Source organism: Citrobacter sp. Cpa228, from assembly GCF_030333085.1.
GTDB lineage: Bacteria > Pseudomonadota > Gammaproteobacteria > Enterobacterales > Enterobacteriaceae > Citrobacter > Citrobacter pasteurii.
On sequence record NZ_JAOWGQ010000039.1, the window covers coordinates 1 to 115,343 of the forward strand.

Here is a 115,343-nt window from a genome sequence, read left to right on the forward strand (position 1 = left end):
TGAATCGCCACGGGTTTAACAGACACCTCAGAGTCATTTAAGATGGCTTAAAGAGAGGTGCCCATGAGCGGTAAGCGTTATCCCGAAGAGTTTAAAACTGAAGCAGTCAAACAGGTTGTTGATCGCGGTTATTCTGTTGCCAGCGTTGCAACACGTCTCGATATCACCACCCACAGCCTTTACGCCTGGATAAAGAAGTACGGTCCGGATTCTTCCACAAATAAAGAACAGTCAGATGCTCAGGCCGAGATCCGCCGTCTCCAGAAAGAGCTGAAGCGGGTTACCGACGAACGGGACATATTAAAAAAAGCCGCGGCGTACTTCGCAAAGCTGTCCGACTGAGGTACGCCTTTATCCGTGACAACACCTGTTGCTGGCCTGTTCGCCTGCTCTGTCGGGTGCTGGATGTTCATCCCAGTGGTTTTTACGCCTGGCTTCAGCAGCCGCATTCACAACGCCATCAGGCAGACCTGAGACTGACAGGACAGATTAAACAGTTCTGGCTGGAATCGGGATGCGTCTATGGTTATCGCAAAATCCATCTGGATCTGCGTGACAGCGGGCAACCGTGCGGAGTGAACAGGGTCTGGCGACTGATGAAACGTGTCGGGATAAAGGCTCAGGTCGGATACCGGAGCCCGCGGGCACGTAAAGGCGAGGCCAGTATCGTGTCACCCAACAGGCTCCAGAGACAGTTCAATCCGGATGCTCCGGATGAGCGTTGGGTAACGGACATAACCTACATCAGGACCCACGAAGGCTGGCTGTATCTTGCCGTGGTTGTTGATCTGTTCTCACGCAAAATTATCGGCTGGTCCATGCAATCCCGGATGACAAAGGACATTGTCCTGAACGCACTGCTGATGGCTGTATGGCGGCGTAATCCCCAAAAACAGGTGCTGGTTCATTCGGATCAGGGCAGTCAGTACACAAGCCATGAGTGGCAGTCGTTCCTGAAATCACACGGCCTGGAAGGCAGCATGAGCCGTCGCGGTAACTGCCATGATAATGCGGTTGCAGAAAGCTTTTTCCAGTTGTTGAAACGCGAACGGATAAAGAAAAAGATCTACGGAACGCGGGAAGAAGCCCGCAGTGATATTTTTGATTACATCGAAATGTTTTATAACAGTAAGCGTCGGCATGGTTCCAGCGATGATATGTCACCGACAGAATATGAAAACCAGTATTATCAACGGCTCGGAAGTGTCTAGATTATCCGTGGCGATTCATAGCCGTCCTTGCTGCCCAGTTCGATGACGATGGCGAGATGGATGTCTGGGGGTTTGGAGAGAAGCATAAGAAGTATCCAAACGTCACTCTGGATAACCTTGACGATTACATTCAGACCATTCGTGGCTCCGGAAAGCGTTCAGCCTGGGAAAATTTGCCGGGGCTTGGTGGTACTAACAATGAACCACCGGTAATGGAAGAAATTGTCGACTACTTCAAAGACTCAAAAATCCCGGTTTACATAGTGTTTATTACCGATGGCGGGATAAGCAAAACCGGAGCAATTAAGAATGCTATCCGGCGCTCAGCCAACTTCCCGATCTTCTGGAAATTTGTCGGCCTCGGTGGGTCTAGCTACGGAATCCTGAAAAACCTGGATGATTTTACAGACCGCCGCGTTGATAACACCCATTTCTTTGCAATGGATGACTTCGGCTCTATCAGCGATGAAAAATTATACGATAACTTACTGGAAGAATTTAGACCGTGGATAGATGAAACAAAAAGGTTAAATATCCTTTAGCTTGCTTCCGGATAAGCTTAATTAGAGGGCTCTGGCGAGAGACCCAGCTGGCTGGGTCTTAAAGGTATCAACGGTCAACCACTGGTCATGGAGGAAACTGTGAAAGCTAACCCGGTCTATTCTTTAAAACGTTCATGTGGTGCGATTTTAGACCCTGAACGACTCCTTTTTTAAGCGGTGTATAAAAGCTTTTTTTCTGTCCCAACGAGGATGGAAGTGCCGCCAGTGGGCATCTTTGGCGGCTGCCAGCAATTCATAATCGCCTCGAGTGTCCCCCCAGGCTCTAAGATGATACTGATCTAATGGTCCGTAAATAGACTCCAGCCGGTTAATTTTCTGTATGCAACGACAATTGTGCCCTGTAATGCGCCCGGTCAGGATACCATTAACGCTTTCCAGCTCTGTACCGATGAGCTTGATCCCCAGTCGTTCAGCAAACGGAGCAAGTACAAGCCTCGGTGAGGCTGAGCAGAGTGTCACCTCAACATTGTTAGACACTTCTGATGCCACAGCCAATAGGCCTGATGCTCTCATCAGACGCCCCCAATAAATGTTGCAATAGGCTTCAGCTTTCTCCTTGACCCACTTTTCCTCGATACCAGTGAGAAACGTTGATATCAAAATTTCTTTGAGTTCATCACGAGTTAGTTTGCGACTCAAACACCGCAGGGTAGGAAGAGCGAGTTTAACCAACCGGCGGGTGAAGACACTGTTACCGAAGGCAAAGCGCAAAAAGGGGATAAAGCTGTCATGTCGGGTAAGCGTTCCATCAAAGTCGAAAACGGAAAGAACCTTTATTTCTGCACGAAATGAATTATCCACAAGCAGCCCTTTTTGAATTAGAAAGGTTTTGCATATTTTATCATCTGAAGATGGCAACTGAAAGCATGCCAGAATTGGATTGGACCATGAGAGGATCACAGTCTTACACAGCTTATTGTTATCAATAATGTAGTGTAGTGGTTTACTATATTTTGCACATGGCTGACGTTCAGATCACTTATCTAAGAATACATTCTACGCAATGCTTTTTCTCCACGGCATCACTTTAGATGAAATAACGCTTGGTTTTGATTGAATCTTCTTTAATGTCATCAGTGATAATGCTGTCGTCGAGCGCAGCATAGTGGACACTATCGTCACCGGCTTCGATGTAATTAGAGAAGTTTTCACTGATAAAGCGGTAAAAAAGCGCACGAGAATATACTGTTTAAAATTCCACCCATCTACTGAGCCTCTGACATCGTTGGCAATGGCCCTGATTTGACGATGTAGTTCTGCACACTGTTGAAGGCTTGTCATTTTTTATCCTGTGATCTGTCCTTGGCATCTGCTGTTAACGCGATTCTATCTCAATTTCGTGGTATCAAAACCCCGGCCTAATGATATCAGGGGCATAGCGCAACTTACGTTGTGATTACTGATGACAGGTAAGAAGTAATTTTTTTCGTTGCTTTTGGATGGATTGCTTTCCAAAGTGTAGGTTCGTACTGCCACCTTCAACAAATCTTCCGGTTGCAATATAATGAAAAGAATTTTCCGTACTATATTACGGCATAAAGCTAATAATAAAGACGAATAACTATGATTTCGGTAAAATATTACTATTAATTAAGTTAAGTATCGCACTATAGTTTTCTTTCTAATAGCTTGGATTGATCAGTATGAAGAGTAATCATAGTCAGCTCAGTTGGGGGGAGCGCCCTATCCCGAAAGGACCGGAGCATTTCGGCGAGCGTCTCAAAGCTGTTATAGGAAAGCAGTCTGTCGCTTCTTTTGCCAGGGATTGCGGGGTCTCCGAAGCATCCATGAGAAAATACCTTAAAACCGGTACAGAGCCAGGTATCGATAGCGTGGCTATGATTGCCGCCTGTACCGGACGTTCTCTGACCTGGCTTATTACGGGGGAAGGCGACCCCTTTACGGACAACGCCAAGCAGGAACACTTTTCAGAAGAAGATATCAAAAAATGGTGGGGCCTTATTTTCGACGCTTTGGACGTTGAAAATAAAACCAAAATTATCCATGCTTTTCAGCAAGGTGGCCTGAGTTCTGTATTTCATCCTTCTCTCGCTACCAGTAAGGCGGTCAAAATAAAGGGATAGTGTGGGCCTGTAAGCGCATTTCTGGCTGTTTTGATGATGAGATCGTGGGATTCCGCTATGGTGAGCAACGGCCTTCAGGGTGGCTTACCGGTCGCCTGAGGGCGGTATCTGAGCTGTCGCTTTATTCCCCGAATTCGATTTACCTTCCGGCTGGTTATAATTCCAGCTCCAGTCTCCTCTGCTGATGCTGTATATCCCCGTTTTGCAGGTCTTACAATGTTTCTCCCCCTGATAGTGAGTATTGCACCAGACACAGAACCAGTGCGTAACCGGGTTGATGGTATCCATACTGTCAACCAGTGCGCGTAATCGTAGAAGAAAAGCCTGCCTCCTGATTTCTGCCCGAATGTAACCACATTTTGACACATCGGCTTTAGTGACTTTAGTAGGCGGAAAATGCTCAAACCAGGCTTCTTCACCAATGATGTTGTCCTGCAGCCTTACAGGACAATGGCAATCAGGACAGCGCCACAGATTGTCAGTTCCGGGCTGAACCTCTTTTGCAGGAACGTAATGATTGTCAGCGTCGAGTGCCAGATACTGCTTTACCCGCAATATGTTTATCTTGGGCATGGCTATGATTCCTTTTAGTTTCATACAGATGAGACGGGGATGACAATCAGAAGAGATGTGTACATGCCCAGTGTACCTCTGTCGTTATTTTCGATATGCGTAGAATGCGCTACATGCATTTCTAACCGGTTTTCTTTTTAAGATGTGTAACTCGTTAGTGTTAAAGCGTAAAGCTTCAATGAAGGCTTTGGGGCGGTTTGAGTCAGTAGCTCGAGTTAACTTATCAGATTTATTCTCAGTTATATTACTGTCGCGACTGATTGATGCGGTTTTGAACCCAGGCCTCCACTTCACTTTGCATCCAGCGGGAACTACGACCCAGTTTAATTGGCTTCGGAAACTCTCCGTCTTTGATCAGCTTGTAGAACCATTTATCGGTTAAGCCCGTAAAGCTGGTGATAAATGCCATATCGACCATTTTGTCGTTGGCGAGGTAGGATTGTTGGTCGTTGTTGCTCATGGGGTTGTCTCCATACTGATATTGAGTGAATCAGGAGACGCGCCATTGCTGGTGGTTGACGGTTGACGCATTCTCCTTCTCAACATCCACTCCCTCGTAAAAAATTACGTATCAGTTCTGAGAGCAGCCAAAGTTACGCTGACCATCGGAGTTGTCTTTGCTGTACTCTTTAGCCAAATAAATTGCTCTTGAGGTCAAATCTTCGTAAGTGTCCTCGAAGTAACGGTTATTACGGTTTAACTGATAAAACCCGCTTGGTGGGATGTGAATCAGTCCCACATACTTGCTTTCCGCGTATTCTCGTTTGATTGCCCGTATCCATGCCCGAACAACCATATTAAAAACACTCTGGTTGAAGGTATTACCAGGATCTTGTTTAATCTTCCCCGGCCATGCATAGGCGTCTTTGTTGAGCAAAAGCAATACGTGATAATGTTTCTTGCTCCCTTCCTGATTAAATTCCCGTACCCATACAAATCTCATGTTGCATGTCAGGGTCTTCTTACCCGCTTTTCTCTTACGATTAATGTCCGCTTTGATCTGTGCTTTTACCGAGTTGATGAAGCGAGTGATGACCTCAGAGCCTGTATAACACTGTGTAGGGCAATCTGGACGCTCTTCTTCGTCAGGGAAGCGCAGATCGAATCTGATTGCCAATAGCCGGGGATACTGTTTTAACGCTCTGTCAATTGTTCTGGTGATACCGTGCACATAGGTTTGATTCAGTTCCCCATACCGGCTTTGGTTCTTGGTGTTCATTACGTGGTGTCCTTAGCTGATTGAACTCAGCTCATCGGATACCTGGTAATGATTTAAGGAATGCTGAAATCTACTAATCTCTTCTCCTTGCGATATGCCACTACTCCACTTCCTATAGATTTCCCCTAACGGGATGGTTACGGGTACTCATATCCCCTTATGTAGATCTACTTCCGTATGTCTTTGTTGCTTACTGATACCTATGTCTACTACATCTACGTCCATTATTAACAATACGAAGGAACAGAAGGGAAAAGGAAGGGAATGGCAATAGAAGAAAGAAAACCTAAAAATGAAGGAAAACTTCTATCGACACCCACTGAAATCACTCTCAAGTTAGTGTGGCCTGTCGGGGAGTTTTGGGCATGCAGGAATGGGGCTTGAATCTACTGCCAGTGCGTCAGAGATAGTAAAAGCTCTTTTAATTGAAGTAGCAGTATTTTTATACGGAGCTTGAAAGTAATAGGCATCGTGGAAGCGATATGGTGTTCCATTCAGTTTTTTACCAGCCTTACAACTTGGTGAAGCTGGTAGCTATGTCGACTTGGCGAGAAGTATAGTTACAGGCATAGTGGACTATTAAAGAAAAGTGCTGTACTTTTTTAGTAAAAATAAGTGCTGTACTTTGTGGGTTAGAGGTGTCTATGCCGAGTGAAAAAAGAGTTTCAGTAAACTTTGACGATGTGTCTTTCCTCGAGTTTCTTGAGAAGACAGCTGCTCCCAAGACAAAAAATAAAGATGGCAAAGGGAAAAGTAAAAGTATTTCACGATTCATATTACAGGTATTGAAAGAAAAATATGAAGAAGAATACTTTTACAGTAAAAGAAAGCATTATTTTGAAAATGAGCGTTTCTTTAAAAATGATTTTAATGAAATGACTACTGCTGAATTGCTTAAAGCATCTGCGGGAAAAGAGATAATGAAGAAAACATTTGATGCCATATGGTATCAAATGGAAAATACAGAGGTAATAATAAAAGAAAGTCATACTGCTGATGGACATAAAGATGTAAAGAAAAAGAGCAAAATATCTAACATTAGCGATACTCATAGCTTTGTTTATAGTTTCATGAATTATACAATTGACAACCCTTACTCTTTAATTAAGCATCTAAAGCCAAATCTTATTGAAATTTTGCATGATGAATTTAAATCAATCGTTCCAAACATAAATGAAACGTTTTGGGACTCTGAAATTGCTCAAACTCATGCATATGGAAAGGCAGACATTAATTTATTCATGGTTAGTAGGCTTGATATTTCAGTGCTAGGCATTGTTGATAATATGGTTCAGTTATACATTAGTGTTTCTTATTCTATTAAGAGATTTCCCTCTCTTTATGCTGAGAAAGATCTTTTGTTCAGGCTTCTTGACTTTGATAATATACAATTTAAATCTTTCGCAGCTATAGCCAAAGGGCATATTGCACGAAACAAATATCACCGACTAATATATCTGGAGGGTTTTACTGATTACATCAGGAATCGTGGTTACTTTGTTGGGTTTTTACATCGCCCACGAACATTAGATGAAATGACAAACTATGTTAATGATTTTAAATGTAAAAAGGATGTTAGCAATATAAATGGACAATACATTAAAATATTCATGAGTCAGTCCGTTGTATCTGTAGATGAGAACTCCCTAAAAAAACATACCCGTATGGAACTTGGCATTCGACTGTGGAAAAAATAGGATAAGTTCCAAATAACTACATCTATAGCAGGTCAACTTCCATACCTGCTGGATTATGCAAGTAAGATTCACATGCATACTTTTTAAAGTATATATGATTCATGTGTTAATAAAACTACCTTGTTTTTATAAGCAGTGTTTTATTAATTCTCTCTTATCTAAAAAACCATCCTTCGGGGTGGTTTTTTTATACCAGTTTAAAAGGAATGAAAAATGACTCGTTTAGCTTCCCGCTTTGGTAAAGTGAATGTAATCCGCCGCGACCGTCCTTTAACTCGCGATGAATTGTTTTGTGTCGTCCCCAGCGTATTCAGTGAGGAAAAGCATGCATCACGCAGTGATCGCTATACTTATATTCCGACAATTACCCTACTGGATAACCTGCAACGTGAAGGTTTTCAGCCGTTCTTCGCCTGTCAGACCCGTGTGCGCGACCAGAGCAAACGCGAACACACCAAACATATGCTGCGGTTACGCCGTAAAGGCCAAATCACCGACAAACAGGTGCCGGAGATCATCCTGCTTAACAGCCATGATGGTTCGAGTAGCTATCAAATGTTACCTGGGATTTTCAGGGCTGTATGTCAGAACGGGTTAATTTGCGGTGAGTCCTTTGGCGAAGTGCGTGTCCCCCACAAAGGAGATGTTGTTGAGAAAGTTATTGAAGGGGCCTATGAGGTTTTGGGGATCTTTGATCGTGTGGATGAGCGACGTGAGGAAATGCAGGCACTTTTGCTTCCACCGCCTGCCCAACAAGCAATGGCTAAAGCGGCACTGACCTATCGATTTGGCGAAGAGTTCCAGCCAGTGACAGAAACACAGTTGTTGGCACCCCGCCGTTGGGAAGATCAAAATAATGATCTCTGGACGACTTACCAGCGGATTCAGGAGAACCTGATTAAAGGAGGGCTACCGGGACACACTGCAAAGGGGAGAAGCAGTCGAACCCGTGCTGTTACTGGAATTAATGGTGATGTAAAACTCAATCGTGCTTTATGGGTAATGGCAGAAAATATGCTTCACCTATGCTCATAGACTACATATTTGTTCTTCGTTTTATTCCTTATATATCTGTAGTGACCTCAGATTAAATACTGATACCTAAAACGTTATCTTCCCTATCACCATACTTAGCTAGCTTATATCAGCATCGTTATGCTTGGGCATTAGTCTTCATTACGATTACCCATTTCTGCCACTCGAAATCTCATTGACCGAGAAACCCACTATGTCTGAATTACTAATGATAGCCCCACTAGGGATGCCATCCGCTTCACTACGTATCATAGAACGTGCAATACGATTACTTGACCGGCACCTTAGGGTGTCCGGTCAGTCGCTGACCTCCAGCCATGCAGTCCGCGATATGCTCCGTCTGCAGATGGCTGGACTTGAGCGCGAGATCTTTATGGTGTTTTACCTCGACAACCAGAACCGCCTGCTGGAAAGCGAAATCGTTTTTCTCGGCACCATCAACAAGACCGAAGTTCATGCACGCGAAATCGTCAAAGGCGCGCTGCGCCACAATGCTGCTGCTGTCATTCTTGCCCATAACCATCCGTCAGGCTGCATTGACCCCAGCCATGCTGACAAGACTATCACCCAACGGCTCATACAGGCTCTTGGACTCATTGAGGTTCGTGTGCTGGATCATCTCATTGTTGGACGCAGTGACATCCTGTCCTTCGCCGAGCAAGGACTGATATGAAGGCCCTGACAATAAACGTCATCTATTACCGGAGTAATAACTCATGACATCATCCATTTCCCCGCAATGGGGGCTGCGGTATGACATCACACCCTGCTTTGGTGCCCGCCTAGTGCAGGAGAGGAATCGGCTGCATTACCTGGGCGACCGAGCCGGTCTTTACGGTAAATTCTCACCTGAGCTATTACGGGAGCTTGACCATAGTTTCCCGATATTTATCAGCCTCATGGAGGCTGCTCTGCGAAGCTCTGAACTGGATCCACACAATTCGCGCAGTATCAGTCTTGAAAGAGAAGGATTGGTTTGTGAAGCCGATACGCGAGGAAGCTGCGGCTATGTATACATCACCATTTATCCCGCTTCACCGCCAATCTAGAGGAGGCAGAAATGTGTGCTCCTATGGAACAATTAAACACCTTATGGCGGGAACTGGGATACATCGTTGTAGCAGAAGACGAGGATAGTCTTATTATCAGCAAGCCTTTTCTCCATTTTCCCGCCGGTACGCCCGTTTCAGATATCTGGACCTGGTTCGAAAACAGTAATAATGAATTCTTCGTCGCCCAAATGCTTTACGGCAAACCAACACACTAGACGTTCTTAAATTAACTCATTAAGGATTACGGATGAAACAGTTTACTGTACCGGTTACGGTGCCGATTTCACCATACCTGCAGCCCGTGCAGGTATGGCAGACATTACTTACATATCTGCTGGATAAACATTATGGACTTACACTGAATGACACACCTTTTCATGACGGCAACATCATCAGTGAACATATTGAGGCAGGAGTTTCGCTGGTCGATGCGGTTAACTTTCTAGTGGAGCGCTTTGAACTTGTCCGTATTGACCAGAGAGGTTTCACCGGGCAAGATCAAGAACCTTGGTTAACGCCTTTGGATGTCCACCGGGCAAGATTTAAACTCAGCATAAATCGCGCATAATTTAAACAGCTATCTAACAAGGAAAAGCATATGGGGGCATAATTGGGGGCATGAAAGATAAACAGATTTTAAAATATTCAATAAATTCAATGGATTTATACATTAAATGCGACTCCTGTGATCTCCGCCAAAATTCTCATATCATCCTCAAAGATTTTATTTCGTTTCAATTTTCATAACCTTCAGAAAAAAGAAACATAAAAGTTAATATATTCACCGAACTAATGGCAACAAGATCGGCCGCAGCTCGCCTTTCCAATGAGCACGTTAGAGCGCTGAATATGATCGACTTAGCATTCTATGGTGATATAAATGGAAGTATAAACAAAAGAACAAAATCCGAGAAAAAAGCCCTTGATGCCTGGAAAGAATATTTCACTCATTTATGTACTCACTGTCCAGAAAGTGAGAGTGGTAACACGATGTGGAATCAAACTAGCGATAGACTATTTGTGAATTTACTTTCGGTTATGGCTGAAGATATAGGCTACGATTTTGATCGAGTTCATTTGCAGAACGCTATTTATATACCTGTAGCTCACGGAAAAATGAATTTAGATAATCAAAAAATTCGTAAAGGCCTAGCTTCAATTTTCTCTGGTGAAACAGCATTAAAAATGGATGTGGTTTCTTTTCCCGAATCTTCTGACGCTCAAAATTCTCAATTGAACTAGCCTACATTTCTGGCTCAATACCTAATTTACGTAATTCATTTCTCCCCAAGGTTTTGAGCCAATTCCCCAAACTCATCCCTTCTGCTTTTGCAGCAGCCTCGAACTGCGCCTTTAACTCCGGCGTGATACGAATCTGAAAAGTCGGTGCTTTTCCGGATTTGGACTGATTTGGGTCGCGTTTAGCCGTTGACATGTACGTACCTACAAGCGCAAGATATCACCAATCAGGTACGTACCTTTTTATCTAACGACCTGACTTATAAACGCCCTCGCCCGGTATTCGCAGTACCCGACGAGAGCTAACCTCACCAACTATCAAGGAGTTGATTATGGCTGATTCGCATTCTACCCCAGACAGCGACCAATCCGGAACCGAGCGTTCGGTAATTGTGGGATATCGCCCGAATGTTTTCGACAAATCCACACCCAAAATTATTCTTTCCGGTAAGTGGCTACGCACAGCGGGGTTTGATACCGGGCAACAGATTAGCGTAAAAGTGATGAACGGCTGTATCGTCCTGATGGTCTATGGCGAACAGGAGCAACGATTGCAGGATGAGCTGCAAGAGTCACAGCAGAAGTTAATAATAATTAAGAGCACGCTGGCGACTCTCCAGTGAAGTGCGGCTGAACCGGTAAGCGTTAATTACAGGTTAGCCAGATGCCGGATGGCGCTAACGCTTATCCGGCCTACTTTCAAAATTAATTACCCGTCCCAAATCAATCATCTAAATTATATATGGATATTTTAAATTCACCCGCGGAATAAGTTATTTATTTTTATCTATTATTAATGCCTTTACTATTGCAAACCAATCGTAAAAACCTTTATATGTTATTTTTTAACAAAGTGGACTATTAAAATGGCAATTCCTGCTTATCTCTGACTCAAAGACGATGGTGGTGCACCTATAAAGGGTTCTGTTGATGTAAATAATCGCGAACATTCAATCGAGGTGACATCGTTTAGCCATAACCTTTATATCCCAACGGATGGTAACACAGGAAAGCTTACTGGCACACGTGTGCACGGCGCACTGATTTTTGAGAAGGAATTCGATAGCGCTTCCCCTTATCTTTTTAAAGCCGTTGCCACAGGGCAAAGCTTGCAATCGGCCGAATTCAAATGGTACGAGATCAATGATGCAGGTCAGGAAGTAGAGTACTACAACATGCTCCTCGAAGGGGTTAAAGTTGTATCCGTAACACCGATGATGCATGACACTAAAACTGTCATCAATGTTGGTCATAGAGAATAAGTACAGCTACGTTACGATAAAATCACCTGGCACTATCTCGATGGGAACATTCAATATTCAGATGCCTGGAATGAACGCATAACCGAATAAGTGAAATCATATGGACACTGTCGAAGAGCTTAACGGTACATATTTCTACAGAGGGTTTGCTAATCTTTCAGCAGGAGAACTTCTTTTCTGGATTTTCCTGGATAAAACAAGTGAACAATTTGGCGTAAATGATTATATGACCTTGGGTCTAATTTTACTTGGTCAACCTACGATCGCAACCAGAGATAAGTCGATAGGGGCAACTGCAGGGACATCACCACTGAGCTCTCAGTTACGACATTGGTTAAATATAGAAACTAGACGTTTACCCACCCTAACTACAGGAAGTATAAGACGATTAAAATTTGCATATGTAACAAATCTGGGCGCTTTTGTTGGAAGATGGATTCCAATATTGGGGATTGTCATAATGGCTTATGACGTGACTGAGATTTCATACAAAGTCACAATTAAATATAACACCATAGCCAGAGGTAAAGATAAGCTATGGTAAGTGATGATGATATCATCGCCTGGTACGATGAAACATTTAATAAACCCAGCTTATTCTTTAAAAAGCGTTGGCCAGTCACTCTCGATACCAGCCTTTCAACGGGAGATTATGTGTGGGCCAGTGAAACGGGCGCAGACATCATGGATGCTTACTTTGCAACTTTCAATGTTGATTGCGCCAATTTCAATTTCTATAAATATTGGCCTATTGAGACATTCATACTTTATGCAATGTTTACCTGTAGCAGAGATGACGATGAGCCACAGCCATTAACACTCCGCATGCTGGCAGAGTCTGCAAAAGCGGGTAAATGGCTTTATGACTGAACCTTATTGACGGATGCCATTTATCCGACCTACCGCTTCCCCAAAAAATAAAGCCGCTGACCTATTAATCAGCGGCTTTTCTGTTACTTACAATCCCGTCAGAAATTGTATTTCACGCCCAGCATACCGCGGGTATCGCTGTAGCCTTTGTCGCCGACCTGTTGAGCCACGTTGCTCCACACGTTGAGGCGCGGGGTGATTTGCCCTTCAACGCCGACTTTCAGCTCGCCGATGTTCTTCGTGCCGCGCATATCGTTGCTCACATCATCCATCTTCACGCGGGTCGTCTTCGTGTTGTGGATCCAGTTGGCTTCGACAAACGGCTGGAACTCGCGTGATTTACCGTCGTCGATGGCGTTGTGACCGTTGATAAAGGCTTTCACACCCAGACGGGTCATCAGGTTGCCATCGGTGTTGTCTTTCACGCGGGTACCGTTCGCTTCGCGGTGGCTGTCGGCCTGCACGTCCATCCACACCACCTGCGCTTTCGGTTGCAGCCAGTAGCTGTTGCGCTCGTTTTCACCCAGTTTGAAGCTGTAACCGGCTTCTACCGAAGCGGTTATCCCGCTGGATTTGTATTTCTCTGTCGCCTGCTCCTGGCCCATCACTTTGTTATCAAACCAGTTGTACAGCATCCAAGTATCCACGTAGGTGCCGGTTTTGTCTGCGTCATTGGCATACCAGGTGCCGTACAGCCCCACGCTGTAACCGGTAACCTGACCACGTGAATGGTAGCCGGTCAGGCTGGACTGCGTGCGGTTCTGGCTGTTGGCATAGCCTGCCATTGCGCCAATGTGCCAGCGGTCGAGACCGTCGGAACTCCACTGCGCCAGATCGCCGCCTAACTGCAACACATAGCTGTTGCTTTGGGTTTTTAACTGCCCGCTGCCGTCTTTAAAGCGGGTATGCGCCCCGACGTTACGCATCCACATACTGGTGACTTTTTTCTCGCCCGTCAGCATGTCGATGTACTGCGTTTCGCCCAGACGATCGTGCAGTCGGGTCATAAACAGCGTGTTAGCGGCGTAGTTGTTCGCCAGATAGCTACCCGCTTCCGGACGGTACTGCTGCTCAGTGACCGGAGGTGCTACAGGTTCTTCCGGTTCAGGAATAATCGGGTCCACAGGATCGACCGGGTCTGGGTCAACAGGATCAGGGTCATGCGGATCGACCGGGTCCGGGTCTTCCGGATCCGGCGGAGCAGGAATAAAGCTGGTCAGATACCAGTTGTTGCCCTTCTGCACAACGTTATAGTCGTAGGCACCGGCAACAATACGGCTTGCCTTCTCAAAATTGCCGTCAGAATTGCCAGCCACTTCAATTATCTCAATCCCTTCAACGGTTTGTGCCCCGGTGCCGCCAATGTTGTTCACCGCCACAAAAGAGTCACCCGTGGTGTTGCCGAGAACAATCAGCTTATCGGTTTCGGAGGTATCGTCATTGAGGACGGTATTAAAGACCAGCGTGCCGCCGTTGCCGGTGTAATCTTCATTGATGGTAAGCGTCTGCCACGGTTCGCCGTCAGTATGCCTAAAGTTCACCACCGCCCCGCTGTTCAGCGTCAGGTCGGTGAGCGTGGAACTGTTAGTCATATTCCAAACTGCATCACTCATTTGCAGCGAGATAACCCCCGTTCCGGCCGTGACGCTGGTGATGTATGACGCCCCACTCCACAACGAGTTGTCGGTCATGTTGAGCTTAATCGCACTGTTTTGCTGCGGCAGGCTGCTGTTCGCGGCAGTCGCGCCAGCGGCGTGAAGATCGCCGTCGATGAGGAAGCGTCCGCCAGCAGAGCCATCGACGATACCGCCCGTTTCTGTGCTGATGGCGTAGCTTTCATTGCTGTGGTCGCCCGCCATAGCAATAGTAGCGCCGCCACCAAGATTTACCGTGCCGCGTGAAATCGCATACAGACCGCGTGGCGCTTTGCTGTAAGAGGCTGCCTTCGTAGAGCTGTTAACGTTAATCGTCGCGTTATCACCCAGATTCACCGTTGCATTGGTGGAATAGACCGCATGGGCGCTGGCACCGCTCACCGAAATAGTGGCGTTATTGCCCAGTTCCGTTTTGGAAGATGAGGCGGCGTAAATTCCTGTTGAGGAGGCCCCCGATGTCTCGATAGTGGCATCATTCCCAAGGCGGATTGACGAGCCGCTCTGCCCGGAACGGATCCCCTCTGAACCAACGCCGGTAGTCACAATGTGTGCACGATCGCCGACGATAATCGTATTCTTGGCAAGCGTGGCATCTCTCATCGCGTTGGCGGTGATACCACGCCCCTGATTTCCGGTCGTTTTGATATACAGATCGTCGCCGACGTAAATGTTTGCCGACCCTATCCAGCCCTGGCCAATTGCGTTGTAACCAGCGTTTATACCGTCACCATCCAGACCATCCACGTAGATGCTGGTGCGATCCCCGGTGATAATAAAGACCGGATTATCCGGCGTGTTGGCACCGTGTGTACGGATGCCATCAACGTTTTTACCGTTATCAGCGGAATTCTTTGAGTTAGTGTAAATCGTCAGGTCATCGCCAAAAATAACGCCCGGACTTCCCGTTTGGCTGTTCTGAATAACGGTAATGGAGTGCTCAAAGGCTTCTGCTCCTGGCCCATTGAGCGTTAACCCATTGCCATAAACAGGAATGGTGCCAGCACTCCATTGATAAACATAATTCGGCGTGGCGCTGGTTTTTGCGAAACTGGCATTCGCCTGAGCAGGAAATAAAGCCTGCAATTCCGGCGAAAGGCTGCTCACCAGTCCACTGGAAGGCAGACTGTCAATATCAATCCAGGCCGCGTGGGTTGAAAATACCATTGACGTTAACGCGGCTGATACCGCTATAGCAATGCGTGAGTAATGCTTAGGTTTTTTCATAATAGCCTCCTGCTTTCGGGCGTAGGGCGTCCACCACATCGCGATGACGTGGAAATAATAAAAATGAGAATCAGCTATAAAATGTTAGAGAGTATTTTATGAATACTTAGGCCTAACTTATCTTCAAGTCGAAGTTTGTAGACATATATTCTCTTAACATCAATATTATCTATTCGGGTAATTTGCTGAATACTTACCCCTGAAATAAATCGCTTGAGTAATACCATTTCCGTATAATTTAATGAACGCCCACGTTTGCTGTTGGCGAGATGCCCCCGGAATAAGCGACGTATTTTCTGATGTTGAACTTCATCACTATCATTGAAATAAATAATCCCTTGAATTTTATTGCTTTTCGATAACCAGTAATTGGCTAACGGCGCCAGGATCCGGTCCGCTATCAATACAATATGCATACCACTCTGCGTCAGGCGATCCACCCATTGCGGATCGGTGAACAGGCGCAAATTCGGGAATGAAAAATCGATAAAAATAAATCCATGGGATAAATGGTTGTGATTATTAAGTAAAAGTTTTTCAACAATGCCTTTTTTCAAATAATCATTACCCTCTGGCCAGACAGCAAAAGCGGCTCGGTGGCAATATTGTGCACGTACGGCAGCATCCGGAAATAATTCACAGGATAATTCACAGCTTATGCAACGAACACTCTGTAGCGTCTTTCTCTTCATCAACTATGCCCCTGTTATTTTCCATAAATATTTCATCGGTAAATAAATGTGTCAATCCGACACGTGGTGAACTCCATTTCTGCTAATAACAGTCGATTGATGAAAATGTTATAAAATCCTATAGAAAAACAATCTCCAACTGTAAACATCGTTATGTTGATAAGTATTACGAAGTTTTCTCTCAGATTAATAACCCATATATTAGGAGTTTTATACACAAATCCAGACATCACGATAAACGTAAATACAGCACTATTTGCTAAAACAAAACCTTAAAAAATGATTTTAGTAAATTACAAAATTCCTAAAAACCAGAAACCTTTGTGATGTTGTGGGATAAATATAATAACTAATCAGATAAACCTGTAATTAATTCTCATTATTTTACCTTAGTTAATTATCACCTAAGATATGTATACCATAACTCATTGTATTAAAAGGATTTACCCATTAAACACAAAATTCTTATCTTTGATCAAGTACAAAGGTAGAAGCGTCTTATCCATTTAGATGTAATATGAAATGGGTATGTTGATGCAAAATATGAGACGTTTTCGTTACTGAGGGCCGGGCATTGTACCTTATCAACCAGTTGGTCGAATTTAATCCTGATAACAAAAGCCTGGTCAATCGACAGACCGGGCGAGCAATTCAACTGCAGATCCCAGCCTCGCTCTGTTTTCTCTATTTAATTACTCACGCAAGTGACATTGTTTCTCAGAACACGCTGCTCAAAGTAGGTTGGGGAGAAAGAAACAATGTGACGACGACCAATACTTTTTACCAGGCAATTTTGACGTTGCGCAATGCACTGGCGGATGTCGGGTTGCCCCGTGATACAGTCAAAACTATTTCCCGGCGTGGACTCAGATTAAATGAGAATACGCATGTGGAGACGATCACTCATTCCCAAACTGAGCCCCCCTTAGCACCATTTATTAAGGAAAACAACAATCCCGAGGTAACACCCTCTCCACCGCAAGTAGCAACGTCGATTCCCTGGTGGAACATTTTCTTAACCACCGGAGTGATTATTACTACTCTGATTATCTGGTTGGTTTGGTATCAGACTCGCCCTGTCATGCCGTTTAGTAAATTCGTGTCGGTTTCTATGCAAATTCCCTCTCAGGAAAACTGTAAAATTTATTACTCACCGAATGAACACAATCTGGAAAGCTATTTCAGCCTGATGCAATCGCATCCCGATCTTTGTGAATATAACAAACATGTGTTTCTTTCAGGTTACCGTAGGGCACAGAGGATGGTGGCCTTTGTCTGCGATAAGGATGCGCGGATAGATGTTCACGCGTTTTGTTCTACTCATTACTACTGGATGCGCGGGAAATGAACAAAATACACAATCTTATCCTGCTGGCGATCGGCGTGGTATTGATGCTGGGTTCAGGCGCCTGGTTATGGTATTCACGCTACGCCGACAGGCCATTGAACTGCGTCGGTAACGTGGAGTGGAATATTGGCAGCAACCGCTTTACCGGCACGGTGTCGTATCGGTTGTACGACCATCAGGGGCTGGCAACCTTAACCGGAAAACTGTACGGGCGTCACGTCACAGGTATTAGCAGAAACATCTATTTTACCTATACCCAGCACCACGACGCGCGCGTGCTGCAGTCAACGCAACTGGTAAAAACCTTCTCAGACTCCGCCGATAAAGACGATATCAACGAGACCTTGCCCAGTTTTTATCGCGAAACCGGACAGCGCCTGAGTCTGGTCATGGAGGAGTATAAAGGGGCGTGGATAGTAGCGAGTTCCACTGTTCCTTCGCTGTATTGCCGTAAAAAGTAACGTCATATCCGGATACAAAAAGGGTGCCCTCACGCAGGAATTCATATTTGTCATCATCGACTTACGCGACATGGGTCACTGAATCCATTCATATCCCATTGCTATTCTTTTCCCCGAATCAGGAAACATCCTGAATATCATGATATTCCATTGCGTAATAATTAAGCGAAACGGGCGTTTTATTTTGTCCAGAAGACTTCAATCTACGGATGGATATTTGGAGAAGGCGTGGGCAGGGGCGTTTATCTCTCTCGCGAGCAATGTCTGAAGGTTCAGGCGTTATCGCATTTCAGGAAACGGTGTGTTTCCGGTGTATTTTTGGCGTACATATGAGGGATACGTAATGTTTACTTTTAAAAAGTGCCTGATTGCACTTTCTATAAATTTGGCCGTTGTTTCATCAGGTTTTGCTTGTACGACCCTGCTGGTCGGTAACGAAGCATCAGCGGACGGCTCCATGCTGGTAGCGCGTAGCGCTGACAGTGATGCCCTGAAAGCACAGCATTTTGTCATTCACCCGGCAAAACAGAATCAGACCGGGGTATACAGCACCAAAGCACATAACGGTGCGAATGACTTTACCTGGCCGCTACCCAAAAACTCTCTGCGTTATACCACTGTTCCAAACTGGAAAACCCAGTTGCACGGCGCGACCGGATTTAACGAGCTGGGCGTTGGCGTGAGCGGCACAGAATCTATTTTTGCCTCACCAAAAGCGCTGGCCGCCGACCCGTACGTTGAGGATAAAGGGATCACCGAAGACGATATTCCGGATATTCTGCTGTCGCAGAGTAAAACCGCGCGTGAAGCCGTGGCGCTGCTGGGCCATATCGTTGAGACCGTCGGCGCAGGTGAAGGCTTTGGCGTTGCCGTCGTCGACGATAACGAGATCTGGTATCTGGAAACCGGCAGCGGCCATCAGTGGATGGCACAGCGCCTGCCGAATAACCAGTATTTTGCCACCGGCAATCAGGGGCGTTTACAGGATTACGATCCGAAAAACCCTGACATGATGGCGTCAAAAAACCTGATCCAATTTGCGACCGAAAAAGGTCTGTACGAACCGGCAAAAGACGGTAAATTCAACTTCTCCAAAGCCTATACCCGTGATGACGAACGTGACCGCACGTATAACGACCCTCGCGTATGGACCATCCAGAAAGAGTTCAATCCTTCCGTAAACCAGGATATGGCCAAAGGACGTGAATTCCCGGTCTTCATGACGCCAGAGAAGAAAATGACGCTGGACGATGTGAAGGCCGTACTGCGTAACCATTACGAAGGCACCAGCCATGACCCCTACACCAACGGTCTGAACGGCAAAGAGCCGTGGCGTCCGGTCAGCGTCTTCCGCACCTATGAAGCGCACGTTATGCAGGTTCGTCCGTGGTTGCCAAAAGAGATTGGTGAAACGACCTACATTGGCCTGGGTATGGCCGACCTCACCGCCTTTGTTCCGTACTACAGCGGCCTGAAAGCGTATCCGGCTAACTATACGATGGGTACCGATAAAGCGGACGATCAGTCTATCTACTGGAAATATCGTAAATTACAAACGCTGACCATGACCGATTATCCGAAGCTCGCGCCAATCGTCAAAAAAGCCTACAAAGCGTGGGAAGACAAAGTGGCGAAGGAGCAAAAAGAGGTCGAAGCAGAGTATCTGAAAATGGCGAAAACCGATAAACCTGCCGCCGATAAGATGCTGAATGACTTCAACCTTCGCATCATGGCTGACGCCGAGAAGCTGACGGAAGTTCTGACTAATCAGCTGTTTACCATCCGCACTAAAGACATTCAGTCTGATATCTTCTTTGCCAACGCGGCGAAAAAAGACTGATTAACGACGCAATAAAATTGCTGGCGCATATTAGTTTTGCGCCAGCATTTCACACCGCGCCTTCACCGCGTCGTGCAGCAGACGGACCGCCGTTGAAAGCTGCTTCCTATGCGGGCAAATCATATTCAGCGGGACTGTCTCTCCCTGATAATCCGGCATCAGCAGTTGTAATCGACCATCACGTACATCCTCGCTGACATCCAGCCACGACTTATATGCCACGCCCTCGCCGGTAATCGCCAGGCGGCGGATCACTTCCGCATCGTCGCTCATTATGGTGCCGTTAACCTGCACGCTGCTGACCTCACCGTTTCGCGTAAACGTCCAGCGATCGTGCAGACGTCCGCGCAAGACGAAGGTCATGGCGTTGAGCTGCGCTAAGTCACCCGGGCTTTGCGGCGCGCCGTTTTGCACCACCCATTCCGGTGAGGCCACCAGCACGCGTCGGTTCCCCGGCGCCACGGGCAGTGCAATGTAAGACGCGTCTTCGGTGTTGCCATAGCGAAACGCAACATCGACGGGATCTTTAAAGACATCCGTCACCTGGTCGGAGAAAAAAATCCGCAGGCGCAGCGCGGGATAGCGGCGTCGAAATGACTGAAAGACCGGCAACAGCAGGTTACGGCCGAGATCGGAAGGCACGGCAATTTGCAGCGTGCCTGACACTTCATCTTCCGGGGTCTGTATTTTTTGCAGTCCGGCATGCATTACGTCCAGCATCTGGCGGGCATAGGGTAGCCAGACCTCGCCTTCGGGCGTCAGGCGCAGGCTGCGCGTGGAGCGGGCGAACAAACGGATAGCCAACGTCGACTCCAGACGCTTGATGGCTGAGCTAACCTGAGCAGGCTGAACGCCGACTTCGCGCGCAGCATCGCTAAAACTATTCAGCGCCGCGGCGCGGACAAACAACGTGAGATCTTCAAGCCGGAACATTTTCACTCCCCGAGTATAAGTCCTGTCGCCGTGGGGCTATTTTTCCCGTTCTGCTGCCGGTTTACCATCGAATTATTCAACAGAGATAAGGTTTCTAAACCGGAGAGATTATGAAAGCCATCGCTATTACCCGCGCCGCGACCGACGGCAATAATATTGAATTTTTACAAGAGATTGACCTGCCCGTGCCGGTTGCCACCGGGCACGATCTGCTGGTTGAAGTGAAGGCCATTTCCGTCAACCCCGTTGATACCAAGGTTCGCGAGGGTTTTAACGCTGATGTGCCGCGCGTGCTGGGCTGGGATGCCGTGGGCGTGGTGAAATCCGTGGGTGAAGCCGTCACCCTGTTCTCACCGGGCGATGAAGTCTGGTACGCCGGTGCGCTGGGTCGCGCTGGCAGTAACAGTGAATTTCAGCTGGTTGATGAACGTATTACCGCGCTGAAGCCGCAATCACTGGATAATGCCTCTGCGGCGGCGCTGCCGCTGACCGCGATCACCGCCTGGGAAATGCTGTTTGACCGTCTGGGCGTTGAGGAAAACGGCAATGAAGATGATGTGTTACTGATCGTTGGCGCGGCTGGCGGCGTCGGTTCTATCCTGACGCAACTGGCCAGTAAGCTGACCAAAATGACCGTCATCGGTACGGCATCACGTCCGCAGAGCCAGAAATGGGTTCGTGAAGCGGGCGCTCATCATGTGATTGACCACAGCAAGCCGTTGACGGAAGAGCTGGCACGGATAGGCATTAAAGAGGTGACGCACGTTGCCAGCCTGAACAATACCGAGCAGCACTACCAACAAATTATTGCCGCCCTGGCACCGCAGGGCAAACTGGCGTTGATTGACGATCCTGAATTCCTCGATGCCCGTCCGCTGAAGGCCAAAAGCATTTCGCTGCACTGGGAATTTATGTTTACCCGTTCGATGTTTACCACCCACGATATCATCGCGCAACACCAGCTTTTGACCCGCGTGGCACTGCTGATCGACAGCAACACCCTCCGCACCACGCTGGGCGAGCATTTTGGCGCTATCACTGCAGCAAATCTGCAAAAAGCCCACGCGCAAATTGAAACCGGTCGTTCGGTCGGCAAGATTGTGCTGGAGGGGTTTTAACATGCCTGACACTGAGATGATTTTCATTATTGCGGTACTAAAGGCCAAACTGCTACGGCTGGATTATCTGACGCCGATTGCGCCATAAAATAACTGCCGAAGCCCCCCTGCCGCATGGGGGCTTCGACAGTCATGTCTCACTCGCTTCACTATCTCTGCTATGATGCCTGCACACAAATAAGACAAAACAACATGCCGAGGGAAAGATGAGTTCCACCAGAAGAGGGATGATGAACGTCCTGATTGCCGCCGTATTGTGGGGAAGTTCGGGCGTTTGCGCGCAGTACATCATGGAGCAAAGCCAGATGTCGTCACAGTTTCTGACCATGACGCGCCTGATTTTCGCCGGGTTGATTCTGCTGATGCTCTCTTTCGTTCACGGCGACAAAGTGTTCTCTATTATCAAAAACCGCAAAGACGCCATCAGCCTGCTCATTTTTTCCGTGGTCGGGGCGCTCACCGTACAGCTCACCTTCCTGCTGACCATCGAAAAATCCAACGCTGCCACCGCGACGGTACTGCAATTTTTGTCACCGACCATTATCGTGGCGTGGTTTTCCGTGGTTCGCAAAGCACGACCGGGAATATTAGTGCTGACCGCGATTTTCACCTCGCTCATTGGCACCTTCTTACTGGTCACCCACGGTAACCCGACGTCGCTGTCTATTTCACCTGCCGCGCTGTTCTGGGGAATTGCTTCGGCGTTTGCCGCCGCGTTTTATACCACCTACCCCTCAACGCTTATCGCGCGTTACGGCACGCTGCCGATTGTCGGCTGGAGCATGTTGATAGGCGGCCTGATCCTGCTCCCGTTCTATGCCGGAGAGGGGACAGACTTCGTGGTCAATGGCAGTTTAATTCTGGCGTTTTTCTATCTGGTGGTGATCGGCACGTCGCTGACGTTTAGCCTGTACCTGAAAGGCGCGCAGATGATTGGCGGGCCGAAGGCGAGCATTTTAAGCTGTGCGGAACCGTTGAGCAGCGCATTGCTGTCCCTGCTGCTATTAGGCATTACATTTACCCTGCCTGACTGGCTGGGCACGCTGTTGATCCTCTCATCGGTCGTGCTGATCTCAATGGACTCACGTCGCCGCGCCAGAGCGGTTTAACCCAACCGGCGCGGCAACGAGTCACGATTACCAGCCCGGAACCGCGCCGCCGTTAAAGATTTTCTCAGCCGCTTTCGCCACTTCCGGTGACTGATAAGATTGCAGGAATTCTTTCACATTCCCGGCATCTTTGTTGTCTTCTCGCGCCACCAGGATGTTCACGTACGGTGAGTTTTTGTCTTCGATAAATACGCTGTCATGTACCGGGGAAAGACCGGTTTGCTGGATGTAGGTGGTACTGATAATCGCTACATCCACTTTCTGATCGTCCAATACGCGCGGCAACTGCGCGCCTTCCAGTTCCATAATTTTCAGATGCCGCGGATTATCAGTGATATCCAACGCTGTTGGCAGCAGGCCGGTATCCGCTTTCAGCGTAATTAACTTCTCTTTTTGCAGCAGCAACAGCGCCCGCCCGAGGTTGGTTGGATCGTTAGGTATCGCAATCGTTGCACCGTCTTTTAGTTCAGCGACGGTTTTGATTTTCTTCGAATACCCTGCCATCGGGAACACAAAGGTATTGCCCACCGCAACCAGCTTATAGTCGTGTGCTTTATTATCTTGTTCGAGGAACGGACGATGCTGGAAGACGTTGGCATCCAGCTCACCATGATTAGTGGCATCGTTGGGCAACAGGGAACCGCTAAACCCTACCAGCTCCACCTCCAGGCCATATTTTTCTTTAGCCACTTTCTTCGCAACTTCCGCCACATCCTGCTCTGCGCCGTTAATTACGCCGACTTTGATATGCTTCGCATCGCTGCTCTGCTGATCGCATCCTGCCAGCAATAATCCCGCCAGCAATACTGCCGCCCCGGCCCCAAAATGAGGTATCTTCAGTTTCACGTTTTATCCTTTTTTAATAACCGCCTGATGAGTAATGAAATGACTATAGCGGCAAGGCCGCTGCGGTTTAAAAAACGAAAAAGCATCAGCAAGAAGAAAAAAGCATAACGGGAAAAAGATAAATTAGTCGGAAGATGCCATTAGTTCATCACTTGAAAGCCCGGTGATAATTAGCACCAGTTCACGATCGATCCCCTTCTCCAGCATGGCATGGGCTATCCGCAACGCTTCGTCTTGTTTGCCTTCGAGTTTGCCCTCTAACAAACCCGTTATTCGCCCCGATTCACGTAAACATTCTGCAATAGTCATTAATCTCTCCTTGTGTTGGGGAACGCGTAAAGCCACCTCGCGAATAAACGTCTCGAAACGCGGTGCGCTGCCAGACTGCATCAGATAATTAAATAGGGTTTCTACCTGACTGTCATTAGCGTGTCCCTTAATCAGCTGAGCAACCAGGTTATCGACCAGCACCATCAAATCGCGCTCACGTATATGCTTCTGGACAAGTTCAAGTAGCGCCACTCGCTGGTGCTGCATAATCTCATCGTCGGACACCACCGTGATATCGACCAACGGGAAGGCCGCGCCATATAGCCGCCGCGCAGTTCTGGATGACTTAAGAACTTTTTAAATACCGCATCATGCGGCGTAGAGGTTATTGGTTTTTGCATGGCGATCCGTCACAAGAAGAACAAGATGACGGGACATTACTCGCCAGTGGCGCACACAACATCTGGGAACTTTTCTATCTGCGAGGCGGCCTGGCGGATAAATACATGCTTTTGCAATGTATTTATTTTCAGGGAATGGCGTTCGCAAAAATGCCCGGTAAGCGTGAGCTTCTCCGGGCATTCTCTTTTCGCTATCCAACGATGGCGCCTCACACCAGGGTTTTGACTATCTCCATCAACCTGGCGACATCTTCAGGCCGGGTATTGCCGGTTTGCGAGTCGATAATCGAGCTGTACACATGCGGCATGACCCGCGGTACGCCCGCCTCGAGGCAGGTTTGCAGGATAATGCCGAAGTTATCCAGCGAGATACCGCCGGTCGGTTCAATCAGCGTCATGCCGTTGCGCGCCGCGGTCGTCGCCAGCGCGTACAGCTCAGGCAACGATTTCTCACCGCCCATCGGGAAGAACTTCGCCGCATGCGCGCCAGAGTCCAGCATCATGCGCACTGCGGCATCGCAGGAAACGCGGGCTGGCGTGCCCTGGCTGCTGCTGACCCCGGTCGAGATCAACACTTCCCCCGGCGTGCCCGTGGGACTGACTAACGCGTTGATATGGGTCTGTTCACCGCCCGTTGCGGCCAGCGCGCCTGCCGCAAAACCACAGCCGGTAAAAGTCTGGTTGACGTGTGCCGGATGGATCCGTGAGGCAATCATGGCCGCTTTGTAATACTGCGCCGGGTCGCCCGCCCCCAGCCCCACGGAAATCGACGGCACGTCGACCATCCAGCTTTTTACTTCCTTAACCCCTTCCTCAACCGAGGAGAACTGCGCCGAAAGAATGCCGATCACCGCGTGACCTTCGGCAGCGTCATAGATTTCCCGGGCGTTGGCGATATCCTTCGCCAGCACGTTAATAGCCACTTTATTGCGATAAAAATTAATGTGCTGCATGGTCTGCAATCTCCTTTAGTCGGGCCACGATCAGTGCCATTTCCCCTTCTGCGACCGTACGCGGATCGAGACTAAAGACACCCTGGTGAAGGTTATAACGACGCGCGTAAATCGCAATATCGCCCCCACGCAGCTGTGCTTCTACGGCACAGGCATCCAGTCCCAACGCCTGCGCGTTCACCTGAATACGAACCCGCCAGATGGCGCGTCCGGCTTCGTCCTGCTCAATATCCGCATCCAGTCCGCGAATCGCTGAAATCGCCTGCGCCACGGGGCGAAGCTCTTCGGCGGTGACCACGGTTTGCCCCTGATGATAGTTTTCCAGGGCATACACCAGCCCAACCATATTCTCTTTGCCGATCTTCATCGCCCGGGCAATTCCGTGGTGCTGCGCTTTACACGCCGCAATCCATTGTTTTTTCCCGGTGATAAACCCGGAGGTCGGCGCATTAAAGGCTTTTGCCCCGCTGTAGACCACCATATCCGCCCCGCTCGCCACCCAGGCGTGTAAGTCTTCCTCGGCGGCGGCATCGACAATCAGCGGCAGATTGTGAACCTGCGCAACCTGTACGAAGTCCGCAATGTTCAACATGCCTTTCTGCACGCAGTGGTGCGATTTCACATACAGCAGCGCGGCGGTGTTGTCGGTAATCGCGCTCTCCAGCTGCCAGCGGGCCGCCAGATTACTCGAGCCAACCTCCACCACGCGTCCTCCCCCTAAGCGAATCGCGCTGGTGATCGGCGCCCCATAGTCCACGTTGTGCCCGCGCAGCATGACCACTTCATTGGCCATACCCGCGCTGTCCGGCATCATCGTGACACTAGCCTGGTCACCGCGGGTAATGGCGGCGGCAACGGCAATCGCAATACCCGCCGAGGCGCACGAAGTAACATAGCTGTCCTCCGCGCCGGTGTAGCGGGAAACCAATTGACCGGTACGGTCCACCAGCCGGTCAATTTCAACAAAGGTCGACGCTGCTCGTGCGGTGGCCTGCATCACTTCCGGCGCGACGCTGGAAACGCCCAGAATCGTCATCTTGCCGCAGGCGTTAATCACCTGTTTTAGCCCCAGTTGTTGATAGATATTCTGTGTCATGGCTTACAACACTCCCAGCAGCGAACAGACCACGCTGAGCGCGACAATCGACAGCAAAATGGTGGTGTAACGCGGTCCTTTCTTCACCAGATAGAAGTAGATGGCGAACACCGCCGCCAGCGGCAACAGACCGGGAGCAATAGAGTCGAGGATTTGCTGAACCACCACTTCAGAGCCTTTCAGGGCGCTGAGTTTTAACGGCGTGGTGATCTTGACGTAGCTTGCCGACAGCGCCCCCATCATGATCAGGCCCAGCACGTTCGCGCCGTAGATCAGTTCCTTAATTCGCCCTCCCTGCAGCAGACCGATAATCGAGTCACGTCCCAGCGTATAGCCTTTGTGCACCATACCGTAGCTGATTGCCAACGTAATGGCCGGGTAGAGGATTAACGGTACAATTCCGCCCATCGCGCTGCCATTGGCGGCGAACGGGATAAAAATGGCAATTAACAGCGGCATCACGGCTGCCCAGATGATCGAGTCCCCCATCCCGGCCAGCGGTCCCATTAGCCCGGTTTTAATCCCGGTAATTGAGGCATCGCTGATCGGCTCGCCGCGGGTTTTCTGTTCCTCCATCGCAATGGAGATCCCCTGAATCACCGCCCCGAACGTCTGCTCTGAGTTGAAGAAGTTCAGATGGCGTTTCAGCGCTTCTACCTGTTCCTCTTTTTGCGGATAGAGCTTTTTGATGATCGGCGTCATCGAGGCGCAGAAAATCAGGCTCTGCAAACGCTCATAGGAGCTGGAAACTTCCGCACCCAGCCAGTAGATAAACCAGGCTTTGGTGATATCGGCTTTGGTCAGCGTGCCGCTTTCACGCGCACGCTCCACCAGTTCATGTTGCATTACGTCGCTGCTCATCATGCTGCTCCTTCATTTTTCGCCAGACCTTTAATCAGGAAGGCCACGCAGGTACCAAAGATTGCCATCGCCATGATGTCCACCTTCAGGTACAGCACTGCGAAGAATCCGCCGATAAACCACGGCAGCAGGCTCTTTTTACCGATCACCATAATGGTGATGGCGAAGCCCAGCGCTGGCAGAATGCCGCCCATAATTTCAAAGGAGTGCGTCAGCCAGTGCGGCATCAGCTTGAGGAAGCTTTCCACCACATCCTGACCAAAATAGTTGGCGGCGAAAACCACCGGGAAACGCAGCACCAGCCCAAGCAACGCCGGGTAGAGGAACGCACAGCGCATGATACCCGCCATGTTGGCCGTTTCCGCATGTTTGTCGGCCATATGTACCCATGCCGCGTTTAACGTGCGGCGCAGCTGGTCGAGGAATACGCCGATGACGCCAAATGGGATCGCCAGCGCGATAGCCAGGTTCGGATCCATTCCGGCCTTCACGGCGATAGGAATTGAAATACAGGCGGCCAGCGCCGGATCCGACGGGACGTTACCGCCCGGCGTGGAGGTCACGCCGAGGTAAACCAGCTGCATACCTGCGCCAATGATCATCGCCGTTTCCATGTTGCCTAACAGCAGGCCAACGAATACGGCAATCACCACCGGTTGCAGCAGCATCGCGGAGAAGGTGTAGCCAAGGCGTAAACGGGCAAACCAGTAATACAACCCCATCAGGCTTGCGAAGACTAAAGTATCCATAGTTAATTACCCTGTTATCAAAGAGTTAGAATTTTTTCAGGATATCGTCCAGCGACTGCGGCTTATCTTCCGGGATGGTCTGGAAGAACACCTGAATCCCACGATTTTTCAGGTCGCTCAGAATGCCGACGTCTTTTTCATCCAGCGTAATGTTCTGGAATACCGCTTTGCGGTTTGGCCCACCTCCCAGTCCACCGACCTGAATGGTGGTGACATCAAAGCCTAACTGGACCGCTTCCTGCACCGCCGCCAGAGAGGGGAACAGCACCAGCACTTTGCCGTCACCAAGCTGGTTTTCTTTCCAGGCAGCCGCAAAACTTTGGTTACCAAAACAATCCACTTTGATGTTCGGCGGCGCGGCCATCAGGTAGATATTTTTCATAAACGGATCGGCATCCAGCTCATCGCTGACCACCGCAATCCGGTTGGCCTGAGATTGTCCAACCCACTTGGTCACCACTTGTCCATGAATCAGACGGCTATCGATACGACATAAGACGATGTTTGCCATGATGTTTATTCCTTATTGTGATTGTTGTAATTGACGCACGTGGGCGACAACGTCCAGGCAACTGCTACGCCCGGCGTCGACCAGTTCAGCCACGCAGGTGGTCAACTGGCCATGCTCGCGTTTGTCGAGCGCCTCCAGTAGCAAAGAGGCATTGAGCCCGGAAATCACAGCCACCGGGTAATCGGCACTCAGCCGCGCCGCCACGTTAGAGGTGGTGCCGCCAATAAAATCGGTCAGGATCAGTGAACCTTCCGGCATGGTTTTCACCACGGCTTCAACGCGCTGGTAAAACTCGCCAAGCGTATCAACGGGCATCAGCGCAATTTCCGTCACGCCTTTGATTTCACCCATCACCATGCGCAGGCTGTTGCAAAGCTGTTGCCCCCAGCCGCCATGGGTCAGCAGCAGGATCTGGGGCAAGGATTCAGTGGTAGTCAAAATGGCCTCCTGGCTCGATTACATGAGACTTGCGATGCCTGATGGCGCTTCGCTTATCAGGCCTACGGGAAGTGCTTTTGTAGGCCGGATAAGGCGTTTTATGCCGCCATCCGGCAAACTCATCAAAGTAAGAGCAAAGGCTGTGCCAGAATTTGTGTCACGCAGGGAAGAGAGGAGCGCTGGCGGGGCAGAGAGCCGCGCCAGTAAAGGGATTAGCTATACAGCAGTTCGTAGATATAAAAATATTCCGCGTCCGATAAGCGAATGGCATAGGCCTCTTCGATCGGCAGGAAAGCGGATTTAATGACACTAAACGCGCGATTATCCAGATCCGGCTTGTTCTCCAGCGCCATCTGTAACGGTTTACGGTTAATCACGATACGCTCGACCATACAGCAGCAGTGGATCAGGAAGCGCAGTGTCACCTGACGACTCGGTTTCAGGGCAAGCGCAGTGGTCAGATGGTTAAGCACACTCTCCATCTCTTTCAGAATACGCTGCGGGTTGAGCACCGAAATATGGTTAATGATGCTCTCCATAGTCAACGCGCTGATAAAGCGCATTGCGCTGCGCTCCATCTCCACGCGGCGTTCGCTGCTGGAGAGATCCGGCGTCAGCAGACTGAGCACCAGCTCGGGGCCTTGCTCAGAGAACAGCTCCTCGAGCGAGATAAACGGAATATCCGGCAGTCCTGGCTGGAAAGTCCCCACTATTCCCGCCAGGCGTTCACTGGCGTTAATCGCCTGCTGCACGCGCTCCAGACTGCGGACTTCATTGTAATCGAGGATCACCATCCGCGTGTCCTGCGACATCAGCTCGCCGAAGCTCTCTTCCAGCACCTTTTTGATTTTTTCTGCCGTTCCCATCCCGGTGATGCAGGAGATAACCAGCACCTTACCGCTGTTTTCCTGCTGCGGCGTGCAGAGCTGACAGGGGATATCTTTACTCTGCATTAACGCCGCCAGCTGCGTTAAGTCGCTGGTTTCGTAGCTTAAATCCAGCCCAATCTCCAGCAGGCTGGTGAGCGTGATATTGGGCATTAGCAGTACGTCTATCTGGAATAACTTACTGATCGTGCTACCAAAATGCACCAGCGAACCAATATCCACCATCAGGATCAACCGGCGATATTGTCGGGTCTGGATCATCTGTGTCAAAGCTTCCAGCGTGTCATGCACCGACTGCTCAAAAGGCATATCGATAGCGCTGAACACCTCGCGCTCCAGCACGCGATTCACGTACTGCGCCTGGCTTGTCGCCGTCGTCGCACCGTGGGCAATCAAAATCACCCCGCAATCCGGACTGGCATCAATCCGTTGGCGGTAATGGCGACACTCTTTGAGGAACAGGCACAGCCAGACCACTTCCGTCGCCGGACATTGAATATGCAGCAGTTCATTGATTTTCCGGCATAGTAGCGTGGCGTTGTCATATTCATCTTTACAGCGATCGAGGATCAGGCTGGAAGAATAAAGTTGCGGAATAAGGCCGCGCTGCACATAGCCAATCAGCGCCAGGAAGTGTTTGCGCAGCGGATTAACCAGATTCTCCGGCAGCGTGAAACCGAGCACCTGTTCAACGCAGCCGATCAGCAGCGTGACGCGCTCTTCTATCTGATCGCCATAGCGCGGCGGATGCCCCACGCTGTCACGGCTGTAGAGACCATATTCAAAAATCGAACTGAGCTTGTTTTTGAGGATCGCCAGCGTTTCGGCTGGCGGTACGTTGCTGTTACGCAGATTGATATATTCGCGGGTCAGGAAGCTGTAGAAGAGATCGCTCTCTTCTATTTCGGCTCCGGTCGCCAGTGAATTTTTCAGCGCGGGCAGCGTGCGGGCATCGATGCTTAAATGCTCTTTGCCTTCGAACAGTGCGCCAACCAGCAGACGCTGTTCCGGCGTGGCGTTAAACGAAATCTCCGCCAGACGTTTATCCAGCTGTAGCGTGTCGCTGTGCCCGGTCATCCCTGAGGCCCAGGCCTGGGCGCAGAGAAACTGAATGTCGCTCTTAAGCTGACCAATGTTACCTTCCAGCGGCTTGTTCAGTAGCCAAAGCAGTAAGGTGCGGTCGATGCTTATCGTACGCTCGATTTTGCGGCTCTCACGCTGCAAGAAGCCAACGATAAGCTCAACCTGCTCTTCCACCGAACGCTGGCGGATGCCGGGCAAATCGATACACACCTGAATACGTCGCTGGAAGGTACGCAGCAATGCCGAACTCACCGGCTCGGTGGTGGCGCAAATCAGGCGCACCGAAATAGACCGCGCCACGGCGCTTGAGCCCAGCGGCCGATATTCACCTTTGTCGAGAATAGAGAACAGCTTTTCCTGACCTTCATACGGCAGACGATGCACTTCGTCGAGCAGCAAATAACCGCCGTCGGCTTGCTCGACCAGACCGGGTTTATTTTCATTTGCGCCGGTAAATGCCCCCTGTCGATGACCAAACAGGTGCGAAGAAAGCAGCTCCGGGTTATGGGCGTATTCCGCGCAGTTAAAGTAAACCAGCGGCGGCGACGCTCCCACTGCGCGTTCGCAGGCAAAACGGTGCATCAGTTCGGCAAAAAAGGTTTTGCCGACGCCGGAGGGACCGGTCAGCAGAACGTGCAGCCCGTGGGGATACAGCACCGCCGCGCGGCCTTTTTCCACCGCGTCGCGCAGGCTACGATCGTAACCAATCAGGCCGAAGAAGGGATCCTCTGTTGCCTGATTTTCCTGAACCGGCAACAGGTCGGCAACGGTTTGCACTTCGCGCTCGGACTCATCCAGTTTGCGCCCCAGCAGCGTTTCAATCGCCTGACGATGCAGAAAGAAGACAGGGCGTCCGCGGCTTTTAATCGCCAGGCCGTCGTTCCAGAGCTGATTGAGATCTTTACTGACCGAGTTGCGCGCCAGTCCGAGATTAAAGCCGATAGCTTCTGCTGTGAACGCCGTTTCCTGCGCCAGATGGGCAAGATTCAGTCCTCGCGTCAGCCGTTCCAGCTCCCCCAGTATTATCTCAATCCGTCTCATCTCTTTACCGCTTAAGAAATAAATGATTGTTCAGAACATACACTATTCTGCTGCGCAAGAAAGTGAGGAGAAGCCATCTACAACTTACAGACGAGACCGTTTTCCCTGGTAATGCAGACTGTTGAGTGAGTCATGTGCAATGTAGTGTCTACACTTAGTCTTGAGATGATGCGCATCGACAACAAGGATTATTATCATGAAACGAGCCGCTTTACCGCTTATTGCCATTCTTTTCACGCTGCCGGGTTTAGCGCAGGCCGAGTCGGCTTACGGCTCTCTACAGTCCGTTCATGAAAAAAACACTGTATTGAAGGACTTACGCAAGATTTGCACCCCGCAGGGTTCACCCTCCGATGAGATGTGGGAAAAAACGATTATGGCTGATACACGTAATCAGCAGCATATCCGCGAGGCTATTCTGGCAATACAACGAAATAACCAGAACACCTACTGGGAAGCGTTGGGCAAAGTTGAATGCCCGGATTTGTAACTATCGTATTGAAAAACGAGCTCTGTAACCGGTTTCTGTTTAGCAAAATCGCCTATTGTGTAGGGAAGTGAAATACATCAAGGAGCAAGATAATGCGATACCGTTTTCCTGATAACTTTTGGTGGGGGAGTGCCTGCTCGGCGTTGCAAACCGAAGGGGATAGCCTGAATGGCGGCAAAAGCCAGACCACATGGGACGTGTGGTTCGACCGCCAGCCAGGGCGTTTCCACCAGGGGGTTGGCCCGGCAAACACCTCAACGTTTTATCAGCACTGGAAACAGGACATCGCACTGCTCAAACAGCTGAAACACAACAGCTTCCGCACTTCTATCAGCTGGTCACGACTGATCCCGGACGGTACTGGCGAGGTTAATCGTGAGGCTGTCGATTTCTATAACAACGTCATCGACGAACTGCTGGCGCAAGGCATTACACCGTTTATCACCCTGTTTCACTTCGATATGCCGATGGTGATGCAGGAGAAAGGCGGCTGGGAAAACCGTGACGTGGTTGAGGCGTTTGGCCGCTACGCGCAGACCTGTTTTAACCTATTCGGCAATCGGGTGAAGCACTGGTTCACCTTTAACGAACCGATTGTCCCGGTAGAAGGCGGTTATCTGTATGATTTCCACTACCCTAACGTAGTGGATTTCAAACGCGCGGCCACCGTGGCGTATCACACTGTACTGGCGCATTCCACGGCGGTGCGGGCGTATCGCGCCGGAAACTACGGCGGTGAGATCGGTGTGATCCTAAATCTGACGCCCTCTTATCCACGCTCTCAGCACCCGGCGGATGTAAAAGCCGCGCACCATGCGGATCTACTGTTTAACCGCAGCTTCCTTGACCCGGTACTAAAAGGGAAATATCCGGCGGATCTGGTCGAACTGCTGAAAGCGTACGATCAGCTACCAGCCTGTCAGCCAGGCGACAGTCAGCTCATCGCCGAGGGGAAAATCGACCTGCTCGGTATCAATTATTATCAGCCGCGCCGCGTGAAATGTCGTGATACTGCCGTCAATCCAAACGCGCCGTTTATGCCGGAGTGGCTGTTTGATTATTACGAAATGCCGGGGCGTAAAATGAACCCTTACCGTGGCTGGGAAATTTATGAGCCTGGTATTTACGATATTATTACTAATCTTCGTGATAATTACGGCAACCCGCGCTGCTTTATTTCTGAAAACGGTATGGGTGTGGAAAATGAGCAGCGTTTCGTTGAGCAGGATCAGATAAACGACAGCTACCGCATTGAATTTGTTTCTGAGCATCTGAAATGGCTACATAAAGGCATCAGCGAAGGGTGTAATTGTCTTGGCTACCATATGTGGACTTTTATTGATAACTGGTCCTGGCTCAACGGATATAAAAACCGCTACGGTTTTGTCCAGTTAGATTTAGACACGCAAAAACGTACGGTGAAAAAGAGCGGCGAATGGTTTGCCCATACCGCCGAGAACAAGGGTTTTGATTGATACCGTTGTCAGATAGCGGTATTGCCTGATAGCTGTGCGCCATCAGGCAATACTCTCACTGCATTCTGACCTTCATCGTGACCAGAAGCGCCGTCAACAGCATCAGACTGCCGGAAAGCATCAGGGGCGACAGCAATCCGAGGTTATCGAGCGCATAGCCTCCCACTGCGGCCCCGCAGGTATTGGCAAGCTGGATCACGGCAACCTGCACCGATCCGGCTTTTTCTGCCTGATCGGCCAAAGAACGGGTGATCCACGTCGACCAGCCTACCGGTACCAGCGCAAACGCCAGTCCCCAGATAATCGCAATGCCAGCCGCCACCACTTTGTCGCTGCCCCACAGGATCAGAACCAGCGCACTGAGCGCCAACACCAGCGGCGCACCGGCTAAGGCCAGTTTGACCGAGCGCTTCAGAATCACCGAAGAGAGCGACGTCCCGACAAAGCTGGCGATACCAAAGCTCAACAGCACTAACGTCAGGCCATCAACATCAAAGCCCGCCAGATTCATGTATACCGGACGGATGTAGGTAAAGAAGGCAAACTGCCCGGCAAAGGACATAAAGATGGCGATCATGCCAGCCATCACGCCCGGACGTTGCAGCAGGCTGAACATATTTTGTTTTTGGTGCGACGGTTCACCGGGCAGCGATGGCAGCGCTCTCACCACCCAAATCGTGCACAGCACGCCCATCACCGCCGCCGCATTAAACACGTTACGCCAGCCGATAATACCGCCTAAAAAGCTCCCCAGCGGCGCGGCAATCACCAGCGCGATAGAGACAGCGCCAAAAATCACCGACAGCGCTTTCGGCACCGTACGAGGGGGAACCAAACGCATGGTCAGCGACGCCGACATTGCCCAGAAACCGCCAAGCGCCAGGCCGAGGCAAGCGCGGCCAATGAGCAGCAGCGAAAAAGAGTTGGCAAAGGAAACCAGCAGGCAGGAGAGCGTCAGCAGCACTGAGAACAGGATCACCACATAGCGACGATCGGTCGCCTGGATGATTTGCGTCACAAACAGGCTGGCGAACATAGCGACAAATGCCGTCACCGTCACCGATTGTCCGGCAACACCTTCCGAAATACCCAGATCCTGCGCCATCGGCGTTAGCAGGCTCACGGGAAGAAACTCAACGGTTATCAGGCAGGCAACGCAGAACGCCACGGCGAATACCGCCGACCAGTTAGGTCGGGTATTCACTTCAGCGCGGGATTTTTGTTCAACAGCTTCACTCATTTTGTTACCTGCGTGGGGTTATTGTAGAAAAGTTACGCAGTGTAACATTAAATGTGTGACGTATTTAACGTTTCAACAACTTTCTCCGCCGAATGGCGATGTGGCTTATTCCATCTAAGGCAGGGCCCTTTTTTCGACCTGAGAAGCGTAACGCCACCAGGCATAACTATCAATGTAACCAGTGCACGCCATCTTCGGGCTGGAAAAAGGCGTTATAGCGCATCTGAAACGCATTTATCTCCTGCATATCCGGTTCCATTTCGCGCAAGAAACCGAGCGCCAGACGCACCTGTGCGTCGGTAATCGGCGCGGCCAGCCGGGCTTTTTGCAGCCAACGGTGCCATTGCAGCAGATTCGACTCACTGCCGTCGACAATCACGATTTGCCAGATCAACAGCACCTGGGCGGCATTTTGCAGATGCGATTCATCCGGGCGGTGCAGGTACTGTAAAAACGCCTCACCCTGCACTTTTCCCATCTGATCGATCATCGACTCTACCGGCACAACATCAATATTCAGTCGCTCGCTCAGACGGCGAATTGCCCGTCGAGATCCGGACGTCAGCACCCGAAACCCCACAACAAAAACAACCACCAGGGTGGCCAGCATTATCCAGATCATTAACTACGATACCTGCATACTTAAACTAATTTTGCCGAGAGTGACTGGCAGGCTTCGCGCACCCACTGAGAATATTGTGGAATACAATCTTTTGGCATTTGTAGTTCAACGCCACTGATGCTGATTGCTGCAATCACATCTTTATTACGGTTAAATACCGGTGCGGCAATGCAATAGATACCCGGGGAGTCTTCCGCATTATCAAATACCCAGCCTTGCGCGCGGATTCTGGCAAATTCCTTCATCAACGCTTTTTTGCTGGTAATGGTGGTATCGGTATATTTTGGCAGGTCTTCATCCGGCAACAGTTCGTCGATTTTATCCTGCGGCAGCCAGGCACACAGCGCTTTCCCTACGCCGGAACTGTGCATCGGCAATTTTTTACCGACCCAGGTACGAATGCCAATCGGCTGGGTGTTTTCCAGCTTCATAAGATAAATTGGCGCGACTTCATCCAATATGCCCAAGTGACAGGTCAGGTCCGTTTGTTGACGCAGTTTTTCCAAAACAGGAAGCGCTGCATTACGGATATCAAACTGCTCCAATGAACGATTTCCCCATTCGTACAGCTTCAATCCTAAAAAGAAACGTCCCTTTTCCAGACGCAAAAGATGATGCTCAACCAGCGCATTTAGCAGAGAAGACGTGCTGCTTTTTGGTAATGCCAGATCCTGCTGAATCTGGCTGAATGTTGCTCCAGGGGAATTAAAAAGGTAATTACAGATTTTTACCGTCTTATCCAGAGCGGGAACAGAAGTCGTGATGTCTTGGTTCATGCGCTATTAATCTTTTTTATTCATAGACTCTGCACAGTATACCGCAATCACTTTTCTCAGGTATGCGGCTTTTTTGCACATATGCAAACTGCGCTCTGTTGCCTAATTCTTACATCCGCAAACCCGATCCGCCTCACAGTTGTTCATTTGTTCTGCAAAAAGCATTGACGAACGATTTGGATATCTGCTGTACTGACTTCAACATACAGAACATAAGTTCCATATACAGAACAACAAGGAGTGAGCATGTTGAACGTTTTTAAGGGCATCTTCCCGCCAGTACCGACCATCGTTGACGATAACGGTGAATTGGATCGCGCAGGAATGGCGGTAATGATTGATCATGTGATTAGCAATGGTGCCGACGGAATGCTAATTCTGGGCAGCGGCGGCGAATTTTCACATTTCTCGTCTGAACAAAGAAAACAGATTGCAGAATTTAGTCTGCAGCATGTTGCCGGCAGAGTCCCCGTACTTATCGGTATCGCCTGCGCCAGCACAGCAGAAACTATCCAGCTTGGAAAGCATGCCGAAAAAGCGGGCGCGCAAGGAGTACTGGTAGTCAATCCTTATTATGCAAAACTCAGCGAAGAAGCCCGCTTTACGCATTACAAAAGAATTGCTGAAGCGTCAAACATTCCAGTCTTCCTATATAACTTTCCAGAACTAACCGGCCAGGATATTGGTTTAAACGTCATCACACGCCTTGCCCGCGAAGTACCCAATATCGTCGGAATTAAAGACACTATTGATAATATTAGCCACACCAGGGAAATCATCAATCAGGTTCACTGTTTCCGCCCAGATTTTATCATTTTCAGCGGCTATGACGAATATTTACTTGATACATTAATGTTGGGGGGGCATGGTGGAATTCCGGCAACATTTAACTTTGCACCTAATATTACGCGCGGAATTTATCAGGCTGTTCAGCAGAACGATCTCGCCACGGCTAAAGCACTTCAACAACAACTATCAGAATTATCACCTTTATATGCATTAGAACAACCGTTCTTTGGCGTTATAAAGACAGCCATAAAATTAAGTGGTGTGGACATATCAACCGCAGTTGTCCCTCCGGCATTACCGTTGAATGAAGAAAAAATAGCGCAGGTTAAAAATATTTTATCCCGTATTTCGGTGTAAACCAGCATGAGAGCAATGATAATGAACATCAACCCTGTACTAAAATTGAATCCCAAAGATGATGTGGTTATCGCAAGACAGACGGTCCCCATGGGCACCTGGCTTGAAGAAGAACAAATTACGGTACTAAGTGAAATTCCAGCAGGGCATAAAATCGCCCTGCATGCGTGTAACGTAGGTGATGCGATCAAACGCTATGGGCAGATTATTGGCTTCGCTACTCAGCCAATTAAGCCTGGCGAACACGTCCACATGCATAATTTAGGTATGGGCGATTTTGAACGAGATTATGCCTGGGGTGAAGACTGCCATTCTCCCTCTTCGGTTCCTCAACAGGATACATTTTTGGGTATCCGCCGGGCCGATGGCCGCGCTGCTACACGCAACTACATCGGCATTTTAAGCTCCGTAAACTGTAGTGCTACGGTCGTCAGAGCGATTGAGGATCACTTTCGTCTGCATGGTCTTGCAGATTACCCAAATGTTGATGGCGTGGTGTCGTTGCCACAAAGTTTTGGCTGTGCCATCGGATCTAAAAGTGAATCAATGGATGTCATGAGACGTACGATGGCTGGTTATGCCACCCATGCAAACTTTGCCGGAGTAATCATCGTTGGGCTGGGATGCGAATCCAGCCAAATTAAAGATATGATGAACGCCCATGGGTTAGCTGATGGCCCAATGATGCACAGCTATACCATTCAGGATGTGGGCGGCACACGTCATGCCATTGAAAAAGGAATTACCCTGGTTAACCAAATGCTGCCTGTTGCTAACCGGGTAACACGTCAACCAATCCCTGTATCAGAAATCATTCTCGCGTTGGAATGTGGCGGTTCCGACAGTTATTCCGGGATCTCAGCCAATCCAGCGCTGGGTTATGCGGCAGATAAGTTGATCCAACAAGGTGGAACAGCGATATTATCTGAAACCTCCGAAATTTATGGCGCTGAACATCTTCTTACTCGCCGCGCCGTTTCCCGTGAAGTCGGGGAAAAACTTATCGCCCGTATTCACTGGTGGGAAGAATACTGTCGCCGCACTGGAAGTGAAATGAACAATAATCCCTCTGCGGGTAACAAAGTCGGAGGGCTGACGACAATTCTGGAAAAATCACTCGGTGGTATTGCTAAAGCAGGCACAACAAATCTGACAGAAGTGTATGAGTACGCGGAACCCGTTACCGCGAAAGGTTTTGTCTTTATGGATACACCAGGGTATGACCCTATTGCCGTCACGGGTCAAATCGCCGGTGGGGCAAATCTTCTCTGCTTCACAACAGGCCGCGGTTCGGCTTTTGGATCCAAACCAACCCCAAGTCTGAAGCTAGCTACCAATAACGCACTTTGGGAACGTCAGCAGGAGGATATGGATATAAATTGCGGAACTATTGTAGAGGGGGAAGAAACAATTGCAGAAGTCGGTGAACGTATTTACCAGATGATTCTTGAGATGGCATCCGGTAAAAAAACAAAGAGTGAGGAATTTGGCTATGGCAGTCAAGAATTCGTCCCATGGACTATTGGCTCCATAATGTAACACTTCACAATATAATAATACCTCGTACCGCCATACTCATATTATTATGAGTATGGCAAGGAGTCCTTATGTCTCTTGTTAATGCAAATACTGAAGAAGAAAAATTAAAGGCAACAACTGTAAGGTGGCGGATATTTATCATCATGCTTTTATTAGGCGCCATTAATTATATTGACCGCACATCTCTTTCCATTGCGATGCCATATATTACGGATGAATTTGGCATTACTGACACACGCGTTGTTGGGGTTATTCATAGTGCCTTTTTCTGGGCTTATGCTTTGATGCAAATTCCCAGTGGAGTTATTGCTGATAAATTTAAAGCAAGAAATATCATAGCGCTGGCCACTATCTTATGGGGAGCATTTCAGGCCGTCGCGGCGCTGTGCCACTCCATTTTTACTCTCTCACTTTCTCGACTGGGGTTAGGCGTTACTGAATCTCCAATTATGCCCGCTGGCGCAAAGTTAATGGGGACATGGTTAACACCAACAGAACGCGGGCGTGGTTCGATGCTACTTGATGGCGGCGCGCCGTTGGGTACGGCATTAGGGGCGGTGATCATCGCAGGACTTATTGCTTTTTTCGACTCCTGGCGTATGGCATTTGTGGTGGCAGGTGTGGGAACAATGGTGGTCGGCTTACTGGCCTGGTGGTACATCCGCACTTATCCATCAGAACATCCCAGCATTAATAAAGCAGAACTGGACCATATTACCGCTGCAAACGGTGCTGAAACCAGCAGCAAGAAATACCGTCTGGCCGACATCAAACCTTATCTAAAACAACGGAATGTGATTGCGCTCATCGGTGGTTGGGTTTGCTACAGCTTTGTGTTCTACGGCCTGATGACCTGGCTGCCACTCTACTTTCAGGCCACCTACGGTTTCGATATCAAATCGATGGGTGGAGCAATGGCGCTGATCTTCTTGCTGTGTTTTGTCGGCCAACTGACCGGCGGCTACATTATGGATAAATGGCGCAGCAAAGGAGCAAAAACAAGCCGTGTGATGCATACAATGTTGGCTATTTCCGCCACTACCGCTGGCGTTGGTATTTTCCTTTGCGCACAAAGTTCTACGCCGGCCGTTGCGATAACCCTGCTCACCATTGCCCTTTTCCCACTGCGGTGGGCCAGTGTTTACTGGTCAATACCAGGGCTGCTAGGCGCGCAATCTGTTGCGGGTACCATCTGTGGGACCATGAACTTCACCAGTAACTTATTCGCCGCTATCCTGCCAATTTTTATCGGTTTCCTGGTGCAATCCACCGGAAATTATTACGCCGCCATGATGTTCTTTGCACTGGCTGCTGTGGGTTATCTCATCTGCTCGCTGCTGATCAATTTTGATAAAAAAATGGTTATTGCCGACGAGTAATCCCCTGAATATGGCCCGCTTAGGGCCATCTTTTCGTATCAGGAATGATGTATGTTCAATTCAGAGAATTTTATTGCCGTGGATTGGGGCTCCAGCAACCTGCGCATTTGGGTCTATCAACAGAATCAATGTGTCTGGCAACACGCCGATCAGAATGGTGTACTCAAGCATCATCCTGACGCATTCAAAGATACCTGGCTAACACTGCTAAGTTTGTGTCCGCAGCCATTAAGCAAAGATACAACCGTCATAATGAGCGGCATGGTGGGCAGTAATATCGGTTGGGTAGATAGCCACTATTTGCGTTGCCCAACCCCATTAAGCGCATTATCGCAGCATCTGACAGCGGTTGAGGATGCCGGTCCTTTTCCCACTTTCATCGTACCGGGTCTGCAAATTGCCGGACCGAAAACCTACAACGTCATGCGTGGAGAGGAAACGCAACTTTTTGGCGCCCTGACTGATGAACGCTGGTACGTCTTCCCTGGAACACACAGCAAATGGGTTCAGGTGCAAGAGGGTATCGTCTGCGATTTTCAAACTATCATGACCGGCGAGTTTTTTCATTTGCTCTCCCACTATTCCATAGTGGGAAAAAATGCCGGGGAACAAAACACGAACATTCAGGCTTTTTTAGACGGGGCCGAACGTGGCTGGAATGAAACGTGTTTATCCCGCAGCGTATTTGACCTCAGAGCTCGAATACTCAGCCATTCCTTGCCACCCGACACGCTATACGAATCTCTCTCAGGATTACTGATTGGCCACGAAATAGCGCAAATGCTACAGCATTACGCCATTAACACCGGGGAAGAAGTCATTTTGGTAGGCAATGAAGAATTGCTCAACCGCTATCAAAGCTTGTTTCATCATTTCGGTTATCGCTGTCGTCTGTGCAATGGTGAAAAAGCATTTATTAATGGTATCAGGAGACTTTTACATGAATAACCGTAACCCTTTGGTCGCCATTCTGCGTGGGGTGAAGCCTGATGAGGTGCTGGCTCATATTGACGCGCTGATCACAGCTAGCTTCAGCACAATAGAAATACCGCTGAATTCTCCAGACTGGAAAAGCAGTATTGCTTTGGCCGTAGAGCATTATGGCCAGACGATAAAAATCGGTGCAGGGACGGTTACTAATGTCGCAGATATCAGCACTCTCTCTTCGCTTGGATGCGCATTTATCCTTACGCCCAACACCGATCCGGAATTAATTGATGCCGCCAAAGCGGCCCAAATGAAAACCTGCATCGGTTGCCACACAGCCAGCGAAGCATTTCTTGCACTCAGGCACGGCGCAGATGGACTGAAAATTTTCCCTGCGGGAGAACTGGGACCGAATTACATCCGGGCATTAAAAGCGGTTTTACCTCCTCAAGCTCCTTTATATGCCGTGGGCGGAATTCGCCCTGACAATCTGTCTCATTACCTGAATGCAGGTTGTTACAGTGCCGGATTAGGCAGCGATCTTTATCGCATTGGGCAATCTGTCCACCAAACTGCAACAAATGCGAAGTTATTTGTTGAGGCTTACAACACCTACTGTCAGCATAATGAGGCATAAAAAAGCCCGCCATTAAGGCGGGCAAAAGTTACCAATGCACACTTAACTTAAGCAATTTTCAATTGTTGAATCTTTTTCTCGCGGCGAATTTTACGTTCTTCAAACACGGCCACGATTGCCATCAGGCAGATACAGCCGATGGCGGCGGCATCCAGCGCGGCGAAGGTTCCCGCCCAGCCGGTGAGGCCGAAGACCGGCGTACCATCAGCAATCATCCCCAGGCCCAGCTTGGCGAAGCTGTCACCGATCAGATAGGCGAATGTCCCTTTAATCCCATCGGCCGCGCCGATCGCTTTTTTCGGTACGAAACCAACGGCTGCGACACCGATTAACAGCTGCGGACCAAACACCAGGAAGCCGAGGGCAAACAATGAAGCCAGGTAAACGTACTGGTTGCTGGCGTGCTGGTAAACACCGAGCGTGGCAATAATTAATGCCAGCGCCACGCAGGCCACCAGCGCCCGGCGACCGTTCGCCAGATCAGACAACCAGCCCCACAGCAACGTACCGACCAGCGCACCCACTTCAAACAGGGTAAAGCCCTGAATCGCCACTTCTTTGGAGAGCTTCAGTTCCTGGAACGCGTACACGGTAGACCACTGGTCGATACCAATACGCACCACGTACAGGAAGATGTTGGAGAAGCACAGCAGCCAGATCACTTTGTTTTTCAGCACGTACTCAACAAAGATCTGCCACTTGGTCATGTCATTTTCTTCGGTCTCTTTGTCTTCTTCGCTGATCTCTTCACCGAACAGCTCTTCAGCTTTCCCCAGACCATAAGATTCCGGGGAGTCGCTGCCATAGCGCAGGCCGATAAAGCCAACAATCAGGGCGATAATCGACGGGAAGATAAACATACCGATGACGTGGCCGTCGAACAGGTAGTTGGCACCAAACAACGCCACACCAGCCGCACCGGCACCACCGAGGTTGTGGGAAATGTTCCACATACCGAGGTAAGAACCACGTTTACGGCGAGGCGTCCATTTGGTGATGGTGGAATAACTACAGGAACCGCCAGTACTCTGGAAGAATCCGCTCAGCGCGTAGAAAGCAATCATCAGGAACAGGCTGGTTGAGCCTGCGCCCATGCTGGCGCTGAAGCCGAGCATACAGATGGCGGAGAGAATCAACATAAACGGCAGGAACTGCTTGGTGTTTTTGCCATCCGCGTAATAAGAAACCAGCGTTTTACCCACGCCGTAGGTGATGGAGAAGCCCAGGCCAATCATCCCCAGCTGCGTCATGCTCAGCCCGTAGGTGGAGATCATGTCGTTCTGCGCGATGTTGAAGTTTTTGCGGATCAGATACATGGTCAGGTAACCAATAAAGACCACCAGATAGGACTGCATGAACGGTTTGAACCACATTTTACGCCGCACATCGAGCGGCAGATCCAGGGTTGGCTTGCGCACCTGGTTTAAGAAGGCCAGCATAGGACTCTCCGAGCTAATTTTTATACCTGCGAATAGCAGGCATTGTAAAAATCAGCCCGGGATCACGCCTGAGACAGCGTCCAGGTGAAACCGGGAAAATTTCTTAGTTTTACCCCACTCGGGGCAAAAAGGTGAGGTACATCACGCTTCACCAGGCTCACGCGGCGCCTGGGCATTCAAAAACGGCAGCAGCAATAGCGCGGAGATCCCCGCGGCGATAGCGATAACCACAAAGAATCCGGTCCAGTGCCAGACCTCCATCACCTTCGCCAGCGGCCAGCCGGAGAGCGAAGCGCCCAGATAAGCGAACAGCCCGACAAACCCGGTCGCCGCCCCTGCCGCCTCTTTGTGCGAGCACTCTGCCGCCGCCATACCAATCAGCATTTGCGGGCCAAAGACGAAGAATCCGGTGGTGAAAAAGCACGCCGCCTGCATCACATAGCTGGCGAACGGCATCAGCCATAGCGAGCCGACGGAGAGCAAAATCCCGGCGGCAAAAATCAGGTTCATTGGCCCACGATTGCCGTTGAACAGCTTATCTGACCCCCAACCCGCCACCAGTGCCCCGATAAACCCGCCCAGTTCAAACATGGTCACCGCGGTGTTGGCGGTCACCAGATCGACCCCCAGCGTTTCTGACATGTACAGATTACCCCAGTCGTTGATCGCCGCACGTACCACGTACACCAGCACATAACACAACGACAGCAGCCAGATGTAGGGATTCAGCAACACATAGCGGGTGAGGATTTCTTTGCGGGTTAAGCCTGCGCCCTCCTGCTGCTGGGCAATTTCTAACTCATCGTGTCGCCAGTCGCCAACCGGGGGTAAGCCAATCGCCTGCGGCCTGTCGCGCAACCGCCAGCACAGGAAAAATCCCACTACAATCGCCAGTATTCCGGCAATCATCATTCCTGCACGCCAGCCATAATGCAGCGCCGTCGCCGCCATCACCATCGGGATCAGCGCCCCGCCGACGTTATGCGCGGTGTTCCATAGCGCCCACCAGCCACCGCGCTCAGTACGCGAATACCAGGCCGTTAGCAAACGAGCGCATACCGGCGATCCCCAGCCCTGGAAGAACGCATTCAGTGCCCACAGTAGCGCAAAGGCCCAAAGCGAGGTCGAGAAACCAAACAGGATGTTTACCACGCCGGTTGCAATCAAGCCAATGCCCATAAAATAGCGGGCGTTGGAACGATCGCTGACGATACCAGAGACAAACTTCGACAGGCCGTAGGTGATGTAAAACAGCGTTGCCAACAGGCCAATGTCGCTGCGGGTCAGTACGCCGCTGGTCAGGATATCCGGCACCGCAGCGTTGAAGCTTTTGCGCGTAAAATAAAACAGCGCGTAGCCAAGCCAGATGGTGGTCAGAATATGCCGCCGCCAGTAGCGATAACGGGCATCCACCTCACTTTTATTGGTAATGAGTGGCGCATTCGCCGGGGCTTTTAGAAACTGAAACATTGCCATTCCTTACACATAACGCTGAGGCAAAGAGACGCTGACCCGCGTACCGTGCGTACAGGATATCGAAAGCTTACCGCCGAGGGCCGTAATGCGCTCACGCATCCCGGTGAGGCCAAATCCCTGCTGATTCGAACCCGGCGGCAGGCCGCTGCCATCGTCCTCAATCACCAGCATCAACCGCTCATCCTGTAGCCAGCCCTGCAACGTCACCGCACTGGCATTGGCATGCTTAACAATATTGTTCAGTCCTTCCTGGCAGACGCGAAACAGCGTCACCCGCTGGCTTTCGCTGAGTTCTGATTCATCAATATGCCAGTCGAGATGGCTGACGATACCGCGACTTTCCAGCTCCATTTCCCGCATCAACGAACGAATAGCTTGCTCCAGCGTTAAATCATCTAACTGGCGCGGGCGTAAACGCCCCAACAGGCGACGTACCGAATCGTATACCCCGAGTGAAAGCTGCTCGATATGCGCCCCACTGCGCTTCACCCCTGCGTTTTCCGGCGCCAGCCGCTGAACGATACCCGCCTGGGTACGAATGGCGGTAATGGTCTGCCCGATATCATCGTGCAGCTCGCGCGCCACGTCGCGACGCACGCTTTCTTCGGTTTCCAACAAACGCTCGGCCAAACGATGATTACGCGCCAGCTCGTTTTGCAGCGACTGATTGAGTTCACGCAGGCGCTGAATACCCGCGCCGAGCAGCAGCCCGGTCAGGCTCTGCGCCAGCAAGGAGAGCAGCAAGTCGACAGGATGGTCGTGCCAGGTCTGGCTGGCAATCAGCGCGATGGCATTCATCAGCGTGGCGATCAGCGCCCCCTGCCAGCCATAGTGCCAGGCAAGTGCAATAATCGGCAGCGCCAGGCAAAACGGCGTAAAACGTGACAGCTCATTCGGCAGCCCCAACTGCAACCACAGGCTGACACTGAACAACAGCAGATACCAGACCAGATGTCGTCCGCGCCAGTTCACAGGTTGAGAAACCACCGCCGGTCCCAGCGGCAGCCAGGTGGTGCTGGTCAGATAGTGCCAGAATACCAGGCAGATCGGCGCCAGCGTCAGCCCACCGGTGAGTGTTAGCAGCAGCACGGTCCACGCCTCTTCACCTTGCCCAAGCCAAGGTAGCGATTGCAGCAGTGCCGCCGCGGTCAGCGCTGCCCCCTGTAATAACAATGTGCGCCAGTCACGTTGATGGCGGAAACGTGAGGTCAGTGCGACAGGAAGTAAGGCGAGAAAGCTACCGATCACCAAAAGTGGCAGATGGGACAGCGCCACTTCCTGCGCCAGCCAGAACAGAAGCAGCCATTCCGCACCCAACAGCACCGGCCAGTAGCCGCGCGGACATTGCAGCAGCAACCCCAGGCGCAGGCCGAATGGAAACAGCAGCACTGCCAGCTCCGGGCGTTCAACCAGATGCAGGCTGATGCTCCACAGGCAAAACCATGCGGCAGAGAAGATAAAAAAGCAGGCAACAATGGTGACTAACCGGGAAAAGAACGTGTTCATTGCCAGCCGTCAAACATCCGCCGAGCCAACTCAACATCGTTGCTTACGCCCAACTTTTCCATCAGGTTGGCGCGGTGCACGTGTACCGTTTTTGGTGACAAGCCCAGTTCAGCCGCAATCTCTTTGACTGCCATCCCTTGTGCCAGTTTTTCTGCCACCTGACGTTCGCGTTTTGTGAGCGGGTCCTGACGTCCGGCCGCCAGTTTGACGGCGATGTCCGGCGTTAAATAACAGCCGCCGGTTGCCACGGTACGCACCGCGGCAATCAGCTCATCAGGGCTACAGCGTTTTGAGAGGAAACCTCGCGCCCCTGCGTTCAACGCCTGTTCCACCAGCGCCGGGCTGTCGTGGACGGAGAGCATGATAATCGCCATGCCTTTTGGCAACTGGCTTAACAGTTCGAGGCCGGAAATGTCAGGCATGGAGATGTCGCAGATACAGACCTGCACGCCGCGCCCCGGCAATCCTGCCAGTGCCTCGCTACCTGAGCCAAACTCAGCCACAACCTGCAAATCGGGTTCCAGCCCCAACAGTTGGGCAAACCCGGAACGGACGATAAGGTGATCGTCGATAAGGGCAACGGTAATCATGGGTTATGTCCTGGTGCTGGAAAACGCCTGATGGCGCTGCGCTTATCAGGCCTACAAGAAGGTAGGCCTGATAAGCCATGAATGCCGCCATCCGGCAAAGGCGATTACCTTAACGATATACACCTCATCCTTCAAGCGGCCTCTACCTTGAGCGGGTTACTCGAAAAAGACGGTAATTTTGTTAAACATCGATGGATCAGACTGGTTGCGCGCCACTTTCACCACATCTTCCAGTTTGTCGATCTGGCTTATCATCTGCTCCAGACGCTGATCGTCATTCACCAATAGCCAGATACGGCTCTTATCACTGTCCTGAATCGGTAGACAGAGGATACCTTCCACGTTGAACGCACGGCGGGCAAACAGTCCACAAACGTGGGTCATTACACCCGGGTGATTGCGTACGGTGAGTTCCAGGATTACGTTGTCATGAGTCTGCTGTTGCATGGCTTATTCCCCCACCATTTCAGTGTTTGCCGCACCCGGCGGTACCATCGGGTACACTTTTTCTTCTGCATCAATACGTACGTGGATCAGCGCAGGTCCTGGACGATTGATTATCTCCTGCAGCGCCGCCTGTGGATCCGCTTCATGATTTAAATCGCAGGTTTCGAGACCAAAACCGGCGGCAATCTGCATAAAGTTAATCATCCCCGGATAGGTCGCAGCAAACACGCCTTGCTTATAGAACAGGCTCTGCTGCTGATACACCAGACCCAGTGCTTCGTTATTCATCAGGATGATTTTAATATCCAGCTGATTTTCGCTGGCAGTCGCCATCTCCTGAATATTCATCATCAGGCTGCCGTCGCCGGAGAAGCACAGCACTTTCTTGTCCGGGTTCGCCAGCGCCGCACCAATCGCTGCGGGCAGACCGAAGCCCATGGTCCCCAGACCACCAGAAGTCAGCCACTGACGTGGGCGATTCAGCGGGTAGGCCTGCGCCGCCCACATCTGATGCTGACCCACGTCGGTGGTGATGATGGCGCTGTCGTCCACGCAAGCCGCAACGGCGTTAATCAGCCCATAATGGCTGAGCGGATCGCTTTCCTGTGGAATCGTACAAGGGAATTCGCGTTGTAAATCGGCCACCATCTGATGCCACGCGTCCCGAGGTTGTGCTTCAATCTGCGGGATCAATTGCGCCAGAACCTCATTCACATCCGCCTGAATGGCCACGTGCGGCTGTTTGATTTTACCCAGCTCGGCACGATCGATATCCACGTGGATTATTTTTGCATTCGGGCAGAACTGCTCGGTTTTACCTATCGCCCGATCATCAAAACGCGCACCAAGAACAACTAATAAATCAGCCTCTTGCAGTATAAAGTTAGTGCTGCGTGCACCGTGCATACCCAGCATGCCTAACGACAGCGGATGCGCTTTTGGCAACATGCCCAGCGCCATCAACGTCATGGTGGTAGGCAGTTTCGCTTTTTCCGCCAGCTCACGTACGCGCTCAGGTGCGTTAATCACGCCGCCGCCGAGGTACAGCACCGGACGTTGTGCCGCATTAATCATGGCGGCAGCATCGCGAACGCTGTCCGCGCTAAAGGTTAGCGCAGGGGCTTTTTCTGCAGGCTCCGGCATCTCTTCAATTTCAAATATGGCTGTTTGAATGTCCTTAGGTATGTCTATCCACACCGGGCCTGGGCGTCCTGACTGCGCAATGCGGAAGGCATCGCTCATGACCTGCGGTAATTCATTGATATGGCGAACCAGATAATTGTGTTTGGTGATGGGGATAGAGATGCCGTAGGTGTCAACTTCCTGGAAGGCGTCGGTGCCGATCATCGAGGCCGGAACCTGCCCGGTGATACACACCAACGGAATAGAATCCAGACGTGCATCGGCGATAGCAGTAACCAGGTTAGTTGCCCCTGGCCCGCTACAGGCCATACACACCGCGGGTTTACCCTCGGTTCGTGCCATCCCTTGGGCGATGAACCCCGCCCCCTGCTCATGGCGCGCCAGGATATGACGGATTTGCGTGCTTTGGCTTAAGGCGTCGTAGACGGGGAGAATTGAGCCGCCAGGAATACCGGTGACCACTTTAATTCCCTGACGTTCCAGGAAATGAACGATGAATTCTGCGCCCGTAAAGCGCGTACGCTTGGATGTGATGCCCGAACTTGCCATGCTCCAGTCCTTTTATTCTGGGCCTTTGCTCCGGGCAGGTCTCTTATACGAAAAACCCCGCCCGGTTTGCGCCGGCGGGGTTTTGGAATCGTGTGTTGTTCCGGACCCTACGGCGCATTGCCGACGACCACCACCACACGCACGACGACCGCTGCGCGAGATGGCGCAGTTTTTAGTAGGGTCGCAGTCAGCATGGAAGGGTTCATTAGGGACCTTGTCTGTTTGTTGGTTAACAGGATTTATACAAACACAGGTTTTTCAGCGTGACAATGGAAAATTTTTCATCTGCGCAAAAATGCGTCAAAGATCACGTTTAGCTGTACGCAATGTAAAAACAAAAAACCCCGCCGGAGCGAGGTTTTTTCAGCGTTGTGCGGTTGGTAGCCGCCGAACATACTGTGTTATGTCAACGAAAAAAGTATACGCGTTCTACGAAGAACACGCAATTTCGGCACGAATTTTGATGTTTTTGAGTATGGAACATGAATAGCGTAACGTCCATAAAATACTGTTAATTTATACAGTATTTATCTATAATGTCTCGGTACGCAATGTGTTATGCGGGGGCCGCATCGTAAACCGGCGCATCAAAGTCCTGGCTGAAACGGGTGGTGCCGTCAGCGCCTTAACCCCCGTGTGAGCACACTGTGTTATGTCAACAAAGGTGCTGGCAACAGGCAGCGGCGAGGTACGTCAGCACCGTGCTCCTTGTACCAAAAGGAGAGCGTATGAGCCTCGTGGATATCGCTATTCTTATCCTCAAACTCATTGTTGCAGCACTGCAACTCCTTGATGCCGTTCTGAAATACGTTAAGTAATTCAGATTCAAGTCGCACCTAAGGGGGGCGGGAAACACTCCGCTCCCCTTTCACCTTCTCCCTGGTGCTTGTATCGCGTCAATATGTTACGTTTTTATGACATCCTCAGGGAAGAATTCCGCCATGACGCTTTCTGTTTTCTGCATTTTGCTGTTCGCCGCACTGCTGCATGCCAGCTGGAATGCCATCGTAAAAGCAGGAAACGACAAGCTGTACTCGGCGATCAGCGTCAGCGGAACCGCTGCGATTATGGCGCTGATTTGTTTACCCTTTGCGCCGCAACCCTCTGCCGCCAGCCTGCCGTTTTTAGCTGTCTCAACCGCATTACAGGTGGTCTATACCGTCCTGGTCGCTAAAACCTATCAGGTTTCGGATATGAGCCAAACCTATCCCATCATGCGCGGCACAGCGCCGCTGCTGGTCGCAATTATCAGCGTCTTGTTTCTCGACGATCGTCTGTCAATGCTGGCCTGGGTGGGGATTGCCACCATCTGCCTGGCGATCCTCGGCATGGCATTTAACGGACGCAACAGTTCGCAACGCGGGATCGTTCTGGCACTCATTAATGCCTGCTTTATCGCCGGCTATACGCTGGTTGATGGCACCGGTGTTCGGCTTTCAGAAACTGCACTGGGCTACACGCTGTGGACCTTCTTTCTGAACGGCTCCAGCTTGTTGAGCTGGGCGATGATTGCCCGACGCCGCGAAGCCTCCCGCTATCTGGCGCACCAATGGAAGAAAGGTATTCTTGGCGGGATTGGCACCATGGGCTCTTACGGCCTGGCGCTATGGGCCATGACCCAGGCTCCGTTGGCGGTGGTCGCTGCGCTGCGTGAAACGTCGATTCTGTTTGGCGCTCTGCTCGCGTGGCTGCTGCTGAAAGAAAAGGTTGCCGGAATACGTCTTGTCGCAGCCGCAGGTATTGCCGCCGGCGCAGTTTTACTCCGCTTATCATGATCGCGTTGTAAACCTGATGCAATCCGGCAACATTTGTTGCCGCTATTTGTTTACATTTCCTGCCGTTCATCGTTGAAACATTCCAGTCCACTATCTGGCCTTCTTTTTCTGTTGTGGTAGATTCCACGCGCATTTATGGGAAAGTGCAGCACCTTATTCTTATTTTTTATTCATTTGAAAAGTAATCAGCGAAATGAAAAGGCATAGAAGCGTCAATTTGTTGTTGATGTTGGTATTACTGGTGGCGGTGGGTCAGATGGCGCAAACCATTTATATCCCCGCGATTGCTGATATGGCGCGTGAACTGAACGTTCGCGAAGGCGCAGTGCAAAGCGTGATGGCTGCCTACCTGCTGACCTACGGCGTGTCACAACTTTTTTACGGCCCGCTTTCCGATCGCGTAGGTCGTCGTCCGGTGATCCTCGCCGGGATGTCTATTTTTATGCTGGCTACGCTGGTCGCCATTACCACCCATAGCCTGACGGTACTGATTATCGCCAGTGCCATCCAGGGGATGGGAACGGGCGTCGGCGGTGTGATGGCGCGAACTTTACCGCGCGATCTGTACGAAGGCACGCAACTGCGCCACGCCAATAGTCTGTTAAACATGGGGATCCTGGTCAGCCCGCTGCTGGCACCATTGATTGGCGGTGTACTGGATACAGTGTGGAACTGGCGCGCCTGTTATATTTTTCTGCTGATTCTGTGTGCGGGCGTGACGTTTAGCATGGCACGCTGGATGCCGGAAACACGGCCTGCGGGTGCACCGCGTCCACGGCTTATTGCCAGCTACAAAACCCTGTTTGGTAATAGCGCTTTCACCTGTTACGTGCTGATGTTGATCGGCGGTCTGGCGGGCGTTGCGGTCTTTGAAGCCTGCTCCGGAGTATTATTGGGCGCACGACTCGGTCTAAGCAGCATGGCGGTCAGCATCCTGTTTATTCTGCCTATTCCGGCGGCGTTTTTCGGTGCCTGGTTCGCCGGTCGCCCTAACAAGCGGTTTTCAACGCTAATGTGGCAGTCGGTGAGCTGCTGTCTGGTAGCGGGTTTAATGATGTGGATCCCGGGGCTGTTCGACGTGATGAACGTCTGGACACTGCTGGTTCCTGCCGCACTGTTTTTCTTCGGTGCCGGAATGTTGTTCCCACTGGCAACCAGCGGCGCAATGGAACCTTTCCCGTTCCTGGCAGGTACTGCCGGCGCGCTGGTTGGTGGATTACAAAACATTGGCTCTGGCGTGCTGGCGTGGCTCTCCGCGATGCTACCGCAGACCGGGCAAGCCAGCCTCGGGCTGCTGATGACCCTTATGGGGCTGCTGATTTTTGTGTGTTGGCTGCCGCTGGCGTCACGCGTGTCGCATCAGGGACAGGCGGTTTAAGCGCATGATGGCCCGGCTTATCGCCGGGCTTGTCACATTCAGGCGCAATCATCGTATTAATCAACGGCTCCAGTGCCGGACGCCAGGCGCCTTCCTCACCATCATAAAACTGCGTATCAGCATTGATTGCATAGGGGATTTTCGCCTTGCGCAGTTCACATGCCACAAACCGTGCAAATGCAGTTTGCGCGGCAGAAGGCGTGTTTTTGATGGTTTCTCCCGCTGACCACCCCCCCACCCAACTGACATGACCCGTTTTCTGTTGCCAGTGAATGGCCGTATTAATACGGGCGCGAATGGCGGCTTTTTCTGCCGCAGTTCCCGACGTCCAGGGATACTTACCGTTATTTTTTAGCGGCCCCCACGGGAAGATATGCCATTCAGCCAGAACGGTATTCTGACTTTGCGGCGGTAATCTCAGATTAAGCAAATCTTCCGGTGCCGCGCGCAGTCGCGGAGCAATGAAAATCATCCGCTGCGGCGAAATGGCGTGGATGGTGCGAATCGTTTTGTCGTACACCCGATTGAGCGAAGTCTGATTGTGATTAAGCTTATCGGCAGGCTCATAAATCAGGTCAAAACCCAGCAATGGCGAGCTTTGCCCAAAGTAATGCGCCACTGCGACCCACCAGTTAACCACCTCTTTTTCGTTGCCACTATTGGGGTCTTTTTTATATTCATCAGCTTGATAAGTAATAATCGGGATCACGCCGTATTGCTCGCAAGCCTCTACCAGCTTGCGCAAATGGATGAGTCTGGCTTCTGTTGGCTCGCCAGCCACACGAATACGCACATGAGAGATCCCCTTCGCCTTGAAATCCCGTACCACCAGCGGATCGAACTCGCGGATACCGCGATCGGTGCGAGCCCAGTCTACGTCCATTCCAACCCCAAGCTGCTGCGCATACAGCGCCGCCGTCAACACAGGGGGCGCTGCATACACGGTAGCACTGGCTAACAGTAAGAGGGAAACAATCGGCTTTAACACGGTCGTCCTTACGCAAATCATCAGGAGTGATATCACGTATTTAGCATGCTTTTTCACTTTCCGTGTAGAGAGAAAGCGTAAAAAATATTCGCGGCCCGCTTATTTAACCTGCTCCTGCAGCCAGCCAATAAATGCCTCGATTTTTGGCCACTGCCTGCCGGGTAACGTGGTGATGTAATAGTGTTGATGGCATTTCAGCGCCATATCACCGAAAGGCGCGACCAGTTCTCCGCTGTCTAGGCGCTTTTGTACCAGTCTCTTTCGGCCCATCGCTACGCCGATATGGTTCATCGCCGCAATGACCGCTAAATCAGAACGATCAAAACCGATACCCGATGATGTCGGCAGATTCGCCGCAAAATGCTGCGCCCAACTGTGCCATTCATCGGTTCCTGAGTCGTTACTCCATGCCTGCCTGTCGTGCAACAACGTGCAGTGCGACAGATTCACTAACGACCCCGTAAGATCATAACGACGGGCATAGTCCGGGCTGCATACCGGCAGAATCTCTTCATCCATCAGAAAATGGTGCGTAAGTTGCGCAGAGGGCGCATCGTCAAAATAGATAGCCAGATCAACCCCGGCACGTTGCAAATTGACGTTGTCATTCCCGGTCAGCATGGTCAGCGAAATCGACGGATAGCGACGGGTAAAGTCACCAAGCGCCGGAACCAGCCAGCACTGTGCGATGGAGGGGCGTGAGTACACAGTGAGCGTCCCGGACAGCTCCTGGTTTTTGATATCGAGGATTTCCTGATTCAGCGTATCCAGCGACGATTTCAACGCCCAGAACACCCGTTTACCTTCGTGAGTGAGCTCCACTTTGCGGTGTGAGCGAACAAACAGCTGAATGCCCAGCTCATCTTCCAGTTGATTAATACGATGGCTGACGGCGCTGGGGCTTAACGACAGCTCATCTGCCGCCAGTGCAAACGACTGATGCCGGGCCGCCACTTCAAAGGTATACAGCTTTGACAACTGCCAACCGTTGAGCAGCCGGTTTCTGACCTCGCGTAGGGGATCCAAACTCACCTCCTGTCCTCCTGATTCATTCGTCGGAGTGTAAAAAAGTTCGCTGTAAAAATCAGCATAAAGATGAATCAAGGTGAACCATATCGCATAAATGCAGCGTAATTAGACGTAAATCACTCATTTGATGCAATCTGGCTCATGTGAAAGGAGATTTATATCGTTTGTCAGACCGTGCCTTATTTTTGTCCAATAACCCTATATTAATCACAGGGCAAGGTGAGCTATGCACTCTCAAATCTGGGTTGTGAGCACGCTGCTGATAAGCATCGTGTTAATCGTTTTGACCATCGTGAAGTTCAAATTCCACCCGTTTCTGGCGCTGCTGTTAGCCAGTTTCTTCGTGGGTACGATGATGGGGATGGGGCCGCTGGATATGGTCAATGCCATTGAGAGCGGCATAGGCGGTACGCTGGGCTTTCTCGCCGCCGTTATCGGTCTTGGTACCATTCTCGGTAAAATGATGGAAGTGTCCGGCGCGGCCGAACGCATCGGCCTGACGCTACAGCGCTGCCGCTGGCTTTCGGCCGACGTCATTATGGTGCTGGTCGGGCTGATTTGCGGCATCACGCTATTTGTCGAAGTCGGCGTGGTGCTGTTGATCCCACTGGCTTTTTCTATTGCTAAAAAAACCAATACCTCACTGCTGAAACTGGCGATCCCGCTGTGTACGGCGCTGATGGCTGTACATTGCGTGGTGCCGCCACATCCGGCCGCCCTGTTCGTGGCGAACAAGCTGGGTGCGGATATTGGCAGCGTGATTGTTTATGGTTTACTGGTGGGTTTAATGGCTTCGCTTGTCGGCGGGCCACTGTACCTGAAATTCCTCGGCAACCGTCTGCCGTTTAAACCGGTACCAACTGAGTTTTCCGACCTGAAAGTGCGCGACGAAAGTACGCTGCCGTCGCTGGGCGCCACGCTGTTTACCGTACTGCTGCCGATTGGCCTGATGCTGGTCAAAACCGTCGCTGAGCTGAACATGGAGAAAGGCGGTACGCTGTATACGCTGCTGGAGTTTATCGGTAACCCGATCACCGCGATGTTTATTGCCGTTTTCGTGGCCTATTACATTCTCGGTCTGCGTCAGCACATTGGTATGGGGGCGTTGCTGACCCACACCGAAAACGGTTTTGGCTCCATAGCCAACATTCTGTTGATTATCGGCGCAGGCGGCGCATTCAACGCTATCCTGAAAAGCAGTGGGCTGGCGGATACTCTGGCGCTGATCCTCTCGAATATGCACATGCACCCGATTCTGCTGGCCTGGCTGGTCGCACTGATCCTGCATGCGGCGGTAGGCTCAGCCACCGTTGCGATGATGGGCGCAACGGCAATCGTTGCCCCGATGCTACCGCTGTACCCCAACGTTAGCCCGGAGATCATCGCCATTGCCATCGGTTCCGGCGCTATTGGCTGCACGATCGTCACCGATTCCCTGTTCTGGCTGGTGAAGCAGTATTGCGGTGCCACCCTGAATGAAACGTTCAAATACTATACGACTGCGACATTTATCGCGTCCGTTATTGCACTGGCTTGCACATTCCTGCTTTCCTTTATTATATAAGCGCGAAGAGACTGACTATGGAAAACATTCAAACACTTATCGCCCAGCATCCTTTAGTGGAAGATCTGGTGGCTCTGAAAGAGACAACCTGGTTTAACCCTGGCACCACCTCTCTTGCGGAAGGTTTACCCTATGTTGGCCTGACCGAGCACGATGTGCAGGATGCTCACGCGCGTCTGACGCGCTTCGCACCGTATCTGGCGCAGGCCTTCCCGGAAACTGCCGTCACTGGGGGCATTATCGAATCTGAGCTGGCCGCCATCCCTGCCATGCAAAAACGGCTGGAAAAAGAGTTCGGGCAGCACATTAACGGCGAATTGCTGCTGAAGAAAGATAGTCATTTGCCTATTTCAGGCTCGATTAAAGCGCGTGGCGGCATTTATGAAGTACTGACCCACGCGGAAAAACTGGCGCTGGAAGCCGGTCTGCTGACAACAGAAGACGATTACAGCATTCTGCTTTCGCCTGAATTTAAACAGTTTTTCAGCCAGTACAGCATTGCGGTCGGCTCCACCGGCAACCTTGGGATGTCTATCGGCATCATGAGCGCCCGCATCGGCTTTAACGTTACGGTCCATATGTCTGCCGACGCCCGCGCATGGAAAAAAGCCAAGCTGCGCAACCACGGCGTGACGGTGGTGGAGTACGAAGAAGATTACGGCGTGGCGGTTGAACAAGGTCGTAAGGCGGCACAGTCCGATCCAAACTGCTTCTTTATTGATGATGAAAATTCCCGCACGCTGTTCTTAGGCTATGCGGTCGCCGGCCAGCGTCTGAAAGCGCAGTTTACGCAGCAGGGGCGCGTGGTGGATGCCGATCATCCGCTGTTTGTTTACCTGCCTTGCGGCGTCGGCGGTGGCCCTGGCGGCGTGGCGTTTGGCCTGAAGCTGGCGTTTGGCGATAACGTTCATTGCTTCTTCGCTGAGCCGACTCATTCACCGTGCATGCTGCTGGGGATTTATACCGGGCTGCACGATACCATTTCCGTGCAGGACATCGGTATCGACAACCAGACGGCAGCGGACGGACTGGCAGTCGGTCGCGCCTCGGGCTTTGTTGGCCGGGCGATGGAGCGTCTGCTCGATGGACTGTACACCCTTGATGATCAGACTATGTACGATATGCTGGGCTGGCTGGCACAGGAGGAAGGTATTCGCCTTGAGCCGTCGGCGCTGGCTGGCATGGCTGGTCCACAGCACGTTTGTGCCTCCGTTGATTACCAGCAGAGGCATGGATTCAGCGAAGAACAGCTCAATAACGCCACTCATTTGGTGTGGGCGACCGGCGGCGGCATGGTGCCGGAAACCGAGATGGCGCAATACCTGGCGAAAGGGCGCTAACCCCCTCTGATCTCAACGCAGCATCGCCATCAGCTCCATCGGTGAGCGATGCTGTTTAATCAGATCGCGCATGACGCGCATATGGGGTGATGAGTGTTCAAAGAAGGCCTGATATCCCGCACACAGCACATTTTCCCCGTGAGTATCCCCATGCACCGGGCAATCACCACGGTAAAATTGCGATAGTGAACATGACCGACAACGCACGCTCTGCTGTGAGGTCGATTGCCGTTCAATTTGAACCGCCAGACCACACCATCGACGCAGCGTTTTATCAAAAAGCTGAATAGATACCCGATTAATATCTTCACGAACCCAGATATCAAATATCGTATTTAAAAACTGCCCCCACCCTTCTGGTGTGACAGATTCAGCCGTCAGGTTGCCTGCTTCATCGCGCTTAATCAGGGGGATAAACTGTACAAGACGAACATCGCCTTGTCGTAAATCACGGTACAGTTCAATAGGTTGTAAACTCTTCTGGTGATCAATCACCACCTTTAAAATACCCTCACTAACATCCATGTCCTCACATACTGTCATGCAAAATTCCCGATATATACGATAAGTTGGCGAACGTGTGTTACAGCAAACAGTATTGCAAGGGATAACACCGCGAGGGAGATCATAAATTTGTCACGCACCGCGCGAGATTCAGAAAAATCGCGATGCGTAACATCCATCAGGTTACGGCTACGGGTGTAGCGCCAGAGAATAATCGCCACAATTGCCAGTACCGCTATCGAAACCCAGAATAACGCGCCCGCCTGATGCCAGTTATGCTTAATCGCCAGCGCCATCAGTGCGCCATAGCCTAGCAACGTGCGAAACCAGGCCAGCGATGTCCGTTCCGGTTGTAGACCAGGATCGGACTCGCGACGGGCCTTACGACTACCCGGCATACAACACCAACGCCATAACAATCACCGCCACAAGCGTCAGCATGACGCTGATAATCAGCAGGCTATTGGTGTACGGCATGTCCTCTTTCAGACGCATCGCCTTTTCATTGCGCAACCAGCGCAGATAACCGTAGATCGCCAGACCGCCCGCAAACAGACACAGCAACAAGGCAAGTGCCTCACGAATGACCGGCGTAGCAAAGTCCGGGGCCAGTTGATCAAGACCAACGCCCGCCGCCAGAAAACCCAGCGCAGTGCGGATCCACGCCAGAAACGTACGCTCATTTGCCAGCGAGAAGCGGTAATCCGGCGCTTCCCCAAGGCGGGAAATCTTCATGACGGCTCCTTCAATATTGTAGTCTGGTCGTTATACCGGAACAGTGAAGGAGTATGAACCTGATTCGCAAACGAAAGGGAGCGTAATGTGATGAGACAATGGAAAAGAGAGGTGTGCTTTGTAATACCGGATGGCGACTGACGTCTTATCCGGCCTACAGTGAACGATGCTGATGTAGGCCTGATAAGCGCAGCGCATCAGGCATTCCTGGATATGCTGACTGGGTAGGTCAGTTTTAACCTAATCCCCAGAAAATCACCGCCAGCAGTTGTGGGGTAATAATGCGCAGAAACATGACCAGCGGATAAACGGTGGCGTAGGAGAGCGCTGCTGCGCCACTGGTGGCGTGCAGGTTGTTAGCGAATGCCAGCGCAGGAGGATCGGTCATCGACCCAGCCAGCATGCCGCACAGCGTCAGATAGTTCATCCTGGCAAAGATACGTGCCAGCAAACCGACAGTAATCAGCGGAATGGCGGTAATGAAAATACCGTAGCCCACCCAGCTCAGACCGTCGCCCTGCGTTAGCGTATTCACAAAATCGCCGCCGGATTTCAGACCAACCACCGCGAGAAAGAGCACAATACCCAGCTCACGCAACGCCAGGTTCGCGCTGGGAGGCATAAACCAGTACAGCTTACCGATGCTGCCAATACGCCCCAAAATCAGCGCCATAATCAGTGGTCCACCGGCCAACCCCAGTTTTAATGCCACCGGGAAACCGGGGATAAACAGCGGGATTGACCCCAGCAGAACACCTAGTCCGATACCGATAAATACCGGCAGCATCTGCACCTGCTGCAGTTTTTGCTGCGCGTTACCCACAACATTGGCAACGGCATCAATCGACGAAGGACGCCCTACCAGATTGAGGATGTCCCCGAATTGCAGGCTGGCGTCGCTGCTGGCGACCAGCTCAACGCCCGCGCGGTTCAGACGGGAAATCACCACGTCGTAACGTTCTTTAAAGTGCAGGTCACGGATCCGCTTGCCAAGCACCTGTTCGTTGGTCACAACGACACGTTCAACGCGCAAATCCGTGCCCCGCGTTGACAGTGAAGTGTCTACTTCCTGCCCAATCACCACCTTCGCATTATGCAGATCGCCAGGCTGTCCGACCAGGTGGAGCAGATCGCCCATCTGGATAATCGTCCCCGGCGACGGCACCATTAACGTTTCATCTCGCTTCAGGCGTGAACAGATGATTTTGTCGCTGTTCAGAATGGGGACATCCTGAATCGCCATATTATTGAGGTTCGGGTTTTCAACACGAATGTTCATCGTCTGAATCAGCGTATGACCGTTGGTCAGCGTTGATTCATGCTGCTGAGCTTCGGACTCAACGTTCACGCGGAAAATGAGGCGCATCAGCCACATCGTGAGCAAAATACCGCAAATACCGAAAGGATAAGCCATGGCATAGCTCATCCCCATCTGATCGACCACATCCCCCGGCGTACCCAGATCGCGCAGAATTTGCTGTCCGGCACCCAGTGCGGGCGTATTGGTGACCGCGCCGGAGAAGATCCCCAGCACCACGGGCAGCGGAATAGCGAAGATCTTATGCAGAAGCGCGGTGACCAGCCCCCCGATAATCACGATCAGCACTGCAAACAGGTTCAGACGCAGTCCCGAAACACGCAGTGAGGCAAAGAAACCCGGCCCTACCTGGATGCCGATGGTATAGACGAAGAGTATCAGGCCAAATTCCTGAATAAAATGCAGCATATCGCCGCTCAGGGTCATCCCTGCCTGATCGACAAAGTGTCCGACGATGATACCGCCGAACAGCACGCCTCCGATGCCAAAACCAACGCCCCGTACTTTAATGTTGCCGATCCATAACCCGACAACCGCCACCAATGCCAGAACGCTGACCGTCAATGCTATATCACTCATTCTTCTGTTCCCTGTGAATAACATCATTAAGTAAATGGATTCTCGCAGAGTACAAGCGCAATGTATGGGGGGTAAAGCACAAAAAAGCCCCGTCATTTCTGGCGGGGCAAGGGCCTGGAGCTATTTAGCTATTTAATGCGGGACGTTCGCTGATGGCGATACGTTGTGGAGCAATGGTTTCAGGCTCATTACGGGTTAAATCAATATGCAGCAAGCCATTGGTGAAGCTTGCGCCGGAGACTTCCATATTTTCAGCCAGCGTAAAGCTCAGACTGAATGATTGAGTGACCAGCCCCTGATGCAACCATTTGGTCTCTTTTTCCGGCTGCTGCGGCGTACCTTTTACGGTCAGACGCGTGCCTTCCAGTTGAATATCCAAATCTTCCTGACGGAAACCGGCTAACGCAAGGGTAATGCGGTAGTGGTTATCATCGCTCTTTTCGATGTTATAGGGTGGGAAGCTTTGGCTTTCACCGGCGTTTTGTAATGCATTGGCCAGTTTGTCAAAACCGATCCATTGACGCAGCAGTGGGGATAAATCGTAGTTACGCATAATATTCTCCTTCTAAGAAGCGAGTAAGTACCTTTCGGCTCCCTGACGGCAAGCCTGTGCTTAGCAGGGCCGCGCAAGCGGCCCGACAGATAAATTAGTTGATTTCGATGCGGCGCGGTTTGTTCGCTTCAGGAATCACGCGCTCAAGCTCGATATACAGCAGACCGTTTACCAGGTTTGCGCCGCGAACGTGGATGTTCTCCGCTAACTGGAACTTGCGTTCGAAGTTGCGTTCGGCAATGCCCTGGTACAGGTAAGTACGTTCTTTTTGTTCGTCCGCATGCGCGCCTTTCACCACCAGCAAATTATCCTGGGCGGTAATTTCCAGCTCGCTTTCAGCAAAGCCCGCAACGGCAATCGCAATGCGGTAGTGGTTTTCGTCTACCAGCTCAACGTTGTACGGAGGGTAGCCACCATTGCTTTGGCCCTGGTTGTTTTCCAACAGGTTAAACAGACGATCAAATCCAATAGCAGAACGGTATAGCGGGGATAAATCAAAGTTACGCATAATCAATAGCTCCTGAAATCAGCGAGAATGTTGGACCTTCCATCTTGGACAGGTCAGGTAGCCAGGACACCCATCAGGCATGCCCTTCATTTGTCTACACCCTAAAAATGGGTCTTAATACAAACTTTTCAAGCGTACTCCTCTGACTTTTTTTGCAGTTTGTTGTCTATTGCATACACTGGGGGGAGCAGTCGTTATCGTTAAATCGCGATTGCCGCCACAGTGCGACAAGATGGTGATGTTATTTTCGCAACGGATCGCTTTAACTCACCCTGCAAACACGATGATTAGCAGATGAAATAATGATGATAAAAAAAATGGTGTTAACACTGATGATGTGCAGCGGGATGGTTTTTATCAGCGGCTGCTCCAGCGTGATGTCACATACCGGAGGGAAAGAAGGTACCTATCCAGGCACCCGTGCCAGCGCCACAATGATTGGCGATAGCGATACGAACTGGGGAACAAAGTCGTTGGCTATTCTGGATATGCCTTTTACTGCGGTTCTGGATACGGTACTGCTCCCGTGGGATCTCTTTCGCAAAGATAACTCGGTTCGATCTCGCGTAGAAAAGAGCGAGGAGAGAACGCAAGCCACCAACGCCGTTATCCCCCCGGCTCAAATGCCTGCGCCTTAAGTTAACGTCCGGTTTCTGTCACCCATAGCTGGCGGAAACCGTCGACGTCTTCCATCCATGCAACCTGTCGGCCATCAGGAGAGAAGACAATCGCATCTGCTGAAGGTGGGTTGCCATGGCTGGTCGTTAAAAACTCAATCTCTCCCGTCTGCGCATCGCAGCAGGCAATTCGGTTTTCCAGCACAAATCCCAACCATCGACCCGACGGATGCCAGTTGAATGCCGACTGAATATCCGTGGCGCTCCGGGTTAATTGACGCAGCTTCCCCCCTTGCACGGTAATGAGCCATAACTGCACGATACCGTTGTCATCACGCATCAGAAACGCAATTTCGTCTGCCTGTGGATTGCTGCGTACCCAGTGGCGTGGTTGATTCACCAGCCCCGGGAAGGCGCGATCGTGAGTAAACGTCAGGCGGCGCTGAACGATGCCGGCTGGTGGCGCAGGCATTGTTGATTCCGTTCCCTCCAGAGGTGCCTCGCCAGGCTGTTTCCAGCCGCTTTCATGGCGTGGCAAATCAACGATAAACAGTTCCGGTACTTTTTCGCCACTGACAGACAACGTATCGCCGATAAAGGCCAGCGTATGATTTCCTACCCAACCCTCTTCATAAGCACGGTTAATCTCATCGCTGCCCGGTTTGGGTTTCGGCGTTGTCTGACTGACCAGCACACACCAGTGGCTACCGCTGTACTCACGCGGGTGATCTGCTGACACAGTCACTGGGCCATAGGGAACAGCCACACCAACGTTACGTAAATCCAGTGCCGGAGAACGCTCATGCAGCACATGGTCGTTGTAGGTGAAGCTAACAAACTCACCGTTCGGACTAAAGACATGCACATGACTACCGCCACGCAGCGCGCCTGGGGTATACGGAGCGGTAATATCCATCGCATCCAGATTCGCCACTGCGGTCTGGTCCGCAATCACACCACGGCGATGATGGAAGTCGTAATGCCATGATTCATCTGGATTTTCAGGGCCGTGAATAAACACATATTTTTCAGACTTTGGATGAACGGTCACCACGCCGACGTGTGCCTCCTGCGTCGCGCGATAAATCACCGCCACCTCGCCGGTGTGAATATTGACGCGTTCAATCGTCTCACCGGTAAACGATGCACCGGAAGGACGCACATCAAAAACCAGCCACTGGCTGTCCGGTGTCCAGGTATTGATATTGGTAAGCTGATGATTACGCGGCGTAAAGGTGATTTGCTTCATGGAATGCCCTGATACAAGACGATTTCAGCAATCATACTTCACAAGCACTTCACTTTCAGGCTTTAGCGTATCGCCATCTTCATTTTTGCGGACAGAAAGATGGAACATTTTGACGTGGCGATTATCGGATTAGGTCCGGCAGGCTCAGCGCTGGCGCGGCAGTTGAGCGGAAAAATGCGCGTGATTGCGTTGGATAAAAAACGCCAGTGCGGCAACGAAGGTTTCACTAAACCCTGCGGCGGTCTGCTGGCCCCAGACGCCCAGCGTTCGTTTATCCGCGATGGTATAACCTTACCCGTTGATGTCATCGCCAACCCGCAGATTTTTAGTGTTAAAACGGTTGATGTTGCCGCTTCTTTGACGCGTAACTACCAGCGCAGCTACATTAATATCAACCGCCATGCTTTTGATTTATGGCTTAAATCTCTCATCCCTGATGATGTGCAGGTGTACCACGACAGCCTGTGTCGGAAAATCTGGCGCGAGGGCGATAAATGGCATGTTATTTTCCGCGCCGACGGTTGGGAGCAGCAGATCACCGCGCGTTATCTGGTCGGGGCCGACGGTGCGAATTCACTGGTGCGCCGTCATCTCTACCCCCAGCATCAAATTCGTAAATATGTCGCTATTCAACAATGGTTTGCAGAAAAGCATCCTGTGCCGTTCTATTCCTGTATTTTTGATAACGACGCAACTGACTGTTATTCATGGAGTATCAGCAAAGATGGCTATTTTATCTTTGGTGGTGCCTATCCCATGAAGGACGGACAGGCACGCTTTGACGCGCTGAAGGAGAAGCTGAAAGCGTTCCATTTCCAGTTCGGTAAACCGGTGAAAAGTGAAAAATGTACGGTGCTGTTCCCCTCACGCTGGAAAGACTTTGTCTGCGGAGAGGACAACGCATTTTTGATTGGTGAAGCGGCCGGTTTTATTAGCGCCAGCTCGCTGGAAGGGATTAGCTATGCGCTGGACAGCGCGGAGATCCTCAAATCAGTACTGCTACGGGATGCGCCAGATATGAATCTCGCTTACCGCAAAGCTACCCGTAAAATACGTCTCAAACTGTATGGCAAAATCCTTAAAAGCCGGGCGCTCACATCAGCATTTTCGCGTAAATGGATAATGCGCAGCGGCGTGGCACATATTCCACAGGTTGAAGAAACCATTATTGACGATAAAAACACCGGGCAAATGCAGCAAAGCATTTGCCCATAACATCTTATTGCAGCGCAAACTTCTCAATGGCGTACGCGACGCCATCTTCAAGGTTGGATTTGGTCACGAAGTTGGTGATTTCTTTGACTGACCCAATCGCGTTGTCCATAGCCACGCCCACGCCCGCGTATTCAATCATCGCGATGTCGTTTTCCTGATCGCCAATCGCCATCACCTCTTCGGCTTTAATTCCTAACGCATCGGCCAGCGATTTTACGCCAGTGCCTTTATTGACGCGTTTATCGAGAATTTCGAGGAAGTACGGCGCACTTTTCAGCACGGTGTACTTCTCTTTGACTTCTGCTGGGATGCGCGAGATGGCTTTATCGAGGATCTCCGGCTCGTCAATCATCATCACTTTCAGGAACTGGGTTTCTGGATCCATTTTCTCGGCTTCACAGAACACCAGCGGAATGGTCGCGACAAACGATTCATGCACCGTGTAGTAGCTGATATCACGATTGGCGGTGTACAGCGTATTGCGATCGAGGGCGTGGAAATGCGATCCAACTTCCCGGGAGAGCTGCTCCAGATAGCGATAATCGTCATAGCTTAACGCGGTTTGCGCCACGGTACTGCCATCCCCGGCTTTCTGCACCAGCGCCCCGTTATAGGTAATACAGTAGTCACCGGGCTGTTCCATGTGCAGTTCTTTCAAATAGCTGTGGACGCCGGCATAGGGGCGCCCCGTGGTCAGCACCACATTTACGCCACGCGCGCGTGCCGCGGCAATCGCCGTTTTGACCGCAGGTGAAATGGTGTGATCGGGCAGCAGAAGTGTGCCATCCATGTCGATAGCAATAAGTTTGATAGCCATGAGTTCCCCGGAATAAATGAGTCCATCCTCATGCTAACGCGATTCCGCTCAAAAAACAGCTACGAAAAGGGGGATGGGAAGGGGAATCGGGATCCCCCTTTTGACAATCGATGGTAGGCCGGATAAGGCCTGAGCCGCCATCCGGCAAACGCAGACGAACTGCCTGATGGCGCTGCGCTTATCAGGCCTACAGGAGCAGGCCTGAGGTACATGTTAGATATCGATGTTCGCCGCTTTCAGGGCGTTCTCTTCGATAAACGCGCGACGTGGTTCAACGGCATCGCCCATCAGCGTGGTGAACAACTGGTCGGCGGCAATCGCATCCTTCACGGTAACGCGCAGCATGCGACGGCTTTCCGGATCCATAGTAGTTTCCCACAGCTGTTCCGGGTTCATCTCGCCCAGACCTTTATAACGCTGAATCGCAAGGCCACGACGGGACTCTTTCACCAGCCAGTCCAGCGCCTGCTCGAAGCTGGCAACCGGCTGACGACGCTCGCCACGTTCGATAAACGCATCGTCTTCGATCAAGCCACGTAGTTTCTCACCCAACGTGCAGATACGACGGTATTCGCCGCCGGTCACAAACTCGTGGTCCAGCGGATAGTCGGTATCAACGCCGTGGGTACGCACGCGGATCACCGGTTCGAACAGGTTCAGTTCAGCGTCTTTACGCACAAAACTGTTCCAGGTGCTGCCATGCATTTCTTTTTCATTCAGCACGTTGACCAGCTGAGAAACCCAGGCAGTGACTTTCGCTTCATCAACGAGATCGGCTTCAGCCAGCGTCGGCTGATAAACAAGTTCTTTCAACAACGCTTTCGGGAAACGACGTTCCATACGGCCAATCATTTTCTGCGTCGCGTTGTATTCAGAAACCAGTTTTTCCAGCGCCTCACCCGCCAGCGCCGGGGCGTGGGCATTGGTGTGCAGCGTGGCACCATCAAGGGCGATAGAGATCTGGTACTGATCCATCGCTTCATCGTCTTTGATGTACTGTTCCTGCTTGCCTTTCTTCACTTTGTACAGCGGTGGTTGCGCAATATACACGTGACCGCGTTCCACGATTTCCGGCATCTGACGATAGAAGAAGGTCAACAGCAACGTACGGATGTGCGAGCCATCGACGTCCGCATCGGTCATGATGATGATGCTGTGATAGCGCAGTTTGTCCGGGTTGTACTCGTCACGACCGATGCCACAGCCCAGCGCGGTGATCAGCGTCGCCACTTCCTGAGAAGAGAGCATCTTGTCGAAGCGCGCCTTCTCAACGTTAAGAATTTTACCCTTCAGCGGCAGAATCGCCTGGTTCTTACGGTTACGTCCCTGCTTCGCAGAGCCGCCCGCTGAGTCCCCTTCCACCAGGTACAGTTCAGAGTGAGCCGGGTCGCGTTCCTGACAGTCCGCCAGTTTGCCCGGCAGACCCGCTAAGTCCAGCGCACCTTTACGGCGGGTCATTTCACGCGCGCGACGTGCCGCTTCGCGGGCACGTGCCGCATCAATAATTTTACCGACGACGATTTTCGCGTCAGACGGGTTTTCCAGCAGGTATTCACTCAACAGTTCGTTCATCTGCTGTTCTACCGCCGATTTCACCTCAGAAGAGACCAGCTTGTCTTTGGTCTGGGAGGAGAATTTCGGATCCGGTACCTTCACGGATACAACGGCAATCAGGCCTTCACGGGCATCGTCACCGGTGGCGCTGACTTTGGCTTTTTTGCTGTAGCCTTCTTTGTCCATATAGGCGTTCAGGGTACGGGTCATCGCCGCACGGAAGCCTGCAAGGTGAGTACCGCCGTCACGCTGCGGAATGTTGTTGGTGAAGCAGTAGATGTTTTCCTGGAAACCATCGTTCCACTGCAGCGCAACTTCCACGCCGATACCGTCTTTTTCGGTGGAGAAGTAGAAGATATTCGGGTGGATCGGCGTTTTGTTTTTGTTGAGGTATTCAACAAACGCCTTGATGCCGCCTTCGTAGTGGAAATGGTCTTCTTTGCCGTCGCGCTTATCGCGCAGACGGATAGACACGCCGGAGTTCAGGAATGACAGCTCGCGTAGACGCTTCGCCAGAATGTCGTATTCGAACTCAACGACGTTGGTAAAGGTTTCGTGGCTTGGCCAGAAACGTACCTGAGTCCCCGTCATTTCTGTTTCGCCAGTTACCGCCAGCGGCGCCTGCGGCACACCGTGCACGTAAGTTTGCTGATGCACTTTGCCTTCACGACGAATCACCAGCTCCAGTTTCTGCGACAGGGCGTTAACGACGGAAACACCTACGCCGTGCAGACCACCGGAAACTTTATAGGAGTTATCATCAAATTTACCGCCTGCGTGCAGAACGGTCATGATAACCTCCGCCGCCGAAACGCCCTCTTCCGGGTGAATACCGGTTGGGATACCACGGCCATCATCGGTAACGGACACGGAGTTATCAGCGTGAATCGTTACCACGATATCTTTACAGTGACCCGCGAGCGCTTCGTCGATAGCGTTATCTACCACCTCGAATACCATGTGGTGCAGACCGGTGCCGTCATCCGTGTCGCCGATATACATACCCGGGCGCTTACGCACCGCATCCAGTCCTTTCAGGACTTTGATACTGGAGGAGTCATAAGAATTCGACATCAACGTTTCTCGCTCATTTTATCTTGGGTTAATCCGTTATTTTACCCTTTTCCACGGTAAACATCTTCGAATTTTCATCGGACATGTCCATAACGTGTTCAGCGCTGATTGCGCTGACAAAGACCTGAGATTGCGTGGCTTTTAAGCGGCTGGCCAGCAGCCCACGACGCGCATCATCCAGTTCAGAGGCAAAATCATCTATCAGGTACAGGCAGCGCCGTCCGCTTTCGCGGGTCAGGAACTCCCCTTGCGCCAGACGTAAGGCGCACATCAGCAGCTTTAGCTGCCCACGCGACAACGTGTCTTCCACCGGCGCACCGTCGGCGCGAATGCGGAAATCCGCCTTATGCGGGCCGTGCGCGGTGTAGGTCAACATGCGATCGCGTTCAAAACTGCGTTCCAGCACTTCGGCGTAATCTGTCTCTTTCTCCCAGCCGCGCTGGAAAGAGAACGAGAGAGAAAACTCGGGAAGAAACTGCTGGCAGGTATCCGCCATATCCTGCGCGATACCGGCGCTGTACTCCGCGCGCCAGGTGCTGATTTGTTCCGCCAACGGGATCAGTTCTTTATCCCACGGGCGTAGTTGCTCATAACGACTTACCTGGCGCAGTGCCGCATTGCGCTGCTTGAGCAGGCGCTTCAGGTTGCTCCAGGCGGTGAAAAATCCGGCTTCATTGTGAAAGCATCCCCAGTCAAGAAATGCTCTTCTGTATTTGGGGCCGCCATTGAGTAAAGTAAACCCTTCAGGCGTTATCAGCTGCATCGGCATCAGGTGCGCCAGTTCCGCAACCTTGTGCCCGTCGGTGCCGTCAATGCGCACTTTGCTGTCGCCCAGTTTGTCTTTCGTCAGACCAATCGACGTCTCACGCTCATCACCCTGCAAACGACCGTGTAAAACAAACGATTCCTGTTCGTGGCGAATCACACGGCCAATCTGCAAACTGCGAAACGCCCGACCATGGCCGAGCGTATAGATGGCTTCCAGCACGCTGGTTTTGCCGCTGCCGTTAGCGCCTACCAGAAAGTTAAAGCCGGGAGATAAAGCGAGATCCGCGTTTTCGATATTGCGAAAATCGCGGATCAACAGGCGGGTCAGCGACATTACAGTCTCATTGGCATAACAACGTAAGCCGCGCTCTGGCTGGCCGCATCTTCAATTTGTACGCTGGAGACGGAATCGGTCAGCAGAATACGTACGTTTTCGCACTTCAGCGCGTTCAGGACGTCCAGCACGTAGCTAACGTTAAAGCCGATTTCCAGTTCAGTACCCGGATAGGAGACATCCAGAATTTCTTCGGCTTCTTCCTGCTCCGGGTTGTTAGCGGTGATTTTGAGCTGGTTTTCGCTGACATACAGACGCACGCCGCGGAATTTCTCGTTAGAGAGGATCGCCGCACGAGCAAACGCCTGCTTGAGGATATCGCAACCGGCTTCCAGATGTTTGTCCGGATTCTTCGGCAATACGCGGCGATAATCCGGGAAACGACCGTCAACCAGCTTGGAGGTAAAGATGAAATCACCCACGTGCGCACGAATGTTGTTGCTGCCAATCTGCACGCGCAGCGGGTTGTCGCCGCCGTCGAGCATACGCATCAGTTCAATCACGCCTTTACGCGGTACGATCACCGAATGGCTGGGCAACGGCTGACCGACAGGCATTGAACAGACCGCCAGGCGGTGACCGTCGGTCGCCACGGTACGCAGCTCTTCCCCTTCGGTTTCAAACAGCATGCCGTTTAAGTAGTAACGTACGTCCTGATGCGCCATCGAAAACTGCGTGGCTTCAATCAGACGCTTCATCGTCGCCTGCGGCAGGGTGAATTCGACTTCGCTCTGCCAGTCGTCCAGATTAGGGAAGTCGGCGGCAGGCAGCGTGGACAGCGAGAAACGGCTGCGGCCAGAACGCACCAGCATACGATCGCCTTCCAGTTGAACGGCAATTTCCGCGCCTTCAGGCAACCCGCGGCAAATATCGAAGAATTTACGCGCCGGAACGGTGGTTGCACCAGGTTCATGAGGCTGGATCAGCGCCACGCGCGCCACCATCTCCATTTCGAGATCGGTACCGGTCAGAGAAAGCGCACCGTCAGCAACCTGCAGCAGCAAGTTTCCGAGGATCGGCAGTGTAGGACGTCCACCCAGCGGGCCGCTGACCTGCTGAAGCGGTTTTAATAAATGTTCACGTTCAACGGTAAATTTCATAGCGTCACGAAGATAATGTTCTGATTAAATTGGAGAAATCTTCTTTAATATCATGGCTTTCTTCACGCAACTGCTCAATCTTACGGCAGGCATGAAGCACGGTAGTATGGTCACGCCCACCAAACGCGTCGCCAATTTCCGGCAGACTGTGGTTAGTGAGCTCTTTTGCCAGCGCCATCGCCATCTGACGCGGACGAGCTACCGAACGAGATCGACGCTTAGAAAGCAGATCCGCAATTTTGATTTTGTAATACTCTGCCACCGTCTTTTGAATATTGTCGATGGTGACCAGCTTTTCCTGCAAAGCCAGCAGATCGCGCAGCGCTTCACGCACGAAATCGATAGTAATCGCCCGGCCAGTAAAGTTAGCGTTGGCGATCACGCGGTTCAGTGCGCCTTCCAGTTCACGCACGTTAGAGCGTAGACGCTTGGCGATAAAGAACGCCACTTCACCCGGCAGACGAATGTCATTTTCGTCAGCCTTTTTCATCAGGATCGCGACGCGTGTTTCCAGCTCAGGCGGTTCGATCGCGACAGTCAGTCCCCAGCCGAAGCGGGATTTCAGACGATCTTCAACGCCGTTGATCTCCTTCGGATAGCGATCCGAGGTCAGGATGATCTGCTGATTACCCTCCAGCAAGGCGTTGAAGGTGTGGAAAAACTCTTCCTGCGATCGTTCTTTATTCGCGAAGAATTGGATATCGTCAATCAGCAGCGCGTCAACGGAACGGTAGTAGCGTTTAAACTCTTCGATCGCATTGTTTTGCAGGGCTTTAACCATGTCCTGCACAAAACGCTCGGAGTGCATATACACCACTTTGGCATTCGGCTTTCGCGCCATAATGCCGTTACCGACAGCGTGCAGCAGGTGGGTTTTACCCAGGCCTGTACCGCCATAAAGGAATAACGGATTGTAGGCGCCGCCAGGATTGTCCGCCACCTGACGTGCCGCCGCGCGCGCCAGTTGGTTAGATTTACCTTCAACGAAGTTATCAAACGTATGTTTGACGTTGACGTTAGAGCGATAGGTAGGTTCTGCCGGAGCCGGTACGTTATCCCAGCCGGGGCGCGCCGCCGGAGCGACGCGTTGCGGTTGAACTTGTTGAGCCACATGCGCAGGCGTAACGATGTTATTCACCGGCGTCTTCAGCGTTTGCGTGACAGGTTTAGTGCCGACTTCAAAACGCAGCTGTGGGGCATCCGCTCCGCAGAAATTATTCAGCAATCCATTAATATTATTGAGGTATTTATCCCTTACCCAATCGAGCACGAAACGGTTTGGCGCATACAAAGCCAGCGTGTTATCGCTCAGTTCCGCCTGCAACGGGCGTATCCACATACTGAATTCTGTGGCTGGTAACTCATCCTGCAATCGGGCAAGACACTGCTGCCAAAGCGAAAGTGACACGGCGGACTCCACTCGAACAAAAGTCGATAAATGACAAAGGCTGAAACATTCATGATTGTTGACGCACATCGACAAGACCCTATGCAAAGGGTGACGTGCGAATTGCTATCTGCAATTTTTACCCGATCAGGATCCATTGAAACGATCGGGACCGCGGATCATAGCGTAAACTGAGAAAGAGATCTTCTGTTTCTCACAGATTCTTCCCGATTTATCCACAGGATGATCCAGAATCGGCTAAGTGTAAACGATCCTGGAGAAGTGCTGCAGGTTTTCGCGCGCATATTGAAAAAATTAATGAGTAAAGATGCTTTACTGCTTAAACGATCTAATAAAGATCCCGAGCGATCCTTGCGCTTTATCCACCAGCCCGTATAATTCTTACCCCCAGCGAGTAACGGTCGCCTTATGGCGTCAACGCTGCCTGTTTTTTACGCGAAACCGTGCGGAAAAAAGCGGGAAATAAGGAAAGAGAATTGACTCCGGAGTGTACAATTATTACAATCCGGCCTCTTTAATCACCCACACTGTGGCGTAAGTCGTTCGAAACTCGTTCGGGTATACGCAAAAGTCAGTGAATTTATTCAAGTTTAGGTAGAAATCGCCATGAAACGCACTTTTCAACCGTCTGTACTGAAGCGCAACCGTTCTCACGGCTTCCGTGCTCGTATGGCTAATAAAAATGGTCGTCAGGTTCTGGCACGTCGTCGTGCTAAAGGCCGTTCTCGTCTGACCGTTTCTAAGTAATAAAAGCTAGCCCCTGAGTGGTTAAGCTCGCATTTCCCAGGGAGTTACGTTTGTTAACTCCCACTCATTTCACATTCGTCTTCCAGCAGCCACAACGGGCTGGCACGCCGCAAATCACCATCCTCGGCCGCCTGAATTCGCTGGGGCATCCCCGTATCGGTCTTACCGTCGCCAAGAAAAATGTTAAACGTGCGCATGAACGCAATCGGATTAAACGTCTGACACGTGAAAGCTTCCGTTTACGTCAGCACGAGCTTCCAGCAATGGATTTCGTGGTGGTGGCGAAAAAAGGGGTTGCTGACCTCGATAACCGTGCTCTCTCGGAAGCGTTGGAAAAATTATGGCGTCGCCATTGTCGCCTGGCTCGCGGGTCCTGATAGCCCTCATTCGGGTCTATCAACGCCTGATCAGTCCGCTGCTTGGGCCGCATTGCCGTTTCACTCCAACCTGTTCGAGCTACGGAATTGAGGCATTGCGCAGGTTTGGAGTGATAAAAGGCAGTTGGTTGACGGTGAAACGCGTATTAAAATGCCACCCTTTACACCCTGGTGGTGACGATCCCGTCCCGCCCGGACCATTTGATACCAGAGAACACTAACGATGGATTCGCAACGCAATCTTTTAGTCATCGCTTTGCTGTTCGTGTCTTTCATGATCTGGCAAGCCTGGGAGCAGGATAAAAACCCGCAACCTCAGGCCCAACAGACCACGCAGACAACGACCACCGCAGCGGGTAGCGCCGCAGACCAGGGCGTACCGGCCAGTGGCCAGGGGAAACTGATTACGGTTAAAACTGACGTGCTTGATCTGACCATCAACACCCGTGGTGGTGATGTGGAACAGGCTTCACTGCCAGCTTACCCGAAAGAACTCGGTTCTACCGAACCGTTCCAGTTACTGGAAACCACGCCACAGTTCATCTATCAGGCACAGAGTGGCCTGACCGGTCGTGACGGCCCGGATAACCCGGCTAACGGCCCGCGTCCGCTGTACAACGTCGACCAAGACGCTTTTGTACTGGCTGACGGTCAGAATGAACTGCAGATCCCGATGACCTATACTGACGCCGCTGGCAACACGTTTACCAAAACGTTTATCCTTAAGCGTGGTGAGTATGCGGTAAGCGTTAACTACAGCGTGCAGAACGCCGGCGAGAAACCGCTGGAAGTCTCCACCTTTGGTCAGCTGAAGCAATCCATCAATCTGCCATCTCATCGCGATACCGGAAGCAGCAATTTTGCGCTGCACACCTTCCGTGGCGCGGCGTACTCCACGCCTGATGAGAAGTATGAGAAATACAAATTCGACACCATTGCTGAAAACGAAAACCTGAACGTCAACGCTAAAGACGGCTGGGTTGCAATGCTGCAACAGTATTTCGCTACGGCATGGGTTCCGCGTAACGACGGCACCAATAACTTCTATACCGCAAATCTGGGTAACGGCATTGCCGCTATCGGCTATAAATCACAGCCGGTATTGGTACAGCCTGGCCAGACTGGCGCGATGACCAGCACCCTGTGGGTCGGCCCAGAAATTCAGGATAAAATGGCGGCCGTTGCACCGCACCTGGATCTGACCGTGGATTACGGCTGGTTGTGGTTCATCTCTCAGCCGCTGTTCAAACTGCTGAAATGGATCCATAGCTTCCTGGGTAACTGGGGCTTCTCCATCATCGTTATCACCTTTATCGTTCGTGGCATCATGTACCCGCTGACCAAAGCGCAGTACACCTCCATGGCGAAGATGCGTATGCTGCAGCCGAAGATTCAGGCAATGCGTGAGCGTCTGGGCGATGACAAACAGCGTCAGAGCCAGGAAATGATGGCCCTGTACAAAGCTGAGAAGGTTAACCCGCTGGGCGGCTGCTTCCCGCTGATCATCCAGATGCCAATCTTCCTGGCGTTGTACTACATGCTGATGGGCTCCATTGAACTGCGTCATGCGCCGTTCGCGCTGTGGATCCATGACCTGTCTGCACAGGACCCGTACTACATCCTGCCGATCCTGATGGGCGTGACGATGTTCTTCATTCAGAAGATGTCTCCGACCACCGTGACCGACCCGATGCAGCAGAAGATCATGACCTTCATGCCGGTCATCTTCACCGTGTTCTTCCTGTGGTTCCCGTCAGGTCTGGTGCTGTACTATATCGTCAGCAACCTGGTAACCATTATTCAGCAGCAGCTGATTTACCGTGGTCTGGAGAAACGTGGCCTGCATAGCCGCGAGAAGAAAAACTCCTGATTCGGTGTAGGCCGGATTAGGCGAAGCCGCCATCCGGCACACGGAACATAACGTAAAGGGCGGTCATTAGACCGCCTTTTTTATTGCATTAAGAAGAGACAAACCATGAGCCATAACGACACCATCGTCGCTCAGGCCACCCCACCGGGACGTGGTGGCGTGGGTATCCTGCGTATCTCCGGCCTGAAGGCGAGCGAGGTCGCAGAAACCGTACTGGGGAAACTGCCAAAACCGCGTTATGCCGACTATCTGCCGTTTAAAGACGCGGATGGCAGCGCGCTGGATCAGGGGATTGCCCTGTGGTTCCCCGGCCCGAACTCCTTTACCGGTGAAGACGTTTTAGAGCTTCAGGGTCACGGCGGCCCGGTGATTCTTGATCTGCTGCTCAAACGTATTCTGACGATTCCCGGGCTGCGCATTGCCAGACCAGGTGAATTCTCCGAGCGCGCGTTTCTCAATGATAAGCTCGATCTGGCTCAGGCAGAGGCAATTGCCGACCTGATCGACGCCAGCTCAGAGCAAGCCGCTCGCTCGGCATTGAACTCGTTGCAGGGCGCATTTTCCGCACGGGTAAATCATCTTGTGGAAGCACTCACTCACCTGCGTATCTATGTGGAAGCGGCGATCGACTTCCCGGATGAAGAAATCGACTTCCTGTCTGACGGCAAGATTGAAGCCCAGCTCAATAGCGTTATCAGCGATCTTGATGCCGTACGTGCCGAAGCGCGTCAGGGTAGCCTGCTGCGCGAAGGGATGAAGGTAGTCATTGCCGGTCGCCCTAACGCCGGGAAATCGAGCCTGCTGAACGCGCTGGCAGGCCGTGAGGCGGCTATTGTGACCGACATTGCGGGGACGACTCGCGACGTGCTGCGAGAGCATATTCATATCGACGGTATGCCGTTGCACATCATCGACACTGCCGGTCTGCGCGATGCCAGCGATGAAGTTGAACGCATTGGTATTGAACGCGCCTGGCAGGAAATTGAACAAGCCGACCGCGTACTGTTTATGGTTGATGGCACCACCACCGACGCCGTTGACCCGGCAGACATCTGGCCTGACTTTATTGCTCGTCTGCCAGCCAAATTGCCAATTACCGTGGTGCGTAACAAAGCGGATATCACGGGTGAAACGCTGGGTCTTAGCGAAGTAAATGGCCACTCACTGGTTCGCCTCTCCGCACGAACCGGTGAAGGTGTTGACGTACTGCGCAACCATCTCAAACAGAGCATGGGCTTTGAAACCAATATGGAAGGCGGCTTCCTGGCGCGTCGCCGTCATTTGCAGGCACTGGCTGAAGCGGCGGAGCATCTTCAGCAGGGCAAAGCGCAGCTATTAGGCGCATGGGCCGGAGAACTGCTGGCGGAGGAGCTGCGTCTGGCGCAGCAGAACCTCAGTGAGATCACCGGGGAATTTACCTCCGACGATCTGCTGGGTCGTATTTTCTCCAGTTTCTGTATTGGTAAATAGTTTTGCCGGATGGCGGCTATGCCTTATCCGGCCTACTCGACATGTAGGCCCGGTAAGCGTAGCGCCACCGGGCAACAGCGTTTTCCTCTCAGGAAATCACTGTTGTCCAAATGGCAACTCGTGTAGTTAACTCTCTACCCGTATGCTTAGCGCCACATTTCTCATGAGGTCGCTATGACACGCTTTCTAATCTGCAGTTTTGCCTTGGTTCTTCTCTATCCCGCCGGTATTGATATGTATCTGGTGGGATTGCCCCGTATTGCTGCCGATTTACAAGCCAGCGAGGCTCAGTTGCATATCGCGTTTTCGGTCTACCTGGCAGGGATGGCGACAGCAATGTTGTTCGCCGGAAAAATTGCTGACCAGTCGGGTCGTAAACCGGTCGCCATTGTCGGGGCCCTCATTTTTATTGTCGCCTCGTCGCTGTGTTCGTTCGCCAAGAGCGGTACGCCGTTCCTGGTAGGCCGCTTTATTCAGGGCGTAGGCGCTGGCTGTTGCTATGTGGTGGCTTTCGCCATCCTGCGCGATACGCTCGACGATCGCCGCCGGGCGAAGGTTTTGTCGCTGTTGAACGGTATCACCTGCATCGTGCCGGTGCTGGCGCCGGTGATGGGGCACCTGATTATGCTCAAATACCCGTGGCAGAGCCTGTTCTACACGATGATGGGAATGGGTGTGGCTGTTTGCCTGCTGTCGGTGTTTGTCCTGCGAGAATCGCGCCCAGCGACGCTCTCGACCTCTACGCAGAGCGATCATCGCGCAGAGTCGCTGGTGAACCGTTTTTTCCTGAGCCGTCTGGCCATTACCACCCTCAGCGTGTCGGTGATCCTGACCTTCGTGAATACGTCTCCGGTGCTGCTGATGGAAGTGATGGGCTTCGACCGCGGCGAGTACGCCACTACCATGGCCATGACCGCAGGCATCAGTATGACGGTCTCTTTCTCTACACCATTCGCCCTGAGTATTTTTAAACCCCGTATCCTGATGCTGACTTCACAGGTTTTGTTCCTGGCTGCGGGCATCGTGTTAATCCTTGCCAGTACGCACGCGGTAACGTTGTTCGGGTTGACGTTAATCTGTGCCGGATTCTCGGTCGGTTTCGGCGTCGCCATGAGTCAGGCACTGGGGCCGTTCTCGCTGCGTGCGGGTGTGGCAAGCTCGGCGTTAGGCATAGCGCAGGTTTGCGGTTCATCGCTATGGATTTGGTTGGCTGCCATCCTCGGTCTCGACGCGCTGAATATGCTGATCGGGATTCTGATTGGCTGTAGCATAGTGAGTATCATGCTGATTATCACTGTTGCACCAAACCGGTCCACACCAACTCATGAAGAAATCCCTCAGCAGTCTCGATCTTAATTTACTGCTCTGCCTGCAGCTCCTGATGCAGGAGCGCAGCGTCACCAAAACCGCCAAACGGATGAACGTCACGCCGTCGGCGGTCAGCAAGTCGTTGTCGAAGCTGCGAACCTGGTTTGACGATCCGCTGTTTGTGAATACCCCGCTTGGGCTGACGCCAACGCCGCTGATGGTCAGCATGGAGCAGAACCTGGCGGAGTGGATGCAAATGGGCAATCAATTGCTCGATAAGCCACACCATGAAGCACCACGTGGGCTGAAGTTTGATTTAGTGGCTGAAACGCCGCTGGTGATGATCATGTTTAACGCGCTCTCCCAACAGATCTACCAGCGTTATCCACAAGCCTCGATCAAAGTGCGTAACTGGGATTACGATTCGCTGGACGCCATTATCCGTGGCGAGGTGGATATCGGCTTTACCGGACGTGAAAGTCACCCACGCTCGCGTGAATTGCTGAGTCTGCTACCGTTATCGATCGACCATGAAGTGCTGTTTTCCGATCTCCCCTGCGTCTGGCTGCGCGAAGATCATCCGGCGTTACGAGAAGAGTGGAGCCTGGAAACATTCCTGCACTATCCCCATATCAGCATTAGCTGGGAGCAGAGCGACACCTGGGCGCTGGACGATGTGCTTCAGGAGATGGGGCGTGCGCGTAACATCGCATTGTGTCTGCCGGGCTTTGAGCAGTCGCTGTTTATGGCCGCGCAGCCCGATCACGCATTGATAGCCACCGCCCCGGTCTATTGTCAGCGTTATAATCAACTCCACCAACTTCCGCTCGTGGCACGTCCAATGCCTTTTGATGCTGCGCAACTGGAAAAAATGCGCGTCCCATTCACCCTACTTTGGCATAAACGCAACAGCCACAATCCTAAGATCGTCTGGCTGAAAGAGACGATCAAGGCACTCTATCGCGAGATGTCATGAAGATCCTTTGCTATATTGTTGTTTTATTGACCTCCCTGGCGGTGGAAATGTAAATGTCGCGTAATGTATCCCGATTCCGTTTACTTTTTGGGCAGTAAAGCCTGCCTGGAAGCCGCGTAAATGTTACTCTGATAATAATCACGGACCATTAATCACGGAGCGAAAAATGGCGACACATTTTGCCAGAGGGATTCTAACGGAGGGACACCTGGTTTCAGTTCGTCTCCCGACTCCATGTCATTTTGAAGTAAGAAATCTACCCACTCACCGCCGAACACGCTTTCTGGCCTCCCGAAGCCTTCTCGCTGAACTGATGTTTATGCTTTACGGCACCAGCACATTGCCTGAGATTGTTACCGAGGCGAAAGGTAAGCCCGTTTTTCGCGATAAAAACCTGCCAGGCTTTTCGATTTCCTATGCCGGGAACATCGTTGGCGTCGCGCTTACCACAGAAGGTTCATGCGGCCTGGATATGGAGCTTCAGCGAGTGACCCGCGGGTTCCATACCCCGAATGCCACAGAAACCTACCGCTTTTCCAGTAACGAAAACCTGTGGATCAATAATCAAAACGACCCCAATGAAGCGCGTGCGCAGCTCATTACGTTACGCCAGAGCGTTCTCAAGCTCACTGGCGACGTGTGCAATGACGATCCACGTGAACTCCAGTTGTTACCGGGTGCGGGCCGTCTGAGATGTGCTCACGTTACGCAGATAGAAGCCATTTGCGATGCCGAAGATGTACTGGTGTGGTCGGTCGCGGTCACGCCAACCATTGAAAAACTCAAGGTTTGGGAGTTTGATGGTAAACAGGACTGGAAAAGCTTGCCTGATATCCAGACCCGCGCGAATGAGCCAACGGGTCGCCTGATCCGGTTTTCACAATTATCCGCAGCGAAGAGCCATACGCTTTGATTTAACCTTCATGATGAAACAGGAGTAACCATGTCTGAAACATTGAATGTTGTTACGTTACTGGGGAGCCTGCGCAAGGGTTCGTTTAATGGAATGGTTGCCCGTACGCTGCCAAAAATTGCCCCCGCGGGGATGGAAGTGAATGCGTTACCGTCGATTGGGGATATTCCTCTGTACGATGCCGACCTCCAGCAGGAAGAGGGTTTTCCGGCAAGTGTAGAAGCGCTGGCGGAACAAATCAGGAAGGCTGACGGCGTCGTTATCGTGACTCCGGAATATAACTATTCTGTTCCGGGCGGACTGAAGAACGCCATCGACTGGCTGTCTCGCCTGCCCGATCAGCCATTATCCGGCAAACCGGTGCTGATCCAGACAAGCTCCATGGGTGCCATTGGCGGCGCGCGCTGCCAGTACCATCTGCGTCAAATCCTGGTGTTTCTCGACGCGATGGTAATGAACAAGCCAGAGTTTATGGGCGGCGTTATTCAGAATAAAGTGGACCCGCAGACCGGCGAAGTGATCGACCAAAGCACGCTGGACCATCTGACCGGCCAGCTGACTGCATTTGGCGACTACATTCAGCGCGTGAAAGCCTAAAAGAAAAAGCCCGCCAGCAACGATGCCTGGCGGGCCGTTGTCCAGACCGATATTTTAATGCGCGTCGATAAACACAATCTTCAGTACAAACAGCAGCGCGACAACAATGACGCACGGGCTGAGATCGCGGAAACGTCCGGTACCAATTTTCATCACGCAGTAGGAAATAAAGCCCAGCGCGATGCCTTCAGTGATGGAGAAGCTAAACGGCATCATCACAGCGGTAATAAACGCCGGAACAGCCTCAGTCAGATCATCCCACTTAACGCGCGACAGGCTTGATGTCATCAGGACACCAACGTAAATCAGCGCACCTGCGGCAGCATATCCCGGCACCATTCCCGCCAGCGGCGACAGGAAGATAACCAGCAGGAACAGCAGGCCAACGACGACTGCAGTCAGGCCTGTACGGCCACCAACCGACACCCCGGAAGAGGACTCAATATAGGCGGTAACGGAAGATGTACCTATAAACGCGCCGGTAACAGAGGACACACTATCCACATACAACGCCTGCTTCATGCGTGGGAACTTGCCCTTCGCGTCCGCCAGACCGGCTTTATCCGTGACGCCAATCAACGTACCGGAGGAGTCAAACAGGTTAACCAGCATGAACGAGAAAATCACGCCCGCAAGGCCAATGTTAAACGAACCGGCCAGGTCAACATGCCCGATAACCGACATCACGCTCGGCGGTGCGGAGACGATCCCATTGTAATGGACATCGCCCAGCATCCAGCCCAACAGCGTGGTCACAATGATGGAGATCAGCACTGCCGCGTGAATGTTGCGTGATGCCAGAATCGCGATGATAAAGAAGCCCAGAATACCCAGCAGCACGCTATGGGACGTCAGGTTACCAATGGAAACCAGCGTGTCTTTGTTCGCAACAATAACACCGGCATTTTTCAGCCCCATCATGCCGATGAACAGGCCGATACCACTGGTGATGCCCACGCGCAGACTGACCGGGATATTGGCAATCATCCAGTAACGTACGCGGAAAATGGTCAGCAGCAGCAGACCTATCGCGCCCCAGAAGATTGCGCCCATACCGATCTGCCATGACAGGCCCATCGCGCCAACGACCACGAAGGCGAAGAACGCGTTCAGGCCCATAGCAGGCGCAAGTGCGACCGGCAGGTTAGCAAATAGCCCCATCAGGATGCTACCAAAGGCAGCAATAAGGCAGGTGGTAACAAAGACGGCGCTGGTATCCATGCCAGCCACGCCAAGAATTTGCGGGTTAACAAAAACGATATACACCATCGTCAGGAAGGTGGTTAAACCGGCGATCACTTCGGTCCGTGCCGTCGTGCCATGCTCGCGCAGTTTGAACACGCGTTCCAGCATCCCCTGGCCAGAAGCCTGGGTTGTGTGTTGTTGGCTCATTATCAATTTCCGAACAAGGAGGGAAAATTCGTCGCTATCCTATACCAAAATGCGACAATAGGGTTGGGTTATGAGCAACTTTTTTCATTGATTTTGCTTATACGGCAACGATTGCGTCCCCCCATTATGCATTACGAAAACGTTAAACTTGTTAAAATGGAAATGACATGTCCCAGATAGAAGCCGTATTTTTTGACTGTGACGGTACCCTTGTCGACAGTGAAGTAATTTGTTCTCGCGCGTATGTCAGCATGTTCCAGGCGTTCGGCATTACGCTCGATCTTGAAGAGACGTTTAAACGCTTCAAGGGGGTAAAGCTCTACGAAATCATCGACATTATTAACGAAGAACACGGTGTCGAACTGGCAAAAGCCGAGCTAGAACCGGTTTACCGCGCTGAGGTCGCACGTCTGTTCGATACCGAGCTGGAAGTCATTGCTGGTGCGAACACGCTGCTGGACAGCATGGCTGTGCCAATGTGCGTGGTGTCTAACGGTCCGGTCAGCAAAATGCAGCATTCGCTGGGTAAGCTGGGCATGTTGCACCATTTTCCTGATTTACTGTTCAGCGGCTACGATATCCAACGCTGGAAGCCCGATCCGGCCCTGATGTTCCATGCGGCAAAAGCCATGGACGTTAACGTTGAGAACTGCATTCTGGTTGATGATTCCAGCGCAGGCGCGCAGGCGGGAATTGCCGCCGGGATGGAAGTGTTCTACTTCTGTGCCGATCCGCATAACAAACCGATCGAAAACCCAAAGGTCACGACCTTTACCGATCTGGCGCAGTTACCGGAATTGTGGAAGGCGCGAGGTTGGGATATTACCCGGTAATTTTTTGTAGGCCCGGTAAGCTTGCGCCACCGGGCAATTGCCGGATGGCGCTAACGCTTATCCGGCCTACTTTCTACGTTTTTATCACTCTTTCGGGTCTTTGCCCGCCAGCAGTTTATCCAGCTCATCACCGCCCACGTGACGGAAGTCCTGCCCCTTCACGAAATAGAAGATGTATTCGCAGATATTCTGGCAGCGGTCACCGATACGCTCGATAGAACGCGCGCAAAACAGCGCGGTCAGTACGCTTGGAATGGTACGCGGGTCTTCCATCATGTAGGTCATCAGCTGACGCACGATGCCTTCATACTCCTGGTCGACTTTCTTATCTTCGCGATAAATACGTACCGCTTCGTCGAGATCCATACGCGCAAACGCATCCAGCACGTCGTGCAGCATCTGCACGGTGTGACGACCCAGCGACTCCAGACTTACCAGCAGCGGCTGGTGCTGTTGCGAGAACTTCTCCAGTGCGGTGCGGCAAATTTTGTCCGCCACGTCGCCAATACGTTCCAGCTCGGCGATAGTTTTGATGATTGCCATCACCAGGCGCAGGTCGCTCGCCGTCGGCTGACGTTTGGCGATGATGCGCACGCAGGCTTCGTCGATCGCCACTTCCATCATGTTGACGTTCTTATCGCCTTCAATGACACGCTTCGCCAGATCGCTGTCCTGATTGTGCATGGCGGTAATCGCATCAGAAAGCTGCTGCTCGACCATGCCACCCATGGTCATCACCTGGGTACGGATGCTTTCCAGCTCTGCGTTGAACTGGCCGGAAATATGTTTATTAAGATTAAGGTTATCCACAACAAGCTCCTGAATCAGCCGTAACGACCGGTGATGTAATCTTCAGTTTGTTTCTTCGCGGGCTTGGTGAACAGATCGTCCGTATTACTGAACTCAATCAACTCGCCCAGGTACATAAATGCCGTGTGATCGGAACAACGCGCAGCCTGCTGCATGTTGTGGGTAACGATAACAACGGTGTAATCTTCTTTCAGCTCAGTGATCAGCTCTTCAATACGCCCGGTAGAAATCGGGTCGAGCGCTGAACATGGCTCATCAAGCAGTAGCACTTCCGGGCGAATGGCGATACCACGCGCAATACACAAACGCTGCTGCTGACCACCGGAGAGAGAGTACCCACTCTGGTGTAATTTATCTTTGGTTTCGTTCCACAGTGCGGCCTTGGTCAATGCCCACTGTACACGCTCGTCCATATCGGCACGGGAAAGCTTCTCAAACAGACGCACGCCAAACGCGATATTGTCGTAGATAGACATTGGGAACGGCGTCGGCTTCTGGAACACCATGCCGACTTTGGCACGCAGCAGTGCGATATCCTGGGTGTTGGTGAGAATATTGTCACCATCCAGCAGGATTTCACCTTCCGCACGCTGCTCCGGGTACAGTTCAAACATTTTGTTGAAGGTACGCAGCAGCGTCGATTTACCACAGCCTGACGGCCCGATAAACGCCGTGACCTGGTTTTTCGCGATATCCAGGTTGATGTTCTTCAGGGCATGGAATTTGCCATAGTAGAAGTTCAAATCACGAACCTGAATTTTACCCGGGGCAGTATCAACCATACTCATCTCAATCTCTTCCTCATCATGCCTGATGACGCTTCGCTTATCAGGCCTACATATAGTTCAATCCGTAGGCCGGATAAGGCGTTTACGCCGCCATCCGGCAAGGTATCAAAACTTAACCGTGTTTCTTCTTCGCGAAAATGACGCGCGCCAGAATGTTCAGCAGCAGTACGCACAGGGTAATAATCAGTACCCCGGCCCAGGCCAGTTGCTGCCATTCAGCAAATGGGCTCATCGCAAACTTAAAGATAGTGACCGGCAGGTTGGCGATTGGCTGCATCATGTCAGTGCTCCAGAACTGGTTGGAGAGCGACGTAAACAGCAGCGGAGCCGTTTCACCGGCGATACGGGCAATTGCCAGCAGAATACCGGTAATAATGCCCGACACAGACGCCTTCAGGGTGATCGCGGAAATCATCTTCCACTTTGGTGTACCCAACGCATAGGCGGCTTCTCGCAGGCTATCCGGCACCAGCTTGAGCATGTTCTCAGTGGTACGAATAACGATAGGTACCTGCAGCAGCGCCAGCGCAATCACACCCGCCCAGCCGGAGAAGTGTTCCATTTTTGCCACCACGATGGTGTAGACGAACAGACCGACCACAATCGATGGTGCAGACAGCAGGATATCGTTGATAAAGCGGATTACTTCAGCCAGCCATGACTTACGCCCATATTCCGCCAGGTAGATGCCCGCCATAATACCGAGCGGCGTACCAAAGATGGTCGCCCATAGAATCAACAGCCCACTCCCGGCGAGCGCGTTCGCCAGACCACCACCCGCGGTATTCGGCGGCGGGGTCATTTCGGTGAACAGTGCCAGTGACATACCGTCAATACCGCGGGTGATCGTGGACATCAGGATCCAGATCAGCCAGAACAGACCGAACGCCATCGTCGCCATCGAGAGCGTCAGCGCGATGCGGTTCTTCAGACGACGACGCGCCTGCATTTTACGGCGGGATTCCGCAAGCTGAGCGGTGTTTTGCATTTCCAGCGTAGCCATTAGCGTGCCCCCTCGTTTTTCGCAAGGCGCATGATCATGAACTTAGATGCCGCCAGTACGATGAAGGTGATCACAAACAGAATCAGACCCAGCTCCATCAACGCGGCAACGTGCAGCCCTGATTCCGCTTCGGCAAATTCATTCGCCAGCGCAGAGGTGATACTGTTGCCCGGCATATACAGCGATGCGCTGTCGAGTTGGTAGGTGTTACCGATGATAAAGGTCACCGCCATGGTTTCACCCAGCGCGCGACCCAGACCCAGCATTACGCCGCCAATGACACCATTTTTAGTGAACGGCAGAACGATACGCCAGATAACTTCCCAGGTAGTACAGCCAATACCGTAGGCTGACTCTTTCATCAGTACCGGCGTTTGTTCGAACACATCACGCATCACCGCCGCAATGTATGGGATGATCATGATGGCGAGGATCACGCCAGCCGCCAGAATACCGATACCAAATGCCGGGCCAGCAAACAGTGCGCCAACAAACGGAATGTTGGAAAGAATATTACCGACCGGCTCCTGGAAATACGTCGCAAACAGCGGGGCAAAGATAAACAGGCCCCACATGCCGTAAACGATACTCGGGATCGCCGCCAGCAGTTCAATAGCGATACCCAGCGGACGTCTCAGCCAGCCAGGAGCAAGTTCCGTCAGGAACAAAGCAATGCCAAAACTCACCGGAACGGCGATCAGCAGTGCGATAAATGAGGTAACCAGCGTACCGTAAATCGGAACCAATGCGCCGTAGATATCATTTGGCGCATCCCAGTCTTTGGTCCAAAGGAATGAGAAACCAAATTTCTGGATGCTTGGCCAGGAGGAGATGATCAGAGAGACAATAATGCCACCCAACATCAATAGCACAATCAGCGCTGCCAGTTTTACCAGCGCGCTGAATATCATGTCACCCTTTTTACCCGGTGGGTTAAAAGCAGGCTTGGTTGCAGCCATAAATCACTCTTTAAGTTAAACGCGTTTACGAAGTTGCCCATGCCGGATGGCGCTACGCTTATCCGGCCTACAAAGCGGGCCTACAGTCGAAACCGTAGGGCGGATAAGCGTAGCGCCATCCGCCAACTCGTGAAAGATATTCTATTAGTACAGCGCTTTACCGCTGCTGTCTTTCACGTTGGTCTTCCATGCAGCACGAACCTGCTCAACCACGCTGTCTGGCAGGCTGGCGTAATCCAGGTCGTTAGCCTGTTTGCCGCCATTTTTGTACGCCCAGTCGAAGAACTTCAGCACTTCTGCGCTCTGCTCTGGTTTCTTCGACTCTTTATGGACCAGGATGAAGGTGGTGGAGGTGATTGGCCACGCGTCGTCACCTTTCTGGTTAGTCAGATCCTGAGCGAAGGTTTTGCTCCAGTCAGCGCCTTTTGCTGCGTTAGCAAAGCTCTCTTCTGTCGGGCTTACCGGTTTGCCATCAGCAGAGACCAGCTTGGTGTACGCCAGGTTGTTCTGCTTAGCGTAAGCGTACTCAACGTAACCGATAGAACCCGGCAGACGCTGTACGAACGCAGCGATACCGTCATTACCCTTACCGCCCAGACCGGTCGGCCAGTTCACAGTAGAGCCTGCGCCAATTTTAGATTTCCACTCTTCGTTCACTTTCGCCAGGTAGCTGGTGAAGACGAAGGAGGTACCGGAACCATCTGCACGACGCACAACGGCAATGTTCTGAGAAGGCAGCTTCAGACCCGGGTTCAGTTTGGTGATGGCTTCATCATCCCACTTCTTAATTTTGCCGAGGTAGATATCGCCCAGGGTTTTACCGTCAAGCACCAGCTCACCGGACTTCAGGCCAGGGATATTCACCGCCAGCACTACGCCACCGATCACGGTCGGGAACTGGAACAGGCCTTCCTGAGCCAGCTTCTCGTCAGATAACGGTGCATCAGATGCACCGAAATCAACGGTATTTGCGGTAATTTGTTTTACACCACCGGAGGAGCCGATACCCTGGTAGTTTACTTTGCTACCGGTTTCTTTCTGATAGGTATCAGCCCATTTGGCATACACTGGCGCAGGAAAAGTTGCACCAGCACCTGTCAGGCTCGCTGCAGCAAAGGCAGAGAACGCGCTCATAGATAAGGTCGCGGCGACAACAGTTGCGACAGTGGTACGCATAACTTTCATAATGTCTCCTGCACGGTTTTCGTAAATTGTTGTTTGAGTTGCTACTGTGAGCAAAATAGGACAAACAGGTGACAGTTAAATGTACGAAATATGACAGTTTTATGACAATGAAAAATAATGCGCGAAAAACAATTAAAAATTGTATAAAAACAGTAATTTAATCGATTATATAACAATTATATTTCGGCAAAATTTTCTTTTTATGACACTGAAAACAGTAGCTGAAGATGACGGTTTGTCACATAAAACAGGCGGGATAATTGATTAAAAACAGAACAGGTTTAAAAAAATGCCCCGCTTTGAGCAGGGCATTTTCAGTTCAGCGAGGTATCGCTTATTCCACGGTAACCGACTTCGCCAGGTTACGCGGCTGGTCCACGTCAGTACCTTTAATCAGCGCCACGTGATACGCCAGCAGTTGCAGCGGAACGGTATAGAAGATCGGTGCAATCACCTCTTCCACATGCGGCATCTCGATGATGTGCATATTTTCATTACTGATAAAACCTGCATCCTGATCAGCGAAGACATACAACTGGCCGCCACGAGCACGCACTTCTTCAATGTTGGATTTCAGTTTTTCCAGCAACTCGTTGTTCGGTGCAACCACGATAACCGGCATATCCGCGTCAATCAGCGCCAGCGGGCCGTGCTTCAGCTCACCAGCGGCATACGCTTCTGCGTGAATATAAGAAATCTCTTTCAGCTTCAGGGCGCCTTCCAGCGCAATGGGGTACTGATCGCCACGACCAAGGAACAGTGCATGGTGTTTGTCAGAGAAGTCTTCCGCCAGCGCGGCAATACGCTTGTCCTGTGACAGCATCTGCTCAATACGGCTCGGCAGCGCCTGTAACCCGTGAACAATCTCTTGTTCAATAGACGCATCCAGACCTTTCAGACGAGACAGCTTCGCCACCAGCATTAACAGAACAGTCAGCTGGGTGGTAAAGGCTTTCGTGGAGGCCACGCCGATTTCGGTCCCGGCATTGGTCATCATCGCCAGATCAGATTCACGCACCAGAGAAGAGCCCGGTACGTTACAGATTGCCAGTGACCCCAGATAGCCCAGCTCTTTAGATAAGCGCAGACCCGCCAGGGTATCTGCCGTTTCACCGGATTGGGACAGGGTAATCATCAGACTGTTACGACGCACGGCAGATTTGCGATAGCGGAACTCGGAAGCGATTTCGACATCACAAGGAATACCCGCCAGCGACTCAAACCAGTAACGGGATACCATGCCTGAGTTGTATGACGTGCCGCAGGCGATAATCTGGATATGCTCAACCTGAGACAGCAACGCGTTGGCATTAGGGCCAAGCTCACTTAAATCCACTTCGCCATGACTGATACGCCCGGTCAGCGTATTTTTAATCGCGTTCGGCTGTTCGTAGATCTCTTTCTGCATGTAGTGGCGATAAATACCTTTTTCGCCCGCGTCATACTGCAGATTCGATTCGATATCCTGACGTTTTACTTCCGCGCCAGTCTTGTCAAAAATAGAGACTGAACGACGCGTTACCTCGGCGATATCGCCCTCTTCCAGGAAGATAAAGCGACGGGTTACCGGCAGCAGCGCCAGCTGGTCGGAAGCGATAAAGTTTTCACCCATGCCCAGACCGATAACCAGCGGGCTACCAGAACGCGCCGCCAGCAGTGTTTCTGGGTTACGGGTATCCATGATCACTGTGCCGTAGGCCCCGCGCAGCTGCGGAATAGTACGCAGTACCGCTTCACGCAGCGTACCGCCCTGTTCCAGTTCCCAGTGCACCAGGTGAGCAATCACTTCGGTGTCCGTTTCAGACACAAAGGTGTAACCACGCGCTTTCAACATTTCACGCAGCGGTTCATGGTTTTCGATGATGCCGTTATGCACTACCACAATGTGCTCAGAAACATGGGGATGCGCGTTCGCTTCTGAAGGTTCACCGTGTGTCGCCCAACGGGTATGAGCGATACCTGTACCACCATGCAGCGGATGTTCTTCCGCCGCAGCAGTCAGCATCTGCACTTTACCCAGACGACGCAGACGGGTCATGTTACCTTCAGCATCAACAACAGCCAGACCGGCTGAGTCATAACCACGATATTCCAGACGACGTAAACCTTCGAGAAGGATTTCAGCTACATCACGCTGCGCGATAGCGCCAACAATTCCACACATATTTTTTGATTCCGAATTTAGGCATTATGCCTGTCGTTGTCGCTGACCTGTATTTGCCCTTTCCGGGCGCCCCGAGCCTTGTAGAGAGTGGGGTTATTTTTATAGGTACTGCTTGTTGAGCGGAGGATTATGTTATCCCCTCATCTCTTGTCTGCCTGATGGCGCTCACGCTTATCAGGCCTACAGAACGTCATCGCACGTAGGCCGCCATCAGGCAAAAATCACTTACTTTTTCTTCACCGGGCGCTGCCAACCTTGTTTATGGACCTGCGGTACACGGCTTAATACCAGTTCGTTATCAGCGATATTACGCGTCACTGTGGTTCCAGCGGCGATCGTCGCGCCTTTACCCACGGTGACAGGCGCCACCAGTTGAGTATCCGAACCCACAAACACATCATCACCAATAATGGTTTTAAATTTATTAGCGCCATCGTAATTGCAGGTGATCGTACCCGCGCCGATGTTCACGTTATCGCCAATTTCAGCATCGCCCAGATAGGTCAGATGACCGGCTTTAGAACCTTTACCCAGACGCGCTTTTTTCATTTCGACGAAGTTACCCACGTGTGCGCCTTCCAGCAGCTCAGCGCCTGGGCGCAGACGCGCAAAAGGCCCGATAGTACAGGCTGCTTCCAGATGGGCATCTTCCACCACGCTGTACGGGCTAAGCTCACAGCCATCGCCAATTACGCTATTTTTGATAACGCAGCCAGTACCAATCTTGACGCGATCGCCAAGGGTTACGTTGCCTTCAATGATAACGTTAGTATCAATTTCAACATCGCGCCCGTGAATAAGCGAACCGCGAAGATCAAAACGTGCCGGATCACGCAACATAACGCCTGCTAACAGCAGTTTCTCTGCTTGTTCGGACTGATAGACACGTTCAAGACGGGATAACTGAAGACGGTTATTCACCCCTTCGGTTTCGCTAATACGTGCCGGATGTACCGCAGCAATTTCACGACCTTCCTGGTACGCCATCGCAATGATATCGGTGATGTAATATTCACCCTGCACATTATTGTTGGTTAGTTTAGACAACCAGCGCTTCATATCAGCGCCATTGGCAATCAGGATGCCGGTGTTAATTTCCTGGATCTGGCGTTGTTCGTCGGTCGCATCTTTATGCTCAACGATGCCAGTAACTTTGCCGTTATCACGCGTAATGCGCCCATAGCCGGTTGGGTCGTCCAGTTTTACTGTTAATAAGCCAATACCACCCTGAGGTTTAGCATTGCGCAGGCGGCGTAACGTTTCGGTGGAGATTAACGGTACATCGCCATATAGCATTAAAATGTCTTCGTCATCACCAAAGAACGGTGCAGCCTGCTGCATAGCATGGCCGGTTCCCAACTGCTCTGCCTGCAGAACCCAGTTCAGATTGCCATCTTTTAGCGTCTGCTTGAGCAAATCACCACCGTGCCCGTAGACCAGGTGTACATGAGTTGCGCCTAATTCATTAGCGGCATCAATAACATGCTGCACCATCGCTTTTCCTGCGAGAGTGTGCAGCACTTTAGGAAGATCGGAATACATACGTGTACCTTTGCCTGCGGCAAGGATCACGACGCTCATAGCATTATTCAACATACACATCCTGACTGTCATTTGAGAACGAATTTATACCCTTTAACATTGAAAATACTACATTTTTTTCATCATGAAATGGGCCGAAGATAAAACGTTCAATAGGGGGGAATCCCTAACTATTAACTCACTATTTTCGACTATATCGGCGCCTTTTGTCTCCCAAAAACCAGGAGCATGCTCTTATTAAAGCCTTAGGTTAATGTTTTTGCTATTTTTTTGCCGCATGAATAAAGAGTTACACATGCAAAGTCCGATTTTATTTATGTGATTCAGTGAGAAACCGAAAATGCGTACGCGAAAATAAAAAGTTGAGGGAGAAAAGTAGGGGAAGGGGAGTTATAACAACAAGTGGCGCTGACTGATAAACCCTATCAAGCATCGCGCCACAGGACGGGCAGGTAAAGGCTAAAAGCTCATATTGCTGAACATGGCGATGATTTTATTGAGTAATTTCATGTTGGCGTCTCTTTTTATCTGAATTCATTATGTGATCTAAATCACATAAAAAGAGTCTACGCCGCATTTTTTAACCAATCAATATTTTTATGATCTAAATCACAAAACAGCTTTCACTTTAAATGTTCATGCAAAAAAACAAAAAAAAGCCAGCCTGGAAACCAGACTGGCTTTTGTGCTTTTCAAGCCGGTGTTACATCGCTTTTTTGGTCAACTCGATAACGCGCAGTTTCGCGATCGCTTTGGCCAGTTCCGCAGATGCCTGAGCGTAATCCACGTCACCATGAGAGCTCTTAATATGCTCTTCAGCCTTACGTTTCGCTTCCAGGGCTCTCGCTTCATCGAGATCCTGCCCGCGAATCGCGGTATCAGCCAGTACGGTCACGTTGCCAGGCTGCACTTCAAGAATGCCGCCAGACAGATAGATAAACTCTTCATGACCGAACTGTTTAACGATGCGGATCATACCAGGCTTAATGGCGGTGAGCAGCGGTGCGTGACCCGGGAAAATACCCAGTTCACCTTCACTACCCGTTACCTGGATTTTTTCGACCAGACCAGAGAACATTTGTTGCTCTGCACTGACGACGTCCAGGTGGTAAGTCATTGCCATATCACCCTCCGATTAAGGCGTTAAAGTTTTTTGGCTTTTTCTACGGCTTCGTCGATAGAACCAACCATGTAGAACGCCTGCTCTGGCAGGTGGTCGTATTCGCCTTCCATGATGCCTTTAAAGCCACGGATGGTGTCTTTCAGGGAAACGTATTTGCCCGGAGAACCGGTGAATACTTCCGCAACGAAGAACGGCTGGGACAGGAAGCGCTGGATCTTACGCGCACGAGCTACCACCAGTTTATCTTCTTCAGACAGTTCATCCATACCCAGGATGGCGATGATGTCTTTCAGTTCCTGATAACGCTGCAGCAGGGACTGTACGCCACGCGCAGTGTCATAGTGTTCCTGACCAACAACCAGCGGATCCAACTGACGGCTGGTGGAGTCCAGCGGATCAACTGCCGGGTAAATACCCAGAGAAGCGATCTGACGGCTCAGTACCACGGTTGCATCTAAGTGAGCAAAGGTGGTTGCTGGGGACGGGTCAGTCAAGTCATCCGCAGGTACGTATACCGCCTGAACGGAGGTGATAGAACCTGTTTTGGTAGAAGTGATACGTTCCTGCAGAACACCCATCTCTTCCGCCAGGGTCGGCTGGTAACCTACCGCTGATGGCATACGACCCAGCAGTGCGGATACTTCCGTACCGGCCAGGGTGTAACGATAGATGTTATCGACGAACAGCAGTACGTCACGACCTTCGTCACGGAATTTCTCAGCCATGGTCAGACCGGTCAGCGCAACGCGCAGACGGTTTCCCGGCGGCTCGTTCATCTGGCCATAAACCAGGGATACTTTATCCAGAACGTTGGAGTCGGTCATTTCGTGGTAGAAGTCGTTACCCTCACGAGTACGTTCACCTACACCCGCAAACACAGAGTAACCGGAGTGCTCGATCGCGATGTTACGAATAAGCTCCATCATGTTTACGGTTTTACCTACACCCGCACCACCGAACAGACCAACTTTACCGCCCTTAGCGAACGGACACATCAGGTCGATAACTTTGATGCCGGTTTCCAGCAGTTCCTGAGAGCTGGACAGCTCTTCATAGGTAGGTGCTGCGCGGTGGATAGCCCAACGCTCTTCTTCACCGATATCGCCTTTCATGTCGATCGGGTGACCCAGAACGTTCATGATACGACCCAGAGTTGCTTTACCTACCGGGACTTCGATCGGGTGCTCGAGGTCTTTAACTTCCAGACCACGACGCAGACCGTCGGAAGAACCCATTGCGATGGTACGTACGATACCGCCGCCGAGCTGCTGCTGAACTTCCAGCACCAGGCTCTCTTTACCATTCATAACCTCAAGAGCATCGTACACGCGCGGTACGGCATCCTGAGGGAATTCGACGTCAACCACGGCGCCGATTACCTGGACAATTTTTCCAGTAGCCATCTTGAATCCTCTACGAATTAACCTGGTTATACCGCGGATGCACCACCGACGATTTCGGTGAGTTCCTGAGTAATGCTGGCCTGACGAGCTTTGTTGTATACCAACTGCAGCTCTTTAATCAGGCTGCCGCCATTGTCGGTCGCGGCTTTCATCGCCACCATACGTGCGGCCTGCTCGCTGGCCAGGTTTTCTACCACGCCCTGATAAACCTGAGATTCAACGTAACGACGCAGCAGGGTATCCAGCAGCGGTTTCGGGTCTGGTTCATACAGGTAATCCCAGGCTTTTTGTTTTAACTCTTCATCTTCTGAAGCCGGTAAAGGCAGCAGCTGAGTGAGAGTCGGAACCTGAGACATGGTGTTAATAAATTTGTTGCTGACAACGTACAGTCTGTCCAGACGACCTTCATCGTAGGCCTGCAGCATCACTTTAACCGGGCCGATCAGTTCGGACAGGGAAGGGTTATCCCCCATACCGGTTACCTGAGCAACCACGTTACCGCCTACGGAATTAAAGAAAGACACGCCCTTAGAGCCGATCATTGCGATGTCGCACTGAACGCCTTTATCGGACCATGTTTTCATATCCGCCAGCAGCTTTTTAAACAGGTTAATGTTCAAGCCACCGCACAGACCACGGTCGGTCGACACCACCAGGTAGCCCACGCGCTTAACGTCGCGTTCTTCCAGGTAAGGGTGCTTATATTCCAGATTGCCATTCGCAAGGTGACCAATCACTTTGCGCATGGTCTCTGCATAAGGACGGCTGGCCGCCATGCGATCCTGCGATTTACGCATTTTGGAAGCGGCGACCATCTCCATCGCTTTAGTGATCTTCTGCGTGTTCTGGACGCTTGCGATCTTACTACGTATCTCTTTTGCGCCGGCCATGAGCTTCTCCTCAATGCCTTGCGGTCCGTCCTAAGACAGACCGCCAGACGTTACCAGGACTGGGTTGCTTTGAAGGAATCGAGGATAGCTTTCAGCTTGCCTTCGATTTCATCGTTATAGCCACCGGACTGGTTAATCTCTTGCATCAGCGGAGCGTGATCACGGTCAACGTAAGCCAGCAGAGCGGCTTCGAAGCTACCGATTTTCGCCAGTTCCACATCTTCGAGGTAACCGCGTTCAGCCGCAAACAGCACCACACCCTGCTGTGCAACAGACATTGGGGCATACTGTTTCTGCTTCAGCAGTTCCGTTACTTTCTGGCCGTGGCTCAGCTGCTTACGCGTAGCTTCGTCAAGGTCGGAAGCGAACTGAGAAAACGCTGCCAGTTCACGATACTGCGCCAGTGCGGTACGAATACCACCGGACAGTTTCTTGATGATCTTGGTCTGCGCTGCGCCACCTACACGAGATACGGAGATACCCGGGTTAACTGCCGGACGAATACCGGAGTTGAACAGGTTGGTTTCCAGGAAGATCTGACCATCGGTAATGGAAATTACGTTGGTCGGAACGAACGCAGAAACGTCACCCGCCTGGGTTTCGATAATCGGCAGAGCGGTCAGGGAGCCGGTTTTACCTTTAACTTCACCATTGGTGAATTTCTCAACGTATTCCGCGTTAACGCGGGATGCGCGTTCCAGCAGACGGGAGTGGAGGTAAAATACGTCGCCTGGGAATGCTTCACGTCCTGGTGGACGACGGAGCAGCAGGGAAACCTGACGGTAAGCAACAGCCTGTTTGGACAGGTCATCATAAACGATCAGTGCATCTTCACCGCGGTCACGGAAGTATTCGCCCATTGCGCAACCAGCATAAGGTGCCAGATATTGCAGTGCAGCAGATTCAGACGCGGTCGCCACAACAACGATGGTGTTGGACAGTGCGCCGTGTTCTTCCAGTTTACGAACCACGTTAGAAATGGTGGACGCTTTCTGGCCGATAGCCACGTACACGCATTTGATGCCGGAGTCACGCTGGTTGATGATGGCATCGATCGCCATCGCGGTTTTACCGGTCTGACGGTCACCGATGATCAACTCACGCTGACCACGACCGATTGGGATCATGGCATCAACGGATTTATAACCGGTCTGTACCGGCTGATCGACGGACTGACGTTCGATTACGCCTGGTGCGATAACTTCGATTGGCGAGAAGCCATCGTTATCAACCGGACCTTTACCGTCAATAGGGGAACCCAGAGTGTTCACCACACGACCCAGCAGGCCACGGCCAACCGGAACTTCCAGAATACGCCCCGTACACTTAACCTTCATGCCTTCGGCGAGGTCAGCGTATGGACCCATCACAACTGCACCTACAGAGTCGCGCTCCAGGTTCAGTGCGATAGCGTAACGGTTACCCGGCAGAGAGATCATTTCCCCCTGCATACAGTCAGCAAGACCGTGGATGCGGATAACACCGTCACTTACAGAAACAATAGTACCTTCGTTGTGAGCTTCACTCACAACACTGAACTGAGCAATGCGCTGCTTGATCAGTTCGCTGATTTCGGTGGAATTCAGTTGCATGCTCCAGTCCCCTTAAGACTGCAAGACGTCTGCAAGGCGCTCAAGACGGCCGCGTACGCTGCCATCAATGACCATATCACCCGCACGGATGATTACGCCTGCCATTACAGACTTATCGATTTTGCAATTCAGCTTAACTTTGCGTGACAGACGTTTTTCCATCGCTGCACTAATCTTCGTAAGCTGTTCATCACTCAGTGCATTGGCAGAAGTGACTTCTACCTCAGAGATAGCCTCACTGGCTGCACGCAGGTGAATAAACTGCTCAAGAACATCCGGGAGCGCATTAAGACGGTTATTTTCAGCCATTACCTTAATCAGGTTTTGACCGCTTTCGTCCAACTGCTCACCGCAGATTGCGATAAACGACTCAGCGAGCGTTTCCGGCGCCAGCGCGCCAGAGAGAAGCTCTGCCATTTGTTCGTTCTTCGTCACCTCAGCGGCAAACGTCAGCATATCCTGCCAACGGTCAACGCTTTGGTGCTCAACGGCAAAGTCAAAAGCTGCTTTGGCGTAGGGGCGAGCTACCGTAATAAATTCAGACATCAGCCCCTCCCTCCTTACAGTTCAGCGACAAGTTTGTCCACGATGTCGCTGTTAGCAGCTTCATCCACGGAACGTTCGATGATCTTCTCGGCGCCAGCAACAGCCAGGACAGCAACTTGCTTACGCAGCTCTTCGCGAGCACGTTTACGCTCGGCGTCAATTTCCGCCTGCGCTTGTGCCACGATTTTAGTACGTTCCTGCTCTGCTTCAGTTTTAGCTTCGTCCAGGATCTGAGCGCGGCGTTTGTTTGCCTGCTCGATAATTACCTGAGCTTCCGCCTTCGCTTTTTTCAGCTGGTCAGTCGCGCTGGCCTTTGCAAGGTCAAGATCCTTATGTGCTCGTTCAGCAGAAGCAAGACCGTCAGCAATTTCTTTTTGACGTTTTTCGATGGCTGCCATTAATGGCGGCCATACGTACTTCATGCAGAACAGAACGAACAGGACAAACGCGATGGCCTGGCCGAGGATTGTTGCGTTAAGATTCACAGCACAATGCCTCTATCTAGTTAACGTTCTGATATTGCTCTTAATTCAAGCAACGCTTACTACGCGACAGCGAACATCACGTACAGACCCAGACCTACAGCGATCATCGGGATAGCATCCACCAGACCCATAACGATAAAGAACTGAGTACGCAGCAGAGGAATCAGATCAGGTTGACGCGCTGCGCCTTCCAGGAATTTACCCCCGAGGATGCCGATACCGATCGCAGCACCGATTGCCGCCAGACCCATCATCACAGCGGCAGCCATGTACAGCAGATCCATATTCAGGTTTTCCATGACAGTCTCCAGTTTGTTTCAGTTAAAACGTAGTAGTGTTGGTAAATTAATGCTCTTCAGACGCCATCGACAGATAGACAATCGTCAGAACCATGAAGATGAAGGCTTGCAGCGTGATAATCAGTATGTGGAAAATGGCCCACGGCACATTCAGAATCCACTGTGACCACCACGGCAACAGGCCAGCAATCAGAATGAAAATCAGCTCACCAGCGTACATGTTGCCGAACAGTCGCAGACCAAGAGAAACTGGTTTGGACAGCAGGCTTACCCCTTCAAGGATTAAGTTGACAGGAATGAACGCCCAGTGATTGAACGGCTGCAGCGTCAACTCTTTCGCGAAGCCGCCGATGCCTTTCATTTTGATGCTGTAGAACAGAATCAGGATAAACACGCCCAGCGCCATCGACAGGGTGATGTTTACGTCCGCAGACGGAACCACGCGCAGCGCCGGCAGGCCCAGTATATGCTCAGCAATATACGGCAGCAGGTCGATTGGCAGTAAATCCATCAGGTTCATCAGGAAGACCCAAACGAAGATCGTCAGGGCAAGCGGTGCGATAACCTTGCTTTTGCCATGGTACATGTCTTTGACACTGCCATGAACAAAGCCGATTACCAGCTCAATCGCGGTCTGAAATTTCCCTGGTACGCCGCTGGTTGCCTTTTTAGCAACGCTACGGAACATAAGCAGGAACAACAGACCCAGCACCACCGAGAAGAACATGGAGTCAATATTGAGCGTCCAGAAGGTGGCTGGGGGGTTATGCGGATCTACCAGCGAGAAAGTACGCAGGTCCAACTGAAGGTTATTCAGATGGTGCCCTATGTATTCCTGCGGCGTCATATTTTCAGAAGCCATGATGCCTTTTACCCTTTGTTGTTAATTACAGCCGGTGCCAGTATCTGAACCACCAGCACCAAAACCCACGTAACGATCAGCGGTAAGAACACCGCCTTCAAAACCGCCAACGCCACCACAAGCAAAACCAGCATCGCTAACACCTTGAAGGCTTCGCCGAAAGCGAACGACCAGGCCACTCGACCCTTTGCTGGTGTATGTGCCTGGTGACGCCAGGCAAATATCATAAAAAACATATTAGGCAGTAACACTGCCAATCCCCCGCACAATGCGGAGATGCCCCAGAAAGGGTCTTTGAGGCTAAACAGCAATCCACTTGCTATTATCGCCAGAAGCTGTGTGAGCAAAAGCTTACGAGCAACGTTTCGACTCAAGAGCGACATAGACATCACGTTTTTACTCCTGCTCCCTTCGAGGTATGCCGCGTGTCGTATAAAACGTTCTTTATGGCTTAGAGTCAAGCATCAAAAAGCGGTCAAATTATACGGTGCGGCTTCGTGATTTCAAACAATAAGTAGCTAAAAAGTGAATAAATGTTTAAATATTTTTCTCCAGGCCACATTTATTACTTTTCGGCAAACTGTGAACGATCATGCAAAACTGCAAAAGCCGCGTAAACACTGGCTGCAAAGCGTGCACCAGATCACATATTAAGCATATTCGCCCCGGCACTATTTATTTACTTGGCAAATGATGCCATTTCAACTTTTTGATATTTAAGCCTAAAATTCGTTACTGTTTTAAAAATAGCGAATAACAACAAAAAAACCACCCATTGACATTTATAATAAAAAATTAACACAAGCGGTGATTCTTTGATTCTATTTTTAGCAGGCTGATATTTTCACAGTTGACTTGTTTCACTTTTAACAAAAAACGGTACGTTATAGTTATGATGCAAAACCGTAAGACATTAGTGAAATGTAACGACATTTAACCACACTATTCCCTATGACTTTTAACACCTGAAGAGCCGTTTTTTTTCTATTTTTTTTGATAAAAATTAAATTTTGTTTGGCTTAATAACCACCAAATGACGCTCACCATCCAGTTGTGGAACCCGTAATTTTACAACTGATTCTACGCTGAACGTCGCAGGCAATGTGGCGATCTCATCTTCCGGTAATTGCCCTTTTAAAGCATAAAAACGCCCGTTTTGACCAGGTAAATGGTGGCACCAGCTCAGCATGTCGTTAAGAGACGCGAAAGCACGACTTATCACGCCATCAAAAGGTGGCTCGGAAGGGAATTCTTCTACCCTGCTTTGCACTGGAGTGATGTTATCCAGTTTAAGTTCATGTTGTACCTGACGCAGAAAACGTACGCGTTTTCCCAGGCTATCCAGCAGTGTGAAATGCGCCGCAGGACGCACGATAGAAAGAGGAATTCCTGGTAAGCCCGGTCCAGTACCGACATCGATAAAACGCTCGCCCTTCAGGTACGGCGCGACGACAATGCTATCCAGAATATGGCGCACCAGCATTTCGTTGGGATCCCGCACCGACGTCAGGTTGTACGCTTTGTTCCATTTATGCAGCATATCGACATACGCAATCAGCTGATTTTTCTGGTGATCGGTAAGAGAAATACCGGCATCAGCCAGCAGACGAGAGAGTTTGTTGAGCACGGTCGTTACCTGTTTTAATTCTGCCGGATGACGGTTTCGCCCGATCCGGCCTACAGAAGATATTTGTAGGCCCGGTAAGCGTAGCGCCACCGGGCAATTTCCAACACATTAAGCGCTACGGCGCAGCATACCTTGTTTTTTCAACCAAACCAGCAGAATGGAGATGGCGGCTGGCGTGACACCAGAAATGCGCGATGCCTGGCCAATTGATACCGGTTTGTGATCGTTCAGCTTGGCAATAACTTCATTCGACAAACCGGAAACCTGACGATAATCCAGAGTCGCAGGCAGCAACGTATTCTCGTTACGCTGTTGTCTTTCGATTTCATCCTGCTGACGGGCGATATATCCTTCGTATTTCACCTGAATTTCAACCTGTTCCGCGGCCTGAGCATCATCAAGCGCAGGTGCGAACGCAGATAAAGAGGTCAACTGGGCATAGGTCATATCCGGGCGACGCAGCAAATCTTCACCGCTGGCTTCACGTGACAAAGGCGTAGCCAGGTGAGCATTCACTTCTGCTGCAGACTCCGCTAACGGGTTTACCCAGGTTGATTTCAGACGCTGGCGTTCTTGTTCGATGCGTTCCAGTTTTTCATTGAAGCGCGCCCAGCGTTCATCCCCCACCAGACCCAGTTCACGACCAATCTCGGTCAGACGGAGATCGGCGTTATCCTCGCGCAGCATCAAACGGTATTCTGCGCGCGAAGTAAACATGCGGTACGGTTCTTTGGTGCCCAGCGTACACAGGTCATCCACCAGCACACCAAGATAGGCCTGAGAACGCGCAGGTGCCCACCCCTCTTTGTCAGCGGACAAGCGTGCGGCGTTCAGACCCGCCAGCAAACCTTGCGCAGCGGCTTCTTCGTAACCGGTTGTACCGTTAATCTGACCAGCAAAGAACAGACCCTGAATGAACTTGCTTTCCAGAGTAGGTTTCAGGTCGCGCGGATCGAAGAAATCATACTCAATCGCATAGCCAGGGCGGACAATTTTGGCGTTTTCCATCCCCTGCATGGAGCGGACAATTTGCATCTGCACGTCAAACGGCAGGCTGGTGGAAATACCGTTCGGGTAAATTTCGTTAGACGTCAGTCCTTCTGGCTCCAGGAAGATCTGGTGCTGGTTACGATCGGCAAAGCGCATCACTTTGTCTTCGATCGACGGGCAGTAACGTGGGCCGATACCTTCGATCACACCAGCGTACATTGGGCTACGATCGAGGTTATTACGGATCACGTCATGGGTTTTCTCGTTAGTATGCGTGATGTAGCACGGCATCTGGCGTGGATGTTGAGAAACATCGCCAAGGAACGAAAAGACCGGCATTGGGTTATCGCTGTTTTGCTGACCAAGTACGCTGAAATCGATGGTACGCGCATCAATACGCGGCGGTGTGCCGGTTTTCAGACGGCTAACGCGCAGCGGCAGTTCACGCAAACGGCGTGACAGTGGGATAGACGGCGGATCGCCAGCACGGCCACCACTGTAGTTGTCCAGACCAATGTGAATTTTCCCATCGAGGAAGGTTCCTACGGTTAATACAACCGCTTTGGCACGGAACTTCAGACCCATCTGAGTCACTGCACCGACAACACGATCGTTTTCAACAATCAGATCTTCAACCGCTTGCTGGAAGATCATCAGATTCGGCTGGTTCTCCAACGCAGTACGTACAGCCTGACGATAGAGCACGCGATCCGCCTGAGCACGGGTGGCGCGAACTGCCGGGCCTTTGCTGGCGTTTAGTATTCTAAACTGGATACCGGCATGGTCAATTGCAGTTGCCATCAGGCCGCCAAGCGCATCCACTTCTTTTACCAGGTGTCCCTTCCCAATGCCGCCAATCGCCGGGTTGCAGCTCATCTGTCCCAGAGTGTCGATATTGTGTGTCAACAGCAGGGTCTGTTGACCCATTCGCGCCGCAGCCATTGCGGCCTCGGTGCCTGCATGACCCCCGCCAATGATGATGACGTCAAAAGGATCCTGATAAAACATGGTAATTGCCTCGCATAACGCGGTGTGAAAATGGATTGAAGCCCGGGCCGTGGATTCTACTCAACTTTAGTCGATGGAGAAAGACTTCGGATCCTGGGTATTAAAAAGAAGATCTTTTTATTTAGAGATCTGTTTTATTGTGATCTCTTATTAGGATCGCAACTATCTGTGGATAAGGGCGATCCTTTGAATAAGATCAACAAGTTGTTGAGGATCATTAGCTGTGAATGATCGGTGATCCTGGTCCGTATAAGCTGGGATCAGAATGAAGGGTTATACACAACTCAAAAACTGAACAACAGTTATTCTTTGGATAACTACCGGTTGATCCAAGCTTTTAACCAGAGTTATCCACATAAAAAAGTACGATCTTTACAAATCTCTGAACAATGGATGCCAGGATCCCAACCAAATTTCAGCCGGATCTTCCGGAATTTCATGTTCCAGTACGTTGATCCTGAGCGTTTCACCGATCTGTTTCGCCCCGCAGGCCTTCAGTTCAGCTTCCAGCTTGTCAATCGCACCGCAGAACGTGTCATATTCGCGGCTTCCAATGCCGATGGCACCAAAGCGTACCTGCGAAAGATCCGGTTTCTGCTCGCGCAATGCGTCATATAAAGGTTGCAGGTTATCAGGAATGTCTCCCGCACCGTGCGTTGAGCTGATTACCAGCCAAACCCCGTGAGTTGGAACCTCGTCGAGCATCGGTCCATGCAGTATTTCGCTGGAAAAACCGGCGTCATCCAGCTTTTCTGCCAGATGTTCTGCTACATATTCCGCACTGCCAAGCGTGCTACCGCTGATAAGAGTGATATCTGCCATTGATCGCTACCTCGATGAAGAGGCAGCATTGTACGCTGTGAGCGAGTTGGGATCTACCTGTGGAAAACCAGGGGATTAAAAAAAGCGATCAGGGCTTGATGGTACGCATGATCGGGTTCTGCAACACGATCAAAGTTTCAGTGGACTGAATTTCATCAATTGTTTGGATCTTGTTGATAAGTACCTGTTGCAGGGCATCGATAGATTTACACATCACCTTAATAAAGATGCTGTAGTGCCCGGTGGTGTAATACGCCTCGGTCACTTCATCGAGACTTTCCAGTCTGGCCAGCGCTGACGGATAGTCTTTCGCACTTTTCAGGATAATGCCGATAAAGCAGCCGACGTCATAACCCAGTTGTTTTGGACTGACATCAATACGTGCGCCAGTAATAATCCCTGCCTGCTTCATCTTTTCTACACGAACGTGAATTGTCCCTGGACTGACGCCGAACTGTTTGGCTAATTCTGCGTAGGCGGTACGGGCATTTTCCATCAGGGCGTCAAGAATGCCGCGGTCCAGATTGTCGATCTGATAATTTTCCATAGGTTTTTCTTATGTAGATTGATGATTCACTCTATTTTAGACGTTAATTTTAACGAATCAAAATCGAAGTTGGCTTTTTGTTTGTTGATTATTGAATATTACCCTCATTCTGTTGCTTAATCATAGGCAACAGGACACAGGAGTACACATAATGAAAACCGCTTACATTGCCAAACAACGTCAAATTAGCTTCGTAAAATCTCATTTTTCTCGTCAGTTGGAAGAGCGTTTAGGTCTGATCGAAGTTCAGGCTCCGATCCTCAGCCGCGTAGGAGATGGCACGCAGGATAACTTGTCGGGCTGTGAAAAAGCGGTGCAGGTGAAGGTTAAAGCATTGCCAGACGCTCAGTTCGAAGTGGTTCATTCCCTGGCGAAGTGGAAGCGTCAAACGTTAGGACAACACGACTTTAGCGCAGGCGAAGGGCTGTACACGCATATGAAGGCCCTGCGTCCCGATGAAGATCGCCTCTCCCCGCTGCACTCAGTATATGTTGACCAGTGGGACTGGGAGCGCGTGATGGGCGACGGCGAGCGTCAATTTTCCACTCTGAAAAGCACAGTAGAGGCTATCTGGGCGGGAATTAAGGCCACCGAAGCTGCGGTAAGCAAAGAATTTGGTCTGGCACCGTTCTTGCCGGAGCAGATCCACTTTGTGCATAGCCAGGAGCTGTTATCTCGCTACCCTGATCTTGATGCAAAAGGTCGTGAACGTGCAATCGCTAAAGAGCTGGGCGCGGTGTTCCTGGTCGGGATCGGCGGTAAACTCAGTGACGGTCACCGCCACGATGTTCGTGCGCCAGATTATGATGACTGGAGTTCAGCCTCCGAGCTGGGTCATGCTGGTTTGAACGGTGATATTCTGGTCTGGAACCCGGTACTGGAAGATGCGTTTGAACTGTCTTCTATGGGGATCCGCGTGGATGCCGATGCGCTGAAACACCAGCTTGCTCTGACCGGCGATGAAGATCGCCTGAGTCTGGAATGGCACCAGGCGCTGCTGCGCGGTGAAATGCCGCAGACGATTGGTGGAGGGATTGGACAGTCACGCCTGACGATGCTGCTGCTGCAGTTGCCGCACATTGGCCAGGTTCAGTGCGGTGTGTGGCCGGCTCAGGTACGTGAAAGCGTCGCATCTCTGCTGTAAAAATTAACGCCGCCAGCGTCTGAGCAGGCGGCTTCGCATCCCGGTATCAAAGCGCCAGATATGATCGAAAATGCGCATGATGCCGGGTTTGCCATGTGCTGACATCGCCACCGCATGGAAACGATGCTGGTGCACTCGTTGCAATTCCCCCACTTTGTTGGCAACTTCGTCAGGTAATCGCTGGGCGATAAAATCCGAAATCACCACCGCATCGGCATCAAACCATTCCCGACCTTGCATACGTTCAATAATGGCGCGAAAACAGCTGGCAATGTCTGTACCACCGCGAAAACGCTGGCTTAAAAAACGGATTGCCTGCTCAATGCCTTCCGGACCGGATAGCTCATAGCGCACAACTTCTGTCGAAAATAACATGATGAAACAGCGACGGTTATCGGCGAGAGCCACGCGCATTAGTGCGAGGCAAAAGGCTTTCGCACACTGCTCATTAAATCCGCCCATCGATCCCGACGTATCGACGCAGACAATAAAGGGCCCGCGCGGCTGCTCGTCAAAATCCTGATGCACCACCGGTCGTTCCGTGACTTTCTCACGCCACGCTTCGCCGTGCAGGCGGTAAGTCAGCAGTTGTTTTTCCACCAGCCGACGGTAGAACTCGTATTCCAGTTCGGTAATGCCCAGCGTCGCCAGCTCCGGCGGTAGCAGGCGCAGGATATCGTCGCTTTGCTGGATGCCATCCACCTGCTCCGGGACGGTGGCCGGCTCGCGCACCAGGGTACGGAAGGTTTCCATTGGCGCATCTTTACGCGGCACGGATTTCGCCTCTCTGGAACGACCTAATTGCTCAGCCAGACGCTGGAGTTCAGGTTGTTGCGTCAGGAATTCGCCGTATTTCACCATCAGTTGATAATCACCGCGCTTGATTTGACCCGCGCTCATATCCCACAACCGACCCGCTGCGTTGTCATTTTCCGCCAGCACAGGTTCCAGTTGGCCACTGAGCGTCATCCGTTCCTGCACTTCACTGAGCAACTGTTCGCGTTCTTCTTCCAGTAGCTGCTGATTAAGCGTGGTGGTTTGAACCACCAGGCTCAGGCGCCAGCGCTGAAGAAAAAGCGTATGCAGTGCGGGCGTAAAAGTACTGTTGTTATCGACCAGTTGCTGCGCTTGTCCAGCCCATGGTGAGTGGAGTCGGTGCAGGAGCGCTAAGATTTGCGGTAGCTGGACGATAAACTGCGGAGTGGAGAGGAGCTGACTTTGCTGATAGCACATGACCTCTTCTGTGAGCTCCGGCGGTACGTGGGTATCTTTGAGGCGGTTACGTAACGCTTCACGCCAGCGGGGGACATCGTCAGTAATCGCTTTTTTTAGCCGGGGAAATTTTTTGAAAAAGACCGCCATCTGCGGGGAAGCCAGCAGTGCGATGATCATCTCTTCAATCATCCCCTCTTCGCCGACCGCCAGCATGATATTTAGCGTATCAAGGGTCAGCATTGTTGTGCCTGTCGGATCTGTGTTCCGACGTCCTGAAGGCTGGCTTCAATGCGGCCTAACCAGTCACTATGAATAAACAGACATTTTTGCTGTTCACTAAATTCGCTGTGCTGCTGGTGCCATTCGTTGTCGAGCGCTTCAAGCTGCTGCTTTATCTCATTGGGCATGCTTTCTTCTGATGCACCGGGTAGTGCCAGTCGGGAACCTTGCAAACTGACGTCGCGTACGACCAGGTGCTGAGCGCTGTCGACTTCCATATTCAGCGTCTGGGCAAATCCGATCCCGTTTAATTTTCCGCGGATCTCACCGCCTTTGGTTAACCACAGTTCCAGTGCGCTACGATCAAAAGCAATATGGATGACTTCCATATCATGCAGCTTCAGGGGCTTTTGCAGCAGTAATGTCACGATTGAGGATGTGGCTTCCGGCGGTAAATCATAATGAGGACGACGGCTGAACATGCCGCCCTGACGGATCACCGTAAACGCAGTTTTATCGCTTTGCTGCTGCTGGAGCTGGATGCGGCGCTGCACAATGCTGCCCAGACGCGTCAGCATGGCCTGTTGCTGCCAGGCGTGCCCGGTCATCAATATTTCCAACTGCTGCTGCATCAGATTCAGGCTTTGTGCGTCGTACCACAGGCAATCTTTCAACAGGATGAGATCAATAGGGACGACCGCATCACGTCCGCTAAAGAAGGCGCTGGCCTGGAGCAAGCGAATGGCTTTTTTCCAGCGACGATCGGACACGTAGGGGGCATTCGGCAGCGTGTCCAACTGTTGGCGTAGGGTGAAAATAAGCTCAAACACGCGATCGGGAAGCTTGATGGCGCCAATGTCCTTTTGCCACTGGTAATACTCTTCATCTGTCACCTGTAATGACGCCGGGACCGGGTTGTCGCTTTCATCCTGCTGGCTTAACAGCATCGAGCGGAAGTTGGCTTTGTCCTGAACTTTATCCAGCCACAGGCGTATCAGCATACGGTCGTACAGCGCTTCCAGGCTGCTGTCTGCTTCAGGCAGTTCGTTGGAGGCTGCCACCAGCAGGCGCATCGGGATTTTCTCTTCATGCGCGCCGTTGCGGAAATGGCGTTCGTTGATGGCGGTCAGCAGGGTGTTAAGAATCGCCGGGCCCGCCTTCCAGATTTCATCGAGAAAAACGATTTCAGCTTCAGGAAGATAGCCTGCCGTTAAGCGTTCATAGCGACCTTCGTCTTTAAGCGCCTGAATGGACAGCGGGCCGAAGACCTCTTCAGGTGTCGAGAAGCGCGTCATCAGGTATTCGAAGGCGCGCGCATTTTGGAAAGCAAACTTCAGTCGGCGGGCAATTAAGCTTTTCGCTATCCCGGGTGGGCCTAATAAGAAAACGCTCTCGCCGCTGAGTGCTGCCAGCAGACACAGACGAATGGCGTGGCTACGTTCATAAAGTCCCTTTTCCAGCGCATTGCTCAGACGGGAAATTCTTTCCGCTAATAAATGTGGGTGAGCCATAATGAAGTGGCGTCCTTTCGCCAAATGTACTGCGTGAACTGCGAGTATAGATGCTCCGCACCTGTACATTAATAGACTGAAGGTGCGCTAAGTATTCTTTGAGCCAGATTAATCTGGTCACATTTAGGGGTACGATTTTATGATTAATCGTGCATACTGTGCGCCTTTTTGTGGGCCAAGGGACGACGCACACATTTCTTATATATACACCAAATCAATCAATCTACACCAAGGTGGCAATGGAGTTTTCTCCTGGGATGGGGGGAATAACGAATGCAGCCCAGACGGAGTGGCGTGAAAGATGATGTGTATAAACGAAAGACGAGTCTATGAGCACTGATAATAAACAATCATTGTCTGCGATTACCCTTGCGGCCATTGGGGTTGTCTACGGTGATATTGGTACCAGCCCACTTTATACGCTTCGTGAATGTTTGTCCGGCCAGTTTGGTTTTGGCGTTGAACGTGATGCCGTATTTGGCTTTCTCTCGCTGATTTTCTGGCTGCTGATTCTGGTTGTTTCCGTTAAGTATCTGTCATTTGTTATGCGTGCTGATAACGCCGGGGAAGGCGGGATCCTGACGTTGATGTCGTTAGCCGGGCGTAATACGTCGGCGCGAACGACCTCGATGCTGGTGATTATGGGATTGATTGGCGGCAGCTTTTTCTATGGCGAGGTGGTGATTACGCCAGCGATTTCGGTGATGTCGGCGATTGAAGGTCTGGAGATTATTGCTCCACAACTGGACACCTGGATTGTTCCTCTCTCTATTATCGTACTGACCCTGCTGTTTTTGATTCAAAAACACGGTACCGGCATGGTCGGTAAGCTGTTTGCGCCGATTATGCTGATATGGTTCCTGGTACTTGCCGTGCTGGGTGCACGCAGCATTATTGCAAATCCGGAAGTGTTGCATGCCCTAAATCCGTATTGGGCTGTGCATTTCTTTCTGGAATTCAAAACGCTGTCCTTTATTGCGCTGGGCGCGGTGGTGCTGTCGATTACCGGTGTTGAAGCGCTGTATGCGGATATGGGTCACTTCGGTAAGTTACCGATTCGCCTGGCATGGTTCTCCGTCGTATTGCCTTCGCTGGTGTTGAATTATTTTGGTCAGGGGGCATTGCTGTTAAAGCATCCCGAAGCGATTAAAAACCCGTTCTTCCTGCTGGCACCGGACTGGGCGCTGATTCCGCTGCTGATCCTTGCCGCTCTGGCAACGGTTATCGCCTCTCAGGCGGTTATCTCCGGCGTATTCTCACTGACGCGCCAGGCTGTGCGTCTGGGTTATTTATCGCCGATGCGGATTATCCATACCTCAGAAATGGAATCGGGTCAGATCTATATTCCTTTCGTAAACTGGATGCTTTATTTCGCCGTGGTTATCGTGATCGTGAGCTTTGAGCACTCCAGTAATCTGGCTGCTGCGTATGGTATTGCGGTAACGGGAACGATGGTACTGACGTCCATTCTGTCGACCACCGTGGCGCGGCAAAACTGGCACTGGAATAAATACTTCGTCTTCCTGATTCTGGTGGCGTTCTTGTGCGTTGATATTCCGTTGTTCTCCGCGAACCTCGATAAACTGATTTCCGGTGGTTGGCTGCCTCTGACGCTGGGTCTGGTGATGTTCACTATTATGACGACCTGGAAAAGCGAACGCTTCCGTCTGCTGCGTCGCATGCATGAGCACGGCAACTCTCTGGAGGCGATGATTGCCTCGCTGGAGAAATCCCCACCGGTACGCGTGCCGGGAACAGCGGTGTATATGTCCCGTGCGTTGAACGTTATCCCGTTTGCGCTGCTGCATAATCTCAAACACAACAAAGTGTTGCATGAACGCGTTATTCTACTGACGCTGCGTACGGAAGATGCGCCCTATGTACACAATGTACGTAGAGTGCAGATTGAGCAATTGTCGCCTACCTTCTGGCGCGTGGTGGCCAGCTACGGTTGGCGTGAAACGCCAAACGTTGAAGAAGTATTCCACCGCTGCGGTCTGGAAGGCTTAAGCTGTCGGATGATGGAAACCTCCTTCTTTATGTCGCACGAGTCGTTGATTGTCGGCAAGCGGCCATGGTATCTGCGCCTGCGCGGCAAGTTGTATCTGCTGCTACAGCGCAATGCGCTGCGCGCGCCGGACCAGTTTGAAATCCCACCGAACCGGGTTATTGAACTCGGTACGCAGGTCGAGATTTAATGTTGTTAACGCCCTCTTTCATCGTGAAAGGGGGCGTTTTGTTTGACCCCTCTCAGTTTTCTTTTCATCTCATGATAATCCTTGCGAAACGTTTCGATGGTGATCACATTTTCGTAACGTCGCGGTGGTTTTCTGTCTACTCTTCGAACTACACTTATCTTCAGCGAAACGTTTCGCTAGTGGGGAAAGAAAATGAAGAAAGGCACGGTACTCAACTCTGAAATTTCATCGGTGATCTCCCGTCTGGGGCATACCGATACGCTGGTGGTGTGTGATGCAGGTTTACCCATCCCGAACAGCACAACGCGTATCGATATGGCATTAACCCAGGGCGTACCTTCTTTTATGCAGGTATTGGATGTGGTTACACGTGAAATGCAGGTCGAGGCGGCCATTCTCGCGTCGGAAATTAAACAACATAATCCGCAACTCCACGAAACGTTGCTCAGTCACATTGAGCAACTGCAACAACACCAGGGAAACACCATAGAAATTCGTTACACCACGCATGAACAATTCAAAAAACAAACCGCAGACAGTCAGGCGGTAATTCGCAGCGGAGAATGTTCTCCGTATGCGAATATCATTCTCTGTGCTGGCGTCACGTTCTGAGGCCATCATGAACGCATTACTGCAACTCAAAGGGATCGATAAAGCGTTCCCGGGCGTAAAAGCGCTATCCGGCGCCGCGCTGAATGTTTACCCAGGCCGCGTAATGGCGCTGGTGGGCGAAAACGGCGCGGGCAAATCCACCATGATGAAGGTGCTGACCGGAATCTACACCCGTGATGCCGGTTCCTTATTGTGGCTGGGTAAAGAGACCACCTTTAACGGCCCGAAATCCTCCCAGGAAGCCGGAATCGGTATCATCCACCAGGAGCTGAACCTGATCCCGCAACTCACTATTGCCGAGAACATTTTTCTCGGTCGCGAGTTTGTGAATCGCTTTGGCAAAATTGACTGGAAAAAGATGTACGCCGAAGCCGATCTGCTGCTCGCTAAACTCAATCTGCGCTTTAAAAGCGACAGGCTGGTCGGTGAGCTGTCGATTGGCGATCAGCAGATGGTCGAAATTGCCAAAGTGCTGAGCTTTGAATCGAAGGTCATCATTATGGATGAACCGACGGATGCCCTCACCGACACCGAAACCGAATCCCTGTTCCGCGTCATCCGCGAACTGAAATCCCAGGGTCGCGGCATTGTCTATATTTCTCACCGCATGAAAGAGATCTTCGAGATTTGCGACGACGTAACCGTCTTCCGTGACGGGCAGTTTATTGCCGAGCGTGAAGTCGCATCGCTTACCGAAGACTCGCTGATTGAAATGATGGTGGGACGTAAGCTGGAAGATCAGTACCCGCGTCTGGAAAAAGCGCCGGGTGATATTCGCCTGAAGGTCGATAATCTGTGCGGCCCTGGCGTAAACGATGTGTCATTCACGCTGCGTAAAGGCGAGATCCTTGGCGTATCGGGGCTGATGGGTGCCGGACGTACCGAGCTGATGAAAGTGTTGTACGGCGCATTGCCGCGCACCAGCGGTTACGTCACGCTTGATGGCCATGAAGTTGTCACCCGTTCGCCGCAGGATGGACTGGCTAATGGCATCGTCTATATTTCTGAAGACCGTAAACGCGATGGTTTAGTGCTCGGCATGTCGGTGAAAGAGAACATGTCACTGACCGCGCTGCGCTATTTCAGCCGTGCAGGCGGAAGCCTTAAACATAAAGATGAGCAGCAGGCGGTGGGTGATTTTATTCGCCTGTTCAATGTTAAAACGCCATCGATGGAACAGGCTATCGGCCTTCTTTCCGGTGGTAACCAGCAGAAAGTAGCGATTGCGCGCGGTCTGATGACCCGGCCAAAAGTGCTGATCCTCGATGAGCCGACGCGCGGCGTCGATGTTGGGGCGAAAAAAGAAATCTATCAGCTTATCAACCAGTTTAAGGCTGATGGGCTGAGTATCATTCTGGTCTCTTCTGAGATGCCAGAAGTATTGGGCATGAGCGATCGAATTATCGTTATGCATGAAGGGCATCTCGGCGGTGAATTCACTCGCGAGCAGGCCACTCAGGAAGTATTAATGGCTGCCGCTGTGGGCAAGCTCAATCGCGTGAATCAGGAGTAAAAAAGATGACTACCCAGGCTGTTTCTGGTCGCCGTTATTTCACTAAAGCATGGCTTCTGGAGCAAAAGTCGCTCATCGCTCTGTTAGTGCTGATCGCGATTGTTTCCACCATGAGCCCCAACTTTTTTACCGTTAATAACCTGTTCAACATTCTCCAGCAAACGTCGGTGAACGCCATCATGGCGGTCGGCATGACGCTGGTCATCCTGACGTCGGGTATCGACCTGTCCGTCGGTTCCTTACTGGCGCTGACCGGCGCGGTTGCGGCTTCGATTGTCGGGATTGAAGTCAATGCGCTGGTGGCTGTTGCTGCGGCTCTGGCGCTCGGCGCTGCCATTGGCGCGGTAACCGGGGTGATTGTCGCGAAAGGTCGCGTGCAGGCATTTATCGCGACGCTGGTGATGATGCTGCTGCTGCGCGGTGTGACCATGGTTTACACCAACGGTAGTCCGGTAAACACCGGGTTTACTGATAATGCCGATCTGTTTGGCTGGTTCGGGATTGGTCGTCCGTTAGGCGTCCCGACGCCGGTGTGGATCATGGGGATTGTCTTCCTCGCGGCGTGGTACATGCTGCACCACACGCGTTTGGGGCGTTATATCTATGCGCTGGGCGGTAACGAAGCGGCAACGCGTCTGTCCGGTATCAGCGTCAGTAAAATCAAAATTATCGTTTACTCACTGTGCGGTCTGTTGGCATCGCTGGCGGGCATCATTGAAGTCGCGCGCCTCTCCTCTGCGCAACCGACGGCAGGTACCGGCTATGAGCTGGATGCTATCGCCGCGGTGGTATTAGGCGGTACCAGCCTGGCGGGTGGTAAAGGGAGAATTGTTGGGACGCTGATCGGCGCATTGATTCTTGGTTTCCTCAATAATGGGTTGAATTTGTTAGGTGTATCCTCCTATTACCAGATGATCGTCAAAGCGGTGGTTATTTTGCTGGCGGTACTGGTAGACAACAAAAAGCAGTAACAACGATTACAGGACATCTTAAATATGAACATGAAAAAACTGGCTACCCTGGTTTCTGCTGTTGCGCTAAGCGCCACCGTGAGCGCGAATGCGATGGCGAAAGATACCATTGCGCTGGTGGTCTCCACCCTCAATAACCCGTTCTTTGTCTCCCTAAAAGATGGCGCGCAAAAAGAGGCGGATAAGTTGGGCTACAACCTGGTGATTCTGGACTCGCAGAACAACCCGGCGAAAGAGCTGGCTAACGTTCAGGATTTAACGGTTCGCGGGACCAAAATTCTGCTGATCAACCCGACTGACTCCGATGCCGTGGGTAACGCTGTGAAGATGGCTAACCAGGCGAAAATTCCGGTTATCACCCTTGATCGCGTAGCGTCTAAAGGCGAAGTGGTAAGCCATATTGCATCTGATAACGTGCTGGGCGGCAAAATTGCCGGTGATTACATCGCGAAGAAAGCAGGTGAAGGCGCGAAAGTTATCGAACTGCAGGGGATTGCCGGAACGTCCGCGGCGCGTGAGCGTGGCGAAGGTTTCCAGCAGGCCGTTGCGGCACACAAATTTAACGTACTGGCCAGCCAGCCGGCAGACTTCGACCGCACTAAAGGTTTGAACGTCATGCAGAACCTGCTGACAGCACATCCTGACGTGCAGGCCGTATTTGCTCAGAACGATGAAATGGCGCTGGGTGCGCTGCGCGCACTGCAAACCGCGGGTAAATCTGATGTGATGGTGGTTGGATTTGACGGCACACCTGATGGCGAAAAAGCAGTAAATGATGGCAAACTGGCTGCGACCATTGCTCAGTTGCCGGATCAGATTGGCGCGAAAGGCGTTGAGACTGCGGATAAAGTCCTGAAAGGCGAGAAGGTTCAGGCTAAATATCCGGTTGACCTGAAGCTGGTCATCAAGCAGTAATACCGATTCAGGCCGCTCGCGGCCTGATGGAGACATAAATACGCCATCGTTAGACCTGGTTCTGAAGATGAAAGCGTAAAAAGAAAAGCAGGGCACGCGCCACCCTAACCCGGTGGCGCACTTTGACTTGGAATACCTAACATGAAAACCGCAGGCAACCTCGTTGTTCTTGGCAGCATTAATGCCGATCACATCCTCAACCTTAACTCTTTCCCGACACCGGGTGAAACCGTAACCGGTAGTCAATATCAGGTGGCGTTTGGCGGTAAAGGCGCGAATCAGGCGGTTGCTGCAGGGCGTAGTGGCGCGAATATCGCGTTCATTGCCTGTACGGGTGATGACGATATTGGCGAAAGTGTTCGTAAACAGTTAGCCCGCGATAATATTGATATTGCCCCGATTAGCGTTATTTCGGGTGAATCGACCGGTGTGGCGCTAATTTTTGTGAATGCTGAAGGTGAGAACGTTATCGGTATACATGCCGGCGCGAATGCTGCTCTTTCTCCGGCTTTGGTAGAAGCACAGCGTGAGCGTATTGCGCAGGCGTCTGCGTTACTGATGCAATTAGAATCACCTATCGAAAGCGTGTTGGCTGCGGCAAAAATTGCCCATCAGAATAAGACCACGGTCGCCCTTAACCCAGCTCCGGCACGTGAACTTTCTGACGAGCTGCTGGCGCTGGTGGATATTATTACCCCGAATGAAACCGAGGCTGAAAAGCTGACGGGGATCCGGGTAGAAAATGATGAAGATGCGGCTAAAGCGGCGCAGGCGTTGCACGCGAAGGGTATTCGTACTGTACTGATTACCTTAGGGAGTCGCGGTGTGTGGGCCAGCGTAAACGGTGAAGGTCAGCGAGTACCGGGTTTTAAAGTTGACGCGGTTGATACCATCGCCGCCGGGGATACTTTTAACGGCGCGTTAATTACGGCGTTACTGGAAGAGACTCCGCTATCGGAAGCCATCCGTTTTGCACATGCTGCCGCGGCAATTGCGGTCACACGTAAAGGTGCACAGCCTTCCGTTCCATGGCGTGAAGAAATCGAAGCGTTTTTAAGTCAACAGAGGTAACGCTTGGCTACAATGAAGGACGTTGCCCGCCTGGCGGGTGTTTCCACGTCGACGGTTTCTCACGTCATTAATAAAGATCGCTTTGTCAGTGAGGCGATCACTGACAAAGTTGATGCGGCGATCAAAGAGCTTAACTATGCGCCTTCCGCGTTGGCGCGTAGTCTCAAACTGAATCAGACCCGCACTATTGGCATGTTAATCACAGCCAGTACCAATCCCTTTTACTCTGAGCTGGTTCGTGGTGTTGAACGTAGCTGCTTTGAGCGCGGTTACAGCCTGGTGTTGTGCAACACTGAAGGTGATGAGCAGCGTATGAACCGTAATCTGGAAACGTTGATGCAAAAGCGGGTAGACGGCTTGCTGCTGCTCTGCACGGAAACACATCAGCCTTCCAGAGAAATCATGCAGCGTTACCCTTCTATACCCACCGTTATGATGGACTGGTCGCCTTTTGATGGTGAAAGCGATCTTATTCAGGATAACTCCCTGCTAGGTGGGGATTTAGCCACCCAGCATCTGATCGAAAAAGGGTTTACGCGCATTGCCTGCATCACGGGCCCTCTGGATAAAACACCGGCGCGTCTGCGTCTGGAAGGGTATCGCGCGGCAATGAAGCGTGCAGGGCTGGCTATCCCGGACGGTTACGAGATCACCGGTGACTTCGAGTTTGGCGGTGGGTTTGAAGCTATGCAAACGTTGTTGTCGCATAAAGACCGCCCACAGGCTGTTTTTACCGG

Annotated in this window: 111 protein-coding genes, 6 pseudogenes and 1 other annotated feature (1 of these 118 running past the window's edge); of the genes and pseudogenes, 52 read left to right on the top strand and 65 right to left on the bottom strand. The window is 51.4% G+C overall.

Going from position 1 to position 115,343, the window contains the following annotated elements; genetic code table 11:
• Positions 1–63: 63 nt before the first annotated feature.
• A protein-coding gene (locus OGX91_RS06615) for an IS3 family transposase (RefSeq protein ID WP_123652889.1) occupies positions 64–1,211 on the top strand; the annotation gives its coding sequence in 2 pieces (ribosomal slippage) (positions 64–301 and positions 301–1,211; 1,149 coding nt in all).
• Between the two features lie 17 nt (positions 1,212–1,228).
• Positions 1,229–1,753: pseudogene (locus OGX91_RS06620) on the top strand (VWA domain-containing protein); the annotation flags it as partial.
• A gap of 147 nt (positions 1,754–1,900) precedes the next feature.
• Here the strand turns inward: OGX91_RS06620 and OGX91_RS06625 are convergent.
• Together OGX91_RS06625 and OGX91_RS06630 are read right to left on the bottom strand one after the other, a co-directional pair.
• Complete coding sequence (locus tag OGX91_RS06625) at positions 1,901–2,581, bottom strand: HAD-IB family phosphatase (protein ID WP_050875561.1); 681 nt, start codon at positions 2,579–2,581, stop codon at positions 1,901–1,903.
• 223 nt (positions 2,582–2,804) lie between these two features.
• A pseudogene (locus OGX91_RS06630) lies at positions 2,805–3,055 on the bottom strand (type I restriction-modification system subunit M N-terminal domain-containing protein); the annotation flags it as partial.
• Positions 3,056–3,417: 362 nt separating this feature from the next.
• Here OGX91_RS06630 and OGX91_RS06635 point away from each other — a divergent pair.
• Complete coding sequence (locus OGX91_RS06635; RefSeq protein WP_075848914.1) at positions 3,418–3,858, top strand: helix-turn-helix domain-containing protein; 441 nt, start codon at positions 3,418–3,420, stop codon at positions 3,856–3,858.
• A gap of 84 nt (positions 3,859–3,942) precedes the next feature.
• Here the strand turns inward: OGX91_RS06635 and OGX91_RS06640 are convergent, their stop codons facing one another.
• The 3 genes from OGX91_RS06640 to OGX91_RS06650 all read right to left on the bottom strand — a co-directional run bounded on the left by OGX91_RS06640 (position 3,943) and on the right by OGX91_RS06650 (position 5,650).
• Complete coding sequence (locus OGX91_RS06640) at positions 3,943–4,431, bottom strand: putative zinc ribbon protein (RefSeq protein ID WP_075848916.1); 489 nt, start codon at positions 4,429–4,431, stop codon at positions 3,943–3,945.
• A gap of 244 nt (positions 4,432–4,675) precedes the next feature.
• Complete coding sequence (locus tag OGX91_RS06645; protein WP_075848918.1) at positions 4,676–4,891, bottom strand: helix-turn-helix transcriptional regulator; 216 nt, start codon at positions 4,889–4,891, stop codon at positions 4,676–4,678.
• A gap of 111 nt (positions 4,892–5,002) precedes the next feature.
• Positions 5,003–5,650 carry an inovirus Gp2 family protein gene (locus OGX91_RS06650; protein WP_075848920.1) on the bottom strand — a complete coding sequence of 216 codons (648 nt, stop codon included), beginning with the start codon at positions 5,648–5,650 and terminating at the stop codon, positions 5,003–5,005.
• Positions 5,651–6,294: 644 nt separating this feature from the next.
• Here OGX91_RS06650 and OGX91_RS06655 point away from each other — a divergent pair.
• From OGX91_RS06655 to OGX91_RS06685, 7 genes and pseudogenes are all read left to right on the top strand, one after another.
• Entirely contained in the window at positions 6,295–7,347 is a 1,053-nt protein-coding gene (locus tag OGX91_RS06655) for a hypothetical protein (protein ID WP_193145710.1), read from the top strand.
• A 213-nt stretch (positions 7,348–7,560) separates the two neighbouring features.
• Positions 7,561–8,382, top strand: coding sequence for a DUF932 domain-containing protein (locus tag OGX91_RS06660; protein WP_075848924.1), 822 nt, complete (start codon positions 7,561–7,563; stop codon positions 8,380–8,382).
• A 193-nt stretch (positions 8,383–8,575) separates the two neighbouring features.
• Positions 8,576–9,055 carry a RadC family protein gene (gene radC / locus OGX91_RS06665; protein WP_077249807.1) on the top strand — a complete coding sequence of 160 codons (480 nt, stop codon included), beginning with the start codon at positions 8,576–8,578 and terminating at the stop codon, positions 9,053–9,055.
• Between the two features lie 43 nt (positions 9,056–9,098).
• Positions 9,099–9,431 (top strand): type IV toxin-antitoxin system YeeU family antitoxin, encoded by a 333-nt coding sequence (locus OGX91_RS06670; RefSeq protein ID WP_075848926.1) that lies wholly within the window; start codon positions 9,099–9,101, stop codon positions 9,429–9,431.
• 23 nt (positions 9,432–9,454) lie between these two features.
• Entirely contained in the window at positions 9,455–9,649 is a 195-nt protein-coding gene (locus OGX91_RS06675) for a hypothetical protein (protein ID WP_223307978.1), read from the top strand.
• A gap of 32 nt (positions 9,650–9,681) precedes the next feature.
• A complete protein-coding gene (locus OGX91_RS06680; protein WP_050875549.1) occupies positions 9,682–10,002 on the top strand; it encodes a TA system toxin CbtA family protein in 321 nt (106 codons plus the stop codon).
• Between the two features lie 194 nt (positions 10,003–10,196).
• Positions 10,197–10,676, top strand: a pseudogene (locus tag OGX91_RS06685) (DUF6680 family protein); the annotation flags it as partial.
• 1 nt (position 10,677) lies between these two features.
• On the opposite strand, the gene OGX91_RS06690 reads toward OGX91_RS06685, so the two are convergent.
• The gene (locus tag OGX91_RS06690; protein WP_003844491.1) at positions 10,678–10,869 is read right to left on the bottom strand and encodes a toxin-antitoxin system HicB family antitoxin; all 192 of its coding nucleotides are present in this window, start codon (positions 10,867–10,869) and stop codon (positions 10,678–10,680) included.
• Between the two features lie 136 nt (positions 10,870–11,005).
• On the opposite strand from OGX91_RS06690, the gene OGX91_RS06695 reads away from it, so the two are divergent.
• The 4 genes and pseudogenes from OGX91_RS06695 (at position 11,006) to OGX91_RS06710 (ending at position 12,805) form a co-directional block, all read left to right on the top strand.
• Entirely contained in the window at positions 11,006–11,296 is a 291-nt protein-coding gene (locus tag OGX91_RS06695) for a SymE family type I addiction module toxin (RefSeq protein WP_040231550.1), read from the top strand.
• A 291-nt stretch (positions 11,297–11,587) separates the two neighbouring features.
• A pseudogene (locus OGX91_RS06700) lies at positions 11,588–12,025 on the top strand (Hcp family type VI secretion system effector).
• 10 nt (positions 12,026–12,035) lie between these two features.
• Positions 12,036–12,479, top strand: coding sequence for an STM2901 family protein (locus OGX91_RS06705; protein ID WP_149691889.1), 444 nt, complete (start codon positions 12,036–12,038; stop codon positions 12,477–12,479).
• Entirely contained in the window at positions 12,473–12,805 is a 333-nt protein-coding gene (locus OGX91_RS06710; RefSeq protein ID WP_149691890.1) for a DUF1493 family protein, read from the top strand. Before OGX91_RS06705 ends, OGX91_RS06710 begins: the two co-directional genes overlap by 7 nt.
• Positions 12,806–12,903: 98 nt before the next feature.
• On the opposite strand, the gene misL is transcribed toward OGX91_RS06710, so the two are convergent.
• Together misL and OGX91_RS06720 are read right to left on the bottom strand one after the other, a co-directional pair.
• Complete coding sequence (gene misL / locus OGX91_RS06715; RefSeq protein WP_149691891.1) at positions 12,904–15,684, bottom strand: intestinal colonization autotransporter adhesin MisL; 2,781 nt, start codon at positions 15,682–15,684, stop codon at positions 12,904–12,906.
• 74 nt (positions 15,685–15,758) lie between these two features.
• Complete coding sequence (locus OGX91_RS06720; RefSeq protein WP_149691892.1) at positions 15,759–16,376, bottom strand: helix-turn-helix transcriptional regulator; 618 nt, start codon at positions 16,374–16,376, stop codon at positions 15,759–15,761.
• Between the two features lie 574 nt (positions 16,377–16,950).
• Between OGX91_RS06720 and OGX91_RS06725 the strand changes: the two genes are divergently transcribed.
• The 3 genes from OGX91_RS06725 (at position 16,951) to OGX91_RS06735 (ending at position 20,025) form a co-directional block, all read left to right on the top strand.
• Positions 16,951–17,724 (top strand): winged helix-turn-helix domain-containing protein, encoded by a 774-nt coding sequence (locus OGX91_RS06725; protein ID WP_005121534.1) that lies wholly within the window; start codon positions 16,951–16,953, stop codon positions 17,722–17,724.
• A complete protein-coding gene (locus OGX91_RS06730; RefSeq protein WP_005121533.1) occupies positions 17,721–18,185 on the top strand; it encodes a hypothetical protein in 465 nt (154 codons plus the stop codon). Before OGX91_RS06725 ends, OGX91_RS06730 begins: the two co-directional genes overlap by 4 nt.
• 343 nt (positions 18,186–18,528) lie before the next feature.
• On the top strand, positions 18,529–20,025 hold the full coding sequence (locus tag OGX91_RS06735) for a C69 family dipeptidase (RefSeq protein ID WP_286625786.1): 1,497 nt from the start codon (positions 18,529–18,531) through the stop codon (positions 20,023–20,025).
• A gap of 30 nt (positions 20,026–20,055) precedes the next feature.
• On the opposite strand, the gene OGX91_RS06740 is transcribed toward OGX91_RS06735, so the two are convergent.
• Positions 20,056–20,958: a LysR family transcriptional regulator gene (locus tag OGX91_RS06740; protein ID WP_040231542.1), complete on the bottom strand. Its 903-nt coding sequence runs from the start codon at positions 20,956–20,958 to the stop codon at positions 20,056–20,058.
• 110 nt (positions 20,959–21,068) lie between these two features.
• Between OGX91_RS06740 and OGX91_RS06745 the strand changes: the two genes are divergently transcribed.
• Positions 21,069–22,076 (top strand): zinc-binding alcohol dehydrogenase family protein, encoded by a 1,008-nt coding sequence (locus tag OGX91_RS06745; protein ID WP_005121528.1) that lies wholly within the window; start codon positions 21,069–21,071, stop codon positions 22,074–22,076.
• 206 nt (positions 22,077–22,282) lie between these two features.
• Positions 22,283–23,241 (top strand): annotated as a pseudogene (locus tag OGX91_RS06750) (carboxylate/amino acid/amine transporter).
• Here OGX91_RS06750 and nlpA read toward each other — a convergent pair.
• The 9 genes and pseudogenes from nlpA to dagR form a co-directional block, all read right to left on the bottom strand.
• Entirely contained in the window at positions 23,213–24,031 is an 819-nt protein-coding gene (gene nlpA, locus OGX91_RS06755; RefSeq protein ID WP_005121526.1) for a lipoprotein NlpA, read from the bottom strand. The pseudogene OGX91_RS06750 and the gene nlpA sit on opposite strands and share 29 nt — an antisense overlap.
• 123 nt (positions 24,032–24,154) lie before the next feature.
• Positions 24,155–24,640 (bottom strand): annotated as a pseudogene (locus tag OGX91_RS06760) (Rpn family recombination-promoting nuclease/putative transposase); the annotation flags it as partial.
• Positions 24,641–24,911: 271 nt separating this feature from the next.
• A complete protein-coding gene (gene dagF, locus OGX91_RS06765) occupies positions 24,912–25,655 on the bottom strand; it encodes a 2-dehydro-3-deoxy-phosphogluconate aldolase (protein ID WP_286625791.1) in 744 nt (247 codons plus the stop codon).
• Entirely contained in the window at positions 25,642–26,751 is a 1,110-nt protein-coding gene (gene dgaE, locus OGX91_RS06770; protein WP_286625793.1) for a D-glucosaminate-6-phosphate ammonia lyase, read from the bottom strand. Before dgaE ends, dagF begins: the two co-directional genes overlap by 14 nt.
• A 3-nt stretch (positions 26,752–26,754) precedes the next feature.
• Positions 26,755–27,615 carry a PTS system mannose/fructose/sorbose family transporter subunit IID gene (locus OGX91_RS06775; RefSeq protein WP_005121522.1) on the bottom strand — a complete coding sequence of 287 codons (861 nt, stop codon included), beginning with the start codon at positions 27,613–27,615 and terminating at the stop codon, positions 26,755–26,757.
• Positions 27,612–28,361, bottom strand: a complete 750-nt coding sequence (locus OGX91_RS06780; protein ID WP_003023960.1) for a PTS mannose/fructose/sorbose/N-acetylgalactosamine transporter subunit IIC — start codon at positions 28,359–28,361, stop codon at positions 27,612–27,614. The genes OGX91_RS06775 and OGX91_RS06780 overlap by 4 nt, the downstream gene beginning before the upstream one ends.
• 25 nt (positions 28,362–28,386) lie before the next feature.
• Positions 28,387–28,872 carry a PTS sugar transporter subunit IIB gene (locus OGX91_RS06785; protein ID WP_003023959.1) on the bottom strand — a complete coding sequence of 162 codons (486 nt, stop codon included), beginning with the start codon at positions 28,870–28,872 and terminating at the stop codon, positions 28,387–28,389.
• A 12-nt stretch (positions 28,873–28,884) separates the two neighbouring features.
• Complete coding sequence (locus OGX91_RS06790; RefSeq protein WP_003023957.1) at positions 28,885–29,310, bottom strand: PTS sugar transporter subunit IIA; 426 nt, start codon at positions 29,308–29,310, stop codon at positions 28,885–28,887.
• Between the two features lie 212 nt (positions 29,311–29,522).
• Positions 29,523–32,321, bottom strand: a complete 2,799-nt coding sequence (gene dagR, locus OGX91_RS06795; RefSeq protein ID WP_040231530.1) for a transcriptional regulator DagR — start codon at positions 32,319–32,321, stop codon at positions 29,523–29,525.
• Between the two features lie 196 nt (positions 32,322–32,517).
• Between dagR and OGX91_RS06800 the strand changes: the two genes are divergently transcribed.
• Together OGX91_RS06800 and gmuD are read left to right on the top strand one after the other, a co-directional pair.
• On the top strand, positions 32,518–32,811 hold the full coding sequence (locus OGX91_RS06800; protein ID WP_040231528.1) for a YicS family protein: 294 nt from the start codon (positions 32,518–32,520) through the stop codon (positions 32,809–32,811).
• Between the two features lie 92 nt (positions 32,812–32,903).
• Positions 32,904–34,286, top strand: coding sequence for a 6-phospho-beta-glucosidase GmuD (gene gmuD, locus OGX91_RS06805; RefSeq protein WP_005121517.1), 1,383 nt, complete (start codon positions 32,904–32,906; stop codon positions 34,284–34,286).
• A 55-nt stretch (positions 34,287–34,341) separates the two neighbouring features.
• On the opposite strand, the gene nepI is transcribed toward gmuD, so the two are convergent.
• From nepI to OGX91_RS06820, 3 genes are all read right to left on the bottom strand, one after another.
• Positions 34,342–35,526 carry a purine ribonucleoside efflux pump NepI gene (gene nepI / locus OGX91_RS06810; RefSeq protein WP_005121516.1) on the bottom strand — a complete coding sequence of 395 codons (1,185 nt, stop codon included), beginning with the start codon at positions 35,524–35,526 and terminating at the stop codon, positions 34,342–34,344.
• Between the two features lie 169 nt (positions 35,527–35,695).
• Entirely contained in the window at positions 35,696–36,148 is a 453-nt protein-coding gene (locus OGX91_RS06815) for a DUF1198 family protein (protein ID WP_005121515.1), read from the bottom strand.
• A 20-nt stretch (positions 36,149–36,168) separates the two neighbouring features.
• Positions 36,169–36,924, bottom strand: a complete 756-nt coding sequence (locus OGX91_RS06820; RefSeq protein ID WP_005121514.1) for an IclR family transcriptional regulator — start codon at positions 36,922–36,924, stop codon at positions 36,169–36,171.
• Between the two features lie 246 nt (positions 36,925–37,170).
• Between OGX91_RS06820 and OGX91_RS06825 the strand changes: the two genes are divergently transcribed.
• The 5 genes from OGX91_RS06825 to OGX91_RS06845 all read left to right on the top strand — a co-directional run bounded on the left by OGX91_RS06825 (position 37,171) and on the right by OGX91_RS06845 (position 42,552).
• Positions 37,171–38,070 (top strand): dihydrodipicolinate synthase family protein, encoded by a 900-nt coding sequence (locus tag OGX91_RS06825; RefSeq protein WP_286625798.1) that lies wholly within the window; start codon positions 37,171–37,173, stop codon positions 38,068–38,070.
• A gap of 21 nt (positions 38,071–38,091) precedes the next feature.
• Positions 38,092–39,609 carry a UxaA family hydrolase gene (locus tag OGX91_RS06830; protein ID WP_188231947.1) on the top strand — a complete coding sequence of 506 codons (1,518 nt, stop codon included), beginning with the start codon at positions 38,092–38,094 and terminating at the stop codon, positions 39,607–39,609.
• A gap of 68 nt (positions 39,610–39,677) precedes the next feature.
• Positions 39,678–40,988 (top strand): MFS transporter, encoded by a 1,311-nt coding sequence (locus tag OGX91_RS06835; protein WP_005121510.1) that lies wholly within the window; start codon positions 39,678–39,680, stop codon positions 40,986–40,988.
• Between the two features lie 51 nt (positions 40,989–41,039).
• Positions 41,040–41,936: a 2-dehydro-3-deoxygalactonokinase gene (locus tag OGX91_RS06840; RefSeq protein ID WP_149691902.1), complete on the top strand. Its 897-nt coding sequence runs from the start codon at positions 41,040–41,042 to the stop codon at positions 41,934–41,936.
• Positions 41,929–42,552 carry a 2-dehydro-3-deoxy-6-phosphogalactonate aldolase gene (locus OGX91_RS06845; RefSeq protein WP_005121507.1) on the top strand — a complete coding sequence of 208 codons (624 nt, stop codon included), beginning with the start codon at positions 41,929–41,931 and terminating at the stop codon, positions 42,550–42,552. The genes OGX91_RS06840 and OGX91_RS06845 overlap by 8 nt, the downstream gene beginning before the upstream one ends.
• Positions 42,553–42,599: 47 nt before the next feature.
• Here the strand turns inward: OGX91_RS06845 and uhpT are convergent, their stop codons facing one another.
• The 7 genes from uhpT to ivbL all read right to left on the bottom strand — a co-directional run bounded on the left by uhpT (position 42,600) and on the right by ivbL (position 49,908).
• Complete coding sequence (gene uhpT / locus OGX91_RS06850) at positions 42,600–43,991, bottom strand: hexose-6-phosphate:phosphate antiporter UhpT (RefSeq protein WP_286625801.1); 1,392 nt, start codon at positions 43,989–43,991, stop codon at positions 42,600–42,602.
• Between the two features lie 141 nt (positions 43,992–44,132).
• Positions 44,133–45,461, bottom strand: a complete 1,329-nt coding sequence (locus OGX91_RS06855) for an MFS transporter (RefSeq protein ID WP_040231521.1) — start codon at positions 45,459–45,461, stop codon at positions 44,133–44,135.
• Between the two features lie 9 nt (positions 45,462–45,470).
• Positions 45,471–46,973, bottom strand: coding sequence for a signal transduction histidine-protein kinase/phosphatase UhpB (gene uhpB / locus OGX91_RS06860; protein WP_040231520.1), 1,503 nt, complete (start codon positions 46,971–46,973; stop codon positions 45,471–45,473).
• Positions 46,970–47,563 carry a response regulator transcription factor UhpA gene (uhpA, locus tag OGX91_RS06865; RefSeq protein ID WP_005121502.1) on the bottom strand — a complete coding sequence of 198 codons (594 nt, stop codon included), beginning with the start codon at positions 47,561–47,563 and terminating at the stop codon, positions 46,970–46,972. Before uhpA ends, uhpB begins: the two co-directional genes overlap by 4 nt.
• A 156-nt stretch (positions 47,564–47,719) precedes the next feature.
• On the bottom strand, positions 47,720–48,010 hold the full coding sequence (gene ilvN, locus OGX91_RS06870) for an acetolactate synthase small subunit (RefSeq protein ID WP_003023914.1): 291 nt from the start codon (positions 48,008–48,010) through the stop codon (positions 47,720–47,722).
• A gap of 3 nt (positions 48,011–48,013) precedes the next feature.
• Positions 48,014–49,702: an acetolactate synthase large subunit gene (ilvB, locus tag OGX91_RS06875; protein ID WP_286625805.1), complete on the bottom strand. Its 1,689-nt coding sequence runs from the start codon at positions 49,700–49,702 to the stop codon at positions 48,014–48,016.
• A gap of 107 nt (positions 49,703–49,809) precedes the next feature.
• On the bottom strand, positions 49,810–49,908 hold the full coding sequence (ivbL, locus tag OGX91_RS06880; protein WP_003827118.1) for an ilvB operon leader peptide IvbL: 99 nt from the start codon (positions 49,906–49,908) through the stop codon (positions 49,810–49,812).
• Between the two features lie 522 nt (positions 49,909–50,430).
• Here ivbL and tisB point away from each other — a divergent pair.
• The 3 genes from tisB to emrD all read left to right on the top strand — a co-directional run bounded on the left by tisB (position 50,431) and on the right by emrD (position 52,855).
• Entirely contained in the window at positions 50,431–50,520 is a 90-nt protein-coding gene (gene tisB, locus OGX91_RS06885; RefSeq protein WP_003023909.1) for a type I toxin-antitoxin system toxin TisB, read from the top strand.
• Between the two features lie 123 nt (positions 50,521–50,643).
• A complete protein-coding gene (locus tag OGX91_RS06890) occupies positions 50,644–51,477 on the top strand; it encodes an EamA family transporter (RefSeq protein ID WP_286625806.1) in 834 nt (277 codons plus the stop codon).
• Positions 51,478–51,670: 193 nt separating this feature from the next.
• Positions 51,671–52,855, top strand: coding sequence for a multidrug efflux MFS transporter EmrD (gene emrD, locus OGX91_RS06895; protein WP_005121497.1), 1,185 nt, complete (start codon positions 51,671–51,673; stop codon positions 52,853–52,855).
• Here emrD and OGX91_RS06900 read toward each other — a convergent pair.
• A complete protein-coding gene (locus tag OGX91_RS06900) occupies positions 52,782–53,864 on the bottom strand; it encodes a cellulase family glycosylhydrolase (protein ID WP_040231514.1) in 1,083 nt (360 codons plus the stop codon). The two genes, emrD and OGX91_RS06900, sit on opposite strands and share 74 nt — an antisense overlap.
• 78 nt (positions 53,865–53,942) lie before the next feature.
• Positions 53,943–54,869, bottom strand: a complete 927-nt coding sequence (gene dsdC, locus OGX91_RS06905; protein WP_005121496.1) for a DNA-binding transcriptional regulator DsdC — start codon at positions 54,867–54,869, stop codon at positions 53,943–53,945.
• 229 nt (positions 54,870–55,098) lie between these two features.
• Between dsdC and dsdX the strand changes: the two genes are divergently transcribed.
• Together dsdX and dsdA are read left to right on the top strand one after the other, a co-directional pair.
• Positions 55,099–56,436, top strand: a complete 1,338-nt coding sequence (gene dsdX / locus OGX91_RS06910; protein WP_040231512.1) for a D-serine transporter DsdX — start codon at positions 55,099–55,101, stop codon at positions 56,434–56,436.
• A 17-nt stretch (positions 56,437–56,453) separates the two neighbouring features.
• The gene (gene dsdA, locus OGX91_RS06915) at positions 56,454–57,776 is read left to right on the top strand and encodes a D-serine ammonia-lyase (protein ID WP_188231945.1); all 1,323 of its coding nucleotides are present in this window, start codon (positions 56,454–56,456) and stop codon (positions 57,774–57,776) included.
• Between the two features lie 12 nt (positions 57,777–57,788).
• On the opposite strand, the gene OGX91_RS06920 is transcribed toward dsdA, so the two are convergent.
• The 6 genes from OGX91_RS06920 to ibpA form a co-directional block, all read right to left on the bottom strand.
• A complete protein-coding gene (locus tag OGX91_RS06920) occupies positions 57,789–58,319 on the bottom strand; it encodes a radical SAM protein (protein ID WP_048213763.1) in 531 nt (176 codons plus the stop codon).
• The gene (locus OGX91_RS06925; RefSeq protein WP_040231507.1) at positions 58,316–58,678 is read right to left on the bottom strand and encodes a DUF202 domain-containing protein; all 363 of its coding nucleotides are present in this window, start codon (positions 58,676–58,678) and stop codon (positions 58,316–58,318) included. The genes OGX91_RS06920 and OGX91_RS06925 overlap by 4 nt, the downstream gene beginning before the upstream one ends.
• Entirely contained in the window at positions 58,668–59,015 is a 348-nt protein-coding gene (locus OGX91_RS06930) for a YidH family protein (protein WP_005121491.1), read from the bottom strand. Before OGX91_RS06930 ends, OGX91_RS06925 begins: the two co-directional genes overlap by 11 nt.
• A gap of 235 nt (positions 59,016–59,250) precedes the next feature.
• Complete coding sequence (locus tag OGX91_RS06935; RefSeq protein ID WP_040231506.1) at positions 59,251–60,912, bottom strand: putative transporter; 1,662 nt, start codon at positions 60,910–60,912, stop codon at positions 59,251–59,253.
• 124 nt (positions 60,913–61,036) lie between these two features.
• On the bottom strand, positions 61,037–61,465 hold the full coding sequence (gene ibpB, locus OGX91_RS06940; RefSeq protein ID WP_005121488.1) for a small heat shock chaperone IbpB: 429 nt from the start codon (positions 61,463–61,465) through the stop codon (positions 61,037–61,039).
• Positions 61,466–61,559: 94 nt separating this feature from the next.
• Positions 61,560–61,973 (bottom strand): small heat shock chaperone IbpA, encoded by a 414-nt coding sequence (ibpA, locus tag OGX91_RS06945; RefSeq protein WP_040231504.1) that lies wholly within the window; start codon positions 61,971–61,973, stop codon positions 61,560–61,562.
• Positions 61,967–62,039, bottom strand: a sequence feature (ROSE (Repression Of Heat Shock gene Expression) occurs in the 5'-region of heat shock genes and acts as an RNA thermometer to modulate expression.). It overlaps the preceding gene by 7 nt.
• Before the next feature lie 239 nt (positions 62,040–62,278).
• Between ibpA and OGX91_RS06950 the strand changes: the two genes are divergently transcribed.
• Positions 62,279–62,611, top strand: coding sequence for a YceK/YidQ family lipoprotein (locus OGX91_RS06950; RefSeq protein ID WP_005121486.1), 333 nt, complete (start codon positions 62,279–62,281; stop codon positions 62,609–62,611).
• 1 nt (position 62,612) lies between these two features.
• Here OGX91_RS06950 and OGX91_RS06955 read toward each other — a convergent pair whose 3' ends face one another.
• Positions 62,613–63,839 (bottom strand): YidR family protein, encoded by a 1,227-nt coding sequence (locus OGX91_RS06955; protein WP_286625808.1) that lies wholly within the window; start codon positions 63,837–63,839, stop codon positions 62,613–62,615.
• A 99-nt stretch (positions 63,840–63,938) separates the two neighbouring features.
• Between OGX91_RS06955 and cbrA the strand changes: the two genes are divergently transcribed.
• The gene (gene cbrA, locus OGX91_RS06960) at positions 63,939–65,054 is read left to right on the top strand and encodes a colicin M resistance lipid reductase CbrA (RefSeq protein ID WP_286625810.1); all 1,116 of its coding nucleotides are present in this window, start codon (positions 63,939–63,941) and stop codon (positions 65,052–65,054) included.
• A 4-nt stretch (positions 65,055–65,058) separates the two neighbouring features.
• Here the strand turns inward: cbrA and yidA are convergent, their stop codons facing one another.
• The 5 genes from yidA to dnaA all read right to left on the bottom strand — a co-directional run bounded on the left by yidA (position 65,059) and on the right by dnaA (position 72,109).
• Entirely contained in the window at positions 65,059–65,871 is an 813-nt protein-coding gene (yidA, locus tag OGX91_RS06965; RefSeq protein WP_286625811.1) for a sugar-phosphatase, read from the bottom strand.
• A gap of 213 nt (positions 65,872–66,084) precedes the next feature.
• Positions 66,085–68,499, bottom strand: coding sequence for a DNA topoisomerase (ATP-hydrolyzing) subunit B (gene gyrB / locus OGX91_RS06970; protein ID WP_199947343.1), 2,415 nt, complete (start codon positions 68,497–68,499; stop codon positions 66,085–66,087).
• 28 nt (positions 68,500–68,527) lie between these two features.
• Entirely contained in the window at positions 68,528–69,601 is a 1,074-nt protein-coding gene (gene recF / locus OGX91_RS06975; protein ID WP_005121479.1) for a DNA replication/repair protein RecF, read from the bottom strand.
• Positions 69,601–70,701 (bottom strand): DNA polymerase III subunit beta, encoded by a 1,101-nt coding sequence (gene dnaN, locus OGX91_RS06980; protein WP_005121477.1) that lies wholly within the window; start codon positions 70,699–70,701, stop codon positions 69,601–69,603. The genes recF and dnaN overlap by 1 nt, the downstream gene beginning before the upstream one ends.
• Positions 70,702–70,705: 4 nt before the next feature.
• A complete protein-coding gene (gene dnaA, locus OGX91_RS06985) occupies positions 70,706–72,109 on the bottom strand; it encodes a chromosomal replication initiator protein DnaA (protein ID WP_005121475.1) in 1,404 nt (467 codons plus the stop codon).
• Between the two features lie 297 nt (positions 72,110–72,406).
• Here dnaA and OGX91_RS24180 point away from each other — a divergent pair, with 297 nt between their 5' ends.
• From OGX91_RS24180 to OGX91_RS07030, 10 genes are all read left to right on the top strand, one after another.
• The gene (locus OGX91_RS24180) at positions 72,407–72,487 is read left to right on the top strand and encodes a hypothetical protein (protein ID WP_418222139.1); all 81 of its coding nucleotides are present in this window, start codon (positions 72,407–72,409) and stop codon (positions 72,485–72,487) included.
• A 228-nt stretch (positions 72,488–72,715) separates the two neighbouring features.
• On the top strand, positions 72,716–72,856 hold the full coding sequence (gene rpmH / locus OGX91_RS06990; RefSeq protein WP_003023858.1) for a 50S ribosomal protein L34: 141 nt from the start codon (positions 72,716–72,718) through the stop codon (positions 72,854–72,856).
• A gap of 17 nt (positions 72,857–72,873) precedes the next feature.
• A complete protein-coding gene (gene rnpA / locus OGX91_RS06995; protein ID WP_003844432.1) occupies positions 72,874–73,233 on the top strand; it encodes a ribonuclease P protein component in 360 nt (119 codons plus the stop codon).
• On the top strand, positions 73,197–73,454 hold the full coding sequence (gene yidD / locus OGX91_RS07000; protein ID WP_003023846.1) for a membrane protein insertion efficiency factor YidD: 258 nt from the start codon (positions 73,197–73,199) through the stop codon (positions 73,452–73,454). Before rnpA ends, yidD begins: the two co-directional genes overlap by 37 nt.
• Before the next feature lie 2 nt (positions 73,455–73,456).
• Positions 73,457–75,103, top strand: a complete 1,647-nt coding sequence (gene yidC / locus OGX91_RS07005) for a membrane protein insertase YidC (protein ID WP_188231939.1) — start codon at positions 73,457–73,459, stop codon at positions 75,101–75,103.
• A 105-nt stretch (positions 75,104–75,208) separates the two neighbouring features.
• Positions 75,209–76,573: a tRNA uridine-5-carboxymethylaminomethyl(34) synthesis GTPase MnmE gene (gene mnmE, locus OGX91_RS07010; RefSeq protein WP_286625815.1), complete on the top strand. Its 1,365-nt coding sequence runs from the start codon at positions 75,209–75,211 to the stop codon at positions 76,571–76,573.
• Positions 76,574–76,747: 174 nt separating this feature from the next.
• Positions 76,748–77,929, top strand: a complete 1,182-nt coding sequence (locus OGX91_RS07015; protein WP_286625816.1) for an MFS transporter — start codon at positions 76,748–76,750, stop codon at positions 77,927–77,929.
• Complete coding sequence (gene yidZ / locus OGX91_RS07020) at positions 77,898–78,857, top strand: HTH-type transcriptional regulator YidZ (protein WP_040231496.1); 960 nt, start codon at positions 77,898–77,900, stop codon at positions 78,855–78,857. Before OGX91_RS07015 ends, yidZ begins: the two co-directional genes overlap by 32 nt.
• Positions 78,858–79,023: 166 nt before the next feature.
• Positions 79,024–79,770 (top strand): 4'-phosphopantetheinyl transferase family protein, encoded by a 747-nt coding sequence (locus OGX91_RS07025; RefSeq protein WP_040231494.1) that lies wholly within the window; start codon positions 79,024–79,026, stop codon positions 79,768–79,770.
• Positions 79,771–79,800: 30 nt separating this feature from the next.
• Complete coding sequence (locus OGX91_RS07030) at positions 79,801–80,367, top strand: NADPH-dependent FMN reductase (protein ID WP_003827046.1); 567 nt, start codon at positions 79,801–79,803, stop codon at positions 80,365–80,367.
• A 54-nt stretch (positions 80,368–80,421) separates the two neighbouring features.
• Here OGX91_RS07030 and adeP read toward each other — a convergent pair whose 3' ends face one another.
• Positions 80,422–81,759, bottom strand: coding sequence for an adenine permease AdeP (adeP, locus tag OGX91_RS07035; protein WP_005121469.1), 1,338 nt, complete (start codon positions 81,757–81,759; stop codon positions 80,422–80,424).
• A 167-nt stretch (positions 81,760–81,926) separates the two neighbouring features.
• Here adeP and yieH point away from each other — a divergent pair, with 167 nt between their 5' ends.
• Positions 81,927–82,592 (top strand): 6-phosphogluconate phosphatase, encoded by a 666-nt coding sequence (gene yieH, locus OGX91_RS07040; RefSeq protein ID WP_005121468.1) that lies wholly within the window; start codon positions 81,927–81,929, stop codon positions 82,590–82,592.
• Between the two features lie 84 nt (positions 82,593–82,676).
• Here the strand turns inward: yieH and phoU are convergent, their stop codons facing one another.
• The 20 genes from phoU to asnC form a co-directional block, all read right to left on the bottom strand.
• The gene (gene phoU, locus OGX91_RS07045; RefSeq protein ID WP_006687755.1) at positions 82,677–83,402 is read right to left on the bottom strand and encodes a phosphate signaling complex protein PhoU; all 726 of its coding nucleotides are present in this window, start codon (positions 83,400–83,402) and stop codon (positions 82,677–82,679) included.
• Positions 83,403–83,416: 14 nt separating this feature from the next.
• The gene (gene pstB, locus OGX91_RS07050) at positions 83,417–84,190 is read right to left on the bottom strand and encodes a phosphate ABC transporter ATP-binding protein PstB (RefSeq protein ID WP_003023821.1); all 774 of its coding nucleotides are present in this window, start codon (positions 84,188–84,190) and stop codon (positions 83,417–83,419) included.
• A 112-nt stretch (positions 84,191–84,302) separates the two neighbouring features.
• On the bottom strand, positions 84,303–85,193 hold the full coding sequence (pstA, locus tag OGX91_RS07055; protein ID WP_005121466.1) for a phosphate ABC transporter permease PstA: 891 nt from the start codon (positions 85,191–85,193) through the stop codon (positions 84,303–84,305).
• On the bottom strand, positions 85,193–86,152 hold the full coding sequence (pstC, locus tag OGX91_RS07060) for a phosphate ABC transporter permease PstC (protein WP_005121465.1): 960 nt from the start codon (positions 86,150–86,152) through the stop codon (positions 85,193–85,195). Before pstC ends, pstA begins: the two co-directional genes overlap by 1 nt.
• A gap of 144 nt (positions 86,153–86,296) precedes the next feature.
• A complete protein-coding gene (gene pstS, locus OGX91_RS07065; protein ID WP_286625818.1) occupies positions 86,297–87,337 on the bottom strand; it encodes a phosphate ABC transporter substrate-binding protein PstS in 1,041 nt (346 codons plus the stop codon).
• A gap of 334 nt (positions 87,338–87,671) precedes the next feature.
• Entirely contained in the window at positions 87,672–89,501 is a 1,830-nt protein-coding gene (glmS, locus tag OGX91_RS07070) for a glutamine--fructose-6-phosphate transaminase (isomerizing) (protein ID WP_005121462.1), read from the bottom strand.
• 225 nt (positions 89,502–89,726) lie between these two features.
• Positions 89,727–91,097 carry a bifunctional UDP-N-acetylglucosamine diphosphorylase/glucosamine-1-phosphate N-acetyltransferase GlmU gene (glmU, locus tag OGX91_RS07075; RefSeq protein ID WP_155021738.1) on the bottom strand — a complete coding sequence of 457 codons (1,371 nt, stop codon included), beginning with the start codon at positions 91,095–91,097 and terminating at the stop codon, positions 89,727–89,729.
• Between the two features lie 649 nt (positions 91,098–91,746).
• Positions 91,747–92,166, bottom strand: a complete 420-nt coding sequence (locus tag OGX91_RS07080) for a F0F1 ATP synthase subunit epsilon (protein WP_005121460.1) — start codon at positions 92,164–92,166, stop codon at positions 91,747–91,749.
• Between the two features lie 20 nt (positions 92,167–92,186).
• The gene (gene atpD / locus OGX91_RS07085; protein ID WP_005121459.1) at positions 92,187–93,569 is read right to left on the bottom strand and encodes a F0F1 ATP synthase subunit beta; all 1,383 of its coding nucleotides are present in this window, start codon (positions 93,567–93,569) and stop codon (positions 92,187–92,189) included.
• Between the two features lie 26 nt (positions 93,570–93,595).
• Positions 93,596–94,459, bottom strand: a complete 864-nt coding sequence (gene atpG, locus OGX91_RS07090; protein WP_005121458.1) for a F0F1 ATP synthase subunit gamma — start codon at positions 94,457–94,459, stop codon at positions 93,596–93,598.
• Positions 94,460–94,509: 50 nt separating this feature from the next.
• Entirely contained in the window at positions 94,510–96,051 is a 1,542-nt protein-coding gene (gene atpA / locus OGX91_RS07095) for a F0F1 ATP synthase subunit alpha (protein ID WP_003827026.1), read from the bottom strand.
• A gap of 12 nt (positions 96,052–96,063) precedes the next feature.
• Complete coding sequence (gene atpH, locus OGX91_RS07100) at positions 96,064–96,597, bottom strand: F0F1 ATP synthase subunit delta (RefSeq protein WP_005121457.1); 534 nt, start codon at positions 96,595–96,597, stop codon at positions 96,064–96,066.
• A 14-nt stretch (positions 96,598–96,611) separates the two neighbouring features.
• On the bottom strand, positions 96,612–97,082 hold the full coding sequence (atpF, locus tag OGX91_RS07105) for a F0F1 ATP synthase subunit B (RefSeq protein ID WP_040232304.1): 471 nt from the start codon (positions 97,080–97,082) through the stop codon (positions 96,612–96,614).
• Positions 97,083–97,141: 59 nt separating this feature from the next.
• Positions 97,142–97,381: a F0F1 ATP synthase subunit C gene (gene atpE, locus OGX91_RS07110; protein WP_000429386.1), complete on the bottom strand. Its 240-nt coding sequence runs from the start codon at positions 97,379–97,381 to the stop codon at positions 97,142–97,144.
• 46 nt (positions 97,382–97,427) lie between these two features.
• Positions 97,428–98,243: a F0F1 ATP synthase subunit A gene (gene atpB / locus OGX91_RS07115; protein ID WP_005121454.1), complete on the bottom strand. Its 816-nt coding sequence runs from the start codon at positions 98,241–98,243 to the stop codon at positions 97,428–97,430.
• Positions 98,244–98,251: 8 nt separating this feature from the next.
• On the bottom strand, positions 98,252–98,632 hold the full coding sequence (gene atpI, locus OGX91_RS07120) for a F0F1 ATP synthase subunit I (RefSeq protein WP_040232303.1): 381 nt from the start codon (positions 98,630–98,632) through the stop codon (positions 98,252–98,254).
• 614 nt (positions 98,633–99,246) lie between these two features.
• Positions 99,247–99,870: a 16S rRNA (guanine(527)-N(7))-methyltransferase RsmG gene (gene rsmG, locus OGX91_RS07125; protein ID WP_188231933.1), complete on the bottom strand. Its 624-nt coding sequence runs from the start codon at positions 99,868–99,870 to the stop codon at positions 99,247–99,249.
• Positions 99,871–99,978: 108 nt separating this feature from the next.
• Positions 99,979–101,868 (bottom strand): tRNA uridine-5-carboxymethylaminomethyl(34) synthesis enzyme MnmG, encoded by a 1,890-nt coding sequence (mnmG, locus tag OGX91_RS07130; RefSeq protein ID WP_040232301.1) that lies wholly within the window; start codon positions 101,866–101,868, stop codon positions 99,979–99,981.
• A gap of 372 nt (positions 101,869–102,240) precedes the next feature.
• The gene (gene mioC, locus OGX91_RS07135) at positions 102,241–102,690 is read right to left on the bottom strand and encodes an FMN-binding protein MioC (protein ID WP_286625820.1); all 450 of its coding nucleotides are present in this window, start codon (positions 102,688–102,690) and stop codon (positions 102,241–102,243) included.
• An 88-nt stretch (positions 102,691–102,778) separates the two neighbouring features.
• On the bottom strand, positions 102,779–103,237 hold the full coding sequence (gene asnC, locus OGX91_RS07140; RefSeq protein ID WP_003023780.1) for a transcriptional regulator AsnC: 459 nt from the start codon (positions 103,235–103,237) through the stop codon (positions 102,779–102,781).
• A gap of 151 nt (positions 103,238–103,388) precedes the next feature.
• Here asnC and asnA point away from each other — a divergent pair, with 151 nt between their 5' ends.
• Entirely contained in the window at positions 103,389–104,381 is a 993-nt protein-coding gene (gene asnA, locus OGX91_RS07145) for an aspartate--ammonia ligase (RefSeq protein ID WP_005121446.1), read from the top strand.
• Positions 104,382–104,384: 3 nt separating this feature from the next.
• Here the strand turns inward: asnA and viaA are convergent, their stop codons facing one another.
• Together viaA and ravA are read right to left on the bottom strand one after the other, a co-directional pair.
• Positions 104,385–105,836 (bottom strand): ATPase RavA stimulator ViaA, encoded by a 1,452-nt coding sequence (gene viaA, locus OGX91_RS07150; protein ID WP_286625821.1) that lies wholly within the window; start codon positions 105,834–105,836, stop codon positions 104,385–104,387.
• Positions 105,830–107,326 carry an ATPase RavA gene (ravA, locus tag OGX91_RS07155; RefSeq protein WP_286625822.1) on the bottom strand — a complete coding sequence of 499 codons (1,497 nt, stop codon included), beginning with the start codon at positions 107,324–107,326 and terminating at the stop codon, positions 105,830–105,832. Before ravA ends, viaA begins: the two co-directional genes overlap by 7 nt.
• Positions 107,327–107,655: 329 nt before the next feature.
• Here ravA and kup point away from each other — a divergent pair, with 329 nt between their 5' ends.
• The 7 genes from kup to rbsR form a co-directional block, all read left to right on the top strand.
• Entirely contained in the window at positions 107,656–109,524 is a 1,869-nt protein-coding gene (kup, locus tag OGX91_RS07160; protein ID WP_005121443.1) for a low affinity potassium transporter Kup, read from the top strand.
• A 192-nt stretch (positions 109,525–109,716) separates the two neighbouring features.
• Entirely contained in the window at positions 109,717–110,136 is a 420-nt protein-coding gene (gene rbsD / locus OGX91_RS07165; RefSeq protein WP_003023766.1) for a D-ribose pyranase, read from the top strand.
• Between the two features lie 7 nt (positions 110,137–110,143).
• Positions 110,144–111,649, top strand: coding sequence for a ribose ABC transporter ATP-binding protein RbsA (gene rbsA / locus OGX91_RS07170; RefSeq protein ID WP_003023764.1), 1,506 nt, complete (start codon positions 110,144–110,146; stop codon positions 111,647–111,649).
• A 5-nt stretch (positions 111,650–111,654) separates the two neighbouring features.
• Positions 111,655–112,620, top strand: a complete 966-nt coding sequence (rbsC, locus tag OGX91_RS07175; RefSeq protein WP_003023762.1) for a ribose ABC transporter permease — start codon at positions 111,655–111,657, stop codon at positions 112,618–112,620.
• A gap of 24 nt (positions 112,621–112,644) precedes the next feature.
• The gene (gene rbsB / locus OGX91_RS07180; RefSeq protein WP_003023760.1) at positions 112,645–113,535 is read left to right on the top strand and encodes a ribose ABC transporter substrate-binding protein RbsB; all 891 of its coding nucleotides are present in this window, start codon (positions 112,645–112,647) and stop codon (positions 113,533–113,535) included.
• Between the two features lie 141 nt (positions 113,536–113,676).
• Positions 113,677–114,606: a ribokinase gene (gene rbsK, locus OGX91_RS07185; protein ID WP_005120884.1), complete on the top strand. Its 930-nt coding sequence runs from the start codon at positions 113,677–113,679 to the stop codon at positions 114,604–114,606.
• 3 nt (positions 114,607–114,609) lie between these two features.
• Positions 114,610–115,343, top strand: partial view of a ribose operon transcriptional repressor RbsR gene (gene rbsR, locus OGX91_RS07190; RefSeq protein WP_086523518.1) — the 5' portion only. The gene runs 259 nt beyond the window's last position; only the first 734 of its 993 coding nucleotides appear in the window; the start codon lies at positions 114,610–114,612; the stop codon falls past the right edge of the window.

What these genes read in the sequence shown, in the direction of transcription:
- OGX91_RS06635 (WP_075848914.1), top strand. Translation starts at nt 3,418, where the DNA reads ATGAAGAGTAATCATAGTCAGCTCAGTTGGGGGGAGCGCCCTATCCCG.
- OGX91_RS06640 (WP_075848916.1), bottom strand. Translation starts at nt 4,431, where the DNA reads ATGCCCAAGATAAACATATTGCGGGTAAAGCAGTATCTGGCACTCGAC.
- OGX91_RS06645 (WP_075848918.1), bottom strand. Translation starts at nt 4,891, where the DNA reads ATGAGCAACAACGACCAACAATCCTACCTCGCCAACGACAAAATGGTC.
- OGX91_RS06650 (WP_075848920.1), bottom strand. Translation starts at nt 5,650, where the DNA reads ATGAACACCAAGAACCAAAGCCGGTATGGGGAACTGAATCAAACCTAT.
- OGX91_RS06655 (WP_193145710.1), top strand. Translation starts at nt 6,295, where the DNA reads ATGCCGAGTGAAAAAAGAGTTTCAGTAAACTTTGACGATGTGTCTTTC.
- OGX91_RS06660 (WP_075848924.1), top strand. Translation starts at nt 7,561, where the DNA reads ATGACTCGTTTAGCTTCCCGCTTTGGTAAAGTGAATGTAATCCGCCGC.
- radC (WP_077249807.1), top strand. Translation starts at nt 8,576, where the DNA reads ATGTCTGAATTACTAATGATAGCCCCACTAGGGATGCCATCCGCTTCA.
- OGX91_RS06670 (WP_075848926.1), top strand. Translation starts at nt 9,099, where the DNA reads ATGACATCATCCATTTCCCCGCAATGGGGGCTGCGGTATGACATCACA.
- OGX91_RS06675 (WP_223307978.1), top strand. Translation starts at nt 9,455, where the DNA reads ATGGAACAATTAAACACCTTATGGCGGGAACTGGGATACATCGTTGTA.
- OGX91_RS06680 (WP_050875549.1), top strand. Translation starts at nt 9,682, where the DNA reads ATGAAACAGTTTACTGTACCGGTTACGGTGCCGATTTCACCATACCTG.
- OGX91_RS06690 (WP_003844491.1), bottom strand. Translation starts at nt 10,869, where the DNA reads ATGTCAACGGCTAAACGCGACCCAAATCAGTCCAAATCCGGAAAAGCA.
- OGX91_RS06695 (WP_040231550.1), top strand. Translation starts at nt 11,006, where the DNA reads ATGGCTGATTCGCATTCTACCCCAGACAGCGACCAATCCGGAACCGAG.
- OGX91_RS06705 (WP_149691889.1), top strand. Translation starts at nt 12,036, where the DNA reads ATGGACACTGTCGAAGAGCTTAACGGTACATATTTCTACAGAGGGTTT.
- OGX91_RS06710 (WP_149691890.1), top strand. Translation starts at nt 12,473, where the DNA reads ATGGTAAGTGATGATGATATCATCGCCTGGTACGATGAAACATTTAAT.
- misL (WP_149691891.1), bottom strand. Translation starts at nt 15,684, where the DNA reads ATGAAAAAACCTAAGCATTACTCACGCATTGCTATAGCGGTATCAGCC.
- OGX91_RS06720 (WP_149691892.1), bottom strand. Translation starts at nt 16,376, where the DNA reads ATGAAGAGAAAGACGCTACAGAGTGTTCGTTGCATAAGCTGTGAATTA.
- OGX91_RS06730 (WP_005121533.1), top strand. Translation starts at nt 17,721, where the DNA reads ATGAACAAAATACACAATCTTATCCTGCTGGCGATCGGCGTGGTATTG.
- OGX91_RS06735 (WP_286625786.1), top strand. Translation starts at nt 18,529, where the DNA reads ATGTTTACTTTTAAAAAGTGCCTGATTGCACTTTCTATAAATTTGGCC.
- OGX91_RS06740 (WP_040231542.1), bottom strand. Translation starts at nt 20,958, where the DNA reads ATGTTCCGGCTTGAAGATCTCACGTTGTTTGTCCGCGCCGCGGCGCTG.
- OGX91_RS06745 (WP_005121528.1), top strand. Translation starts at nt 21,069, where the DNA reads ATGAAAGCCATCGCTATTACCCGCGCCGCGACCGACGGCAATAATATT.
- dagF (WP_286625791.1), bottom strand. Translation starts at nt 25,655, where the DNA reads ATGCAGCACATTAATTTTTATCGCAATAAAGTGGCTATTAACGTGCTG.
- dgaE (WP_286625793.1), bottom strand. Translation starts at nt 26,751, where the DNA reads ATGACACAGAATATCTATCAACAACTGGGGCTAAAACAGGTGATTAAC.
- OGX91_RS06775 (WP_005121522.1), bottom strand. Translation starts at nt 27,615, where the DNA reads ATGATGAGCAGCGACGTAATGCAACATGAACTGGTGGAGCGTGCGCGT.
- OGX91_RS06780 (WP_003023960.1), bottom strand. Translation starts at nt 28,361, where the DNA reads ATGGATACTTTAGTCTTCGCAAGCCTGATGGGGTTGTATTACTGGTTT.
- OGX91_RS06785 (WP_003023959.1), bottom strand. Translation starts at nt 28,872, where the DNA reads ATGGCAAACATCGTCTTATGTCGTATCGATAGCCGTCTGATTCATGGA.
- dagR (WP_040231530.1), bottom strand. Translation starts at nt 32,321, where the DNA reads ATGAGACGGATTGAGATAATACTGGGGGAGCTGGAACGGCTGACGCGA.
- OGX91_RS06800 (WP_040231528.1), top strand. Translation starts at nt 32,518, where the DNA reads ATGAAACGAGCCGCTTTACCGCTTATTGCCATTCTTTTCACGCTGCCG.
- gmuD (WP_005121517.1), top strand. Translation starts at nt 32,904, where the DNA reads ATGCGATACCGTTTTCCTGATAACTTTTGGTGGGGGAGTGCCTGCTCG.
- nepI (WP_005121516.1), bottom strand. Translation starts at nt 35,526, where the DNA reads ATGAGTGAAGCTGTTGAACAAAAATCCCGCGCTGAAGTGAATACCCGA.
- OGX91_RS06815 (WP_005121515.1), bottom strand. Translation starts at nt 36,148, where the DNA reads ATGATCTGGATAATGCTGGCCACCCTGGTGGTTGTTTTTGTTGTGGGG.
- OGX91_RS06820 (WP_005121514.1), bottom strand. Translation starts at nt 36,924, where the DNA reads ATGAACCAAGACATCACGACTTCTGTTCCCGCTCTGGATAAGACGGTA.
- OGX91_RS06825 (WP_286625798.1), top strand. Translation starts at nt 37,171, where the DNA reads ATGTTGAACGTTTTTAAGGGCATCTTCCCGCCAGTACCGACCATCGTT.
- OGX91_RS06830 (WP_188231947.1), top strand. Translation starts at nt 38,092, where the DNA reads ATGAACATCAACCCTGTACTAAAATTGAATCCCAAAGATGATGTGGTT.
- OGX91_RS06835 (WP_005121510.1), top strand. Translation starts at nt 39,678, where the DNA reads ATGTCTCTTGTTAATGCAAATACTGAAGAAGAAAAATTAAAGGCAACA.
- OGX91_RS06840 (WP_149691902.1), top strand. Translation starts at nt 41,040, where the DNA reads ATGTTCAATTCAGAGAATTTTATTGCCGTGGATTGGGGCTCCAGCAAC.
- OGX91_RS06845 (WP_005121507.1), top strand. Translation starts at nt 41,929, where the DNA reads ATGAATAACCGTAACCCTTTGGTCGCCATTCTGCGTGGGGTGAAGCCT.
- uhpT (WP_286625801.1), bottom strand. Translation starts at nt 43,991, where the DNA reads ATGCTGGCCTTCTTAAACCAGGTGCGCAAGCCAACCCTGGATCTGCCG.
- OGX91_RS06855 (WP_040231521.1), bottom strand. Translation starts at nt 45,461, where the DNA reads ATGTTTCAGTTTCTAAAAGCCCCGGCGAATGCGCCACTCATTACCAAT.
- uhpB (WP_040231520.1), bottom strand. Translation starts at nt 46,973, where the DNA reads ATGAACACGTTCTTTTCCCGGTTAGTCACCATTGTTGCCTGCTTTTTT.
- uhpA (WP_005121502.1), bottom strand. Translation starts at nt 47,563, where the DNA reads ATGATTACCGTTGCCCTTATCGACGATCACCTTATCGTCCGTTCCGGG.
- ilvN (WP_003023914.1), bottom strand. Translation starts at nt 48,010, where the DNA reads ATGCAACAGCAGACTCATGACAACGTAATCCTGGAACTCACCGTACGC.
- ilvB (WP_286625805.1), bottom strand. Translation starts at nt 49,702, where the DNA reads ATGGCAAGTTCGGGCATCACATCCAAGCGTACGCGCTTTACGGGCGCA.
- ivbL (WP_003827118.1), bottom strand. Translation starts at nt 49,908, where the DNA reads ATGAACCCTTCCATGCTGACTGCGACCCTACTAAAAACTGCGCCATCT.
- tisB (WP_003023909.1), top strand. Translation starts at nt 50,431, where the DNA reads ATGAGCCTCGTGGATATCGCTATTCTTATCCTCAAACTCATTGTTGCA.
- OGX91_RS06890 (WP_286625806.1), top strand. Translation starts at nt 50,644, where the DNA reads ATGACGCTTTCTGTTTTCTGCATTTTGCTGTTCGCCGCACTGCTGCAT.
- emrD (WP_005121497.1), top strand. Translation starts at nt 51,671, where the DNA reads ATGAAAAGGCATAGAAGCGTCAATTTGTTGTTGATGTTGGTATTACTG.
- OGX91_RS06900 (WP_040231514.1), bottom strand. Translation starts at nt 53,864, where the DNA reads ATGATTTGCGTAAGGACGACCGTGTTAAAGCCGATTGTTTCCCTCTTA.
- dsdX (WP_040231512.1), top strand. Translation starts at nt 55,099, where the DNA reads ATGCACTCTCAAATCTGGGTTGTGAGCACGCTGCTGATAAGCATCGTG.
- dsdA (WP_188231945.1), top strand. Translation starts at nt 56,454, where the DNA reads ATGGAAAACATTCAAACACTTATCGCCCAGCATCCTTTAGTGGAAGAT.
- OGX91_RS06920 (WP_048213763.1), bottom strand. Translation starts at nt 58,319, where the DNA reads ATGACAGTATGTGAGGACATGGATGTTAGTGAGGGTATTTTAAAGGTG.
- OGX91_RS06925 (WP_040231507.1), bottom strand. Translation starts at nt 58,678, where the DNA reads ATGCCGGGTAGTCGTAAGGCCCGTCGCGAGTCCGATCCTGGTCTACAA.
- OGX91_RS06930 (WP_005121491.1), bottom strand. Translation starts at nt 59,015, where the DNA reads ATGAAGATTTCCCGCCTTGGGGAAGCGCCGGATTACCGCTTCTCGCTG.
- OGX91_RS06935 (WP_040231506.1), bottom strand. Translation starts at nt 60,912, where the DNA reads ATGAGTGATATAGCATTGACGGTCAGCGTTCTGGCATTGGTGGCGGTT.
- ibpB (WP_005121488.1), bottom strand. Translation starts at nt 61,465, where the DNA reads ATGCGTAACTACGATTTATCCCCACTGCTGCGTCAATGGATCGGTTTT.
- ibpA (WP_040231504.1), bottom strand. Translation starts at nt 61,973, where the DNA reads ATGCGTAACTTTGATTTATCCCCGCTATACCGTTCTGCTATTGGATTT.
- OGX91_RS06950 (WP_005121486.1), top strand. Translation starts at nt 62,279, where the DNA reads ATGATAAAAAAAATGGTGTTAACACTGATGATGTGCAGCGGGATGGTT.
- OGX91_RS06955 (WP_286625808.1), bottom strand. Translation starts at nt 63,839, where the DNA reads ATGAAGCAAATCACCTTTACGCCGCGTAATCATCAGCTTACCAATATC.
- cbrA (WP_286625810.1), top strand. Translation starts at nt 63,939, where the DNA reads ATGGAACATTTTGACGTGGCGATTATCGGATTAGGTCCGGCAGGCTCA.
- yidA (WP_286625811.1), bottom strand. Translation starts at nt 65,871, where the DNA reads ATGGCTATCAAACTTATTGCTATCGACATGGATGGCACACTTCTGCTG.
- gyrB (WP_199947343.1), bottom strand. Translation starts at nt 68,499, where the DNA reads ATGTCGAATTCTTATGACTCCTCCAGTATCAAAGTCCTGAAAGGACTG.
- recF (WP_005121479.1), bottom strand. Translation starts at nt 69,601, where the DNA reads ATGTCGCTGACCCGCCTGTTGATCCGCGATTTTCGCAATATCGAAAAC.
- dnaN (WP_005121477.1), bottom strand. Translation starts at nt 70,701, where the DNA reads ATGAAATTTACCGTTGAACGTGAACATTTATTAAAACCGCTTCAGCAG.
- OGX91_RS24180 (WP_418222139.1), top strand. Translation starts at nt 72,407, where the DNA reads ATGAGTAAAGATGCTTTACTGCTTAAACGATCTAATAAAGATCCCGAG.
- rpmH (WP_003023858.1), top strand. Translation starts at nt 72,716, where the DNA reads ATGAAACGCACTTTTCAACCGTCTGTACTGAAGCGCAACCGTTCTCAC.
- yidD (WP_003023846.1), top strand. Translation starts at nt 73,197, where the DNA reads ATGGCGTCGCCATTGTCGCCTGGCTCGCGGGTCCTGATAGCCCTCATT.
- yidC (WP_188231939.1), top strand. Translation starts at nt 73,457, where the DNA reads ATGGATTCGCAACGCAATCTTTTAGTCATCGCTTTGCTGTTCGTGTCT.
- mnmE (WP_286625815.1), top strand. Translation starts at nt 75,209, where the DNA reads ATGAGCCATAACGACACCATCGTCGCTCAGGCCACCCCACCGGGACGT.
- OGX91_RS07015 (WP_286625816.1), top strand. Translation starts at nt 76,748, where the DNA reads ATGACACGCTTTCTAATCTGCAGTTTTGCCTTGGTTCTTCTCTATCCC.
- yidZ (WP_040231496.1), top strand. Translation starts at nt 77,898, where the DNA reads ATGAAGAAATCCCTCAGCAGTCTCGATCTTAATTTACTGCTCTGCCTG.
- OGX91_RS07025 (WP_040231494.1), top strand. Translation starts at nt 79,024, where the DNA reads ATGGCGACACATTTTGCCAGAGGGATTCTAACGGAGGGACACCTGGTT.
- OGX91_RS07030 (WP_003827046.1), top strand. Translation starts at nt 79,801, where the DNA reads ATGTCTGAAACATTGAATGTTGTTACGTTACTGGGGAGCCTGCGCAAG.
- adeP (WP_005121469.1), bottom strand. Translation starts at nt 81,759, where the DNA reads ATGAGCCAACAACACACAACCCAGGCTTCTGGCCAGGGGATGCTGGAA.
- yieH (WP_005121468.1), top strand. Translation starts at nt 81,927, where the DNA reads ATGTCCCAGATAGAAGCCGTATTTTTTGACTGTGACGGTACCCTTGTC.
- pstB (WP_003023821.1), bottom strand. Translation starts at nt 84,190, where the DNA reads ATGAGTATGGTTGATACTGCCCCGGGTAAAATTCAGGTTCGTGATTTG.
- pstA (WP_005121466.1), bottom strand. Translation starts at nt 85,193, where the DNA reads ATGGCTACGCTGGAAATGCAAAACACCGCTCAGCTTGCGGAATCCCGC.
- pstC (WP_005121465.1), bottom strand. Translation starts at nt 86,152, where the DNA reads ATGGCTGCAACCAAGCCTGCTTTTAACCCACCGGGTAAAAAGGGTGAC.
- pstS (WP_286625818.1), bottom strand. Translation starts at nt 87,337, where the DNA reads ATGAAAGTTATGCGTACCACTGTCGCAACTGTTGTCGCCGCGACCTTA.
- glmS (WP_005121462.1), bottom strand. Translation starts at nt 89,501, where the DNA reads ATGTGTGGAATTGTTGGCGCTATCGCGCAGCGTGATGTAGCTGAAATC.
- glmU (WP_155021738.1), bottom strand. Translation starts at nt 91,097, where the DNA reads ATGTTGAATAATGCTATGAGCGTCGTGATCCTTGCCGCAGGCAAAGGT.
- OGX91_RS07080 (WP_005121460.1), bottom strand. Translation starts at nt 92,166, where the DNA reads ATGGCAATGACTTACCACCTGGACGTCGTCAGTGCAGAGCAACAAATG.
- atpD (WP_005121459.1), bottom strand. Translation starts at nt 93,569, where the DNA reads ATGGCTACTGGAAAAATTGTCCAGGTAATCGGCGCCGTGGTTGACGTC.
- atpG (WP_005121458.1), bottom strand. Translation starts at nt 94,459, where the DNA reads ATGGCCGGCGCAAAAGAGATACGTAGTAAGATCGCAAGCGTCCAGAAC.
- atpA (WP_003827026.1), bottom strand. Translation starts at nt 96,051, where the DNA reads ATGCAACTGAATTCCACCGAAATCAGCGAACTGATCAAGCAGCGCATT.
- atpH (WP_005121457.1), bottom strand. Translation starts at nt 96,597, where the DNA reads ATGTCTGAATTTATTACGGTAGCTCGCCCCTACGCCAAAGCAGCTTTT.
- atpE (WP_000429386.1), bottom strand. Translation starts at nt 97,381, where the DNA reads ATGGAAAACCTGAATATGGATCTGCTGTACATGGCTGCCGCTGTGATG.
- atpB (WP_005121454.1), bottom strand. Translation starts at nt 98,243, where the DNA reads ATGGCTTCTGAAAATATGACGCCGCAGGAATACATAGGGCACCATCTG.
- atpI (WP_040232303.1), bottom strand. Translation starts at nt 98,632, where the DNA reads ATGTCTATGTCGCTCTTGAGTCGAAACGTTGCTCGTAAGCTTTTGCTC.
- mnmG (WP_040232301.1), bottom strand. Translation starts at nt 101,868, where the DNA reads ATGTTTTATCAGGATCCTTTTGACGTCATCATCATTGGCGGGGGTCAT.
- mioC (WP_286625820.1), bottom strand. Translation starts at nt 102,690, where the DNA reads ATGGCAGATATCACTCTTATCAGCGGTAGCACGCTTGGCAGTGCGGAA.
- asnC (WP_003023780.1), bottom strand. Translation starts at nt 103,237, where the DNA reads ATGGAAAATTATCAGATCGACAATCTGGACCGCGGCATTCTTGACGCC.
- asnA (WP_005121446.1), top strand. Translation starts at nt 103,389, where the DNA reads ATGAAAACCGCTTACATTGCCAAACAACGTCAAATTAGCTTCGTAAAA.
- viaA (WP_286625821.1), bottom strand. Translation starts at nt 105,836, where the DNA reads ATGCTGACCCTTGATACGCTAAATATCATGCTGGCGGTCGGCGAAGAG.
- ravA (WP_286625822.1), bottom strand. Translation starts at nt 107,326, where the DNA reads ATGGCTCACCCACATTTATTAGCGGAAAGAATTTCCCGTCTGAGCAAT.
- kup (WP_005121443.1), top strand. Translation starts at nt 107,656, where the DNA reads ATGAGCACTGATAATAAACAATCATTGTCTGCGATTACCCTTGCGGCC.
- rbsD (WP_003023766.1), top strand. Translation starts at nt 109,717, where the DNA reads ATGAAGAAAGGCACGGTACTCAACTCTGAAATTTCATCGGTGATCTCC.
- rbsA (WP_003023764.1), top strand. Translation starts at nt 110,144, where the DNA reads ATGAACGCATTACTGCAACTCAAAGGGATCGATAAAGCGTTCCCGGGC.
- rbsC (WP_003023762.1), top strand. Translation starts at nt 111,655, where the DNA reads ATGACTACCCAGGCTGTTTCTGGTCGCCGTTATTTCACTAAAGCATGG.
- rbsB (WP_003023760.1), top strand. Translation starts at nt 112,645, where the DNA reads ATGAACATGAAAAAACTGGCTACCCTGGTTTCTGCTGTTGCGCTAAGC.
- rbsK (WP_005120884.1), top strand. Translation starts at nt 113,677, where the DNA reads ATGAAAACCGCAGGCAACCTCGTTGTTCTTGGCAGCATTAATGCCGAT.